The sequence below is a fragment of the Streptomyces sp. NPDC023527 genome, from assembly GCF_055560115.1.
In genome coordinates, this window is the sequence record NZ_JBVHJJ010000002.1 from 68,970 (window position 1) to 180,423 (window position 111,454).

The 111,454-nt window shown below is 71.4% G+C and carries 109 protein-coding genes, 5 tRNA genes and 1 riboswitch (1 of these 115 running past the window's edge); of the genes, 71 read left to right on the forward strand and 43 right to left on the reverse strand.

Features of this window, described 5'->3' with window-relative positions; all coding sequences use genetic code 11:
• Positions 1-163 precede the first annotated feature (163 nt).
• Positions 164-1,504: a UDP-N-acetylglucosamine 1-carboxyvinyltransferase gene (gene murA / locus ACZ303_RS03790; protein WP_467334713.1), complete on the reverse strand. Its 1,341-nt coding sequence runs from the start codon at positions 1,502-1,504 to the stop codon at positions 164-166.
• A 219-nt stretch (positions 1,505-1,723) separates the two neighbouring features.
• Here murA and ACZ303_RS03795 point away from each other — a divergent pair, with 219 nt between their 5' ends.
• From ACZ303_RS03795 to mycP, 12 genes are all read left to right on the forward strand, one after another.
• Entirely contained in the window at positions 1,724-2,317 is a 594-nt protein-coding gene (locus ACZ303_RS03795; RefSeq protein WP_467334715.1) for a YqgE/AlgH family protein, read from the forward strand.
• Positions 2,318-2,439: 122 nt separating this feature from the next.
• Positions 2,440-2,733 carry a DUF3039 domain-containing protein gene (locus tag ACZ303_RS03800; protein WP_116212048.1) on the forward strand — a complete coding sequence of 98 codons (294 nt, stop codon included), beginning with the start codon at positions 2,440-2,442 and terminating at the stop codon, positions 2,731-2,733.
• A 258-nt stretch (positions 2,734-2,991) separates the two neighbouring features.
• Positions 2,992-4,287: an extracellular solute-binding protein gene (locus ACZ303_RS03805; RefSeq protein ID WP_467334718.1), complete on the forward strand. Its 1,296-nt coding sequence runs from the start codon at positions 2,992-2,994 to the stop codon at positions 4,285-4,287.
• A complete protein-coding gene (locus ACZ303_RS03810; RefSeq protein ID WP_467334720.1) occupies positions 4,284-5,216 on the forward strand; it encodes a carbohydrate ABC transporter permease in 933 nt (310 codons plus the stop codon). Before ACZ303_RS03805 ends, ACZ303_RS03810 begins: the two co-directional genes overlap by 4 nt.
• Positions 5,213-6,070, forward strand: a complete 858-nt coding sequence (locus ACZ303_RS03815) for a carbohydrate ABC transporter permease (protein WP_467334721.1) — start codon at positions 5,213-5,215, stop codon at positions 6,068-6,070. The genes ACZ303_RS03810 and ACZ303_RS03815 overlap by 4 nt, the downstream gene beginning before the upstream one ends.
• A gap of 12 nt (positions 6,071-6,082) precedes the next feature.
• Positions 6,083-7,783, forward strand: coding sequence for a beta-N-acetylhexosaminidase (locus ACZ303_RS03820; RefSeq protein WP_467334722.1), 1,701 nt, complete (start codon positions 6,083-6,085; stop codon positions 7,781-7,783).
• Between the two features lie 295 nt (positions 7,784-8,078).
• Complete coding sequence (locus ACZ303_RS03825) at positions 8,079-8,975, forward strand: FAD binding domain-containing protein (protein ID WP_467334724.1); 897 nt, start codon at positions 8,079-8,081, stop codon at positions 8,973-8,975.
• The gene (locus ACZ303_RS03830; protein WP_467334726.1) at positions 8,972-10,912 is read left to right on the forward strand and encodes a 2Fe-2S iron-sulfur cluster-binding protein; all 1,941 of its coding nucleotides are present in this window, start codon (positions 8,972-8,974) and stop codon (positions 10,910-10,912) included. The genes ACZ303_RS03825 and ACZ303_RS03830 overlap by 4 nt, the downstream gene beginning before the upstream one ends.
• Positions 10,913-10,935: 23 nt before the next feature.
• The gene (locus ACZ303_RS03835) at positions 10,936-13,275 is read left to right on the forward strand and encodes a xanthine dehydrogenase family protein molybdopterin-binding subunit (RefSeq protein ID WP_467335777.1); all 2,340 of its coding nucleotides are present in this window, start codon (positions 10,936-10,938) and stop codon (positions 13,273-13,275) included.
• Between the two features lie 116 nt (positions 13,276-13,391).
• Complete coding sequence (locus tag ACZ303_RS03840; protein WP_467334728.1) at positions 13,392-13,919, forward strand: hypothetical protein; 528 nt, start codon at positions 13,392-13,394, stop codon at positions 13,917-13,919.
• Positions 13,920-13,994: 75 nt separating this feature from the next.
• Positions 13,995-15,554 (forward strand): hypothetical protein, encoded by a 1,560-nt coding sequence (locus tag ACZ303_RS03845; protein ID WP_467334729.1) that lies wholly within the window; start codon positions 13,995-13,997, stop codon positions 15,552-15,554.
• Between the two features lie 11 nt (positions 15,555-15,565).
• A complete protein-coding gene (gene mycP, locus ACZ303_RS03850) occupies positions 15,566-16,759 on the forward strand; it encodes a type VII secretion-associated serine protease mycosin (protein ID WP_467334731.1) in 1,194 nt (397 codons plus the stop codon).
• A gap of 72 nt (positions 16,760-16,831) precedes the next feature.
• Here mycP and ACZ303_RS03855 read toward each other — a convergent pair.
• Both ACZ303_RS03855 and ACZ303_RS03860 read right to left on the reverse strand, forming a co-directional pair.
• Positions 16,832-16,906 (reverse strand) — tRNA-Cys (locus tag ACZ303_RS03855).
• A gap of 89 nt (positions 16,907-16,995) precedes the next feature.
• A complete protein-coding gene (locus ACZ303_RS03860; protein WP_467334733.1) occupies positions 16,996-17,862 on the reverse strand; it encodes an alpha/beta fold hydrolase in 867 nt (288 codons plus the stop codon).
• Between the two features lie 109 nt (positions 17,863-17,971).
• Here ACZ303_RS03860 and ACZ303_RS03865 point away from each other — a divergent pair, with 109 nt between their 5' ends.
• The 7 genes from ACZ303_RS03865 (at position 17,972) to ACZ303_RS03895 (ending at position 25,998) form a co-directional block, all read left to right on the forward strand.
• A complete protein-coding gene (locus ACZ303_RS03865) occupies positions 17,972-18,877 on the forward strand; it encodes a LysR family transcriptional regulator (protein ID WP_467334735.1) in 906 nt (301 codons plus the stop codon).
• 127 nt (positions 18,878-19,004) lie between these two features.
• Positions 19,005-19,559, forward strand: coding sequence for a cysteine dioxygenase family protein (locus tag ACZ303_RS03870; protein WP_467334737.1), 555 nt, complete (start codon positions 19,005-19,007; stop codon positions 19,557-19,559).
• Positions 19,559-20,608: a YeiH family protein gene (locus tag ACZ303_RS03875; protein ID WP_467334738.1), complete on the forward strand. Its 1,050-nt coding sequence runs from the start codon at positions 19,559-19,561 to the stop codon at positions 20,606-20,608. The genes ACZ303_RS03870 and ACZ303_RS03875 overlap by 1 nt, the downstream gene beginning before the upstream one ends.
• A 201-nt stretch (positions 20,609-20,809) precedes the next feature.
• Positions 20,810-22,309 carry an MFS transporter gene (locus tag ACZ303_RS03880; RefSeq protein WP_467334740.1) on the forward strand — a complete coding sequence of 500 codons (1,500 nt, stop codon included), beginning with the start codon at positions 20,810-20,812 and terminating at the stop codon, positions 22,307-22,309.
• A gap of 83 nt (positions 22,310-22,392) precedes the next feature.
• Positions 22,393-24,183: a DEAD/DEAH box helicase gene (locus tag ACZ303_RS03885; protein ID WP_467334742.1), complete on the forward strand. Its 1,791-nt coding sequence runs from the start codon at positions 22,393-22,395 to the stop codon at positions 24,181-24,183.
• 269 nt (positions 24,184-24,452) lie between these two features.
• Complete coding sequence (locus tag ACZ303_RS03890; RefSeq protein ID WP_467334744.1) at positions 24,453-25,094, forward strand: IclR family transcriptional regulator; 642 nt, start codon at positions 24,453-24,455, stop codon at positions 25,092-25,094.
• A gap of 91 nt (positions 25,095-25,185) precedes the next feature.
• Entirely contained in the window at positions 25,186-25,998 is an 813-nt protein-coding gene (locus ACZ303_RS03895) for a YlbL family protein (protein ID WP_467334746.1), read from the forward strand.
• A 17-nt stretch (positions 25,999-26,015) separates the two neighbouring features.
• Here the strand turns inward: ACZ303_RS03895 and ACZ303_RS03900 are convergent, their stop codons facing one another.
• The 5 genes from ACZ303_RS03900 to ACZ303_RS03920 are packed head-to-tail and all read right to left on the reverse strand — an operon-like array spanning position 26,016 to position 30,272.
• The gene (locus tag ACZ303_RS03900; RefSeq protein WP_467334748.1) at positions 26,016-27,002 is read right to left on the reverse strand and encodes a glycine betaine ABC transporter substrate-binding protein; all 987 of its coding nucleotides are present in this window, start codon (positions 27,000-27,002) and stop codon (positions 26,016-26,018) included.
• 1 nt (position 27,003) lies between these two features.
• Entirely contained in the window at positions 27,004-27,870 is an 867-nt protein-coding gene (locus ACZ303_RS03905) for an ABC transporter permease (protein WP_467334750.1), read from the reverse strand.
• Positions 27,867-29,144 carry a betaine/proline/choline family ABC transporter ATP-binding protein gene (locus ACZ303_RS03910; RefSeq protein WP_467334752.1) on the reverse strand — a complete coding sequence of 426 codons (1,278 nt, stop codon included), beginning with the start codon at positions 29,142-29,144 and terminating at the stop codon, positions 27,867-27,869. The genes ACZ303_RS03905 and ACZ303_RS03910 overlap by 4 nt, the downstream gene beginning before the upstream one ends.
• Complete coding sequence (locus tag ACZ303_RS03915; RefSeq protein WP_467334754.1) at positions 29,137-29,784, reverse strand: ABC transporter permease; 648 nt, start codon at positions 29,782-29,784, stop codon at positions 29,137-29,139. Before ACZ303_RS03915 ends, ACZ303_RS03910 begins: the two co-directional genes overlap by 8 nt.
• A 20-nt stretch (positions 29,785-29,804) precedes the next feature.
• On the reverse strand, positions 29,805-30,272 hold the full coding sequence (locus ACZ303_RS03920; protein ID WP_467334756.1) for an Lrp/AsnC family transcriptional regulator: 468 nt from the start codon (positions 30,270-30,272) through the stop codon (positions 29,805-29,807).
• Positions 30,273-30,393: 121 nt separating this feature from the next.
• Between ACZ303_RS03920 and hppD the strand changes: the two genes are divergently transcribed.
• The 3 genes from hppD to ACZ303_RS03935 all read left to right on the forward strand — a co-directional run bounded on the left by hppD (position 30,394) and on the right by ACZ303_RS03935 (position 33,426).
• A complete protein-coding gene (gene hppD, locus ACZ303_RS03925) occupies positions 30,394-31,536 on the forward strand; it encodes a 4-hydroxyphenylpyruvate dioxygenase (RefSeq protein WP_467334758.1) in 1,143 nt (380 codons plus the stop codon).
• Positions 31,537-31,689: 153 nt separating this feature from the next.
• Complete coding sequence (locus ACZ303_RS03930; protein ID WP_467334760.1) at positions 31,690-33,060, forward strand: FAD-binding oxidoreductase; 1,371 nt, start codon at positions 31,690-31,692, stop codon at positions 33,058-33,060.
• A 117-nt stretch (positions 33,061-33,177) separates the two neighbouring features.
• Positions 33,178-33,426 (forward strand): VOC family protein, encoded by a 249-nt coding sequence (locus ACZ303_RS03935; protein ID WP_467334762.1) that lies wholly within the window; start codon positions 33,178-33,180, stop codon positions 33,424-33,426.
• Positions 33,427-33,432: 6 nt separating this feature from the next.
• Here ACZ303_RS03935 and ACZ303_RS03940 read toward each other — a convergent pair whose 3' ends face one another.
• On the reverse strand, positions 33,433-33,843 hold the full coding sequence (locus tag ACZ303_RS03940) for an SsgA family sporulation/cell division regulator (RefSeq protein ID WP_467334764.1): 411 nt from the start codon (positions 33,841-33,843) through the stop codon (positions 33,433-33,435).
• A 373-nt stretch (positions 33,844-34,216) separates the two neighbouring features.
• Between ACZ303_RS03940 and ACZ303_RS03945 the strand changes: the two genes are divergently transcribed.
• Positions 34,217-35,614 (forward strand): RDD family protein, encoded by a 1,398-nt coding sequence (locus ACZ303_RS03945; RefSeq protein WP_467334766.1) that lies wholly within the window; start codon positions 34,217-34,219, stop codon positions 35,612-35,614.
• A 76-nt stretch (positions 35,615-35,690) separates the two neighbouring features.
• Positions 35,691-36,386 carry an RDD family protein gene (locus ACZ303_RS03950; RefSeq protein WP_467334768.1) on the forward strand — a complete coding sequence of 232 codons (696 nt, stop codon included), beginning with the start codon at positions 35,691-35,693 and terminating at the stop codon, positions 36,384-36,386.
• Here the strand turns inward: ACZ303_RS03950 and ACZ303_RS03955 are convergent.
• Positions 36,375-36,647: a hypothetical protein gene (locus ACZ303_RS03955; RefSeq protein ID WP_467334770.1), complete on the reverse strand. Its 273-nt coding sequence runs from the start codon at positions 36,645-36,647 to the stop codon at positions 36,375-36,377. The two genes, ACZ303_RS03950 and ACZ303_RS03955, sit on opposite strands and share 12 nt — an antisense overlap.
• Before the next feature lie 315 nt (positions 36,648-36,962).
• Here ACZ303_RS03955 and ACZ303_RS03960 point away from each other — a divergent pair, with 315 nt between their 5' ends.
• Both ACZ303_RS03960 and ACZ303_RS03965 read left to right on the forward strand, forming a co-directional pair.
• On the forward strand, positions 36,963-39,380 hold the full coding sequence (locus ACZ303_RS03960; protein ID WP_467334772.1) for an immune inhibitor A domain-containing protein: 2,418 nt from the start codon (positions 36,963-36,965) through the stop codon (positions 39,378-39,380).
• A 136-nt stretch (positions 39,381-39,516) separates the two neighbouring features.
• On the forward strand, positions 39,517-39,840 hold the full coding sequence (locus ACZ303_RS03965) for a hypothetical protein (RefSeq protein ID WP_467334774.1): 324 nt from the start codon (positions 39,517-39,519) through the stop codon (positions 39,838-39,840).
• A gap of 58 nt (positions 39,841-39,898) precedes the next feature.
• On the opposite strand, the gene ACZ303_RS03970 is transcribed toward ACZ303_RS03965, so the two are convergent.
• The gene (locus tag ACZ303_RS03970; protein WP_467334776.1) at positions 39,899-40,492 is read right to left on the reverse strand and encodes an isochorismatase family protein; all 594 of its coding nucleotides are present in this window, start codon (positions 40,490-40,492) and stop codon (positions 39,899-39,901) included.
• A gap of 126 nt (positions 40,493-40,618) precedes the next feature.
• Positions 40,619-41,947 (reverse strand): nicotinate phosphoribosyltransferase, encoded by a 1,329-nt coding sequence (locus ACZ303_RS03975; protein WP_467334778.1) that lies wholly within the window; start codon positions 41,945-41,947, stop codon positions 40,619-40,621.
• Positions 41,948-42,073: 126 nt separating this feature from the next.
• Here ACZ303_RS03975 and clpS point away from each other — a divergent pair, with 126 nt between their 5' ends.
• From clpS to ACZ303_RS04005, 6 genes are all read left to right on the forward strand, one after another.
• Positions 42,074-42,385 (forward strand): ATP-dependent Clp protease adapter ClpS, encoded by a 312-nt coding sequence (gene clpS, locus ACZ303_RS03980; protein ID WP_344091296.1) that lies wholly within the window; start codon positions 42,074-42,076, stop codon positions 42,383-42,385.
• A complete protein-coding gene (locus ACZ303_RS03985; protein ID WP_467334782.1) occupies positions 42,385-42,978 on the forward strand; it encodes a DUF2017 domain-containing protein in 594 nt (197 codons plus the stop codon). The genes clpS and ACZ303_RS03985 overlap by 1 nt, the downstream gene beginning before the upstream one ends.
• Positions 42,979-43,310: 332 nt before the next feature.
• Positions 43,311-44,795, forward strand: a complete 1,485-nt coding sequence (locus tag ACZ303_RS03990; protein ID WP_467334784.1) for an amino acid permease — start codon at positions 43,311-43,313, stop codon at positions 44,793-44,795.
• Positions 44,796-44,874: 79 nt separating this feature from the next.
• Positions 44,875-45,297: a M67 family metallopeptidase gene (locus tag ACZ303_RS03995; protein ID WP_467334786.1), complete on the forward strand. Its 423-nt coding sequence runs from the start codon at positions 44,875-44,877 to the stop codon at positions 45,295-45,297.
• Positions 45,298-45,433: 136 nt separating this feature from the next.
• Complete coding sequence (locus ACZ303_RS04000; RefSeq protein ID WP_467334788.1) at positions 45,434-45,721, forward strand: MoaD/ThiS family protein; 288 nt, start codon at positions 45,434-45,436, stop codon at positions 45,719-45,721.
• 9 nt (positions 45,722-45,730) lie between these two features.
• On the forward strand, positions 45,731-46,681 hold the full coding sequence (locus tag ACZ303_RS04005; protein WP_467334790.1) for a PLP-dependent cysteine synthase family protein: 951 nt from the start codon (positions 45,731-45,733) through the stop codon (positions 46,679-46,681).
• A gap of 89 nt (positions 46,682-46,770) precedes the next feature.
• Here ACZ303_RS04005 and ACZ303_RS04010 read toward each other — a convergent pair whose 3' ends face one another.
• A complete protein-coding gene (locus tag ACZ303_RS04010; protein ID WP_467334792.1) occupies positions 46,771-47,163 on the reverse strand; it encodes a hypothetical protein in 393 nt (130 codons plus the stop codon).
• A gap of 267 nt (positions 47,164-47,430) precedes the next feature.
• On the opposite strand from ACZ303_RS04010, the gene ACZ303_RS04015 reads away from it, so the two are divergent.
• Positions 47,431-48,183, forward strand: coding sequence for an MBL fold metallo-hydrolase (locus ACZ303_RS04015; RefSeq protein WP_467334793.1), 753 nt, complete (start codon positions 47,431-47,433; stop codon positions 48,181-48,183).
• A gap of 120 nt (positions 48,184-48,303) precedes the next feature.
• Here the strand turns inward: ACZ303_RS04015 and ACZ303_RS04020 are convergent, their stop codons facing one another.
• Entirely contained in the window at positions 48,304-49,515 is a 1,212-nt protein-coding gene (locus tag ACZ303_RS04020) for a PTS transporter subunit EIIC (protein ID WP_467335779.1), read from the reverse strand.
• A gap of 321 nt (positions 49,516-49,836) precedes the next feature.
• Positions 49,837-51,150, reverse strand: a complete 1,314-nt coding sequence (locus tag ACZ303_RS04025) for a PTS transporter subunit EIIC (RefSeq protein WP_467334794.1) — start codon at positions 51,148-51,150, stop codon at positions 49,837-49,839.
• 224 nt (positions 51,151-51,374) lie between these two features.
• Here ACZ303_RS04025 and ACZ303_RS04030 point away from each other — a divergent pair, with 224 nt between their 5' ends.
• From ACZ303_RS04030 to rdgB, 4 genes are all read left to right on the forward strand, one after another.
• On the forward strand, positions 51,375-51,608 hold the full coding sequence (locus ACZ303_RS04030) for a PTS sugar transporter subunit IIB (RefSeq protein ID WP_467334796.1): 234 nt from the start codon (positions 51,375-51,377) through the stop codon (positions 51,606-51,608).
• A gap of 94 nt (positions 51,609-51,702) precedes the next feature.
• Complete coding sequence (gene rph / locus ACZ303_RS04035) at positions 51,703-52,434, forward strand: ribonuclease PH (RefSeq protein ID WP_467334798.1); 732 nt, start codon at positions 51,703-51,705, stop codon at positions 52,432-52,434.
• Between the two features lie 102 nt (positions 52,435-52,536).
• Positions 52,537-52,926: a hypothetical protein gene (locus tag ACZ303_RS04040; protein ID WP_467334799.1), complete on the forward strand. Its 390-nt coding sequence runs from the start codon at positions 52,537-52,539 to the stop codon at positions 52,924-52,926.
• Between the two features lie 8 nt (positions 52,927-52,934).
• A complete protein-coding gene (gene rdgB / locus ACZ303_RS04045) occupies positions 52,935-53,537 on the forward strand; it encodes an RdgB/HAM1 family non-canonical purine NTP pyrophosphatase (RefSeq protein ID WP_467334801.1) in 603 nt (200 codons plus the stop codon).
• A 52-nt stretch (positions 53,538-53,589) separates the two neighbouring features.
• Here rdgB and ACZ303_RS04050 read toward each other — a convergent pair.
• The 3 genes from ACZ303_RS04050 to ACZ303_RS04060 form a co-directional block, all read right to left on the reverse strand.
• Positions 53,590-53,673: transfer RNA gene (locus ACZ303_RS04050), tRNA-Leu, on the reverse strand.
• A gap of 50 nt (positions 53,674-53,723) precedes the next feature.
• A complete protein-coding gene (locus tag ACZ303_RS04055) occupies positions 53,724-54,728 on the reverse strand; it encodes an HNH endonuclease signature motif containing protein (protein ID WP_467334802.1) in 1,005 nt (334 codons plus the stop codon).
• Positions 54,729-54,959: 231 nt separating this feature from the next.
• Positions 54,960-56,450 carry an MFS transporter gene (locus ACZ303_RS04060; protein WP_467334803.1) on the reverse strand — a complete coding sequence of 497 codons (1,491 nt, stop codon included), beginning with the start codon at positions 56,448-56,450 and terminating at the stop codon, positions 54,960-54,962.
• Between the two features lie 267 nt (positions 56,451-56,717).
• Here ACZ303_RS04060 and ACZ303_RS04065 point away from each other — a divergent pair, with 267 nt between their 5' ends.
• Together ACZ303_RS04065 and ACZ303_RS04070 are read left to right on the forward strand one after the other, a co-directional pair.
• Positions 56,718-57,245, forward strand: a complete 528-nt coding sequence (locus tag ACZ303_RS04065) for a hypothetical protein (protein WP_467334805.1) — start codon at positions 56,718-56,720, stop codon at positions 57,243-57,245.
• Positions 57,245-58,522 carry a sensor histidine kinase gene (locus ACZ303_RS04070; protein WP_467335781.1) on the forward strand — a complete coding sequence of 426 codons (1,278 nt, stop codon included), beginning with the start codon at positions 57,245-57,247 and terminating at the stop codon, positions 58,520-58,522. The genes ACZ303_RS04065 and ACZ303_RS04070 overlap by 1 nt, the downstream gene beginning before the upstream one ends.
• Positions 58,523-58,557: 35 nt before the next feature.
• Here the strand turns inward: ACZ303_RS04070 and bcp are convergent, their stop codons facing one another.
• Positions 58,558-59,025 (reverse strand): thioredoxin-dependent thiol peroxidase, encoded by a 468-nt coding sequence (bcp, locus tag ACZ303_RS04075; protein ID WP_467334807.1) that lies wholly within the window; start codon positions 59,023-59,025, stop codon positions 58,558-58,560.
• Between the two features lie 146 nt (positions 59,026-59,171).
• Here bcp and ACZ303_RS04080 point away from each other — a divergent pair, with 146 nt between their 5' ends.
• From ACZ303_RS04080 to ACZ303_RS04090, 3 genes are all read left to right on the forward strand, one after another.
• Complete coding sequence (locus ACZ303_RS04080) at positions 59,172-59,492, forward strand: DUF3618 domain-containing protein (protein WP_467334810.1); 321 nt, start codon at positions 59,172-59,174, stop codon at positions 59,490-59,492.
• A gap of 58 nt (positions 59,493-59,550) precedes the next feature.
• A complete protein-coding gene (locus ACZ303_RS04085; RefSeq protein ID WP_467334812.1) occupies positions 59,551-59,898 on the forward strand; it encodes a GroES family chaperonin in 348 nt (115 codons plus the stop codon).
• Positions 59,899-59,906: 8 nt separating this feature from the next.
• Positions 59,907-59,970, forward strand: a riboswitch (guanidine-III (ykkC-III) riboswitch).
• A gap of 31 nt (positions 59,971-60,001) precedes the next feature.
• Positions 60,002-60,322 carry a DMT family transporter gene (locus ACZ303_RS04090; RefSeq protein ID WP_467334814.1) on the forward strand — a complete coding sequence of 107 codons (321 nt, stop codon included), beginning with the start codon at positions 60,002-60,004 and terminating at the stop codon, positions 60,320-60,322.
• Between the two features lie 33 nt (positions 60,323-60,355).
• Here ACZ303_RS04090 and ACZ303_RS04095 read toward each other — a convergent pair whose 3' ends face one another.
• Entirely contained in the window at positions 60,356-62,662 is a 2,307-nt protein-coding gene (locus ACZ303_RS04095; RefSeq protein ID WP_467334816.1) for a transglycosylase domain-containing protein, read from the reverse strand.
• Positions 62,663-62,962: 300 nt separating this feature from the next.
• Here ACZ303_RS04095 and ACZ303_RS04100 point away from each other — a divergent pair, with 300 nt between their 5' ends.
• From ACZ303_RS04100 to ACZ303_RS04115, 4 genes are read left to right on the forward strand one after another with little or no spacing between them, the layout of a single operon-like run.
• Positions 62,963-63,763 (forward strand): ABC transporter permease, encoded by an 801-nt coding sequence (locus ACZ303_RS04100; protein ID WP_467334818.1) that lies wholly within the window; start codon positions 62,963-62,965, stop codon positions 63,761-63,763.
• A 49-nt stretch (positions 63,764-63,812) separates the two neighbouring features.
• Positions 63,813-64,577 carry an ABC transporter permease gene (locus ACZ303_RS04105; protein ID WP_467335783.1) on the forward strand — a complete coding sequence of 255 codons (765 nt, stop codon included), beginning with the start codon at positions 63,813-63,815 and terminating at the stop codon, positions 64,575-64,577.
• Positions 64,535-65,548, forward strand: a complete 1,014-nt coding sequence (locus ACZ303_RS04110) for an ABC transporter ATP-binding protein (RefSeq protein ID WP_467334820.1) — start codon at positions 64,535-64,537, stop codon at positions 65,546-65,548. The genes ACZ303_RS04105 and ACZ303_RS04110 overlap by 43 nt, the downstream gene beginning before the upstream one ends.
• A gap of 35 nt (positions 65,549-65,583) precedes the next feature.
• Positions 65,584-66,267: a DUF1707 SHOCT-like domain-containing protein gene (locus ACZ303_RS04115; protein ID WP_467334822.1), complete on the forward strand. Its 684-nt coding sequence runs from the start codon at positions 65,584-65,586 to the stop codon at positions 66,265-66,267.
• A 35-nt stretch (positions 66,268-66,302) separates the two neighbouring features.
• Here the strand turns inward: ACZ303_RS04115 and ACZ303_RS04120 are convergent, their stop codons facing one another.
• Positions 66,303-67,628, reverse strand: a complete 1,326-nt coding sequence (locus ACZ303_RS04120) for an SGNH/GDSL hydrolase family protein (RefSeq protein ID WP_467334824.1) — start codon at positions 67,626-67,628, stop codon at positions 66,303-66,305.
• 358 nt (positions 67,629-67,986) lie between these two features.
• On the opposite strand from ACZ303_RS04120, the gene ACZ303_RS04125 reads away from it, so the two are divergent.
• The 7 genes from ACZ303_RS04125 (at position 67,987) to ACZ303_RS04155 (ending at position 74,516) form a co-directional block, all read left to right on the forward strand.
• Positions 67,987-69,267 (forward strand): DUF445 domain-containing protein, encoded by a 1,281-nt coding sequence (locus tag ACZ303_RS04125; protein ID WP_467334826.1) that lies wholly within the window; start codon positions 67,987-67,989, stop codon positions 69,265-69,267.
• Positions 69,268-69,491: 224 nt separating this feature from the next.
• A complete protein-coding gene (locus ACZ303_RS04130; protein WP_467334828.1) occupies positions 69,492-70,853 on the forward strand; it encodes a glycosyltransferase family 2 protein in 1,362 nt (453 codons plus the stop codon).
• A gap of 145 nt (positions 70,854-70,998) precedes the next feature.
• On the forward strand, positions 70,999-71,196 hold the full coding sequence (locus tag ACZ303_RS04135) for a DUF3311 domain-containing protein (protein WP_467334830.1): 198 nt from the start codon (positions 70,999-71,001) through the stop codon (positions 71,194-71,196).
• Positions 71,193-72,701: a sodium:solute symporter family protein gene (locus tag ACZ303_RS04140; RefSeq protein ID WP_467334832.1), complete on the forward strand. Its 1,509-nt coding sequence runs from the start codon at positions 71,193-71,195 to the stop codon at positions 72,699-72,701. The genes ACZ303_RS04135 and ACZ303_RS04140 overlap by 4 nt, the downstream gene beginning before the upstream one ends.
• Positions 72,702-72,786: 85 nt before the next feature.
• Positions 72,787-73,113 carry a DUF6412 domain-containing protein gene (locus ACZ303_RS04145; protein ID WP_467334834.1) on the forward strand — a complete coding sequence of 109 codons (327 nt, stop codon included), beginning with the start codon at positions 72,787-72,789 and terminating at the stop codon, positions 73,111-73,113.
• 166 nt (positions 73,114-73,279) lie between these two features.
• Positions 73,280-73,993 carry a YidC/Oxa1 family membrane protein insertase gene (locus tag ACZ303_RS04150; RefSeq protein WP_467334836.1) on the forward strand — a complete coding sequence of 238 codons (714 nt, stop codon included), beginning with the start codon at positions 73,280-73,282 and terminating at the stop codon, positions 73,991-73,993.
• Positions 73,994-74,189: 196 nt separating this feature from the next.
• Positions 74,190-74,516 carry a hypothetical protein gene (locus ACZ303_RS04155; RefSeq protein WP_467334838.1) on the forward strand — a complete coding sequence of 109 codons (327 nt, stop codon included), beginning with the start codon at positions 74,190-74,192 and terminating at the stop codon, positions 74,514-74,516.
• A 96-nt stretch (positions 74,517-74,612) separates the two neighbouring features.
• On the opposite strand, the gene ACZ303_RS04160 is transcribed toward ACZ303_RS04155, so the two are convergent.
• The gene (locus ACZ303_RS04160) at positions 74,613-75,035 is read right to left on the reverse strand and encodes an RICIN domain-containing protein (protein ID WP_467334840.1); all 423 of its coding nucleotides are present in this window, start codon (positions 75,033-75,035) and stop codon (positions 74,613-74,615) included.
• A 287-nt stretch (positions 75,036-75,322) separates the two neighbouring features.
• On the opposite strand from ACZ303_RS04160, the gene ACZ303_RS04165 reads away from it, so the two are divergent.
• Positions 75,323-76,213 (forward strand): fumarylacetoacetate hydrolase family protein, encoded by an 891-nt coding sequence (locus ACZ303_RS04165; RefSeq protein WP_467334842.1) that lies wholly within the window; start codon positions 75,323-75,325, stop codon positions 76,211-76,213.
• 12 nt (positions 76,214-76,225) lie between these two features.
• Here ACZ303_RS04165 and ACZ303_RS04170 read toward each other — a convergent pair whose 3' ends face one another.
• Entirely contained in the window at positions 76,226-77,602 is a 1,377-nt protein-coding gene (locus ACZ303_RS04170) for a serine hydrolase domain-containing protein (protein ID WP_467334843.1), read from the reverse strand.
• 131 nt (positions 77,603-77,733) lie between these two features.
• Between ACZ303_RS04170 and ACZ303_RS04175 the strand changes: the two genes are divergently transcribed.
• Together ACZ303_RS04175 and ACZ303_RS04180 are read left to right on the forward strand one after the other, a co-directional pair.
• Positions 77,734-78,483 (forward strand): TetR/AcrR family transcriptional regulator, encoded by a 750-nt coding sequence (locus tag ACZ303_RS04175; protein ID WP_467334845.1) that lies wholly within the window; start codon positions 77,734-77,736, stop codon positions 78,481-78,483.
• Positions 78,484-78,536: 53 nt separating this feature from the next.
• A complete protein-coding gene (locus ACZ303_RS04180) occupies positions 78,537-78,803 on the forward strand; it encodes a hypothetical protein (protein ID WP_467334846.1) in 267 nt (88 codons plus the stop codon).
• On the opposite strand, the gene ACZ303_RS04185 is transcribed toward ACZ303_RS04180, so the two are convergent.
• Complete coding sequence (locus ACZ303_RS04185) at positions 78,788-79,003, reverse strand: DUF397 domain-containing protein (RefSeq protein WP_467334847.1); 216 nt, start codon at positions 79,001-79,003, stop codon at positions 78,788-78,790. The genes ACZ303_RS04180 and ACZ303_RS04185 overlap by 16 nt on opposite strands.
• 11 nt (positions 79,004-79,014) lie before the next feature.
• Positions 79,015-79,881: a helix-turn-helix domain-containing protein gene (locus ACZ303_RS04190; RefSeq protein ID WP_467334849.1), complete on the reverse strand. Its 867-nt coding sequence runs from the start codon at positions 79,879-79,881 to the stop codon at positions 79,015-79,017.
• A 203-nt stretch (positions 79,882-80,084) separates the two neighbouring features.
• Between ACZ303_RS04190 and ACZ303_RS04195 the strand changes: the two genes are divergently transcribed.
• The gene (locus ACZ303_RS04195) at positions 80,085-80,432 is read left to right on the forward strand and encodes a hypothetical protein (protein ID WP_467334851.1); all 348 of its coding nucleotides are present in this window, start codon (positions 80,085-80,087) and stop codon (positions 80,430-80,432) included.
• Positions 80,429-80,683, forward strand: coding sequence for a DUF6255 family natural product biosynthesis protein (locus tag ACZ303_RS04200; protein WP_467334853.1), 255 nt, complete (start codon positions 80,429-80,431; stop codon positions 80,681-80,683). Before ACZ303_RS04195 ends, ACZ303_RS04200 begins: the two co-directional genes overlap by 4 nt.
• A 6-nt stretch (positions 80,684-80,689) precedes the next feature.
• On the opposite strand, the gene ACZ303_RS04205 is transcribed toward ACZ303_RS04200, so the two are convergent.
• Positions 80,690-81,550 (reverse strand): DMT family transporter, encoded by an 861-nt coding sequence (locus ACZ303_RS04205; RefSeq protein WP_467334855.1) that lies wholly within the window; start codon positions 81,548-81,550, stop codon positions 80,690-80,692.
• A 182-nt stretch (positions 81,551-81,732) separates the two neighbouring features.
• Here ACZ303_RS04205 and ACZ303_RS04210 point away from each other — a divergent pair, with 182 nt between their 5' ends.
• From ACZ303_RS04210 to ACZ303_RS04220, 3 genes are all read left to right on the forward strand, one after another.
• Positions 81,733-82,704, forward strand: a complete 972-nt coding sequence (locus ACZ303_RS04210) for a MerR family DNA-binding transcriptional regulator (RefSeq protein WP_467334857.1) — start codon at positions 81,733-81,735, stop codon at positions 82,702-82,704.
• Positions 82,705-82,861: 157 nt separating this feature from the next.
• The gene (locus tag ACZ303_RS04215) at positions 82,862-83,671 is read left to right on the forward strand and encodes a putative protein N(5)-glutamine methyltransferase (RefSeq protein ID WP_467334859.1); all 810 of its coding nucleotides are present in this window, start codon (positions 82,862-82,864) and stop codon (positions 83,669-83,671) included.
• 124 nt (positions 83,672-83,795) lie between these two features.
• Positions 83,796-84,572, forward strand: coding sequence for an alpha/beta fold hydrolase (locus ACZ303_RS04220; protein ID WP_467334861.1), 777 nt, complete (start codon positions 83,796-83,798; stop codon positions 84,570-84,572).
• A 17-nt stretch (positions 84,573-84,589) separates the two neighbouring features.
• Here the strand turns inward: ACZ303_RS04220 and ACZ303_RS04225 are convergent, their stop codons facing one another.
• Together ACZ303_RS04225 and ACZ303_RS04230 are read right to left on the reverse strand one after the other, a co-directional pair.
• Complete coding sequence (locus ACZ303_RS04225) at positions 84,590-85,057, reverse strand: heme-degrading domain-containing protein (protein ID WP_467334863.1); 468 nt, start codon at positions 85,055-85,057, stop codon at positions 84,590-84,592.
• Between the two features lie 13 nt (positions 85,058-85,070).
• Positions 85,071-86,195 (reverse strand): Gfo/Idh/MocA family protein, encoded by a 1,125-nt coding sequence (locus ACZ303_RS04230; RefSeq protein ID WP_467334865.1) that lies wholly within the window; start codon positions 86,193-86,195, stop codon positions 85,071-85,073.
• A 56-nt stretch (positions 86,196-86,251) separates the two neighbouring features.
• Between ACZ303_RS04230 and ACZ303_RS04235 the strand changes: the two genes are divergently transcribed.
• The 6 genes from ACZ303_RS04235 to ACZ303_RS04260 all read left to right on the forward strand — a co-directional run bounded on the left by ACZ303_RS04235 (position 86,252) and on the right by ACZ303_RS04260 (position 91,995).
• Positions 86,252-87,367, forward strand: a complete 1,116-nt coding sequence (locus ACZ303_RS04235) for an ROK family transcriptional regulator (protein ID WP_467334867.1) — start codon at positions 86,252-86,254, stop codon at positions 87,365-87,367.
• 176 nt (positions 87,368-87,543) lie between these two features.
• Positions 87,544-88,311 (forward strand): hypothetical protein, encoded by a 768-nt coding sequence (locus ACZ303_RS04240; RefSeq protein WP_467334869.1) that lies wholly within the window; start codon positions 87,544-87,546, stop codon positions 88,309-88,311.
• A gap of 172 nt (positions 88,312-88,483) precedes the next feature.
• Complete coding sequence (locus ACZ303_RS04245) at positions 88,484-89,263, forward strand: HAD-IIA family hydrolase (protein ID WP_467334871.1); 780 nt, start codon at positions 88,484-88,486, stop codon at positions 89,261-89,263.
• Positions 89,264-89,448: 185 nt separating this feature from the next.
• Positions 89,449-90,060, forward strand: a complete 612-nt coding sequence (locus ACZ303_RS04250) for a hypothetical protein (RefSeq protein WP_467334873.1) — start codon at positions 89,449-89,451, stop codon at positions 90,058-90,060.
• 35 nt (positions 90,061-90,095) lie between these two features.
• Positions 90,096-90,758: a class F sortase gene (locus tag ACZ303_RS04255; protein WP_467334875.1), complete on the forward strand. Its 663-nt coding sequence runs from the start codon at positions 90,096-90,098 to the stop codon at positions 90,756-90,758.
• 187 nt (positions 90,759-90,945) lie between these two features.
• Entirely contained in the window at positions 90,946-91,995 is a 1,050-nt protein-coding gene (locus ACZ303_RS04260) for a glycoside hydrolase family 6 protein (RefSeq protein WP_467334877.1), read from the forward strand.
• Positions 91,996-92,050: 55 nt separating this feature from the next.
• Here the strand turns inward: ACZ303_RS04260 and glxA are convergent, their stop codons facing one another.
• The 3 genes from glxA to ACZ303_RS04275 form a co-directional block, all read right to left on the reverse strand.
• Positions 92,051-94,084, reverse strand: coding sequence for a radical copper oxidase GlxA (gene glxA, locus ACZ303_RS04265; RefSeq protein ID WP_467334879.1), 2,034 nt, complete (start codon positions 94,082-94,084; stop codon positions 92,051-92,053).
• Positions 94,081-95,958, reverse strand: a complete 1,878-nt coding sequence (locus ACZ303_RS04270; protein ID WP_467334881.1) for a glycosyltransferase family 2 protein — start codon at positions 95,956-95,958, stop codon at positions 94,081-94,083. Before ACZ303_RS04270 ends, glxA begins: the two co-directional genes overlap by 4 nt.
• A gap of 325 nt (positions 95,959-96,283) precedes the next feature.
• Positions 96,284-96,357: transfer RNA gene (locus ACZ303_RS04275), tRNA-Lys, on the reverse strand.
• A gap of 308 nt (positions 96,358-96,665) precedes the next feature.
• Between ACZ303_RS04275 and ACZ303_RS04280 the strand changes: the two genes are divergently transcribed.
• Both ACZ303_RS04280 and ACZ303_RS04285 read left to right on the forward strand, forming a co-directional pair.
• Positions 96,666-97,199: a C40 family peptidase gene (locus tag ACZ303_RS04280; RefSeq protein WP_467334883.1), complete on the forward strand. Its 534-nt coding sequence runs from the start codon at positions 96,666-96,668 to the stop codon at positions 97,197-97,199.
• 273 nt (positions 97,200-97,472) lie between these two features.
• Positions 97,473-98,063: a lytic polysaccharide monooxygenase auxiliary activity family 9 protein gene (locus ACZ303_RS04285; RefSeq protein ID WP_467334885.1), complete on the forward strand. Its 591-nt coding sequence runs from the start codon at positions 97,473-97,475 to the stop codon at positions 98,061-98,063.
• An 82-nt stretch (positions 98,064-98,145) separates the two neighbouring features.
• On the opposite strand, the gene ACZ303_RS04290 is transcribed toward ACZ303_RS04285, so the two are convergent.
• The 5 genes from ACZ303_RS04290 to ACZ303_RS04310 form a co-directional block, all read right to left on the reverse strand.
• The gene (locus ACZ303_RS04290) at positions 98,146-99,018 is read right to left on the reverse strand and encodes a cytochrome c biogenesis CcdA family protein (RefSeq protein WP_467334887.1); all 873 of its coding nucleotides are present in this window, start codon (positions 99,016-99,018) and stop codon (positions 98,146-98,148) included.
• On the reverse strand, positions 99,015-99,767 hold the full coding sequence (locus tag ACZ303_RS04295; RefSeq protein ID WP_467334889.1) for a DsbA family protein: 753 nt from the start codon (positions 99,765-99,767) through the stop codon (positions 99,015-99,017). The genes ACZ303_RS04290 and ACZ303_RS04295 overlap by 4 nt, the downstream gene beginning before the upstream one ends.
• A gap of 77 nt (positions 99,768-99,844) precedes the next feature.
• A complete protein-coding gene (locus ACZ303_RS04300; protein ID WP_467334891.1) occupies positions 99,845-100,228 on the reverse strand; it encodes a hypothetical protein in 384 nt (127 codons plus the stop codon).
• 113 nt (positions 100,229-100,341) lie between these two features.
• Positions 100,342-100,415: transfer RNA gene (locus ACZ303_RS04305), tRNA-Lys, on the reverse strand.
• 67 nt (positions 100,416-100,482) lie between these two features.
• The gene (locus ACZ303_RS04310) at positions 100,483-101,241 is read right to left on the reverse strand and encodes an IclR family transcriptional regulator (RefSeq protein ID WP_467334893.1); all 759 of its coding nucleotides are present in this window, start codon (positions 101,239-101,241) and stop codon (positions 100,483-100,485) included.
• A 249-nt stretch (positions 101,242-101,490) separates the two neighbouring features.
• Between ACZ303_RS04310 and ACZ303_RS04315 the strand changes: the two genes are divergently transcribed.
• Positions 101,491-102,588, forward strand: a complete 1,098-nt coding sequence (locus tag ACZ303_RS04315) for an LLM class flavin-dependent oxidoreductase (RefSeq protein ID WP_467334895.1) — start codon at positions 101,491-101,493, stop codon at positions 102,586-102,588.
• 128 nt (positions 102,589-102,716) lie between these two features.
• On the opposite strand, the gene ACZ303_RS04320 is transcribed toward ACZ303_RS04315, so the two are convergent.
• Positions 102,717-104,477, reverse strand: coding sequence for a putative bifunctional diguanylate cyclase/phosphodiesterase (locus ACZ303_RS04320; RefSeq protein ID WP_467334896.1), 1,761 nt, complete (start codon positions 104,475-104,477; stop codon positions 102,717-102,719).
• A 409-nt stretch (positions 104,478-104,886) separates the two neighbouring features.
• On the opposite strand from ACZ303_RS04320, the gene ACZ303_RS04325 reads away from it, so the two are divergent.
• Positions 104,887-106,101 carry a M6 family metalloprotease domain-containing protein gene (locus ACZ303_RS04325; protein ID WP_467335784.1) on the forward strand — a complete coding sequence of 405 codons (1,215 nt, stop codon included), beginning with the start codon at positions 104,887-104,889 and terminating at the stop codon, positions 106,099-106,101.
• A gap of 125 nt (positions 106,102-106,226) precedes the next feature.
• Here ACZ303_RS04325 and ACZ303_RS04330 read toward each other — a convergent pair.
• From ACZ303_RS04330 to ACZ303_RS04355, 6 genes are all read right to left on the reverse strand, one after another.
• Positions 106,227-106,300: transfer RNA gene (locus tag ACZ303_RS04330), tRNA-Lys, on the reverse strand.
• A gap of 56 nt (positions 106,301-106,356) precedes the next feature.
• Positions 106,357-106,986, reverse strand: a complete 630-nt coding sequence (locus tag ACZ303_RS04335; RefSeq protein ID WP_467335785.1) for a bifunctional DNA primase/polymerase — start codon at positions 106,984-106,986, stop codon at positions 106,357-106,359.
• Between the two features lie 328 nt (positions 106,987-107,314).
• A complete protein-coding gene (locus ACZ303_RS04340; protein ID WP_467334898.1) occupies positions 107,315-107,683 on the reverse strand; it encodes a hypothetical protein in 369 nt (122 codons plus the stop codon).
• Between the two features lie 121 nt (positions 107,684-107,804).
• Positions 107,805-109,166, reverse strand: a complete 1,362-nt coding sequence (locus ACZ303_RS04345) for an AAA domain-containing protein (protein ID WP_467334900.1) — start codon at positions 109,164-109,166, stop codon at positions 107,805-107,807.
• A 40-nt stretch (positions 109,167-109,206) separates the two neighbouring features.
• Positions 109,207-110,745: a hypothetical protein gene (locus tag ACZ303_RS04350; protein ID WP_467334902.1), complete on the reverse strand. Its 1,539-nt coding sequence runs from the start codon at positions 110,743-110,745 to the stop codon at positions 109,207-109,209.
• Positions 110,736-111,454, reverse strand: the 3' portion of a protein-coding gene (locus ACZ303_RS04355; RefSeq protein ID WP_467334904.1) for a hypothetical protein. 481 nt of this gene lie beyond the right edge of the window; the window shows 719 of its 1,200 coding nt (coding positions 482-1,200); its start codon lies beyond the right edge, outside the window — the gene reads right to left on this strand; its stop codon occupies positions 110,736-110,738. Before ACZ303_RS04355 ends, ACZ303_RS04350 begins: the two co-directional genes overlap by 10 nt.

Consider the following 111,454-nt stretch of genomic DNA (forward strand, 5'->3'; position numbering starts at 1 on the left):
CCAGCCGGGCGTGGGCCGGCCGGGGTGGCAGCCGGTCAGGCCTCTACGCCGCCGGGCAGCTCCACGTTCGCACCCAGCGACTTCAGCTTCGCCATGCTGTGTCTTCCCGGGGGATGACCCCCGGACCCCCAGCCGGGCGTGGGCCGGCCGGGGTGGCAGCCGGTCAGGCCTCTACGCCGCCGGGCAGCTCCACGTTCGCACCCAGCGACTTCAGCTTCGCCATGAAGTTCTCGTAGCCGCGGTTGATCAGGTCGATGCCGTGGACCCGGGACGTGCCCTGGGCCGCCAGCGCCGCGATCAGGTACGAGAAGCCGCCGCGGAGGTCGGGGATGACCAGGTCGGCGCCCTGCAGCTTCGTGGGGCCGGAGACGACCGCGGAGTGCAGGAAGTTGCGCTGGCCGAAGCGGCAGGCGGAACCGCCCAGGCACTCGCGGTAGAGCTGGATGTGCGCGCCCATCTGGTTCAGCGCGGACGTGAAGCCCAGCCGGGACTCGTACACCGTCTCGTGGACGATCGACAGGCCCGCGGCCTGCGTCAGGGCCACGACCAGCGGCTGCTGCCAGTCCGTCTGGAAGCCGGGGTGGACGTCGGTCTCCAGCGCGATGGCGTTGAGCGAGCCGCCCGGGTGCCAGAAGCGGATGCCCTCGTCGTCGACCTCGAACGCGCCGCCGACCTTGCGGTAGGTGTTGAGGAAGGTCATCATCGACCGCTGCTGCGCGCCGCGGACGTAGATGTTGCCCTCGGTGGCCAGCGCCGCGGACGCCCAGGAGGCCGCCTCCAGGCGGTCCGGGAGCGCGCGGTGGTTGTAGCCGCCGAGCGAGTCCACACCGGTGATCCGGATGGTGCGGTCGGTGTCCATGGAGATGATCGCGCCCATCTTCTGCAGTACGCAGATGAGGTCCTCGATCTCCGGCTCGACGGCCGCGTTGGACAGCTCGGTGACGCCCTCCGCCAGCACGGCGGTCAGCAGCACCTGCTCGGTCGAGCCGACCGACGGGTACGGCAGGCGGATCTTGCAGCCGCGCAGCCGCTGCGGAGCCTCCAGGTACTGGCCGTCGTCGCGCTTCTCGATCGTCGCGCCGAACTGGCGCAGCACCTCGAAGTGGAAGTCGATCGGCCGGCCGCCGATGTCGCAGCCGCCCAGGCCCGGGATGAACGCGTGGCCCAGCCGGTGCAGCAGCGGGCCGCAGAACAGGATCGGGATGCGCGAGGAGCCGGCGTGCGCGTCGATGTCGGCGACGTTGGCGCTCTCCACGTGGGAGGGGTCCAGGATCAGCTCGCCGGGCTCGTCGCCGGGGCGCACGGTGACGCCGTGCAGCTGGAGCAGGCCCCGGACGACCCGCACGTCACGGATGTCGGGGACGTTGCGCAGCCGGCTGGGTCCGCTGCCGAGCAGCGCGGCGACCATGGCCTTGGGCACGAGGTTCTTCGCGCCGCGGACACGGATCTCGCCCTCGAGCGGGGTGCCGCCGTGGACAAGCAGTACATCGTCAGGGCCGGTCATGGATCTCGCGTTCCTGGAGTTGGGCAGGGGGCAAGAAGAAAGGGTAATGCGACCGGAGGCCCTTCCTGCATGCCTGAGGGGCCTCGGGCCATGTCATGGATTGGCAACAACACTCTGCGTTTATGGAATGGTCGCTACCGGTTATCGGCCGGGGTGTCCCTTTCCACAGGACTGGGCGTCCACCCCCCGCTCGGGCCCGAAATGCGGGATCATGTGCCCATGTCCGAGGTGTCCTCGCTCACAGGACGGCTGCTTGTCGCGACACCGGCGCTCGCCGACCCGAATTTCGACCGTGCGGTGGTGCTGCTTCTCGACCACGACGAGGAGGGTTCCCTCGGCGTGATCCTCAACCGTCCCACGCCCGTGGGCGTGGCCGACATCCTGGAGTCCTGGGCCGCCCTGACCGGCGAGCCGGGCGTGGTCTTCCAGGGCGGCCCCGTCTCGCTGGACTCGGCGCTGGGCGTGGGCGTGGTGCCGGGGGAGGGGCACGAGAAGGGCGCGCCGGCCGCCGTGGGCGACGGCCCGCTCGGCTGGCGGAGGGTGCACGGCGCCATCGGGCTGGTGGACCTGGAGGCGCCGCCGGAGCTGCTCGCGGCCGCCCTGGGCTCGCTGCGGATCTTCGCCGGCTATGCCGGCTGGGGGCCCGGTCAGCTGGAGGACGAGCTCGTCGAGGGCGCCTGGTATGTGGTCGAGTCCGAGCCGGGCGACGTCTCCTCGCCCGACCCGGAGCAGCTGTGGCGGGCCGTGCTGCGGCGCCAGCGCAATGAGCTGGCCATGGTGGCCACCTACCCCGACGACCCCAGCCTCAACTGACCCGCGGCCCGGGCGCCGGCCGCCGGGCCCGGCGGGTGCCCCGACAGCACCGGCCGCCCGCCGGGCGACCGGCCTCCCCGGGGAGCGGCTGACGGCGCCGGCCCCCAGTACTCTTGGAGACCATGAGCACTCTTGAGCCCGAGCGCGGGGCAGGGACCGGCACCCTCGTAGAGCCGACGCCGCAGGTGTCGCACGGCGACGGCGACCACGAGCGCTACGCCCATTACGTCCAGAAGGACAAGATCATGGAGAGCGCGCTCTCCGGATCCCCGGTGGTCGCCCTGTGCGGCAAGGTCTGGGTCCCCGGGCGCGACCCGAAGAAGTACCCCGTCTGCCCCATGTGCAAGGAGATCTTCGAAGGCATGGGCGCCGGCGGCGACAAGGACAAGGGCGGCAAGGGCGGGGACAAGAAGTAACCCTCCCTCCACCCCCTCTTCCTCCGGAACCTTCCACGGCCCCAGGAGCGCCTCGACCGCGCCCCCGGGGCCGTTCGCTTGCCCTGAGGCCGTTCGCCCTCCTCAGCCCCTCCGCTCCCGCCTCCCTCGCCCCGGCCTTCCTCGCCCTTGCCCTCCTCGCTCTTGTCCGGCCGGGCGGGCGCCCTTAGTCTCCTCGCAGTTGTGCAGAGCGAAACGTGCGTTGCGCATGTTGCAACGCCTTGCGTGGGAGGGGAGCCCATGGCATCGCAGTCCTCTGTCCGAAAACGGGCGTCCGCCCTCGCGCTGCTCGCCGCTTTGACCGCCTGCGCGCCCTCGACCGCCGGCCGCGTCACCGGAGCCGACAAGGACACCGGCACCCTGCGGGTCTGGCTCTTCCGCGAGGTCGACAACCGGCCCAAGGCCGCTGTCGTCGACAAGACCGTCGCGGCCTTCCTCAAGGAACACCGGGGCGTACGGGCCGACGTCACCTATATCCCCGTCGAATCCCGCGCCCAGAAGATCAAGGCCGCCTTCAACGACCCCAAGAGCGCCCCCGACCTCATCGAGTACGGCAACACCGACACCGCCGGCTATGTGAAGGACGGCGGACTCGCCGACGTCACCACCGACTTCGCGGCATGGGCCGACGCCAAGGACACCGACCCCACGGCCCGGCGCTCGGTGACCGTCGACGGAAAGGTCTACGGCGCCCCGCTGTTCGTGGGCGTACGCGCCCTGTACTACCGCACCGACGTCTTCCGCGACCTCGGTCTGCAGCCGCCGCGCACCCAGGCCGAGCTCGCCGCCACCGCCCGGCGCGTCCACCGCGAGCGGCCCGAGTTGTACGGGCTGGCCGTGGGCGGCGCGTACACCTACGGCGCCCTGCCGTTCCTGTGGGCGAACGGCGGCGAACTGGCCCGCAAGAAGGGCCGCCGGTACGTCTCCGCCCTCGCGAGCGAGGAGACCAAGCGGGGCATCGCCGCCTACACCGGTCTCTTCGGCGACGACAACTGCCCGCCGAGCAAGTGCGCGCAGATGGGCGGCAACGCCACGGTCGAGGCGTTCGCGTCCGGCAAGGCCGCCATGGCCATCGGCGGCGACTTCAGCCACCGGGCAGTCGAGAACGGCAAGGTCAAGGGCGCCTACGCGGTCGTACCGCTGCCCGGCGTCAAGGAGGGCCGGATCGCCCCGGCCTTCGCCGGCGGGAACAACCTCGGCGTGCTCAAGAGCAGTTCCCACCGCACGCTCGCCGTCGACCTGATGAAGGCCCTCACCGGCAAGCGCACCCAGGCCGAACTCTTCGACGCCATGGGCTTCCTGCCCACCTACACCGACGTACGCCGGGACGCGGCACGCCGGGAACCCTTCGTCGCGCCCTTCGTGAAAACGCTCGACGCCGGCGCCGCGTTCGTCCCCGCGACCCCTGCCTGGGCGGCCATCGACGCCGGGCAGGTGCTGCCGACCATGTTCCAGGAGATCGTGAGCGGCCGCAGCGGCGTGGACGCGGCGGCGGCGAGCGCCGCCAAGAAGATGAACGCGGCGTTCCGGACATGACGGCCGCAGAGACCACCACACCGCGCACGGGCCGCCGGCCGGGCGCCTGGACACCCTGGCTCTACCTCGCCCCCGCGCTCGTCCTGCTCGGCGGGCTGCTGATCTATCCCATCTACCAGCTCGGCCTCATCTCCTTTCTCGAATACACCCAGGCCCAGGTCAGTGGCGGCGAGCCCACCTCCTTCCAGGGGCTCGGCAACTACACCCGGCTCCTCGGCGACGGCCAGTTCTGGCAGGTCCTCGCCGCCACGCTGGTCTTCGCCGCCGCCTGCGTCCTTGCCACCCTCGCCACCGGCTGCGCCCTCGCCGTACTCCTCACGCGCGTACGGGCCCTGCCGCGCCTGGCGCTGACGCTGGCCGCGCTCGGTGCCTGGGCCACGCCCGCCGTCACCGGTTCGACGGTGTGGCTCTTCCTCTTCGACCCCGACTTCGGGCCCGTCGACAAGGCCCTGACCCGGCTCGGCCTCTCCGGCTTCGACGGCTATTCCTGGACCTACGACCGCTACAGCGCCTTCGCGCTCGTCCTCCTCGAAGTGGTCTGGTGCTCCTTCCCCTTCGTGATGGTGACGGTCTACGCCGGGATCAAGGCCATCCCCGGCGAGGTCCTGGAAGCGGCGGCCCTGGACGGCGCCTCCTCGTGGCGGACATGGCGGGCCGTCATGGCGCCGATGCTCAGGCCGATCCTGGTCGTCGTCACGATCCAGTCGGTCATCTGGGACTTCAAGGTCTTCACCCAGATCTATGTGATGACCAACGGCGGCGGCATCGCCGGACAGAACCTCACCCTCAACGTCTACGCCTACCAGAAGGCGTTCGCCTCCTCGCAGTACAGCCTCGGCTCGGCGATCGGCGTCGTCATGCTGCTGATCCTGCTGGCCGTCACGCTCGTATACCTGCGGCTGCTGCGTCGCCAAGGGGAGGGAACATGACCTTCCCGCGCGTCAGGAGGCCCTGGCGGCTCGCGGCCGAGGCGGTGGCGCTGCTGACGGCGGCCGTGGTCGCCTTCCCGCTGTACTGGATGGTCCTGTCGGCCTTCAAACCGGCGGGCGAGGTGCAGTCGGACCGGCCGCGCCCCTGGACCCTCGCCCCCTCCCTGGACGCCTTCCGGCGCGTCTTCGACCAGCAGGACTTCGGGCGGTACTTCCTCAACAGCCTCTTCGTCGCGGCCGCCGTGGTCATCGTCTCCTCGCTCGCCGCCTTCCTCGCGGCCACCGCCGTCACCCGCTTCCGGTTCCGTTTCCGTACGACCCTGCTGGTGATGTTCCTCGTCGCCCAGATGGTGCCGGTCGAGGCGCTGACCATTCCGCTGTTCTTCCTGATGCGCGACCTCGGCGAGGCCGTGCCCGGCGTCGGCCTCAACACCCTCGGCTCGCTGGTGCTGCCGCACATCGCCTTCTCGCTGCCCTTCGCGATATGGATGCTGCGCGGCTTCGTCAAGGCCGTCCCCGAGGCACTGGAGGAGGCGGCGTACCTCGACGGCGCGAGCCGCGCCCGCTTCCTGTGGCAGATCCTCTTCCCGCTCGTCTTCCCCGGGCTGGTGGCGACGAGCGTCTTCTCCTTCATCTCCACCTGGAACGACTTCCTGTTCGCGAAATCCTTCATCATCAGCGCCACCGAGAACTCGACGCTGCCGATGGCGCTCCTCGTCTTCTTCAAGGACGAGGGCAACGACTGGGGAGGCATCATGGCGGCGTCGACCCTGATGACGATCCCGGTGCTGGTCTTCTTCGTGCTCGTACAACGCCGGCTGGTCTCGGGGCTCGGCGGAGCGGTCAAGGACTGAGGGACTGAGGGCATGAGCGACTTCGGCGACGACTTCGACAGCGACTTCCACGGCGACTTCCACGGCGACTTCGGTACGGACCTGGTCCCGGCGCCGCGCAGTGTCACCGGCACACTGCCCGGCGGCGGCGCGGGCCTGGTCCTGGACGAGGACACCGGGATCGACGCGCGCCCCGGCACCGAACGCGTGGCGCGCTGGCTGCGCTCCACGGTCGGCGCGGCCACCGGACTGCCGCTGCCGCCCCACCGGGACGGCGCGAGCCGCGTCCTGCTGGCCATCCGCCCCGGCCCCGGCGAGGAGCACGGCGGCCCCGAGGCATACCGCCTCGTCGTCGACGACCGTCTCGTCGTCATCGAGGGCACCGACGAGGCGGGTCTCTTCTGGGGAGCCCAGACCTTCCGTCAGCTGCTCGGCCCGGCGGCCTTCCGGCGGGCGCCGGTCACGACGAAGGGGAAGTGGGCACTGCCGGCCGTCGTCATCGAGGACGCCCCCCGCTTCCCGTGGCGCGGCGTCCTGCTCGACGTCGCCCGGCACTTCATGCCCAAGGACGGCGTGCTGCGCTACCTCGACCTGCTTGCCGCGCACAAGCTCAACGTCCTCCACCTGCACCTGACGGACGACCAGGGCTGGCGGGTGGAGATCCGCCGCTTCCCGCGGCTGACCGAGGTCGGCGCCTGGCGTGCACGCACCAAGCTGGGGCACCGGGCGTCCCCGCTGTGGGACGAGCGTCCGCACGGCGGTTACTACACGCAGGACGATATTCGCGAGATCGTCGCATACGCCGCCGAGCGGCACATCACCGTCGTACCCGAGATCGACATCCCCGGCCACTCGCAGGCCGCCATCGCCGCATACCCCGAACTGGGCAACACCGACGTCATCGACACCACCTCGCTCTCCGTCTGGGACACCTGGGGAGTCAGTACGAACGTACTCGCCCCCACTGACAACACCCTCGCCTTCTACGAGCAGGTGCTCACCGAGGTCCTCGACCTCTTCCCCTCGCCCTTCGTCCACATCGGCGGCGACGAGTGCCCCAAGGACCAGTGGAAGGCGTCACCGGCCGCCCGGGCGCGGATCGCGGCGGAGGGGCTGGCCGACGAGGACGGGCTGCAGAGCTGGTTCATCCGCCACTTCGACCGGTGGCTGGCCGAACGCGGCCGGCGGCTGGTCGGCTGGGACGAGATCCTCGAAGGCGGCCTGGCGGAGGGCGCGACCGTCTCCTCCTGGCGCGGCTACGCCGGCGGCATCGCCGCGGCACGCGCCGGACACGACGTCGTCATGTGCCCCGAGCAGCAGGTCTACCTCGACCACCGGCAGGCCGCCGGTACCGACGAGCCCGTACCCATCGGGTACGTCCGCACCCTGGAGGACGTCTACCGCTTCGAGCCCGTACCGCCCGAGCTCACCGGGGCCGAGGCCGCGCGGGTCATCGGCACCCAGGCCAACCTCTGGACCGAGGTGATGGACACCCAGCAGCGCGTCGACTACCAGGCGTTCCCGCGTCTGGCCGCCTTCGCCGAGGTCGCCTGGTCCGCGCTGTCCGCCCCCGCGGACCGCGACTGGGCGGGCTTCGAACGGCGAATGACCGCCCATTTCGCCCGCCTTGACGCCCTCGGCGTCGACTACCGGCCGCCCGGCGGCCCGCACCCCTGGCAGCGCCGCCCCGGCGTCCTCGGACGCCCGATCGAGGGCGCGCCCCCGATCGTGTGAGCCACGGCGAAGCCCCCCGCCGCCGGGGCCGCTCCCTGGCACGGTGGTTCCGCCACAGACGCCCTAAGTCATACAAGGGCCCCTGATTATCCCCCAATCATGGCAATACGCGCACAGTGGAGACAGGGCAGAAAACCGGACCATTCGCCAGGCCGGGCACGGACCGGCGGTTCGCGGACCCTCGCGACGGCGGAGTCGGAAGATGTGCCAGAGTTGCCACGTCCGGGCCGACAGCACGTACCGTACGGCGGGATCAGGCGGAAAAGTCGGGACCACCGGGGAAGGGGCAGCTGGGTTGACCACGCACGCACCGCAGGCGGCGCACACGGTGACGTTGCCGGGCTCGCTCGACGAGGCCGTGGCGGCACTCGCCGCCATGCCCGCCGCCGTGCCCGTCGCGGGTGGCACCGATCTGATGGCCGCCGTCAACTCCGGGCTGCTGCGGCCCGCCGCCCTCGTGGGCCTCGGCCGCATCAGCGAGATCCGCGGCTGGCAGTACCAGGACGGCCACGCCCTGCTCGGCGCCGGCCTCACCCACGCCCGGATGGGCCGGCCGGACTTCGCCGCCCTCATTCCGGCGCTCGCCGCCGCCGCCCGCGCCGCCGGCCCGCCCCAGATCCGCAACGCCGGCACCCTCGGCGGCAACATCGCCTCCGCCGCCCCGACCGGTGACGCGCTGCCCGTCCTCGCCGCGCTGGAGGCCACGCTCGTCATCGCCGGCCCCGGCGGCGGCCGCCGCGAGATCCCGATCGGCCATCTGCTCACCGGCTTCGACATGCTGCGCCCCGGCGAGCTCATCGGCTACGTCCGGGTGCCGCTGCTGCACGCCCCGCAGACCTTCCTCAAGGCCACCGGCCGCACGGGCCCCGGCCGCGCCGTCGCCTCCGTGGCCGTCGTCCTCGACCCGGCCCGGCGCAACGTCCGGTGCGCGGTGGGCGCGGTCGCGCCCATGCCGCTGCGCCCGCTGGACGCCGAGCGCTGGGTCGCCTCGCTCATCGACTGGGACGGCGAGCGCGCCCTCGCGCCCGAGGCCTGCGCGGCCTTCGGCGACTACGTCGCCGCCGCCTGCATTCCCGACCCCGCGCCCGCGCCCGACGGTGGCGAGCCGGGCACCCTGCCGCCCGCCGCGCTGCACCTGCGTCGTACGGTGGCGACTCTGGCCCGCCGAGCACTGGGGAGGGCACTCGCGTGAGTGACGAACAGCAGCGACACGACGGAGCCGCCGGCCCGGGCGGCTGGCAGCCGGTCCCGCGCGGCGCGGAGTACGACGAGGGCACCACGTTCCTCCAGCTGCCGCCCGAGCTCTTCGCCCAGCCGGGCGCGGCGCTGTCCGGCACCGGCGGCTGGGACCCGCTGGCCGCGACCGGTGCGGGCGGCTACACCCCGCCCGTGGGCGAGCCCTGGCAGCAGCCGCACCAGCAGTCCCATCAGCAGCCTCCTCAGCAGTCCCACCAGCCCTACCAGCAGGCGCATCCGCAGGCTCCGGTGCAGGAGCAGCGGTGGGCGGAGGAGTGGGACACCCGGGAGACCGCTTCCTACGAGCACTACGAGAGCGGCGCCTCCTACGAGGAGACCGCTCCCTACGAGGACGCCTCCGCCTACGAGCCGCCGCGCCCGGAAGCGCACGCCGAGGGCGGCGGCGCGGATCCGCAGGCGACGGCGGAGTGGGCGATGCCGTTCGCGCCCGGGACCGCCGGCCATGCGGGTGCCCCGGGCACCGGCGCGGGCGAACCGCATGGTCACGGGCAGGATCAGGGCCAGGGCCAGGGTCAGGACCACGGACACTGGACCGTTCCGGCCGCCGGCGACGATCCGGTGGACGAGTCCGGCGAATACCTCGTGCACGCCGCGACCGGCCCGCACGGCACCGACGGCCACGGCCACGGCCTGGCCTGGCCGGAGCCGGGCGGCGGTGCCCACGCGTGGGAGCAGCAGGCCGCCGCCGGGGCGCCGATGGGGGCCTCCCTGGGCGCGTCCGCGGGCGGTTCGGCGAACGGCTCCCTGGGGCACGACGCCGGCTCGACCGGTCAGTGGTCGATTCCGGTTGTGCCCGACGACACGCCGGAGGAGTCGGGGGAGTACCCCCTGGACGCCTTTGCGGGTGCGGCCACAGGTGAGGCTCCTGGGACGCCCGTAGCCATGGCCCAGACCTCTCCCTCCGCTTCCGCTTCCGCGCCGGAGCCCCGTGGCGGGGTCACTGGTACGAGCGATAATCCGACCGACGCGTGGACGCCGGAGGGTGCGCCGCAGGGCACGCCCGAGGCGGCCGAAGCGGCGCCGGAGTCCCACGACGCCGAGCCCGTACGCGAGCCCGAGCCCGCCCCCCGGCCGGAAGCCCACGCCGAGCCGGAGAACGAGCCCGAGGCCCACCCCGAACCGGTCGGGCCCGCGGCGGGCGAGCACCCGGACGCCGCCCCGGCGGAGAGCGTCCCCGAGGAGGCAGCCTCCGCCGAGGCCCCTCCCGCGCACCCCGGCGACGACCTCGGTGGCTCGGGTGACGACCTCGGCGACGATCTCGGCCCTCTCGCCGCCCCCTACACCGAGCACCCCTGCGCCTCGTACGTCCTGCGGGTCAACGGCACCGACCGGCCCGTGACCGACGCCTGGATCGGCGAGTCGCTCCTGTACGTGCTGCGCGAGCGCCTCGGCCTCGCCGGTGCCAAGGACGGCTGCTCGCAGGGCGAGTGCGGCGCCTGCTCCGTACAGGTCGACGGGCGGCTCGTCGCCTCCTGCCTCGTGCCCGCGGCGACCGCCGCCGGCTCGGAGGTGCGTACGGTCGAGGGCCTGGCCACCGACGGGCAGCCCTCCGACGTCCAGCGGGCGCTCGCCGACTGCGGGGCCGTGCAGTGCGGGTTCTGCGTGCCGGGAATGGCCATGACCATGCACGACCTCCTCGAAGGCAACCACGCCCCGACCGAGTTGGAGACCCGCCAGGCCATCTGCGGCAACCTCTGCCGCTGCTCGGGCTACCGGGGCGTGCTCGACGCCGTCCGCCAGGTCGTCGACGAGCGCGCGGAGGCGGCCGCGGCACAGGAAGAAGCTCAGCCGGACGCGGACCAGTCGGACCAGGCACGCATCCCGCACCAGGCGGGCCCGCACGGCGGTGGCAGCGGAAGGGCAGCGGAATGACGGGGACGGGCGGCATGGGCGGTATGACGGGCACGGCGGGCACGGCCGAGGGCCACGGCGCCGGCTCCATGGTCACCGTCACCTCGCCCGCCGCGCCGGACACCGCCGGAGCCCCGCCGCACGGCATCGGCGCCTCCCTTCCCCCCGCCGACGCCGCCGCCAAGACCCAGGGCATCTACCCCTACGCCGCCGACCTGTGGGCCGAGGGCCTGCTGTGGGCGGCCGTGCTGCGCTCCCCGCACCCCCACGCCCGCATCGTCTCGATCGACACCGCCGAGGCCGCCCGCATGCCGGGCGTACGGGCCGTCGTCACCCACGCCGACGTCCCCGGGGACGCCGCCCACGGCCGCCGCGTCGCCGACCGGCCCGTCTTCGCGTCCGACATCGTGCGCCACCACGGCGAGCCGATCGCCGCCGTCGCCGCCGACCACCCCGACACCGCCCGGCTCGCCGCGGCCGCCATCGCCGTCGAGTACGAGCTCCTGGAGCCGGTCACCGACCCCGAGCAGGCGTTCTCCGCCGAGCCGCTGCACCCCGACGGCAATCTGATCCGCCACATCCCGCTGCGCTTCGGCGACCCGGACGTGGTGGGCGAGGTGATCGTCGAGGGCCTGTACCGCATCGGTCGCCAGGACCCCGCCCCCATCGGCGCCGAGGCGGGCCTCGCCGTGCCGCGCCCCGACGGCGGTGTGGAGATCTACACCGCCTCGACCGACCCGCACGCCGACCGCGACCTGGCCGCCGCCTGCTTCGGCCTGGAGCCCGAGCGGGTCAAGGTCGTCGTCACGGGCGTACCCGGCGCGATGGGCGACCGCGAGGACCCGGGCACCCAGCTGCCGCTCGGCCTGCTGGCCCTGCGCACCGGCCACCCGGTCAAGCTCGCCGCGACCCGCGAGGAGTCCTTCCTCAGCCACCCGCACCGCCACCCGACGCTGCTGCGCTACCGCCACCACGCGGACGCCGAGGGCAAGCTGGTGAAGGTCGAGGCCCAGATCCTGCTGGACGCCGGCGCCTACGCCGACTCCTCCTCCGAGGCCCTGGCCGCCGCCGTCTCCTTCGCCTGCGGCCCCTATGTCGTCCCGCACGCCTTCGTCGAGGGCTGGGCCGTACGCACCAACAACCCCCCGTCCGGCCATGTGCGCGGCGAGGGCGCCATGCAGGTGTGCGCCGCGTACGAGGGCCAGATGGACAAGCTCGCCGCCCGGCTCGGCATGGACCCGGCCGAGCTGCGGCTGCGCAACGTCCTGGCGACCGGCGACCTGCTCCCCACCGGCCAGACGGTCACCTGCCCGGCCCCCGTGGCCGAACTCCTGCGTGCCGTCCGCGACTACCCCCTCCCCGCGCTCCCCATGGACGACCCGGACGAGGCGTGGCTGCTGCCCGGCGGCCCCGAGGGCGCGGGCGAGCCGGGCGCGGTGCGGCGCGGCGTCGGCTACGGCCTCGGCATGGTGCACATGCTCGGCGCGGAGGGCACGGACGAGGTGTCCACGGCCACGGTCAAGGTGACGGGCTCGGTGGCCACGGTCATCTGCGCCGCGGTCGAGACGGGCCAGGGCTTCGCCACGCTCGCCCGCCAGATCGTCCAGGAGGTCCTGGGCATCGACGAGGTCTACGTCGCGCCCGTCGACACCGACCAGCCCCCCTGCGGCCCCGGCGCGCACAGCCGCCACACCTGGGTCTCGGGCGGCGCGGTCGAACGGGCCGCCCGCATGGTCCGCACCCAGCTCCTCCAGCCCCTGGCCGCCCAGTTCGGCATGTCCACGGAGCTGCTCACCATCGCCGACGGCAAGATCACGTCGTACGACGGGGTGCTGAGCACCACGGTCCACGAGGCCCTGGACGGCAAGGAACTCTGGGCCACCGCCCAGTGCCGCCCCCACCCGACGGAACCGCTGGACGAGTCCGGCCAGGGCGACGCCTTCGTCGGCATCGCCTTCTGCGCCGTACGCGCGGTCGTCGACGTCGACGTCGAACTCGGCTCGGTGCGCGTGGTGGAGATGGCCGTCGCCCAGGACGTCGGCCGCGTCCTCAACCCGGCCCAGGCCCGCACCCGCATCGAGGCCGGCATCACCCAGGGCGTCGGCGCGGCCCTGACGGAGAACCTCCGCACCTCGGCCGGCCTGGTCCGCCGCCCGGACCTGACGGGCTACGCCCTGCCGACGTCGCTGGACACTCCCGACATCCGCATCGTGAAACTCGTCGAGGAACGCGACGTCGTCGCCCCCTTCGGCGCGAAGGCGATCAGCGCGGTCCCGGTCGTCACGTCCCCGGCGGCCGTCGCCGCGGCCGTCCGCGCGGCGACGGGCCGCCCGGTCAACCGCCTGCCGATCCGCCCCCAGGCGGCGGTGGGCGCGGGGGTCTGAGTACGGGTACTCAGGTGAGTGTCACTGCCCGGCAGTAGTGTGTAGCGTGAAGTTACATGTGATGGCCGGTGGTTGGCGGGCGGCCAAGGGGCGGGGAAGGCAGTGAAGAGGCGCACGTGACCGAGCATGCATCTCCGGGGGGAACGGCGGACAGCCCGAAGGGCGGCCTAGCCGCCGAACTGGCTTCCCTGAAGAAGTTCAAGGGCCGAGTGGACGAGCTGCTTCGGACACTGGACGAATCCGACGGCGCGCCGGGCAAGGTCGCCGACACCGCCCTGGCTCAGGCGCACCTGGGCCAGGATTTCAACGCGGCGGAGGCTCTCTTCGGTGTCTACCGCACTGTTCACACCGACCTGCTGACACTCACTCAGCTTCTTAACGACCAGATCGAGGCACTGGGCTCCGCCGTGCTGGACGCCCATGCGGGCTATGTCAACACGGATGCGGAGGAGCGGGAGAAGCTCTGGGCGATCCATGAGCGGATGCGGCGCCAGTACGACGCGAAGCTGGACCCGGACGCCGAGCCGGCGCAGCCGCATGCATCGCGGACGGGGGCCCGTACGGACCTGCACGACAGCAGCGGCAACGGCGGGAACAGCGACAACGGCGCCAATACCGGATCAGACGGCCGCAGCCACTTCTAGATGAGGGAAGGACGCACAGCACTCATGACCGGCCGAACCCCACCAAGAAGCGACAAAGACCCCCGTCTCCCTCCGATGTGCACGCCCGTCGAGGACTTCTACGCCATCCCGCACCAGAAGCTGCAGGCGATGGTCGAGCACGCGGACGTGCAACGCGTCATCGCGGTCGGCCTCAAGCTCAACGGCGCCGCCCAGGCCATCAAGAAGCTCGGCGACGACCTCAAGAAGCACATGGAAGGCGTCAGCTGGTCAGGCGAGGCCGGCGAGGCCTTCCGCAGGTGGGGCCATTCCATGGCCAATGAGACGATCCGGCTCAGCGAATACGTCAAGAAGGCCGACGAGTGGATGGGCTACGCCTCCACGGACCTGGGCAGCGCGACGCGGATGCCGAAGTACTCGCCTGAAGACCAGGCAACGGTTGACGCGTGGCTGAAGAAGCAAGTCCTCCCGATGAAGGAGGTCCCCCCGCCGTGGATGCAGGGCCTCAAGCCCGACAGCCCTCTGGACAACCCCACGCACAAGGACGCGTACAACGCCCAGCAGCGACTCATCGAGAAGCACAAGGCGGCGGCTGCGCTGATGAAGGCGCTGTCGGAGTCGTACGACCAGACGGGGACGCAGCTCTTGCGGGCGGTCAGGCCTAATTTTCGGCCTATGCCGGACAAGGTGATGCCGCAAGGGAGCGATGAAAAGGATCGGGGCCGCGACTTCGGGCTGTCTGACGGCGACTCCGGCTCGGTGCCGTCTGGCGGAGCTGGGGGGGCCTCGTCAGGGGGCTATGCGGGCGGCGCGTCGTCCGGTTCCGTGGCCGGCGGCGTATCGACGCCGTCCAGACCTGCGGAACGAGCCGTTCGGAGGCCGGACCTCGACCTCTCCGGCGGCATCGATACACCCCCTCGCGTGCCGGTTCCACAGCCCGACCGGCCCCCTGTCATCCCACCGGACGCCACGAAGCCGCAGATTCCTGCGCCGCATGTCCCTTTGCCCAGTTGGCCAGGGGCTGACCGACGCCCTGATCCAGGCCGCAGCCCAGGAGGGCCGATCCCTGAACGAGATGGACGGCCGACACCCAGGATCCCAGGGCCGGGCCCCGGGACTGGTGTCAGTCGCCGCCCGGACACCCGAGTGCCGAATGTGCCGCGTGACGGGATCATCGGTGGCCGTCCCACGCCGCGCGGACCGTCCGTGCCGTCGCAGAACCCCGGGCGAGTTCCGGTCTTTGGTACGGAGCCGCCTCAGCGGCAGGGCCAGACCCGGCCTCCTGTGGTCCCAGGTGGAAGCTTCGGTGGGGTGCCCGGGCCTGCGACCAGCAGCCCGGGAGCCGGAGTTGGCCGAGCCAGGGCAATGGAGCACGGTGGAGTCGTCGGGGGGCATCCGGGACAACACCCGGGCAGGGGTGGTAGTACGGCTTTCACCCCGGGTGGTACGGGCTTGCCGCGTGGCAGTGCCGCAGGAGAGAACCGGGGTAACTCGACAGCCAGGTCGGGAATGATGGGTGGTTTCATGCCTCCTGCGGGTATGGGGAGCGCTTCGTCGGAGCGACGGTCCGGCAGCCGACGTCCCGATTACCTCGTCGAGGACGAAGAGAGCTGGAGCCGCGGCGGCAAGCGCGTCGTGCCCCCAGTTATTGAGTAGAGGACATCCACATGCGTAGTGCCCGTGCTGTACGCGGGACATGGGCGGGAACGGCCCTCGCCGTTCTCGCCTCGCTGGGCGTGGCTTCGGCCTCGCCTGCCCATGCCGACACCATCCGCTCCCACCAGTGGCATCTGGACGCCATGCACGCGGACGAGATGTGGGAGACCAGCACCGGCGCAGGGGTCACGGTGGCAGTGATCGACTCGGGGGTGGACGCGAGCCTGCCTGATTTGCAGGGGCAGGTACTCGAAGGGAAGAACCTCTCGGGTGAGCTGGGCGACGCCCACACGGACGCCAGAAGCCATGGCACAGAAATGGCCGCCCTCATCGCCGGAACCGGCAAGCGGGGAGGCGGTCTCGGGGCCTATGGCCTTGCTCCCGGGGCGAAGATCCTCCCTATCCGTGTCGGCGGGAAGAACTTCTCCGATGACTCCAGGGCGATGGTCGAAGCGCTCCGGTACGCAGCGGACTCGGACGCCAGGATCATCAATATCTCGCGAGGTAGTCCGGGGCATAGCGAGGAAGAGGAGAAGGCCATTGCCTACGCTCTGAGCAAAGGAAAGATGATCTTCGCCTCGGTCGGCAACACGGGCGACAAGGGGAACGCGATGGAATACCCATCCTCCACCCCCGGTGTCATCGGTGTGGCTGCACTGAACCAGGACGGTGCCACCGCGAAGTGGTCGCAGCATGGTCCCCAAGTCGACCTCGCTGCACCCGGCGTGAACATGGTTGCAGCCTGCCCAGGCCGCACCGGCACCTGTCAGAGTGACGGCACTAGTGACGCCTCCGCCGTAGCCTCCGCCTCCGCCGCCCTGATCTGGTCCGTCCACCCCACCTGGACCGCCAACCAGGTCACCCGCGTCCTCATCAACACCGCCGGCGGCACCGGCACCAACGAGAAGCGCAACGACTATGTCGGATACGGCGCCGTCCGCCCCCGTATCGCGCTCAAAGACCCTGGCGACCCCGGCCCGGCGAACGTAAGCCCTCTGCCTGGCCCGGCCGACTCGGCTTACGCCTCACCACAACCGACCCCGTCCAAGCCTACGGGTGCCATGCCGCCCCGCGAGGAGTCCGCTTCCAACGACGGCAACACCCTCATGTGGACGGGAATCGGCCTCGGAGTAGCCGCAGCCGCCGCCGCGGGAGTCGCCGTCCCGGTAGTCATCACCCGCCGCCGCAGGCCTGACCGCGTCTGAGCTGCCCGGCCCAGGCGGGGACGGCCTCTGTTCCGCAGGCCAGTGACCGGTCAAGGCCGACCGTCAAGTGTTTGGAGGCCGTGACCGGAATCGAACCGGCGTAACTCGCTTTGCAGGCGAGTCCCTCAACCACTCGGGCACACGGCCAAGTCCGTGCCTTCCCTTTCGACCTTAGGGCGCGGTCCGAAGGTCCTCAATGGGCTCGGCCGCCCCGCCACGCGACCGACATGCCGCGTTCACGAGGCGAGAAAATCCTCCACCACCGGGCGGAACATCTCCGGCTCGTCCACCCAGGGGTAGTGGCCGGCACCGTGCAGCGGCCGCAGTATCGCCGACGGCAGGGACGCCGCCACGACCTCGCCCGCGCGCATGCCCGTGATCGCGTCGCGGTCGCCGGTGAGGACCAGGGTGGGGGCCTGGAACTGGCGCAGTCCGTCGAGGAGGGCAAGGCGGGCCGGTTCGTCGATGCCCTGCCAGAAGCCGGCGCGGGGGACCGGGCCGAGTTGGTCGGGTTCGGTGGCGGCGTGGGCGCGTTGGGGGGCGTCCCAGCGGCCGTAGGCCATGGGGGCCGCGCGGCGGAGGAGGTCGCGGACCTCGGCCAGGTCGGTGGTGGTCGGGAGGGTGTGGACGGCCACGTACGCGTCCGTCCACCAGTCCTCCGTGGCCCGTGACTCGAAGATCTCCTCGGCATCGGTGGGGAGTTCGCCCTGGAGCCGCGAGCCGGGCGCGACCAGGACCAGATGCGTCAGGTGCTCGCCGTGCGTGGCCGCGTACGCCTGCGCCGTCGCGCACGCCGCGTCGTGGGCGAGGAGGGCGAAGCGCTCCACGCCCAGGTGGCGGCGCAGGGCCTCCAGGTCCTCGGCGAGGGCGGGGAAGGCGTAGCCGGCCGGGTCGGGCGCAGGCGGCGAGGCGCCCGTGCCTCGGCTGTCGGGCACGACGAGGCGGCGGTGGGCGTCCAGACCGCCGAGGTCGCCCAGATACGCCGCGTCCCGGCCCGGTCCTCCGGCCAGACAGATCAGCGGCGGGGCGCCCGTCGAGCCGTCGCGGGCCTCCAGCACCCGGTAGGAGAGCTCCGCTGCGTCGTACGAGGTGTAATGCGGCATATGTTCATGTCTCCCCAGATAGGCGGGGATTATCCCCCGGTGTCGCTTGATCCAAAAGCAACCCCACGCCACCTCCCCCTCTATCCCAAATTCCGCTTATGATTCCGGCGTGTTCGACTCCCGGCACATCAAGACGTTCCACGCGGTGGTCACGGCCGGTTCCTACTCGGCGGCCGCCCGCGCCCTGGGCTATACCCAGCCCGCGATCACCCAGCAGATGAAGGCCCTCGAACGGGCCGTCGGGACCCCGCTCTTCATCCGCGTCGGCCGCCGCATGCGCCTGACCGAGGCCGGCGAGGCGCTCGCCCGGCACGCCGAGACCATCCTCGACAGCCTCACGGCCGCGCAGCAGCAGATGAGCTCCCTCACCCGGCTCCGCTCCGGCCGCGTCCGCGTCTGCGCCTTCCCCAGCGCCAGCGCCACCCTGATACCGGAGGCCCTGGCCCGCCTCGCCGCCGACCACCCCGGCGTACGGGTCGAGCTGCTCGAAGGCGAACCCCCCGACTCGCTGCAGCGGCTCGTGCGCGGCGAGTGCGACATCACGCTCGCGTTCACCTACCCCGGCCTGCACGAACAGGTCCCGGACGAGCTCGTGGAGATACCGCTCCTGGAGGACCAGCTGACGGTCCTGATGCCCACCGGGCACCCGCTCGCCCGCCGCCGCGCCGTCAAGCTCGCGGACCTGGCCGGGGAGCGCTGGATCGCCGGCTGTCTGCGCTGCCGCGCCAACTTCCTCCACGAGTGCGCCGAACTGGGCTTCGCCCCCGACATCGCCTTCACCACGGACGACAACCTGGTCGTGCAGTCCCTCGTCGCCGAGGGGCTCGGCGTCGCGATGATGCCGGGGCTCGTCCTGTCCTTCCTCCGCCACGACAAGATCACCGGCCGCGCCCTCGACCCCGCCTCCCGCCGTCAGGTCTCCGCGTACGTCCTGCGCGAGCACCTCCGCGTCCCCGCCACCGCCCTCGTCCTCGACGGGCTGAAGGCCGTGGCCGCCCGCCGCATAGGGTGTTGACCCAGCAGATCCCGCTGATTCCGTTCGAATTTCGCTCCGGCCACGAACCCGACTCATAAGCCCGACTTGGCGTCCCGTCAACAAACTGTCGTTGGACTGATGGTTCGCGCGGATCGACGCTGCTCGTATGACCACACCGACCGCAGCCCCCACGACCGCGCGCCTCGGCCAGCTCGTCGACGACGTCCGCGAGGCCGTAGGCCGCGGCCTGCCGCCCGACACGACGGCATACCTCGTCGGCGAGCGGCTCGCGGCCCACCTCGGCGCCTCCGACCTGCTCACCGCCGAACAGCGCGAGGGCGACCCCGACCGCTACCGCCAGCACGTCCTGCACGCCGAGCCCGACGGCAGCTTCTCCGTCGTCGCCCTCGTCTGGCTGCCCGGCCAGCGGACCGCCATCCACGACCACGTCTCGTGGTGCGTCACCGGCGTCCACGAGGGCGTGGAGAGCGAGCGCCGCTACCGCCTCGTCCCCGAGGGCACGACCGCCCGCCTCGTCGCCACCGAGGACGTCGTCAACCACCAGGGCGACGTCTGCGGCTTCGCACCACCCGGCGACATCCACCGCGTGCGCAACGCCTGTTCGTCCACCGCCATCTCGATCCACGTCTACGGCGCCGACATCGCCCGCCTCGGCTCCAGCGTCCGCCGCGTCTACGACCTGCCGGCCGACGAACTCTGATGGCGCTCCTGACCGCCCGCACGAGCACCCGCCCGGCCACCGCGACCACCGGCCGGCCCACGGGCAAGCTCCCCGGCCTCGCCATGGCCGCCGGCGGCGTCGCCGCCGCCTGGGCCGTGCACCGGCTCGTACCCGCCGTCCCCATGCTCACCGCCGCCGTCGTCCTCGGCATCGCGGCCGCGCACACCCCGGGCGTACGGGCCCGGGTACGCGGCATCGGCCGGCCCGGGCTGACGCTCGCCGGCAAGCGGCTCATGCGGATCGGCATCGTCCTGCTCGGCCTCAAGCTCGGCCTCGACGACGTGCTCGGCCTCGGCTGGGCCACCGTCGCGATGGTCGCCGGCGTCGTCGCGGCCACCTTCTTCGGCACGCTGTGGCTCGGCCGCCGGCTCGGGCTGCGCGGCGACCAGCCGCTGCTCATCGCGACCGGCTATGCCATCTGCGGCGCCTCCGCGATCGGCGCGGTCAGCGAGGTGTCGGGCAGCGACGAGGAGGACGTGGCGACGTCCGTCGCGCTGGTGACGCTCTGCGGCACCCTCGCCATCGCCGTCCTGCCGCTCCTGCACCACCCGCTCGGGCTCGACGACGCGCAGTTCGGCCGCTGGGTCGGGGCGGGCGTCCACGACGTGGGCCAGGTCGTGGCCACCGCGCAGACCGCCGGGCCGACCGCCCTCACCGACGCCGTGCTCGTGAAGCTGATGCGCGTGGCGCTGCTCGCGCCGCTCGTCGCCGCCGTCGCCATGTCCGTACGGGCCCGCCGCGCCGCCCCCGTCACCTCGTCCGGCAAGCGCCCCGCGCTCGTACCCCTCTTCGTCCTCGGCTTCCTCGCCATGGTCGCCGTGCGCACCACCGGCTGGGTGCCGGGCGTGGCGCTCGACGCCGCCCAGCACGCGCAGGAACTGCTGCTCGCGGCGGCCCTGTTCGGCCTCGGCAGCGCCGTCCACCTGCCGACCCTGATCCGGACCGGCGGCCGGGTCGCGGCGCTGGGGCTGTGCTCGTGGGTGGTGATCGCGGGGGCGTCGTACGGGGGTGTGCTGCTCACCACGTGAACGGCGCTCCGCGGAGGGGAGGGCGGGGACCCGGCACGCGGCCCGGGTCCCCGCCCCGCTGACCATGAAGAGGGCCCGCGTCCGGTCGCGACCTGCCGTCCCGGACCTGCCGCCCCGGGCCTCGCAACTAGGACGGAAGACCGAGTGGATCTCGTCCCAAAGACAGGGCCGTGAACCCGTTTTGCCTCTTACGCTGAGGCAATGACCGCCGCCGAACCCACCGAAGCCGCCCCCGACTCCACCGGCCCAGCCGTCACGGCGACCGTCCCCGAGGCCGAGCGGACCGTCCTCGGCCGCCGGTACCGCGCCCTGACCCTCGGCATCATCTCCGTCGTCTCCCTCATCGCCTTCGAGGCCAGCGCCGTCAACACCGCCATGCCGGTCGCCGCCCGCGCCCTCGACGGCATCGAGCTGTACGCCTTCGCCTTCTCCGCCTACTTCACCGCGAGCCTGTTCGCGATGACGCTGTCGGGGGAGTGGTGCGACCGCGCCGGCCCGCTGATACCGCTGTTCACCGGCATCGCGGCCTTCGGCACCGGCCTCGTCGTCGCCGGCTCGGCCCAGGAGATGTGGACGTTCGTGGCCGGCCGCGGGATACAGGGGATCGGCGGCGGCCTGGTCATCGTCGCGCTGTACGTGGTGGTGGGCCGGGCCTATCCCGAGCGGCTGCGGCCCTCCGTCATGGCCGCGTTCTCGGCGGCGTGGGTGCTGCCCGTGATCGTCGGACCGGTGGTGGCCGGCACCGTCACCGAGCAGCTGAGCTGGCGCTGGGTGTTCCTGTCCATCCCCGTCCTCGTCCTGCTGCCGCTGGCCGTGATGCTCCCGGCGCTGCGCGAGCTCCCCGCCGACGAGCGCACCACGAGCATGGACCGCCGCCGCATCCTGCTCGCCCTCGCCGTCGCGGCCGGCGCGGGCCTCCTGCAGTTCGCCGGCCAGGACCGCGCGTGGACGGCGCTGGCACCGGCCGCCGCCGGACTCGCGCTCCTCGTCCCCTCCGTCCTGCGGCTGCTGCCCAGGGGCACCTTCCGCGCCGCCCGCGGGCTGCCGTCCGTCGTCCTGCTGCGCGGCATCGCGGCGGGCGCGTTCCTCGGCGCCGAGAGCTTCATCCCGCTGATGCTGGTGACCGAGCGCGGCCTGTCCGCGACCATGGCCGGGCTCTCCCTCACCGGCGGCGGGCTGACCTGGGCCCTCGGCTCGTACACCCAGAGCCGCGCCCGCCTGGAGCCCTACCGCGAGCGCCTGATGAGCCTCGGCATGCTGCTGATCACCGCGGCCATCGCCCTCACCGCCACCGCGCTGATCGACGGCGTGCCCGCGTGGGCCGTCGCCGTCTCCTGGATCATCGGCGGCTACGGAATGGGGCTGACGATCTCCAGCGGCAGCGTCCTGCTGCTCAAGCTCTCCCGCCCCGGCGAGGAGGGATCCAACGCCGCCTCGCTCCAGATCTCCGACGCGCTCGGCAACATCGCCCTCGTCGGCGTCAGCGGCGTCCTCTTCGTCGCCCTCGGCGGCGGCGCCGCCGGCGAGGCGGCCGGCCACGCCTCCGACGCGGCCGCCCCGCCGGCCGCCTTCGCCGTGGTCTTCCTCACCATGGCGGCGGTCGCCCTCGTCGGCACGTACGTCACCACCCGCCTCAAGCCGCAGGTGGAGTCGGTGCGGGCCGACCGCGCGGGGTGTGACGTCAGTCCCACCCTCGGGTGACCGCGCGGCGTAACCCCGGGGCGTGAACCTCCACGCAGGTAGGCTGACGCGGTTGCCGACCGCCGACCCAGCCGACGGAGACCGTGACTACCACCACCACCGCCAGCCACCACCTCTCGCCCGCCTTCCCCGGCCGGGCTCCCTGGGGTACCGCGAACAAACTGCGCGCCTGGCAGGAGGGCGCGATGGGCAAGTACATCCAGGAACAGCCGCGCGACTTCCTCGCCGTCGCGACCCCCGGCGCCGGAAAGACCACCTTCGCCCTGACCCTCGCCTCCTGGCTGCTGCACCACCACGTCGTGCAGCAGGTGACCGTGGTGGCGCCGACCGAGCACCTGAAGAAGCAGTGGGCGGAGGCGGCGGCCCGCATAGGCATCAAGCTCGACCCGGAGTACAGCGCCGGCCCCCTCGGCCGCGAGTACCACGGCGTCGCCGTCACCTACGCCGGTGTCGGTGTGCGGCCCATGCTCCACCGCAACCGCTGCGAGCAGCGCAAGACCCTCGTCATCCTCGACGAGATCCACCACGCCGGTGACTCCAAGTCCTGGGGCGAGGCGTGCCTGGAGGCGTTCGAGCCGGCGACCCGCCGCCTGGCGCTGACCGGCACGCCGTTCCGCTCCGACACCAACCCCATCCCCTTCGTCACGTACGAGGAGGGCGACGACGGCATCCGCCGGTCCGCCGCCGACTACACCTACGGCTACGGCAACGCCCTGGCCGACGGCGTCGTCCGCCCGGTCATCTTCCTCTCCTACAGCGGCAACATGCGCTGGCGCACCAAGGCCGGCGACGAGATCGAGGCCCGCCTCGGCGAGCCCATGACCAAGGACGCGATCTCCCAGGCGTGGCGTACGGCCCTGGACCCGCGCGGCGAGTGGATGCCGAACGTGCTGCGCGCCGCCGACCGCCGCCTGACCGAGGTCCGCAAGGCCATCCCGGACGCCGGCGCGCTCGTCATCGCCGCCGACCAGGACTCGGCCCGCTCCTACGCCAAGCTGATCCGCGAGATCACCGGCGAGGGCGCGACGGTCGTCCTCTCCGACGACTCCGGCGCCTCCCAGCGCATCGACGACTTCGCCGCCTCCGACGCCCGCTGGATGGTCGCCGTCCGCATGGTGTCCGAGGGCGTCGACGTGCCCCGGCTGGCCGTCGGCGTCTACGCCACGACGATCTCCACCCCGCTGTTCTTCGCCCAGGCCGTCGGCCGCTTCGTACGGTCCCGCCGGCGCGGCGAGACGGCGTCGGTCTTCGTGCCCACCATCCCCACGCTGCTGACCTTCGCCAACGAGATGGAGGTCGAGCGCGACCACGTCCTCGACAAGCCGAAGAAGGACGGCGAGGACGACCCGTACGCCGAGGAGGACAAGCTCCTCGCCGAGGCCGAGCGGCAGCAGGACGAGGACACCGGCGAGGACGACCAGCTCTCCTTCGAGGCCCTCGAATCCGACGCCGTCTTCGACCGCGTGCTCTACGACGGTGCCGAGTTCGGCATGCAGGCGCACGCGGGCAGCGAGGAGGAGCAGGACTACCTCGGCATCCCCGGCCTGCTGGAGCCCGACCAGGTGCAGATGCTGCTCCAGAAGCGGCAGGCCCGGCAGATCGCGCACAGCCGCAAGCGTCCGGACACCGAGGCGGACCTCCTGGAGCTGCCCGCCGAGCGGCGCCCGGTGGTCACCCACAAGGAGCTGCTGGAGCTGCGCAAGCAGCTCAACTCCCTGGTGGGCGCGTATGTCCACCAGAGCGGCAAGCCGCACGGCGTCGTCCACACGGAGCTGCGCCGCGTGTGCGGTGGGCCGCCGAGCGCGGAGGCGACGGCGGGTCAGCTGAACGAACGCATCCGCAAGGTGCGGGAGTGGGCTACGCGGATGAAGTAGGGCGCCCTCAAAACCGTCCGCATCCTGGGACACCCCGCCCCGATTACCGGAAAACGACTCCACACTGCCCGGATTGTGGGCAGACTCTTCCGCTGAGCGGACCGGCGGCGCTACCGTGCCGGTCACGCACACGCCCCGTGGCAGCGCCGCCGCGGAGCGCAGCCGGTGCATGCGTAAAGCGGCCGGCGGCCTCTCTCGCGCGCTGCCGGACGGGACCGGTGGCGCACCCCACCGCGACGAGAGCCGCCACTCATCGGAGGAGGGGCGTCGTGACCGCGGAGACCTCGCAGACGCTCGACCGGGGACTGCGCGTCCTCAAACTGCTCGCCGACACCGATCACGGGCTGACCGTCACCGAGCTGTCCACCAAGCTCGGCGTCAACCGGACGGTGGTCTACCGACTGCTCGCCACCCTGGAGCAGCACGCTCTCGTACGCCGGGACATCGGCGGCCGCGCCAGGGTCGGGCTGGGGGTGCTGCGGCTGGGCCGCCAAGTGCACCCGCTCGTACGGGAAGCGGCCCTGCCCGCCCTGCGCTCGCTCGCCGAGGACATCGGGGCCACCGCCCACCTCACGCTCGTCGACGGCACCGAGGCGCTCGCGGTGGCCGTCGTCGAGCCGACGTGGACGGACTACCACGTGGCCTACCGCGCCGGGTTCCGCCACCCCCTGGACCGCGGCGCGGCGGGCCGGGCGATACTCGCGGCCCGCCGGGGCGAGACCGACAACCCCGGCTACGCCCTCACCCACGGTGAGCTGGAGGCCGGGGCGAGCGGCGCCGCGGCGCCCCTGCTCGGCGTCCTCGGCATCGAGGGCAGCGTGGGCGTGGTCATGCTCTGCGACGCCATCCCCGACCGGGTGGGCCCCCGGGTGATGGAGGCGGCGAAGGAGGTCGCGGACGCGCTGCGGTGACCCGCCGTACGGGCGGCTCCGCGTCCCGGCGCGCCCGCCCGGCGAGGGGCTGCCCGTCATGGGAGGGGCGGGAGTGAACTAGATTTCACGCATGCCAGCTCCGACCCCGACCGTCGCCCGGTCCCGTCGTGCCCGGACCCTCGCCGTCTGTGCCGCCCCCGTCGTCGCCCTGCTCGCCGTGGCCGCGTTCGTACCGCTGCCGTTCACGCTCGCGCAGCCCGGCTCCACGGTGAACGTCCTGGGCAGCGAGGAGGACAAGCCGGTGATCGCCGTGAGCGGGGTGAAGAGCCGCCGGACCAGTGGGCAGCTGCGGATGACGACCATCGTCGCCACCGGACCGCATGTGGAGGTCACCCTGGCCGACGTCGTACGCAGTTGGTTCCGCACCGACCGCGCCGTCATGCCGCACGACTCCGTCTACCCCGTCGGCGACTCCGACCGGGAGGTCGAGGAGCACAACGCCTCCGAGATGAAGGAGTCGCAGGACGACGCGACCCGGGCCGCCCTGCGCTATCTCCACCGGTCGCCTGACCAGGTGAAGGTCGACCTCAGCGCCGGCACCATCGGCGGCCCCAGCGCCGGCCTGCTCTTCACCCTCGGCATCATCGACAAGGTCGACGGCGACGGCCGGGGCGGCGACCTCACCGGCGGCCGGACGATCGCGGGCACCGGGACGATCGAGCCGGACGGCACCGTGGGACCCGTCGGCGGCGTGCCCCTGAAGACCCAGGCGGCCCGGCGCGACGGGGCCACGATCTTCCTCGTACCGAAGAAGGAGTGCTCGGAGGCCCAGGCCAACCTCCCCGAGGGGCTGCGCCTGATCCCCGTGGACGACCTCGACGACGCCGTGACGTCGCTGCGGGCCCTGGCCTCGGGACAGCGGGACAAGATCCCCAGCTGCTGACGGCCGGCCCGCCGGGATCAGCCCTCGGTGATGAAGCCCTCCTTCACCAGCCAGTCCTTCGCCACGGTGTGCGGATCCTGCCCCTCCACGTCCACCTTGGCGTTGAGCTCCCGCGCCACGTCGTTCGTCAGCTTCGCCGTGATCGGGTCCAGCACCTCCTTGATGGCCGGGTACTTCCGCATGGTCTTGCTGTTGATCTCGGGGGCGGCGTTGTAGTTGGGGAAGAAGTGCTTGTCGTCCTGCATCACGACGAGGTTCATGGCCTTGATCCGCCCGTCGGTGGTGAAGACCTCGCCGAAGGTGCAGGAACCGCCGCCGGAGACCTGGGTGTAGACGATGCCGCCGTCCATCTTCTGGATGCTGGACGCCGGGAGGGTCATGCCGTACGTCTTCGCCATGCCCGGCAGCCCGTCGTTGCGGACCGCGAACTCGCTCTCCACGCACACCGACACGGCCGACGGGTTCTTCTTCGACAGGCGGGCGACGTCCGAGAGGGTGCGCGTGCCGTACTTCTCGGCCTTGGCCTGGTTCAGCGCCAGGGCGTAGGTGTTGTTCAGGGCGGCGGGCTGGAGCCAGCTGATGCCGTTCCCCGCGTCGGCGTCCACCACGGCCTGCCACTGCTGCCGGGGGTCGACGATCGGCTTGTCGTGGCCCAGATAGGTGATCCAGGCCGTGCCGGTGTACTCGTACATCCCGTCGGCGCCGCCGGTCTTGACGGCCTCCCGGGAGCCGATCGAGCCCTGGATGTTGGTGCGGTCCAGCACGTCGGCGCCCGCCGCCTCGAAGGCCAGGCCCATGATCTGGCCGAGGACGATGTTCTCGCTGAAGTTCTTCGAGGTGACGGTCAGGTCGGCGCCCTTGAGCGGCAGACCCCGGCCGATCGAACCGGGCTTGACGTCGTCGACCATGGGGGAGCCGCTGGTCAGCCCGCAACCGCCGAGCGCGAGCGGGACGAGCAGCGCGCCCGCCAGGGCGGCCGCCGGAAGGACCGCGGGCCGGCGCATCTCAGCCACCCCCTTCCAGGCCGCGCGGCCGCAGCAACAGCTCGGCCAGCGACGCCAGCCAGTCCACCAGCAGCGCCAGCGCCACGGTCAGCAAGGACCCCAGCACCAGCACGGACATGCGCTGATTGGTGATGCCGGAGGCGATCAGATCACCGAGCCCGCCACCTCCGCCGAAGTACGCCAGCGTCGCCGTGCCCACATTGATGACCAGGGCCGTGCGCACCCCGGCGAGGATCAGCGGTACGGCCAGCGGCAGCTCGACCCGGCGCAGCACCCCGGTGGCGGACATGCCGATGCCGCGGGCCGCCTCCACCAGCGTCGGATCGATGGCCCGCAGCCCCGCCACGGTGTTGGAGAGCACCGGCAGCACCGCGTAGATGACGATGCCGATGAGCGCGGCGGTCCGCCCGATGCCCAGCCAGATCACCAGCAGCGCCAGCAGGCCGATCGCGGGCGTGGCCTGGCCGACGTTGGCCAGCGCCATGACGGCCGGCGCGGCGGGCCGCAGCCGCCGCCGGGTGAGGAGGATGCCCAGCGGAATGGCGATGATCAGCACGAAGAACGTCGAGACGACGGTGAGGAAGATGTGCTGCCGCAGGCGCAGCCACACATTGCCGTCCGCGATCGAGTTGCGGGCGATGGAGTCGAGGTCGGCGCCGCGGAACCACAGCCAGGTGGCGAGCAGCACGGCGGCCAGGATCGCGGGGAGCACCGTCAGCTTCTGCCAGGTGATGCGGCGGGCGGGGGCGCCGGGCGGCGTGGCCGGCTCCCGTTCGCCCGGCCCCTCGTCCTCGGGCGGCAGGGGATCGCGGAACGCCACACCGTGCACCTCGTGCTCCCCGGAGGGCCGCTCGGACCGGCCGCTCACGCCCGCTCTCCCGGCTCGTCGGGGGTGGCGCCCTCCTGCTCCTGCCGGGTCTGCTGGGCGCGCTGTTCCTCCAGCCGGTGCTGGTGCTCGACGGCGTCGAGCCGGTCCTCCTCCAGCATCTCGTGCACCGAGTTCATGAGCGTCTCCATGTCCACCACGCCCTCGTACTCGCCGCGCCGCCCGGTCACCGCCACCCGGCCCGCGTTGTCGGTGAGCACCGCCTCCAGCGCGTCGCGCAGCGTCGCGTCGCGCGTGACCGTGTCGTGCACGAGGGTGCCGGCCCGCGCCAGCGAGCCCCGGGCGCGCATCAGGTCGCCGCGCCGCAGCCATTTGTACGGGCGCCGGTGGCGGTCCAGGAGCAGCACCTCGTTGGTGGCGCCGGCGCGCAGCTTGTCGAAGATGGACTGCAGGGGGTCGTCGACGGTGGCGGTGGGCACGTCCACGATCTCCACGTCCCGTACGCGCGTGAGGTTCAGGCGCTTGAGCGCCGCGCCCGCGCCGACGAAGCCGGAGACGAAGTCGTCGGCGGGGTTGGTGAGGATCGCCTCGGGGGTGTCGAACTGGGCGATGTGCGAACGCTCGCGGAGCACCGCGATCCGGTCGCCGAGCTTGATGGCCTCGTCGAAGTCGTGGGTGACGAAGACGATCGTCTTGTGCAGCTCGTGCTGGAGCCGGATCAGCTCGTCCTGGAGGTGGTCGCGGGTGATCGGGTCGACGGCACCGAAGGGCTCGTCCATCAGGAGGACGGGCGGGTCGGCGGCGAGCGCGCGGGCCACCCCGACGCGCTGCTGCTGCCCGCCGGAGAGCTGGCGCGGATAGCGGCCCCGGAACTCGCCCGGGTCCAGCCCCACCAGGTCGAGCATCTCCTCCACCCGGGCGCCGATCCGCGCCTTGGACCAGCCCGTCATCTTCGGTACGAGCGCGATGTTCTGCGCCACGGTCATGTGCGGGAAGAGCCCGGACGACTGGATCGCGTAGCCGATCTTGCGGCGCAGCCGGACCGGGTCCATGTCGGTGACGTCCTCGTCGTCGATCCGGATCCGGCCCGACGTCGGCTCGATCAGCCGGTTGATCATCTTCATGGTGGTGGTCTTGCCGCAGCCGGACGGCCCCACGAAGACCACCAGCTCACCGGCCTTGATCTGCATGTTGACGCAGTCCACGGCGGGTGTGGGGTTGCCCGGGTAGCGCTTGGTGAGGTTCTCCAGCTCGATGGTGGCGCCGGAGGGTTTGGAGGGTGCGCGGGAAGCGGGGTCGGGTGCGGACTCAGGCACGGATCCCCCTCGGGATGGTCAGCCGTCCGATCAGGGCGAACACTGCGTCGAAGAGCAGGGCGAGAACGATGATGCCGAGCGTCCCGGCCAGCACCTGGTTGAGCGCGTTGGCGCTGCCCAGGGAGGAGATGCCGCGGAAGATCTCATTGCCGAGGCCGGGCCCGGAGGCGTAGGCGGCGATCGCCGCGATGCCCATCAGCATCTGCGTGGCCACCCGGATGCCGGTGAGGATCGGCGGCCAGGCCAGTGGCAGCTCCACCCGGAACAGCCGGGCCATCCGCGACATCCCGATGCCCGTCGCGGCGTCGACCAGCGAGGGATCCACCCCGCGCAGTCCGACGATCGCGTTGCGGACGACCGGCAGCAGCCCGTACAGCACCAGCGCGGTGACCGTCGGGGCCACGCCCAGACCGGTGATGGGGATGAGCAGACCGATCAGGGCCAGCGAGGGAATGGTCAGGATCGTCGCCGTCGAGGTGATCGCGAGGTTGCCCGCCCACGCGCTGCGGTAGGTGAGCACCCCGATCGCCACCCCGATGAGCGTGGCGACGACCATGCACTGGAAGACGGCGCTCGCGTGCTGGTACGTGTCCGCCAGCAGCTGCTCGTGCCGGTTGCCGACGTACTCCCAGAAGCCCACCCGGTCACTCCTCGCCGATGTCAGTCCTCCGACGCCTGCTTCACCAGCGGGATGATCCTCAGCGGTACCGCGTTCTCCATAACGATCGCCGTGGAAGCCCGCACGATCCCATCAAAGCCCACAACCCGGTCGATGACACGCTGAAGGTCGGCGTTCGAGCGCGCGACCAGTCGGCACAGCATGTCGCCGTGCCCGGTCGTCGTGTGCAGCTCCAGCACCTCCGGGACGGTCGCCAGATGTGTCCGTACGTCCGCGCCCTGCCCCTGCTTGATCTCCAGCGTCGCGAACGCCGTCACCGGATAGCCCAGCGCCGCCGGGTCCACATCCGGCCCGAAACCCCTGATCACGCCCTGTGCCTGCAACCTGTCCAACCGCGCCTGCACGGTGCCGCGCGCCACGCCCAGGCGGCGCGACGCCTCCAGCACGCCGATGCGCGGTTCCTGGGCGAGCAGCTCGATCAGCCTGCCGTCCAAACGATCGATCGCCATGGCCACCTCCCGATGGTCATCATGTACAGAACGACTGGGGTTACCGCACGTACGCTATGCAGTCTGCCCAGCTGATACGCGAACTATTGCGCACCTTGTGGATCGGCGGGACCCTGCGGCCATGACTCAGACCACGGATCACACCCTTCACACCGCACGGCAGGCCGACTCCTTCCCGGTCAAGGGGATGGACGCGGTGGTCTTCGCCGTCGGCAACGCCAAGCAGGCCGCGCACTACTACTCCACCGCCTTCGGCATGAAGCGCGTCGCCTACTCCGGACCGGAGAACGGCAGCCGCGAGACCGCGAGTTATGTCCTGGAGTCCGGCAGCGCCCGGTTCGTCTTCACCTCCGTCATCAAGGCCACCACCGAGCGCGGCCGCTTCCTCGCCGAGCACGTCGCCGAGCACGGCGACGGCGTCGTCGACCTGGCCATCGAGGTGCCGGACGCGCGCGCCGCGTACGCCTACGCCGTCGAACACGGCGCCACGGGCCTGGAGGAGCCGCACGAGCTGACCGACGAGCACGGCACCGTCGTCGTCGCGGCCATCGCCACGTACGGCCAGACCCGCCACACCCTCGTCGAGCGCTCCGGGTACACCGGCCCCTACCTCCCCGGCTTCGAGTCCGCCGAACCGATCGTCGAGCCCGGCCCGCGCCGCTTCCAGGCCATCGACCACTGTGTGGGCAACGTCCAGCTCGGCAAGATGGACGAGTGGGTCTCCTTCTACAACAACGTCATGGGCTTCACCAACATGAAGGAGTTCGTGGGCGACGACATCGCCACCGAGTACTCCGCGCTCATGTCGAAGGTCGTCGCGGACGGCACCCGCAAGGTGAAGTTCCCGCTCAACGAGCCCGCGATCGCCAAGAAGAAGTCCCAGATCGACGAGTACCTGGAGTTCTACAACGGCCCCGGCGTCCAGCACATCGCCCTGGCCACGAACGACATCGTCGCGACCGTACGCGCCATGCGCGCGGCCGGCGTCCAGTTCCTCGACACCCCCGACTCCTACTACGACACCCTCGGCGACTGGGCCGGCGAGACCCGCGTCCCCGTCGAGACCCTCCGCGAACTGAAGATCCTCGTCGACCGCGACGAGGACGGCTACCTGCTCCAGATCTTCACCAAGCCGGTGCAGGACCGCCCGACGGTCTTCTTCGAGATGATCGAACGCCACGGCTCGATGGGCTTCGGCAAGGGCAACTTCAAGGCCCTCTTCGAGGCGATCGAGCGCGAGCAGGAGAAGCGGGGGAACCTCTAGGCGGTTCGGGCGACCTCAAAGACGTCCTCAATCGCCGGACGGGCTCGATTTGTCGCCCGTTCCGGGCGACTTCCAGCCCGTCCGGCGTTTGAGGACCGGGGTCCGGGGCGGAGCCCCGGTTCGGGAAGGGGCGGGTGGGGGAAGGGTCACCGCATGGACGATCTCCTTGCCGCCCTCTTGACGGAGCTCCCCGCGGAAGCGGTCCTCACCGACCCCGACGTCATCCGCTCCTACGCCAAGGACATGGCAAGCTTCTGCGCAGCAGGCACCGCAGCGGCAGTCGTCCTCCCCCGCACCACGGAGCACGTGCAGCACATCATGCGCACGGCCACGGCCCTGCGCATACCCGTCGTCCCCCAGGGTGCCCGCACCGGCCTCTCCGGCGCCGCCAACGCCACCGACGGCTGCATCGTGCTCTCGCTCGTCAAGATGGACCGGATCATCGAGATCGACCCGGTCGACCGGGTCGCCGTCGTCGAGCCGGGCGTCGTCAACGCCGTCCTCTCCCGCGCCGTCGCCGAACAGGGCCTCTACTACCCACCCGACCCCTCCAGTTGGGAACAGTGCACCATCGGCGGCAACATCGGCACCGCCTCCGGCGGCCTGTGCTGCGTGAAGTACGGGGTCACCGCCGAATACGTCCTCGGCCTCGACGTCGTCCTCGCCGACGGGCGACTGCTGACCACCGGCCGCCGCACCGCGAAGGGCGTCGCCGGCTACGACCTCACCCGCCTGTTCGTCGGCTCCGAGGGCAGCCTCGGTATCGTCGTACGGGCCGTGCTCGCGCTCAAGCCCGCGCCGCCCGAACAGCTCGCGCTGGCCGCTGAGTTCCCCTCCGTCGCCGCCGCGTGCGCCGCCGTCTGCGACATCATGGCCCGCGGCCACGCCCCCTCCCTGCTGGAGCTGATGGACCGCACCTCGGTCCGGGCCGTCAACGCCATGGCCCGCATGGGCCTCCCCGAGACCACCGAGGCCCTCCTCCTCGCCGCCTTCGACACCCCGGACCCGGCCGCCGACCTCGCCGCCGTCGCCGAGCTGTGCACCGCCGCCGGCGCCACCGAGGTCGTCCCCGCCGACTCGGCCGCCGAGTCCGACCTCCTCCTCCAGGCCCGCCGCATGACCCTGCCCGCCCTGGAGACCCTGAAGTCCGCCACGATGATCGACGACGTGTGCGTACCCCGCTCCCGGCTCGCGGCCATGCTCGACGGCACCGCCGCCATCGCCGAGAAGTACGACCTCACCATCGGCGTCTGCGCGCACGCCGGCGACGGCAACACCCACCCCGTCGTCTGCTTCGACGCCGCCGACGCCGACGAGGCGCGCCGGGCCCGCGAGTCCTTCGACGAGATCATGGCGCTCGGTCTCGAACTCGGCGGCACGATCACCGGCGAACACGGCGTCGGCGTCCTCAAGAAGGACTGGCTGGCCCGGGAGCTCGGACCGGTGGGCGTCGAGATCCAGCGGGGCGTCAAGGCCGTCTTCGACCCGCTGGGACTGCTCAACCCCGGCAAGGTCCTGGACTGACCGAAAACCGACCGCCCGACGGATCGACCGACCGGCGACCGACTCGGAGCGGCCGAGCCGAACCCCACGCCAGCGACCAGGACTTGACCGACCTCACACCTAGGTCAGAAGTCCGATATGCCTGCCACGCGCCTGCCCGTAGGGTCGAGCGGAAGGCAGCACCGCGCCCCGCAGCACCTCGCCTTCCGCCTGAGCGACGAGGAGTTCGAGACCATGCACGCCAGGATCGGCGAGCGCGGCATCCCCTTCTGGGGAGCGCCGAGCCACGGGCAGCCCCAGCAGGTGGGCCGCCGCCCCGACGGCCGCTCCGTCTACGTCGAGGACCCCGACGGCCACTCCATCGAGTTCCTCACCCGCGAACTCTGACCCCGGCTAGGCCCCGAGCAGCTCGCGCAGCGCCTCGTCCAGCGCGAGCCGCTCCGGCTCCGACCCCGGGGCCACCGCGTGCAGCGTGCGCTCCAGCCACGCCGCCACCGCCGACGCGGGCGCCTCCAACAGCGCCTCGCCGTCCGGCGACGACAGCGCCAGGCACACCACGCTGCGCCCCTCCGCTCTCGTCGGCCACACCCGCACATCGCCGCTGCCCGACGGCCGGAAGACGCCCTCCACCAGCAGTTCGCGCGCGAAGCTCCACTCCACCGGCGCCTTCGAGGTGACGTGGAAGACGATGTGCACGGCGTACGGATCCGCCGTGCGGTAGCTCAGCCGCGACGGCACGGGGATGCTGCGCTCCGGCGACAGCACCAGGTCGATCTCCAGCTCTCGTTCCACCACGGTGTGCATGAAGCGCGCCCTCTCTGCTGTGCCGGTCTCGGTGCGTGGCCTCTCGCGAACGGGCCCGCACCGGATGGAGCGCGTCGACCCCCACAGCATTACGCGACTTCACGCCACTTCTTCCACGACTCTCGCGGTCGCACGTGTGAGTGGTCCCGCCCGCGGGACGGCCGCAGAGTGGAGAGCCGTCTGGTAGACCTGTCCGGAGCGCGCCGGGTTGCGTTTTGTGCATTGAGGTCACAATGCACCGGCGCCGCGCGGCAGGATGCCACCGGGGGGTACTCCCCGGCGGAGTTCGCGGGTGCGGCAGACTGCGTAAGGCCAGCCGCCCGCCCCGGACACCACACCCAGTACGGCCGACAGATACGGGACATCGGACACCATGAGCGCTCCTACCTCAGGATCCGCCGACAGCAGCCCCACAGAAGGCTTCTACCCGGACCCGTCCATCCCGGGCTACATCCGCTACTGGAGCGGCACCGCCTGGGTGCCCGGCACGAGTCGGCCCGCGCCCGCCGAGGGGGAGCCGATGCCCACCCCGCCCGCCGGCCTGGCCCCGGCACCCGCCCCCGCCCTCGCCGCCCCCGTCCCGCCCACCCCGCGCCGGTCCGAGGACGGGCCCGCGCCCCGGCAGCTGCCGGAGGAGACCGGGCCGATGTTCCTGGACGAGGAGCCCGCGCTGCGCGACGCCCGCGCGGAAGCGGCCGCTCCGCGCACCGGCGACCCCGACGCCGGGCGCGCGGCGCCCCGCGGGGAGAGCGCCGCCCCGACGGCCCGCGACCCGCGCCTGGGCCCCGCCGGGGCCGAGCCGCAGGCCGCCCCCGCGAAGGCCCCGGCCGCCGACATCCCCTCCTCCTCGCGCGGCGACGGCACCCTGACCATCCGGCCCGACCGCGCCGCCGCGCCCTCCGCGCCGTCCGCCCGCTCCGCCCCCACGGGCCGGCCGGCGGGCACCATCCAGTTCCGTACGGGCGCCAAGTCGCCCCGGCCCGCCGCCGCCTCGCCCGCCCCGCAGGCGTGGCCCGACACCCGGGCCCAGGAGGCACCGGCCGGACTACCGGCCGCCCCGGAGCGCCAGGCACTGCCCGCCCCCGCCGAACCGGCCCCCGACCGATCCGCCCCCGCCCCCGAGCGGCCCGCCGCCTCCGGTGGCTGGGCCCAGCAGGTGCAGCAGCTCGCGCGCCAGCAGCCGGCGGCCGGCCGGCCGCAGCCCCAGCCGCAGGGCGCCGACGGCGTCGCGCCCTGGAAGCCGCCCAAGGACGACCCGTTCCTGCGGGCCGCCCAGCAGCAGGGCCGCCCCGCCCCGCTCGGGCGCCGGCTCGCCGCCCGGATCCTCGACACGGCCGTCCTCGGCGCCGTCGTCGCCACCGTGGCCGTGCCGCTGTGGACCAAGGCCGCCGCGCACATCGACACCAAGGTCGAGGAGGCGAAGCAGTCCGGGCAGACCGTCACGGTCTGGCTGCTCGACGGCACCACCGGCTCCTACCTCGGCATCGTGCTCGCCGTCCTGCTGGTGGCCGGCGTGGTCTACGAGGCGCTGCCCACCGCCAAGTGGGGCCGCACGCTGGGCAAGAAGCTGTGCGGAGTGCGGGTCCTCGACATCGAGTCGCACGACACCCCGCCGTTCCGCTCGGCGCTGCGCCGCTGGCTGGTCAACAGCCTGCTGGGGATGGTGGCCATCGGCGTCCTCAACGTCGCCTGGTGCCTGTTCGACCGGCCGTGGCGGCAGTGCTGGCACGACAAGGCGTCCCGCACGTTCGTGGCCTCGAACGCCGGCTGAGCGGCGGCGGCCGCCGGGCAACTCGAACGGCATACGGCCGGATGCGGGCGCGGTGGGCCTGGGTTCTACTCGGGCCATGAGCACCGATCAGCCGCGTGACGACGACCCGTTCCAGAAGAGGCCGCAGGAGCCCCCGCCCGGAGGTTACGGCGCGGGCCCCTCGCCCGAGGGCGGTCCGTACGGCACCGGCGGAGGCCCGTACCCCGGAAGCGGGGGCGGCGGGCCGGCCGGAGGCCCGTACGGCGGCGATCCGTACGGCGGTGGCGGCGCGCCCGGCGGCGGTCCCGGCAACCCCTACGGCGATCAGTACGGCGCGGCCGACCCGCTCGCGGGCATGCCGCCGCTCGCCAGCCGCTGGAAGCGGCTGATCGCGCGCATCATCGACGCGCTGCTGATCGGCATCCCGATCAGCGCCATCTTCTCGGCCGCCACCTGGGGTTGGGACCCGTGGGACGACAGCGGGAAGTCCACCGGCCTGTCCATCATCATCTCGGTGGTCTACTTCGTCTACGAGGGGCTGATGCTCACCACCCGCGGCCAGACCGTCGGCAAGATGGCGATGAAGATCCGGGTGGCGATGCTGGAGAACGGCGCGGTGCCCGAGGGAAGGCCCGGCTGGACCCGCGCCGCCGTCTACTCCCTGCCGGAGGTCGTGCCCTGCTGCGGCTTCATCTTCTGGCTGATCAACGTGTTGTGGTGTACGTGGGACGAGCCCTATCACCAATGCATCCACGACAAGGCGGCCAAGACCGTGGTGGTCTCAGCCGCGTAGCGAGTGCTCGCTCACCCTCGTCCCGGCGGGTCGCCGGTCGTGCTCACCGGGCGCGCCGACCGGGGCCGTGCGGGCCCGGCGGACGGTCGCGCGTGGCACGGGCACGGTGACGGCGACAAGAAGTCCCAGCGCGAGCGACGCGAGGGCGATGACCGCGATCCCGGCCCCCGAACCCGTCTGCGACAGCAGCAGCATGGCGAGGGTGGAGAGAACAACGGTGGCCGAACCATAGGCTATCTGTGCGGGAGTCGGATGCGGCATGGCGGGATCCGTCCTCGGGGCTGTGTATGAGGTGGGGAGTCGGCTGGTGCGTACACCAAAACGTCTCTACGCTCCTGTCTGCCCGAGCCGAACCGCTGGTAAGCGTGACCTAACACACGGTTGCGGAGCATGGGGGGCGCACGGGCGCGCCGCCTTGTCCAACAGGTGGGATCGGCGCGCCTGTTGATGTCCGAAATCCGCAAATTAAAGATCGCATAACGTACTTGCTTCGGCGGGTGCAGTCAAGGGCTGTCTTTTCTTGTCCCTGTCCGGTCAAATACCTCCACAGTTGTTACTGGGGAGGACAGGGCACAAGTGAAAAGCAGCCAACGGAGGATCGCCCGATCCGCCGCCGTGGCCACGGTCGTCGCGCTCGGCGCGGCGACCCTTTCGGCCGGAATCGCACAGGCGGCAGGCACGACCGGAGCGACGAACGGGACTGACCAGCCCGTCACCGTCGAGCGCCACGACCCGGAGCGGGCGGAGCAGCGCGTAGAGCACGACCTCAAGGGCCCGTACACCAAGAAGCACGAGGCGCAGCGCAAGGCCGCGCTCGACAAGGTCATATCCGGGGACGCCCGGACCGAGCAGCGCGGCGCGTCGAAGGTCGTCCAGCTCGGCAAGGGCAAGTACGTCGAGCTCGCCCGCGAGAAGACCGACCGGATCTTCACGATCCTGGTCGACTTCGGCGACAAGGTCGACGACACCACGATGTACGACCCCGACGGGCCCGACGGCCCCAAGCCGCCCGTGAAGAAGTACGGCGGCGCCCCCGGCCCGGCGCACAACCGAATAGTCGAGCCGGACCGCAAGAAGGACAACAGCACGGCCTGGCGCAAGGACTACAACCGCGGCTACTTCCAGGACCTGTACTTCTCGCACGACAAGAACAAGGAATCCCTGGCCAAGTACTACGAGAAGCAGTCCTCGGGCCGCTACTCCGTCGAGGGCCAGGTCACCGACTGGGTGAAGGTTCCCTACAACGAGGCCCGCTACGGCTCCAACTACTGCGGCTCCACCAACTGCCCCAGCGCCTGGGACCTCGTGCGCGACGGCGTCAACCAGTGGGTGTCGGACCAGAAGGCCGCCGGCCGCTCCGACGCCGACATCAAGTCCGAGCTCGCCACGTACGACAAGTGGGACCGCAACGACTTCGACGGCGACGGCAACTTCAACGAGCCCGACGGCTACATCGACCACTTCCAGATCGTGCACGCCGGTGAGGACGAGTCCGCCGGCGGCGGCGTCCAGAAGACCGACGCCATCTGGGCCCACCGCTGGTACGCCTTCGGCTCCGACGCCGGCAAGACCGGCCCGGGCACCAACAAGGCCGGCGGCACCCAGATCGGCGACTCCGGCATCTGGGTCGGCGACTACACCATGCAGCCCGAGAACGGCGGCCTCGGCGTCTTCGCCCACGAGTACGGCCACGACCTGGGCCTGCCCGACGAGTACGACACCACCGGCAAGGGCGAGTCCTCCGTCGCCTACTGGTCGCTGATGTCGTCCGGCTCCTGGCTCGGCAACGGCAAGGACTCCATCGGCGACCTGCCCGGCGACATGAGCGCCTGGGACAAGCTCCAGCTGGGCTGGCTCAACTACGGCAAGGCGAAGGCGGCGACGAAGTCGACGCACAAGCTGGGCGTGGCCGAGTACAACACCAAGGACAAGCAGGCGGTCGTCGTCGACCTGCCCGCCAAGGCGGTCAAGACCGACGTCGTCAAGCCCGCCGAGGGCACCAAGCAGTGGTGGGGCGGTCAGGGCGACGACCTGAAGAACACCCTCACCCGTCCCGTCGACCTCACGGGCAAGTCCAAGGCCCAGCTCGGCCTTTCCGGCTGGTGGGACATCGAGGACAACTACGACTACCTCTACGCCGAGGTCTCCACCGACGGCGGCGCCAACTGGACCCCGCTCGACGGTACCGCCGACGGCAAGTCCATCCAGCGCGACGGCGGCGACAAGCCCGCCCTGACCGGCACCTCCGGCGCGTACAAGAAGCTCGCGTACCCGCTCGACGCCTACGCGGGCAAGAAGGTCGACCTGCGCTTCCGCTACCAGACCGACGGCGGCACCTCCGGCAAGGGCTTCACCGCCGACGCCATCTCCGTCACCGCCGACGGCACCGCCCTCTTCACGGACGGCGCCGAGGCCGACGACAACGGCTGGACCGCGAAGGGCTTCTCCCGCATCGGCGAGTCCTTCACCAAGGAGTACGCGCAGTACTACATCGCCGAGAACCGCCAGTACGTGTCGTACGACAAGACGCTCCGCGTCGGCCCGTACAACTTCGGCTGGAAGACCGCCAAGCCGGCCTGGGTCGAGCACTACCCGTACCAGAACGGCCTGTTGATCTGGAAGTGGGACACCGCGCAGATCGACAACAACGTCGGCCTGCACCCGGGCGTCGGCCGCATCCTGCCGGTGGACGCGCACGCCAAGCCCGAGAAGTGGGCGGACGGCACGATGATGCGCAACCGCTTCCAGGCGTACGACTCGCCGTTCAGCTGGTACCCGAGCGACGGCTACACCGTGCACAGCGACGGCGTCGCCACCCGCGTCAAGGGCAAGCTCGGCACGCCCGTCTTCGACGACCGCAAGGGCTCGTACTACGACAAGGCGAACCCCACCGGCGGTGTGCAGCTTACTGACACCAACACCCGGATCCGGATCCTCACCGAGGCGCCGAGCGGCTCCACGATGACCATCCAGGTGGGTCCGTCCGGCAAGTAACCCCCGAGTAATCGGCATCTCCGCAGGTCAGAGACGTATCGGCCGTCGCCCTCTAGCGGGCGGCGGCCGATCGCGTTTAGATGACGGTCGTGACGCTGTTATTGACACCGACTGCTGTGCGGGAGAGGTGACCGGGATGGCCGGAGGCGGTTTCGCCAAGCTGCCGGGCGGCAGCGTGGTCGTCGCCCTGTCCCTGCCGAGCCCGCCGGGCGGCTGCGGGGCGCCCGACGGGCGCGTACGGGTCCTGGTCCACGCGGTGAACCGCCAGCGGGCCCTCACCCGCCTGCGCAACCTCGGCCTGCGGGCCGTCTACCTCCGGGGCAACAGCGAGCCCCCGACCCCCGACGAGATAACCGCGGTCCTCCACCACCCGGACGGCCTGGTCTGGCGCGCGGCCCCGACGGACGACACGGAATCCTGGCATCCGATACGGAGCCTTTTACGGCGGCCGGTGGCCTGAGCGGCGGGGGGCGCCGCATCAAGCCCGTCCGGCGTTCGAGGACGCCCGTGGCCCGGCCCTACCCGCCCTGCACGACCGGCTTACCGCTCAGCTCCACACCCGCGTCCCGGAGCTCCTCCAGCGCCCGCTCGGTCGTGCGCGGGGCGACCCCCGCGGTCAGATCCAGCAGCACATGCGTGCTGAACCCCTCCCGACGAGCGTCGAGCGCGGTCGCCCGCACGCAGTGGTCCGTCGCGATCCCCACCACGTCGACCTCGGTCACCCCCCGCTCCCGAAGCCAGTCCGCCAGCGGCACGCCGTTCTCGTCCGTGCCCTCGAAGCCGCTGTACGCGGCCGCGTAGGCACCCTTGTCGAACACGGCGTCTATCGCCCCGGAGGCGATGATCGGCGCGAAATTGGGGTGGAAGCCGCTGCCCTCCGTGCCGGCCACGCAGTGCACCGGCCAGGAGTGCTCGAAGTCCGGCTGTTCGGAGAAGTGGTCGCCGGGATCTATGTGGTGGTCGCGCGTGGCGACCACATGGCGGTAGCCCGCGGTGGCCTCGCCGACCAGGTCGGTGATGGCCGCGGCCACGTCGGCGCCGCCGGCGACCGCGAGGCTGCCGCCCTCGCAGAAGTCGTTCTGCACGTCGACGACGATCAGTGCACGCTGCATAGTGCGGATCCTTAGGGGAAGGGCCCTCGGCCGACAGTGCGGATCAAGTCGCTGTGACCGAGGGTAGTGACTCGCCTCGCGTTATGGGAGGGGGTCTTCGGAGCGCCCGGGCGCGAGGGCGCCCGTTCAGACGTATTCCGTGGGCAGGACCGCCTCGCCGCGCGAGAGCTGCGTCGCCGACATCGGCAGGCCCGCCCGCGCCGCCGTATGCCGGTCGCGAACCGCGTCCAGGGGCTCGCGGGCGACCGTCTCGCCGGCCCGTACGAGCTCCACCAGCAGCTGCCGGTCCACGAGGTCCTCCGGTACCGGCCCGGTGCCGACGACCTCGGCCTCCGCCACCCCGTCCGCGTCCAGGCGGCGCGCGGCCCACTTGCGGCCGCCGACCGAGGACTTGCCGCCCATCGACTTCTTCGCCACCGGCCGCAGCGGCGCGTCCGCCCCGGGGCCGTCCGCGCGGGCCACGAGCTTGTAGACCATCGAGCAGGTGGGGTGGCCGCTGCCGGTCACCAGCTGGGTGCCGACGCCGTACGCGTCCACGGGCGCGGCCGCCAGCGAGGCGATCGCGTATTCGTCCAGGTCGCTGGTGACGACGATGCGCGTCTTGGTGGCGCCCAGCTCGTCCAGCTGCTGGCGCACCCGGTGCGCGAGCAGCAGCAGGTCGCCCGAGTCGATCCGGACGGCGCCCAGCTCCGGCCCGGCGATCTCCACGGCCATCCGGACGGCCTCGGTCACGTCGAAGGTGTCGACCAGCAGGGTCGTGCCTCCGCCGAGGGCGTCGACCTGTGCGGTGAAGGCGTCCCGTTCGCTGTCGTGCAGCAGCGTGAAGGCATGCGCACTGGTGCCCACGGTCGGGATGTTGTATCGGAATCCGGCCGCCAGATCGGACGTCGAGGCGAAGCCGCCCACGTACGCGGCGCGCGAGGCGGCGACGGCCGCCAGTTCGTGCGTGCGCCGGGCGCCCATCTCGATCAGCGGCCGGCCGCCGGCCGCGACCGCCATCCGGGAGGCCGCGGCGGCGACCGCCGAGTCGTGGTTGAGGATGGAGAGGATCACCGTCTCCAGGAGCACGGCCTCCGCGAAGGTGCCCTCGACCCGCATGATCGGCGAGCCGGGGAAGTAGACCTCGCCCTCGGGGTAGCCCCAGATGTCACCGCGGAAGCGGTAATCGGCCAGCCAGGCGAGCGTCGGCTCGTCGACGATCTTCCGCTCGGCGAGGAAGTCCAGCACGCGGCTGTCGAAGCGGAAGTTCTCCACCGCGTCCAGGACGCGGCCGGTGCCGGCGGCGACGCCGTAGCGGCGGCCCTCGGGCAGCCGGCGGGTGAAGACCTCGAAGACCGAGCGGCGGTCGGCGGTGCCCGAGCGCAGAGCCGCCTGGAGCATCGTGAGTTCGTACCGGTCGGTGAAGAGGGCCGTCGACGGCACGTCCACCGGCAGCCTCAAGTCCGCAGCGTTCATGGATCAGATGCTACCCCCGAATCTCGTCAGAGTGACGATTTCTGTGCCGGGGATGGCCTGCAGGCATGGTGGCGCGGGCCGGAGGCGGTACCCCCGTTTGTGCATCGCACCCTCGCGAGTGGCAGCATGGGAAGAGTGAGTGTTGCACCGGTCGAGATCGAACGACCTGAGACGGGCGAATCCCCCTTCGCCGTGGCCGAGCCCGACGTGCCGTGGGTGACCCTCGTCCACAACGATCCCGTCAACCTCATGAGTTACGTGACGTATGTCTTCCAGGCCTACTTCGGCTACTCCAAGGACAAGGCCCACAAGCTGATGCTCGACGTCCATCACAAGGGGCGCGCCACCGTCTCCAGCGGCAGCCGCGAGGAAATGGAACGCGACGTGCAGGCGATGCACGGCTACGGCCTGTGGGCGACGCTGTCGCAGGACCGTTGATGGCCGGGCACTTCGAGCCGCTGCCGGGCGGCGGGGCCGCCGTGGCCCTGGACGAGGTCGAGATCTCCATCCTCCGCAGCCTCGCCGTCCAGCTCCTGGAGCTGATCGGGCCGGGCGAGAGCCAGGGCCCCGACGACGCCGACCCGCTCGCGCGGCTCTTCTCCGAGGGCCCCAGCGAGCCGCCCGCCGACCCCGCGCTCGCCCGCCTCTTCCCGGACGCCTATGGTGATCCGGGCTCCGACCAGGACCAGCGGGAGCGCGCGTACGCGGCCGAATTCCGCCGCTACACCGAGAACGACCTGCGCGAGCGCAAGCGCGAGGACGCCCTGGGCGTGGTCCGCTCGCTCGACTCGCTGACCGTGGCCGGGGACAGCGGCGCCGTGCTGCGGCTGTCGGCCGAGGACTGCCGGCGCTGGCTCGGCGCGCTCAACGACCTGCGGCTGGCCATCGGGACGCGGCTGGAGATCCGGGAGGACGACGACAGCGATGCGCTGTTCCGGCTGCCGGACGAGGACCCGCGCAAGCCGATGGTGATGGCGTACCTCTGGCTCGGGGGTCTCCAGGAGACGCTCGTCGAGGCTCTGATGGCGTGATTTCGCGCCTATGACGGCGGAAAACGCCATGGACATGCCATATGTGTCCGCTCAGCGAACGCTCAATTCCGGATAACGATCGAATCACTGTAGTGGCGGCCTTTGGCCGCCATTTTTACTTTTGTCCCGATTCCTTTGTGGTGTGCCCCACAGTGCCTCGGGCGATCTTCTCGCCACTCGTGATAAATCTTCACGACCTGCCACCGCGACGCCACCCATGTCGCGGCGGGAGCGCTTCGCCGGCCGACCGTCGGCAATGACAGGACTCCATTTCCGGGGGGATCTGGACCCGATCCGAATGACCGGATCGGTATGGAGAAAGGCGCACCACCATGACCTCTGAGCAGGTCGCGGACCGTACCGCTAGCGCGGAGGCCGCAGGGCAGGACGGAAGCGGACAGGACGCTTCCGAGGGTTACCAGCGTGGTCTGGGCAACCGACAGATCCAGATGATCGCCATCGGCGGTGCCATCGGCACCGGCCTGTTTCTCGGCGCGGGCACGGCCATCCACAAGGCCGGACCCAGCCTGATCCTGGCCTACGCCATAGCCGGCCTCGTCATCTTCTTCATCATGCGCGCGCTCGGCGAGCTGCTCATGTACCGCCCGGTCTCGGGCTCCTTCTCCGACTACGCCCGTGAGTTCCTCGGCCCCTTCTGGGGGTACGTGACCGGCTGGACGTACTGGCTCTTCTGGGTCGTCACCGGCATTGTCGAGGTCACCGCCGCGGCGACCTATATGAGCTACTGGACCCACGGCGACGTCCCGCAATGGGTGTCCGCGCTCGGGTTCACGGTCATCCTCTACTTCGCCAACCTGATCTCCGTGAAGCTCTTCGGCGAGCTGGAGTTCTGGTTCTCCATGGTCAAGGTCACCGCCATCATCGGCATGATCCTGATCGGCCTCGGCGTGATCACCCTCGGCTTCTCCGACGCCGGTGACACCGCCACCTTCAGCAACCTCTGGTCGCACTCGGGCTTCTTCCCCAATGGCATCCGCAGCACCCTGATGACGCTGCAGATCGTCATGTTCGCCTTCCTCGCCGTCGAGCTCGTCGGCGTCACCGCGGGCGAGGCGAAGGACCCGAAGAAGACGCTCCCCAAGGCGATCAACACCGTCCCGTGGCGGATCGCGGTCTTCTACATCGGTGCGCTCATCATCATCCTGGCCGTGGTCCCGTGGACCGAGTTCATGCCGGGCGTCAGCCCGTTCGTGGCGGCCTTCGCGAAGATCGGCCTGCCGGCCGGTGCGGGAATCGTCAACTTCGTGGTGCTGACCGCGGCGCTGTCCTCCTGCAACTCGGGCATGTACTCCACCGGCCGCATGCTGCGCGACCTCGCGCTCAACGGCCAGGGCCCGAAGTTCTTCGCCCAGCTCACCAAGAACGGCCTGCCGCTGCGCGGCACGACCTTCTCGGCCGCGCTGATGCTCGTCGGCGTCTGGATCAACTACCAGTGGCCGGGTGAGGCGTTCACCTACGTCGTCTCCTTCGCGACCATCTCGGGCATGTGGGCGTGGATCATGATCCTCGCGGCGCAGCTGATCTACCGCCGCAAGGCCAACCGCGGCGAGCTGCCGCAGTCCGCGTTCAAGGCCCCCGGCGCGCCGTGGACCAGCCTCTTCGCGCTCGCCTTCATCTTCATGGTGATCGTGCTGATGGGCATCGACAAGGACTCCCGGATCTCCCTGTACTGCGCGCCCATCTGGGCCGCGATCATGGTGGGCTCGTACTACATCCTCAAGGCCCGCAACCCGCAGGCGTTCGCCCGCAAGGACTACGCGGCGGCCACCGTCGACGAGGGCCAGAAGACCCTCTGACGCGGCAAACCGTCCGGCATTCGGGCCCGCCCGTACCACTCCTCGGTACGGGCGGGCCCTTCTGTCTATCCTGGCCGACATGCTGACCATCACCCAGGACCTCCACGACCAGATCGTCGCCCACGCCCGCGCCGACCACCCCGACGAGGCCTGCGGCGTGGTCGCCGGCCCCGCCGGCACCGACCGCCCCGAGCGGTTCGTCCCCATGCTCAACGCCGCCCGGTCGCCCACGTTCTACGAATTCGACTCCACCGACCTGCTCAAGCTCTACCGCGAGCTGGACGACCGCGACGAGGACCCCGTCGTCATCTACCACTCGCACACCGCCACCGAGGCCTACCCCTCGCGCACGGACATCTCCTACGCCAACGAGCCCGGCGCCCACTACGTCCTCGTCTCCACCGCCGACACCGACGACGCGGGACCCTTCCAGTTCCGCTCCTTCCGCATAGTCGACGGAGAGGTCACCGAGGAGGAGGTACGGATCGTGGCCACCTACTGAGACCGAAGGGTCCGAATGTCGGGACGAACTTCCGGAATGCGCACAAGGAATCGATACGATGCGCCCATGGTTCTCACGACGTGAGCCCCCGCGTTCCACGCGAACCGAACCCGCACTCCGACAGGAGCACACCCGCATGGCCATCGAGGTCCGCATCCCGACCATCCTCCGCACCTACACCGACGGCAAGAAGGCCGTCGAGGGCAGCGGCGCCACGATCGACGAGCTCATCAAGGACCTCGAGACCCGCCACGCGGGCATCCGCGAGCGCCTCGTCGACGACGCCGCCGGCGGAGAGCTGCGCCGCTTCGTGAACGTCTACCTCAACGACGAGGACGTCCGCTTCCTCGCCGGCATCACCACCGAGCTCACCGACGGCGACAGCGTCACCATCCTCCCGGCCGTCGCCGGCGGAATGGTCTGAGCGACGCGCATGCGTTACGACAGCCACCTGGCCTCGGTCGGCAACACGCCGCTCGTCCGCCTGCCGAGCTTCTCCCCGTCCGAGAGGGTCCGGATCTGGGCCAAGCTGGAGGACCGCAACCCCACCGGCTCGGTCAAGGACCGGCCCGCCCTGCACATGATCGAGCAGGCGGAGAAGGACGGCAGGCTGACACCCGGCGCCACCATCCTGGAGCCCACCTCCGGCAACACCGGCATCTCCCTCGCCATGGCGGCCAAGCTCAAGGGCTACCGCATGGTGTGCGTGATGCCGGAGAACACCAGCGAGGAACGCCGCAGCCTCCTCGCCATGTGGGGCGCGGAGATCATCTCCTCGCCCGCCGCGGGCGGCTCCAACACGGCCGTCCGCCAGGCCAAGGAGCTGGCCGCGCGCCACCCCGACTGGGTGATGCTCTACCAGTACGGCAACCCCGACAACGCCGGCGCCCACTACGCCACCACCGGCCCCGAGATCCTCGCGGACCTCCCCGAGATCACCCACTTCGTCGCCGGCCTGGGCACCACCGGCACCCTCATGGGCGTCGGCCGCTACCTGCGCGAACACGTCCCCGGCGTGGGCATCGTCGCCGCCGAGCCGCGCTACGACGACGTCGTCTACGGCCTGCGCAACCTCGACGAGGGCTTCGTGCCCGAGCTCTACGACGCCTCCGTCCTCACCACCCGCTTCTCCGTCGGCTCCGAGGACGCGGTCCGCCGCACCCGCGAACTCCTCTCCCAGGAGGGGATCTTCGCCGGCATCTCCACCGGGGCCGTCCTGCACGCCGCCGCCGGGGTGGCCCGCAAGGCCGAACGGGCCGGCGAACGCGCCGACATCGCCTTCATCGTCGCCGACGGCGGCTGGAAGTACCTCTCCACGGGCGTCTACACGGCGGCCACGGACGAGGAAGCGGTGGAGACACTGCACGGCCAGCTCTGGGCGTGACGCCGGGTCGGCCGAACCGGCGGGCCGGGCCCGCCGTGCCTCGGCGACCGGCCGTCCGGGGATCCGCAGGGCCGCGAGCGGGCCCGGGGTCATGGATCCGGCCGGCGAGCCCACCGCGTGCCGTCCGGGGCCCGACCGCCTGGCCCGACGCGGTCGCGGCACCGCTCGGCGGCCCACTGGCCGTGCAGCGTACGGGCGAGCTGGTCCGCCGCGCGGCACGGCCGGACCTCGTCCGCCTCGCCGCCGTCCGCGCCGGCCCCGCCCGGGGCGTCCGGCCGGCCGCCCCCGGCCGGGGCCCGGCGGCCGCGCGCCTCCAACACCGCCGCCACGGTGGCCGATCCGGCCGCGATCGGCCAGGCCGGCCACAGATACGGTCTGATCGGCTCCGGCACCGCACCACCGGCGAGGGTGGTGGTGACGGGCAGCACCAGCACCGTGATGACGGAGACCAGAGCCGTAGGGAACTGCGAAGGACGCCACATCGTCCGGCCCCCAACCCAGGTTCTGCCGAACCTTTGCCCTGCCGCGCGCGTACGCGAGGATCCACCGGGTGACATGACTATGCGGGGAAAATTGGTTCCCGGGGGCCGATTCGCCCGGAAGCCGCCTTGCGAGGTCCGGGCAGAAGGGTCCGTACCGGTGACTTCAACCACAACCCCACCTCGCGGAGGAGCGACCGCCTGATTCGCGCCTTACGCTCGTCGGACCGCATGGCCCCCCGTAACCAGCCCACGGAGGTTCAGGCCCGCATGAAGCTCACCGTCGTCGGATGCTCGGGGTCGTTCCCGTCCACGGAATCGGCCTGTTCGAGCTACCTCGTAGAGGCCGACGGCTTCCGGCTGCTGCTCGACATGGGCAACGGTGCCCTGGGCGAGCTCCAGCGCCACATCGGTCTCTACGACCTCGACGCCATCCTTCTGTCGCATCTGCACCCCGACCACTGCATCGACATGTGCGGCTACTTCGTCGCCCGCTACTACCGGCACGACGGCGGCCGCGCCGCCGCCATCCCCGTCCACGGTCCCGAGGGCACCGAGCGGCGGCTCGCCACGGCGTACGGGGACGTGCCCGACGAGAGCTGTATGGGGGAGGTCTTCGACTTCCGCACCCTGAAGCCGGGCACCTTCACCCTCGGCCCGTTCACCATCCGCACCGACCGGGTGCGGCATCCCGTCGAGGCGTACGCCTTCCGCGTCGAACACGGCGGCACCTCGCTCGTCTACTCCGGCGACACCGGCCCCTGCCAGGCCCTGCACGAGCTCGCGGTGGGCACGGACCTGCTGCTGTGCGAGGCGTCCTTCACCCACGGCAAGGAGGACATCCCGGATCTGCACCTCAACGGCCGGGAAGCGGGCGAGCACGCCGCCCGGGCCGGCGCGGGGCGCCTGATTCTCACGCACATCCCGCCGTGGACCGACCCGCTGACCAACCTCCGGGACGCGCGCGCGGTCTTCGACGGCCCGGTGGAACTGGCGCACGCGGGCGCGGTCTACGAGATGTGACCGCCCGGAATTGTCCTTTGCAGCCCTTTATCAAAGGGTGCAAAAGAAAAATCCCCTGGAATCCAAGGATTCCAGGGGATTTTTCTTTTTTACGTCGAGATCAGGCCCTGTTGGTCGGGGTCAGGCCTTCAGCTCGGCGGACTCTTCTTCCGACTCACGGCCCGGCGTCTTCAAGTTGAACTTGATGATCGCGAAGCGGAAGACCACGTAGTAGACCGCGGCGAAGCACAGACCCACCAGGACGAGCAGCCACGGCTTGGAGGCGATGCCCAGGTTGAGCAGGAAGTCGATCACACCGGCGGAGAAGCCGAAGCCGTCCTTCATGCCGAGCGCCCAGGTCAGGGCCAGCGAGACACCGGTGAGCACCGCGTGGATGGCGTACAGCACCGGGGCGACGAACATGAAGGTGAACTCGATCGGCTCGGTCACGCCGGTGACGAAGGCGGTGAGCGCGAGCGAGAACATCATGCCGCCGACGACCTTGCGGTTCTCGGGGCGGGCACAGTGCACGATCGCCAGGCAGGCGGCCGGCAGCGCGAACATCATGATCGGGAAGAAGCCGGTCATGAACTGGCCGGCGTCCGGGTCGCCGGCCAGGAAGCGGGCGATGTCACCGCTGACCGCACCCTTGGGACCGTCGTACGAACCGGCCTGGAACCACGGGAAGGAGTTGAGCAGGTGGTGCATGCCGACCGGGATCAGCGCGCGGTTGGCGACACCGAAGATGCCGGCGCCGACGGCGCCCGAGCCGACCAGCCACTCACCGAAGTTGTGCAGACCCGTACCCAGCACCGGCCAGATGTAGCCGAAGACGACACCGATGACGAGACCCGCGAAGGACGACAGGATCGGCACCAGACGGCGGCCGCCGAAGAAGCCCGCCCAGTCGGGCAGCTTGGTGCGGTAGAAGCGCTGGTAGATCAGCGCGACGACGATGCCCATCACGACACCGCCGAGGACCTTGGCGTCGACCGCCTGTTCCACCATGGCGACCTTGCCGTCGACCACGGCCGCCTTCTTCGGCAGGCTGCCGTCGGTGAAGGTGGCCAGCACCTTCGAGAAGACCAGGTAACCGGCGACGGCGGCCAGCGCGGTGGAGCCGTCCGACTTCTTGGCGAAGCCGATCGCGACACCCACGGCGAACAGCAGCGCCATGTTGTCGAGGATGGCGCCACCACCGGCGGCCATGAACTCGGCGATCTTGTTCAGGAACGCGGGGAAGGACTCGCGCCCCAGCATGTCGTCCTGGCCCAGGCGCACCATCAGCGCGGCGGCGGGGAGCACCGCCACCGGCAGCATGAGGCTGCGGCCGATGCGCTGGGCTATCGCCATGGCGCCGGCGCCGAACTTCTTCTTCTCCGGCTTCTTCTTCTCCGGCGCGGCGTCGTCAGGCGCCGCCTTTGCCGCCTTGGCGCTCTTACTCATCGGATTCCTCCAGGTGAGGCGGGCGCTCGGGGGAAGGAGGGACGGCCCGCTTATGGTCTACACCACTCAGTGGTTTAGACCTGTTGTAGCACGTGAGTACGGCATAAAGGAATCCGTCGTTCCCAGTGGCCTCGCCCACAGGCCCGGGCGGCACGACAAACGGCCCCCGAGCAAGGCTCGGGGGCCGCGGGGCCGGGAGGCAAATCCCGGCGCAGCGTCACTGACCCCTTACTTCACGTTCTCCTGTTCGATCTCCTCCGCCACCTCTTCCGGCTCACGCCCCGGAGTCGGCAGATCGAACTTTGTAATCGCGAAGCGGAAAATCACGTAGTACACGACGGCGAAGCACAGCCCGATCGGAATGATCAGCCACGGCTTGGTCGCCAGCCCCCAGTTGATCACATAGTCGATCAGCCCCGCGGAGAAACTGAAACCGTCGTGGACACCCAGCCCCCACGACACCGCCATCGACACACCCGTCAACAACGCGTGCACCGCGTACAGCACCGGCGCGATGAACAGGAACGAATACTCGATCGGCTCCGTGATCCCCGTGACGAACGACGTCAGGGCCACCGACAGCATCATGCCCCCGACCACCTTCCGGCGGTGCGGCCTGGCGCAGTGCGTGATCGCCAACGCCGCCGCCGGCAGCGCGAACATCATGATCGGGAAGAACCCGGTGGTGAACTGCCCCGCACCCGGATCACCCGCCAGGAACCGGTTGATGTCGCCGTGCACGACCGTCCCGTCCGGCTTGGTGTAGTCGCCGAACTGGAACCACATGAAGGTATTGAGGAACTGGTGCAGCCCCACCACCAGCAGCGCCCGGTTCGCCACACCGAACACACCCGACCCCGCCGACCCCAGATCCGACAGCCACTCACTGAAGTCCGTCAGCGCGTCACCCACCGGCGGCCATACGAACAGACAGATCACCGCGAAGGCCAGCGCGACGAACGACATCAGGATCGGTACGAGCCTGCGGCCGTTGAAGAACCCCAGCCAGTCCACCAGCCGCACCCGGTGGAACCGCATCCAGAACCAGGCGCTCAGCAGACCGATCACAATGCCGCCGAACACCCCCGAATTCTGGAACGACGCCGGCTGCGCCACACCCACCCCCGACACACAGACCCCGCTCCACAGCCCCGCACCGCCGAACGTCGACTCCCGCGGACAGTCCTCCGGGAACTGATGCAGCACCGAGAAATAGACGAGGAACGCCACCACCGCCGCCAGCGCCGTCGAACCGTCCGCCTTCTTCGCCATCCCGATGGCCACACCCACGCAGAACAGCAACGGCAGACCGAGCGCCGAGTCCAGCAGCGCGCCACCCGCGCCCGCGAACACCTTCGCCACGTCCGTCCAGCCCAGCCCGTCCTTGCCGAAGACGTCCGGCTGCCCCAGCCGGTTGAGGATCCCCGCCGCCGGCAGCACCGCGATCGGCAACTGAAGGCTGCGCCCCATCTTCTGGAGGTTCTGCAGAAGACCCTGCGTCCAGCTCTTCTTCCTCGGGGCCGCCGCGGCGTTCGAGCTCATGTGCGTCCTCCCGGCTGCCGCCCCGGCGGCAGTCCACTCGATGCTTGCCGCATACTGGTGTAGACCACCTGCGGGCATGTTCCGGCCTCCCGGAACGCGACGCCGGGTGGTCGCCATCATTCGTTAGATGGCGGACATATGCCCGCGTAGTTGGGCTGAACGTGGGTTACCGTGTGAAGCCGGTCGGCGAGACCGCCGAAGGGCCGAGACAACCAGGAGTGCACATGGCCACCAAGGCTGAGAAGATCGTCGCCGGGCTCGGCGGCCTCGACAACATCGAAGAGGTCGAGGGCTGCATCACCCGCCTCCGCACCGAGGTCGTGAACCCCGAACTCGTCGACGAGGCCGCGCTCAAGGCCGCCGGCGCGCACGGCGTCGTCAAGATGGGCACCGCCATCCAGGTCGTCATCGGCACCGACGCCGACCCGATCGCCGGCGAGATCGAAGACATGATGTGAGCCACTGAGCTCCCCCCGAACGGCCCCGCCACCGGACCAGCACCAACCGGAACGGGGCCTTTCGCGTATCCCCGAAGCCAGTAGGCTCATCACCATGTCTCGCATCGACGGCCGCACCCCCGACCAGCTCCGCCCCGTGACCATCCAGCGCGGATGGAGCAAGCACGCCGAGGGCTCCGTACTCCTCTCCTTCGGCGACACCAAGGTCTTCTGCACCGCCAGCGTCACCGAGGGCGTGCCCCGCTGGCGCAAGGGCAGCGGCGAGGGCTGGGTCACCGCCGAATACTCGATGCTGCCCCGCTCCACCAACACCCGCGGCGACCGCGAATCCGTACGCGGCAAGATCGGCGGCCGCACCCACGAGATCTCCCGCCTCATCGGCCGCTCCCTGCGCGCCGTGATCGACTACAAGGCCCTCGGCGAGAACACGATCGTCCTCGACTGCGACGTCCTCCAGGCCGACGGCGGCACCCGCACCGCGGCCATCACCGGCGCCTACGTCGCCCTCGCCGACGCCATCACCTGGGCCCAGGGCAAGAAGCTCATCAAGCACGGCCGCCAGCCCCTCACCGGCACGGTCTCCGCCGTCAGCGTCGGCATCGTCGACGGCGTCCCCCTCCTCGACCTCTGCTACGAGGAGGACGTCCGCGCCGACACCGACATGAACGTCGTCTGCACCGGCGACGGCCGCTTCGTCGAGGTCCAGGGCACCGCCGAGGCCGAGCCCTTCGCCCGCGACGAGCTCAACGCCCTCCTCGACCTCGCCGTCACCGGCTGCGCCCAGCTCGACGCGGTGCAGCGCGAGGCGCTGGCGACGACGCTGTAACGACCGCGCCCACCGGGCAACCACCGCGCGGTGGGGGAGCGTTCATAGATACGGGCGTACGGCGGACGGCCGTACGCCCGTAACCGTCCGGGGAGGACCCGCATGTCCGTACGCCGCAGCCACACCAGAGCCGCCGTCGCCCTCGCCGCCGCCGCGCTGGCCGTACCGCTGGCGGTCGGCTGCTCCGCCGCGCAGAAAGCCGTCGACTGCGCCCGCCTCGGCATAGAGATCTCCAACGACGTCGACGACCTCCGGCGCGCCGTGACCGACACGGCGAGCAACCCCGACCAGGCGGACAAGATCCTGGACACCCTGGAAAAGGACACGAGGAAACTCAAGGGCAAGACGGACGACGCGGACGTCAGCAAGGCCCTGGACCACCTCCAGACGGCCGTCACCAACGTCCGCGACGCCGTCCGCCAGGACAAGACGCCCGACCTGAGGCCCCTCTCGGACGCCGCCGCCGAGCTGACGAAGGTCTGCACGGGATAATCCGTCCCATGAAGCGCCTGATCCTCGCCACCCGCAACGCCAACAAGGTCATCGAACTCCGCGCCATCCTGGAGGAGGCGGACCTCGACGTCGAGCTCATCGGCGCCGACGCCTACCCCCACATCCCGGACGTCAAGGAAACCGGCGTCACCTTCGCCGAGAACGCCCTCCTCAAGGCCCACGCCCTCGCCGAGGCCACGGGCCTGCCGGCCGTCGCCGACGACTCCGGCCTGTGCGTCGACGTCCTGGGCGGCGCGCCCGGCATCTTCTCCGCGCGCTGGGCCGGCGCCCACGGCAACGACAAGGCCAACCTGGACCTGCTGCTCTCCCAGCTCGGCGACATCGCGGACGAGCACCGCGCGGCCCACTTCGCGTGCGCGGCGGCGCTGGCCCTGCCGGACGGCACGCAGCGCGTGGTGGAGGGCCGCCTGGAGGGCACCCTCCGCCACGAACCCACCGGCGGCGGCGGCTTCGGCTACGACCCGATCCTCCAGCCCCTCGGCGAGTCCCGCACCTGCGCGGAGCTGACCCCCGCGGAAAAGAACGCGATCAGCCACCGCGGCAAGGCATTCCGCGGCCTGGTACCGGTGGTGCGGGAGCTCTTGGGCTGACGCCCGAACGCAAGAACGGCCTGCGAATCCAAGGATTCACAGGCCGTTCCCGTGCGGCGGAAGGGATTCGAACCCTCAAGCCCTGTCACGGGCCACGGATCCTAAGTCCGCTGCGTCGCCACTGCGCCACCGCCGCTAGCCGCCAGCCATCGTAGCGGGCTGGCGGCTGAGGTGGGGCGGGGGGCGTTACTTGAGCCCGGCGGCCTCCCTCTGCTTGCCACCCCGGCACCAGGTGCTCGTGATCGCGTGACAGTTGGGGCAGAGGTAGCGAAGGTTGTCCCGGCGGTTGTCGAGCCAGTCGCCATTGATGTGGTCGATCTGAAGTGTGATCGGTTCGCCCAGCCACTCGCCCTCGTTGCCGCAGGAGGTGCAGCGGTACGGGATGCCGATCTCGCCGAGCGCTCGGTGGAGTCGCTGACGGTTCTCGCGGGGCGACCCCTTCGGGCGCACTCGGAGCACCTCATCGGCGATGGGCTTGGGCTGGCAGGCCCGGACGCTGCCCCACGCCCTTCGCTTGAAGTGGGATGTGTCCAGCCGGAGTTGGACCGTTCGTCGTCGTATGCGGCGATGGTTGGTGTCGTTGACGACCAGCCCAATGTCCCGCATGACGTCCGCAAAGCTCGTGGAGCGAGCCACGGCCTGTCGCAACTGGTCATCGGGCATGGCTCGCCGACTGTGCAGGAAGTGGCTGGTGTCGATGCCCAGTTCTTTGAGCATGCGCCGGAGAACCGCACGAGACCTGCCGTCATCGGAGGTCCCGAGTTCCCGCGCAACCGCACGGATGCTGTCCCCGGACGCGGCGGCTGCTCTGAGCTCGTCTTCGATGAACGGCAGGTCGAGTTCGGGGCGGTTCATGCCGGGAAAATGGCTGACGTCAATGCCGAGGGCGCTGATCCGGCGGCGGATGTGGGAGAGAGTTCCGGTCGCCGGAGGCGCGCCGAGCTTCTGCGCGACTTCCCGCAGAGTGCTGGATGACGTGACGGCCTCTGCTATGGCTTCATCCGGGTACTTGCGCCAGGGGCTGCGCTGCTTGAAGTGACCGGTGTCAATGCCGTACGCGGCAACTCTCCCCTGAAGGACCCGGCGCCTGCCACCGCTGGCTTGGACGCCGAGCTTGCGCATGAGATCGGCCCACCCCGTCGCCCCTGCGACGGCGCTGGTCAGCTTGTCGCGGTCGTAGAGGTCAGACATCGGACCGCCCGGCGCGGGCTCCGACGAGCATCTCGTATGTGTATTTGACCGGCATGGCTTTCCCCTCCATACGAACCGGCGGAGGGGACTCCGGACGCGCGGCCGCGTCCGGAAACCCTCACTCACCGGTAATGGCTGCAGAGTCCTGGGCGCGGCCGCACGCGCATGCGTCGCGGCCTCGAACTCATCAACGAGGGGATCGCCCGACAGTTACGCCATAAGCACGAACTGTCAGAACTTCGGGTCAGGTGACTGGGAGGAGACGATCTCCGCCGCTTCCTCCTTCGTGGAGACCGACGGCGGCGAGCCCTCCAGGGGCTGTTGGGCGGTTTCCCGCATGCAGGCGACCGCGATCATGCCGATCACCGCCGCGCCCATCGTGTAGAACGCCGGGGCCATGTCGCTGCCCGTGGCGCTGATCAGGCCGGTGATCGCCAGGGGGGTCGTGCCGCCGAAGAGGGACGTGGAGAGGTTGTAGCCGATGGACAGGGAGCCGTAGCGGACCGGTGTGGGGAAGAGCGCGGGGAGGGCCGCGGACATTGTGCCGAGGAGGCAGACGAGGGGGAGGCCCAGCATCAGCATGCCGCCGAAGACCGCGACCAGGCTGCCCTGCTTCAGCAGCAGGAACGCGGGGGCCGAGAGGACCGCGAAGCCGCCCATGCCCGCCATCAGCAGCGGCTTGCGGCCGACGCGGTCGTTGAGGCGGCCGACGAAGGTGATGACCACCATCAGCAGGACCATCGTCGCGATGAGGACCAGCAGGCCGTGCGCGTCGTCGTAGCCGAGCTCGTCGGTCAGGTAGGTCGGCATGTAGGAGAGCAGCATGTAGTCCGTGATGCCGTACGCCCCGGCGAGGACGACGCAGAGCAGCAGCCGTGACCACTGGGTGGTGAAGATCTGCTTCAGCTCGGTGGTCTCGCTGGTGACGCGCTCGCCGCCGCCGTTCTCCTCCTCCAGTTTCTGGAATGCGGGGGTGTCCTCCAGCTTCAGGCGGAGGTAGAGGCCGACGAGGCCGAGCGGGCCGGCGACGAGGAAGGGGATGCGCCAGCCCCAGTCGGTCATGGTGGCGGAGCCGAGGGTCGACGTCATGAGGGTGACGAGGCCGGCCGCGCCGACGTAACCCGCGAGGGTGCCGAATTCGAGGAAGCTGCCGAAGAAGCCGCGGCGCCGGTCCGGCGCGTACTCGGCGATGAACGTGGCCGCGCCGCCGTACTCGCCGCCGGTGGAGAAGCCCTGGAGCATCCGGAAGCAGATCAGCAGCACCGGCGCCCAGAAGCCGATCGCGGCGTAGGAGGGGATCAGGCCGATCGCGCAGGTGCCGATGGCCATCAGGACCATGGTCAGGGCGAGGACGCGCTTGCGGCCGACGCGGTCGCCGAGCGGGCCGAAGAAGAGGCTGCCGAGCGGGCGTACGAGGAAGGCCACGGCGAAGGTGGCGAGGGAGGACAGCAGCCGGACGGTGTCGTTGCCGGAGGGGAAGAAGACGTCGCCGATGGTGACGGCGAGGTAGCTGTAGATGCCGAAGTCGAACCACTCCATGGCATTGCCGAGCGCCGCCGCCTTCACCGCGCGTCTGACCGTCTTCTCGTCCGTGACGGTGATGTCGGTGCGGCGGAGTCGGGGGCTCTTGCGGCGGGCGACGGCCCGGAAGAGGGCCCGGTGGCGTTTGACGGCCTCCGGGTCGAGGTCGGTGTCGGCCTCGGTGCTGCTGCCGGTGGACACGGCTCGGCTTCCTCTCGTTCGGCGCTGGGCCGCGTGGCGGGCGGCAGTGCGGGTGCTCGTACGGTCGGGCGTCGTGCGTCTGCGCGTTGTGCGGCGGCTCAAACCGGTCGGGTGGGGGTAAGCGATATAGGTCACTCGGTTGAAGCGGTGGTGAGGGCGATCTGATATAGGCGGAAGGGAACGCGTCGCCCGATTTCACCGTCACTCTGAGCGGAGGGCGCGAAGTGGCCCTCGGCAGCACCGCTCCCACCCCAGGAAGAGACGTCGATGGCCGACCGTGCCGAGCTCCGTCGGGCCAGCATGCGTACCGTGATGGCGGTCTTCGCGATGGTGACCTTGCTGGCGCTGGGCGGTGTGTGGTTCAGCCTGGAGGACCGGGCGAGCGCGGTGGCCGACGCGCCGAAGACGGCGGCGGCCCAGAAGTCGAAGGCGCCGCGTGGCACGCAGGAGGCCGAGGTCGACGCCTCGCCGGCGCGGGCGATGCCGGGGGTGCGGGAGTGCGGTCTGGGTGAGCCGGTCGTCGAGCCGGAGATCATCACGCTGACCTGCGCGGATGTCGGCATGGTGGCGAGCGGGATCAAGTGGGGGCACTATGCCGCGGACGGCGCGGAGGGCACCGGCGTGGTGCAGGTGTCCCACGGTGCCAGCGGTGTGGGCGTGACGTCCTTCCCGGCGCACTTCCGGCTCTACGGTGCGAAGAACGTCGACGGGATGATGGCCTTCACCGGCCTCGAGGTGGCGTACACGGGGGCCACTCCCCTGGGCGAGTCGCGGGAAACGTACTCGATCGCGTGATGGGTATCCGTGGCCGGATCGCGCTCGCGATCTCCTTCGTCACCGCACTCGCCGTCGTGGTCCTCGGGCTGTCCGTGCACCACATCTCCGCCGTGGAGCGCGACCGGCAGGCCCGCGCGTACCAGGACAGTCTGCTCAGCTCCGCGCTCCAGGTGTACCAGCGCGACAGTCTGCTGGCGCTCGGCGCGCAGCTCGACGACTCGACGCTGCCGCCGGCGCTGACGGAGGCGGTGCGCAAGGGTCGTTCCGGTACGTACATCAGTGGGGGCGGCGATCCCCGGGTGTGGGCGGCGACCGAGGTCGGTGGCGGCAAGGTGCTGTCGGTGTCGGCGCCCTACCCCGACCGTGATCCTTTGCAGCGGGCGCTGGACAAGGCGCTGGTGGTGGCCGGTGCGGCGACGGTGGCGCTGATGGCGGTGGTCGCGTGGTTCGTGGCGCAGAGTCTGTCGCGGCGGCTGCGGCACAGTGCGGCGGCGGCGCGGCGGATCGCGGCGGGTGAGCCGCCGGACGCGGAGGCGCTGGCGGCCGGTGGCCGGGACGAGGTGGCGGAGCTGGGCCGGTCGGTGCATCACATGGCGACGTCGTTGGCGGCGCGGGTGGAGGCGGAGCGCGAGTTCACGGCGGATGTGGCGCATGAGCTGCGGACGCCGGTGGCGGGGCTGGTGGCGTCGGCGGAGCTGTTGCCGCATCCGCGGGCGGTGGAGATGGTGCGGGAGCGGGCGCAGACGATGCGGTCGCTGGTGGAGGACCTGCTGGAGGTCTCGCGGCTGGACTCGGGGGTGGAGCGGGCGCAGCTGGATCCGGTGGAGCTGCCGTCGCTGGTGCGCGGGATCGTGAAGCGGGCGCGGGGTCAGCGCGGGGTCGACGATGTGTCGGTCGAGGTGGTCGGCGAGGGCCGGATCGTGGCGACGGACGCGCGTCGGGTGGAGCGGATCCTGGTCAATCTGCTGGCGAACGCGGCCAAGCACGGGAAGCCGCCGATCGAGGTGACGGTCGTGGGGACGCGGATCGTGGTGCGGGACCACGGTGACGGTTATCCGCCGGAGCTGGTGGATCAGGGGCCGCGGCGGTTCCGTACGGCGGCGCCGGAGCGCGGTACGGGGCATGGTCTGGGGCTGACGATCGCGGTGGGGCAGGCGGTGGTGCTGGGTGCCCGGCTGGAGTTCGGTACGGCGGAGGGCGGTGGCGCGCGGGCCGTCCTCGACCTGCCGGAGGCCGAGGACGAGCCGGAGGCGAGCCGCCCGGTGGGCCGGGGCGCCGGTGCCTCCGGCTCGTAGGGCCGCGGCGTGGGGCCGTACGTTTTCTACAGCTTCTACAGCCCCAGGTCCTTGATGATCTTCGCGACGTGGCCGGTGGCCTTGACGTTGTAGAGGGCGCGCTCGACCTTGCCCTCCTCGTCGACGATGACGGTGGAGCGGATGACGCCGGTGACGGTCTTGCCGTAGAGCTTCTTCTCGCCGAAGGCGCCGTACGCCTCCAGGACCTTCTTCTCGGGGTCGCCGACGAGGGTGACCTTCAGGTCCTCCGTGTCGCGGAACTTGGCGAGCTTCTCGGCCTTGTCGGGGGAGACGCCGATGACGTCGTAGCCGTGCCCGGCGAGGAAGTCGAGGTTGTCGGTGAAGTCGCAGGCCTGCTTGGTGCAGCCGGGGGTGAGGGCGGCGGGGTAGAAGTAGACGATGACCTTGCGGCCGAGGTGGTCGGCGAGCGAGACCTGCTTGCCGTCCGCGTCGGGCAGGGTGAAGGCGGGGGCGGTGTCGCCGGGCTGCAGTCGCTCGCTCATGGGTCTCCTCGATGGTCGTGTGCTGCGGCCTCCGAGACTAGCCATGGTGCCGATCGGGGGTGCCGCGGGGCACGGGGTCCGCCGAGCTGACAGACTGTCGTCATCACACTCATCATCACTCTTTTCGAGACGACGGAGGCAGCGCGGTGTCGGATGCCAGGACCCCTGCGCAGATCGAGGCGGACATCTCCCGCAGGCGGCAGGAGCTCGCCGTGACGCTCGACGAGATCGGGGTGCGGATGCACCCCAGCACGATCGTGGGCGACGCGAAGGCGAAGGTGGCCGCCAAGGTGGACCACACCGCGGGCCGTGCCTATGTGGCGGCGAACCGTCTGGTGTCCGATGTGCGGGCGCGGTTCGTGACGGAGGAGGGTGCGCCGCGGTTGGAGCGGATCGTGCCGGTGGCCATGGTCGCGGTGGGTGTGATCGGGCTGCTGACGGTCTCCGCACGCCGTCGCAAGGCGTAGTTCACATCGACGGATCCGCGACCTTGCGTCCCGGGGCCGGGTGTGGGCGGGTACGGTCATGGGCGTGAGTACGAATCCCACCCACGACAAGCTGCCCATCCGGATGCTGCACGACCGTGTGCTGGTCCGGACCGATATTCCCGAGGGCGAGCGCCGGTCCTCCGGCGGCATCGTCATTCCGGCGACGGCGGCGGTGGGCCGTCGGCTGGCCTGGGCCGAGGTCGTGGCGGTCGGGCAGAGCGTGCGGACGGTGGAGCCGGGCGACCGGGTGTTGTACGACCCGGAGGACCGCGCCGAGGTGGAGGTGCGCGGTGTCGCGTACGTCCTGATGCGGGAGCGGGATCTGCACGCGGTGGCGGCGGAGCGGCTGGAGGGGTCGGAGGACTCCACGGGGCTCTACCTCTAGCACGCCCGTTTTGATACGGTTGTCGGATCCCGACGAGACGCGCCGTACCGGGTCAGGACAAGACGACGCACCCCTGTAGGAACGTTTCCACGGAGGTGCCGTCATGGCATGGGTCCTGCTCGCTGTCGCCGGTCTGCTGGAAGTCGGCTGGTCGATCGGCATGAAGTTCACCGAGGGGTTCACGCGGCTGTGGCCGAGCGTGTTCACCGTCGTGGGTATCGGCGCCAGCATGCTGCTGCTCGCCCAGGCCGCGAAGAGCCTTCCCATCGGCACGGCCTACGGCGTCTGGGTCGGCATCGGCGCGGCGGGCGCGGCGGTGCTGGGCATCCTGGTCCTGGGCGAGCCGGCGACGGCGGCGCGGATCTTTTTCATCGCGCTCCTGCTCGTCGCCGTCATCGGCTTGAAGGCGACCTCCGGCCACTGACCCTCCGGCCGCCGCCCCCGAGCCACCGACCCGTCAGTAGTCGTCCAGCAGTCCGCCGCCGTCCATCTCCCGGCCGCCGCTTCCGTGCCCGTCCTTCGGTTCCTGTGGGAAGAACGGGAAGCTGGGCGGCGTCGGGAAGTCGGTCGGCGGTCCCGGCGGCGTGGGCGGGCCCGTCGGGGGGAACGGCGGGAAGGACGGGCGCGAGGTGCGCGGCGGGGTCCTCGGCGGCGTGGTCGTCGCGGGCGGTGCGCTGGACTCCGGGGGCTCCGACGTCTCGGGCGACTCCAGCGAGGGCACCCCGCCGCCGGCCGTGTTGAGGTCGAAGTCCTTGACGGGGGTGCCGGCCAGGGCGTCGGCGGTGTACGCCGCCCAGATCTCCGCCGGGAAGCCGCCGCCGTTGACGCGGGGCAGGCCGGCGGCGCCGTACAGCGACTTCTGGTCGCCGGTCTCGGAGTCCTGGCCCATGACGGCGACGACGGTCGCGAGGTCGGGGGTGTAGCCGGCGAACCAGGCGGCCTTGTCCTCCTCCGCGGTGCCGGTCTTGCCGGCGGCGGGCCGCTCGGCGCCCTGGGCGGCGGAGCCGGTGCCGTTGTCGACGACGCTCTGGAGGATCGCGGTCGTGGTGTCGGCGGCCGGGCGCGGGACGGCCTGGGTGGGCTCCTTGTCGGGCAGCTGGATGTCCTCGCCGCCCTTGGTGACCTTGTCGACCAGGGTGTACGTGCCGTGCCGGCCGTGGTTGGCGAGGGTGGCGTACGCCTGGGTCATGTCCAGGACGCTGGCGGTGGCGACGCCGAGGGCGATGGAGGGGGTGGCGGTCAGGTCGGGTGTCCGCTCGGGGATGCCGAGGGCGACGGCGGTGTCCTTGACCGCGGCGGGGCCGACGTCCTGGGCCATCTGGGCGTAGACGGCGTTGACGGAGAGGTCGGTGGCCTTGGTGACGGTGATGCGGGGTGCGGAGAAGTCGTCCTCGTTGGCGGGGGCGTAGCCGACCGGGCCGCCCGGCCCGCGCACCTGGCGGCGGTTGGTGCCGTCGTAGACGGTGTTCGGGGTGATGGGGCGGCCGTCCTGCGTGGTGGCGTCGTTCTGCACGGCGGAGGTGAAGACGAACGGCTTGAAGGTGGAGCCGACCTGGTAGTCGCGGCGGGTGGCGTTGTTGACGTACTGCTTGGTGTAGTCGATGCCGCCGTAGAGGGCGACGACGCGGCCGGTCCTGGGGTCGATGGAGGCGCCGCCGGCGCGGACGTACTGGTCGACGGTGCGGTCGTCGCTGAGCTGGTCCATCAGCTCCTTCTGCACGGCGTCGGCGAAGGCGTCCTGTTTCTTCCGCTCGATCGTGGTGGTGATGCGGTAGCCGCCGCGGGCCAGGGTCTGTTCGTCGATGACCTTGTTGGCGGTGAGGTAGTCCTTGACGGCCTCGACGAGATAGCCGCGCTGTCCGGACATGCCCAGGCGCGGTCGGGACTTGCCGGGGGCGGGGAACTTCAGGGCGTCGCGCTGGGCCTGGGTGAGCCACTTCTTCTTCACCATGCCGTCGACGACGTAGTTCCAGCGGGCGGTGGCGCGCGGCTTGTTCTCGGGGTGGGCGCCGACGTCGTAGGCGCTGGGGGCGTTGAGGAGGGTGGCGAGGTAGGCGCCCTCGGCCGCGTTGAGCTTGTCGGAGTCCTTGCCGTAGTACGCCTGGGAGGCGGCTTGGATGCCGTAGGCGTTCCGGCCGAAGTAGCTGGTGTTCAAATAGCCTTCGAGGATTTCGTCCTTGCTCTGTTCGCGGTCGAGTTTGATCGCGATGAAGAATTCCTTCACCTTGCGGGTGACGGTCTGTTCCTGGCCCAGGTAATAGTTCTTGACGTACTGCTGGGTGATGGTGGAGCCGGACTGCTTGCCCTTGCCGGTCGCGGTGTTCCAGGCGGCGCGGACCATGGCCTCGGGGTTGACGGCCGATTCGGAGTAGAAGTCGCGGTCCTCGGCGGCGAGCACGGCGTGCTGGACGTCTTTCGGGACCTTGCTGAGGGGGACGCTCTCGCGGTTGACGTCGCCGTCGCGGGCGAGCTGGCTGCCGTCGGCGTAGAGGAAGACGTTGCTCTCGGCGGTGGCCGCCCGGTTGGCCGGGGGGATCCGGACCAGCATGTAGCCGGCGATCAGGGCGCCGGCGACGATCAGGACGAGCAGCAGGAAGCCGCCGAGGACCATGCGCCAGGTGGGCATGAGGCGGCGCCAGCCGGTGCGCTTCGGCCGTCTTCTGCCGGGCTTCCGGGGTCCGTCGCTGTCCTTCGGCGACCAGCCCGCCGGCCCGGTGGGGCCGTCGCCACCGGCCGGCCGTTGCTGTGACTGCTCGTCGCTCATGTCTGTAGGGACTCCTCGGCCGCCGCCGGGGTTGTGCGGCCACGGCGGGGGCTGTGTTGTGTCGGGCGGTTCGCTGTGCGCCGTACGCCCCGTAAAACACTCTCGCATCATGCGTTCCGGACCAAGGACGTAGCGCATGTATGACGGCCGTGTAAGGGCCGTCCGGGTCAGGCCGACCACTCCGCGGGGTGAAAAATACGTGGTCGTCGCTGAGCCCGAGGGATAGGCTCCGGCGCTTCGGGTCAGCGGTCGGCGGACACAGCGGACTATTGAGGTTCAACGACGAGAGGTGTCGCGGGGATGCGGCTCTACGCGGCCGTGGCGGTGAGCGGATTCCGGCGGTACGCCACCTATCGCCTGGCGACGGTGGCGGGTGTCTTCACCAATACGGTCTTCGGATTCATCATCGCCTACACCTTCATCGCCCTGTGGGGCGAGCGCCCGCACCTGGGCGGCTACGACCGGTCGCAGGCCCTGACGTTCGTCTGGGTGAGCCAGGCGCTGCTCGCCGCCGAGGCCCTGATGGGCGGCGGTTTCCAGGAGGAGCTCCAGGAGCGCATCCGCACCGGTGACATCGCCGTCGACCTCTACCGCCCCGCCGACCTCCAGCTGTGGTGGCTGGCCGGCGAGCTGGGGAGGGCGGCGTTCCAGTTGCTGGGCCGCGGTGTCGTCCCGATCACCGTGGGCGCGCTCGCGTTCGAACTGTCCCTGCCCACCGACCCGCTGCTCTGGTCGGCGTTCCTGCTGTCGGTCCTGCTCGGCGTCGTCGTGGGCTTCGCGCTGCGCTTCCTGGTGGCGCTGTGCGCGTTCTGGCTGCTCGACGGCGCCGGGATCAATGTGATCAGTGCGGTGATGTGCGTGTTCTTCTCGGGGATGCTGCTGCCGCTGACCGTCTTCCCGGGCCTGTTCGGTGAGGTCGTGCGGGCGCTGCCGTGGGCGGCGATGCTCCAGGTCCCGGTCGACATCCTGCTCGGCCGGCACACCGCCGCGGGCCTCGCCGGCGCGCTGGCCTTCCAGGCCGGCTGGGCGGCGCTGCTGCTGGCCGCCGGGCGGGCCGTGCAGTCGCTGGCGACCACGAAGGTGGTGGTCCAGGGTGGCTAGGGGGCTCGCCGCCGTCGAGGGGTTACGGGCGTACGGGCTCGTCGTCGCGATGTGGGTGCGTTCGACGATGGCGTACCGCGTGTCGTTCGTGATGACGACGATCGGCAACTTCGCCGTCAGCGGCCTCGACTTCGTCGCCGTCGTGCTGATGTTCTCGCACGTCGACGCGCTCGGTGGCTTCTCGCTGCCGGAGATCGCGCTGCTGTACGGGGCGTCGAGCACCTCGCTGGGCCTCGCGGAGCTCGGCTTCGGCAGGACGGACCGGATCGGGCAGCGCATCCGCGACGGCTCCTTCGACGTCCTGCTGCTGCGTCCGGTGCCGGTGCTGGCGCAGGTGGCGGCCGACCGGTTCGCGCTGCGCCGGGTGGGGCGGATCCTTCAGGGCGCGTTGGTGCTGGGCTGGGGGCTGGCCCGGGTGGATGTGGCCTGGACGCCGCCCAAGGCCCTCTTCGTCGCCGTGATGGTGATCAGTGGGGCGGCGATCTTCGGGTCGGTCCACATCGCGGGGGCGGCCTTCCAGTTCTGGGCGGCGGACGCCGCCGAGGTGCAGAGCTCCTTCACGCACGGCGGCTCGACGATGCTGCAGTATCCGCCGACGGTCTTCGCCACGGAGCTGGTGCGCGGGGTGACGTTCGTCGTGCCGCTGGCCTTCGTCAACTGGTTGCCGGCGCTGCGGCTGATGGGGCGTGAGGATCCGCTGGGGCTGCCGGGGTGGGTCGACTTCTGCGGCCCGCTCGTGGCGCTGGCGATGCTGACGGTGGCGGGGCTGATGTGGCGGGCGGGGCTGCGGAGCTATCGGAGTACGGGGAGCTGAGGGCTGTGGACGGTTTCATCGAACTCGACGGCGTCGAGAAGGTCTTCGACGTACGCCGCAAGGCGGGGTTCCTGCGCCGCGAGCGGCGCCAGGTGCGGGCCGTGGACGGCATCAGCTTCTCCGTGCCGGCGGGCGAGATGGTCGGCTACATCGGGCCCAACGGCGCGGGGAAGTCCACCACCATCAAGATGCTGACGGGCATCCTGGTGCCCAGCGGCGGCCTGCTGCGCGTCGCGGGCATCGACCCCTCCCGCGAGCGCACCAGGCTCGCGCACCGCATCGGCGTGGTCTTCGGGCAGCGCACCACCTTGTGGTGGGACCTGCCACTGCGCGACTCCTACGGGCTGGTGCGCCGCATGTACCGCGTCCCCGACGCCCGTTACCGCGCCAATCTGGACCGCTGCGTCGACCTCCTCGACCTCGGTGACCTCCTCGACGTGCCCGTACGGCAGCTCTCCCTCGGCCAGCGGATGCGCGGCGACATCGCGGCCGCCCTGCTGCACGACCCGGAGGTGCTCTATCTCGACGAGCCGACCATCGGCCTGGACGTGGTCAGCAAGGCGAAGGTGCGGCAGTTCCTGCGGGAGGTGAACTCCGAGCAGGGCACGACGGTGCTGCTCACTACGCACGACCTCACCGACATCGAGCAGTTGTGCAAGCGCGTGATGGTCATCGACCACGGGCGGCTGGTGTACGACGGCGGGCTGGAGGGGCTGCACGCGGTGGGCGGCGGCGAGCGCACGCTGGTGGTCGACCTGGAGCGTGAGCTGCCGCCGATCGCGGACGTGCCGGGGGCCCGGGTGGTCAAGGTGGAGGGGCCGCGGCAGTGGCTGGCGTTCGCCGCCGGGCGGAGCGCGGCGCCGATCGTCGCCGCGGTCGCCGAGCGGTATCCGCTGGTGGACCTGTCGGTGCGCGAGCCGGACATCGAGGACGTCATCGCCCGAATGCTCTTTCCCGAGCGGGCGCTTTAGAAGCCCTTGGCCCGGGCCTCGCTAGTCTGTTCGGCATGATGAGCGAACTTCCTGAGATGCGGGCCTCCGACGCCGAACGCGAGCGGATCGCCGAGGCCCTGCGCGATGCCGTCGCCGAGGGGCGACTGGACATGGAGGAGTTCGAGCAGCGCCTGGAGGCGGCCTACAAGGCGCGTACGCACGCCGAGCTGGAGCCGCTCGTACGGGACCTCCCGGCGGCCGGGACGGTGGCCCCCGTGCCCGCGTCCGCGAGCGCGCCGGCCGCGAAGGGCTGGCTGGGGCGGATCGGCGGGCCGGCCTCCTCCAGCGGGGCCATCGGTATCTGGGGCGGCTTCCACCGCAAGGGCGCCTGGACCGTTCCGAAGAAGTTCACCGCCTTCGCCATGTGGGGCGGCGGCGAGATCGACCTGCGCGAGGCCCGCTTCGAGGACCGCGAGGTCGTCATCCGCTGCTTCGCGTTCATGGGAGGCATGGGCGTCGTGGTGCCGCCGGACCTGGACGTGCAGGTCAGTGGCGTCGGCATCATGGGCGGCTTCGGCGACAAGGCCACCGGCCCCGGCACGCCCGGCTCCCCCCGGGTGCGCGTCACCGGCCTGGCCGTCTGGGGCGGCGTCTCCGTCGAGCGCAAGGCGACGAAGGACGAGCGCAAGCGGCTGCGGGAGGAGCGGCGCGAGGAGCGCCGCATGGAGCGGGGCGAGCGCCGCAAGTCGCTGGAGTGATGGCGAGGGGCGCCCGAGGGGTGCCCCACCGGCGGTCAGAGCGCCGCGGCCGCCTGACCCTTGAGGCTCTCCAGGTCCAGGGCCCTGGCCATCGCCGCGTAGCCGGCGTCGCTCGGGTGGAGGTGGTCACCGGAGTCGTACGCCGGAAGGAGCCGCTGCGGGTCCGCCGGGTCGCGCAGCGCCCGGTCGAAGTCCACGACGTCGTCGAAGACGCCGCCCGCCCGGATCAGCTCGTTGACACCCTGCCGGGTGATCTCCTGGCGTTCCACGGCGCCCTTGTGCCCGCCGAAGGGCGCCAGCGTCGAGCCGACGACCCGCAGGCCCCGCGTGTGGGCGCGCTCCACCAGCTGCCGCAGGCCGCCCACGATCCGGTGCGGGTCCAGCTGCTGCGGGGTGCGCAGGATGTCGTTGACGCCCAGCTCCATGACCACGACGCGGGCGCCCGTACGGCCGAGGACGTCGCGGTCGAAGCGCTCCAGGCCGCTGGGGTTGTTCGCCGGGGCCGGGCCGGGGTTGCTGAGGAAGATGCGGTTGCCGCTGATGCCCGCGTTGAGCACGCCGTAGCGGGGCGCGCCGGGCTCGGTGCGCAGCCGCCCGGCCAGGAAGTCGGGCCAGCGGCGGTTGGCGCCGGTGGTGGAGGCGTATCCGGCCGTGATCGAGTCACCGAAGGTGATGACCGTGCCGTGCGCTTCCTGGGCCCAGACGTCCACGGCGGTGAGGTAGCGCCAGCGGGTGTCCTTGGCGGTGTAGCCGGCGCCCTGGACGTCCTCGGTCCGGTCGCCGTGCGCGATGTAGGACATCTGCCGGGCCTGCGGCTGGTACGTCACCGGGCCCGAGGGGGTCGGCGAGTACGTGGTGACCAGCAGGTCCCCGGCGGCCGGCACGTTGAGCCGGACGGGGTCGCTGGTCAGGGACTGGCCCGCCGGGATCGTCACCGTGGGCTGCCCGGAGAAGGTCAGCCGGCGCATGCTGGTGGGGTCGGCGGCGGGGGAGCCGGGGGCCGCGGCGAGGGCTACCGAGGCGTGGGTGACGGCCAGCGGCTGGGCGCCGTAGAGGTTGGAGAGCTGGATCCGGGCGCTGGTGCCGCCGATGCTGGTGTGCACCAGATTGCGGATCGACTGTCCGGCGTAGCCCAGCCGGGTGTTCGGCTCGGCGGCGGCCGCCGAGGTGGCCCATGAGCCGACCCAGCCGCCGGAGGCGGCGGGCTCGGCCGTGCGGTGCTCCTCCCGGGGGCCCGCGGCGGCCCGGCTGTCACGGCCTCCGACCCCGACGAATATCGCGGTGGAGATGAGGATCACTGCGGCCGCCAGTGCGGCGAGCACGACATAAGCCGCGCTGCGGGGCAGGGGTGGCCTGTTCATGGCAGGTGTCTCCTGGGAGTGGCGGAGCATCAGCTCCGGGTGCGGAACCGGGGACGAAAACAGCGACTGATCAGCAACAGCGCCCTCGCGGTCCGATCGCCGTTACATGATCCCACGACGTCCTGAAGGCGCGCCTGTCGGCCGGTGGATCACGCAACGTGTCACATGCGACTTGTCAGACGCGGGGAACTCCCGGTCCGTTCCAGGAGTACGTCGAGTGTTCCCGGAGTACGTCGAGTAGAGACGTCGAGTGGGGACAATGCACGTGAGGACGGCTGAACGGGTGGTGCGGATGAAGCGATCCCCTGGCGGATCCCCTGGCGATGACGGTGATGGGTCGGCAGCCGCTGACGGGTTGATGCCCGCGGTGGCGGGCGGTCTCACCTACAGTGCGGCGGACGAGGAGAAACGTCGCGGCGTACGGCGGATGAAGGCCCTGGCGACGGGCCTGCTGCTGGCCGTCGCCGCCGTCTACGCCCTCGCGAAGTGGGGCCAGTCCTCGGGCTCGGGCGCCTGGGCCGGCTATGTGGCGGCCGCCGCCGAGGCCGGCATGGTCGGCGCGCTCGCCGACTGGTTCGCCGTCACCGCGCTCTTCCGGCGCCCGATGGGCCTGCCCATCCCGCACACCGCGATCATCCCCACCAAGAAGGACCAGCTGGGCCAGAGCCTGGGCGAGTTCGTCGGCGAGAACTTCCTCTCCGGCGACGTGGTCCGCGTCCGGCTGCGCGCCGTCGGCATCTCCACCCGGCTGGGCGGCTGGCTCGCCGAGCCCGCGCACGCCGACCGGGTGACGGCCGAGCTGGCCACGGCGCTGCGCGGCGCCCTGAGGGTCCTGCGCGACTCCGACGTGCAGGCCGTCGTCGGCGAGGCCATCACCCGGCGGGCCGACGCCCAGGAGATCGCGCCCGGCATCGGCGCCATGCTGGAGAAGATCGTCGCGGACGGCGGCCACCACCGGGTCGTCGACCTGGTGTGCGTACGGGCCCACGACTGGCTCGTCGAGCACGGCGACTCCGTGATGGGCGCGGTCACGGGCGGCGCGCCCGGCTGGACGCCCCGCTTCGTCGACCGCAAGGTCGGCGAGCGCGTCTACAAGGAGCTGCTGCGCTTCGCCGCCGAAATGCGCGACATGCCCGACCACCCGGCGCGCGGCGCCGTCGACCGCTTCCTGGCCGACTTCGCCCGCGACCTGCGGTCCGACACGGACACCCGGGCGCGCGTCGAGCGGCTGAAGTCCGAGGTGCTGGGCCGGGGCGAGGTCCAGGACCTCATCGCGTCGGCCTGGTCCTCGGTACGGGCGATGATCGTCGCGGCCGCCGAGGACGAGCGCAGCGAGCTCCGCCTGCGGGTCCGCGCCGCGATCCTCTCCCTCGGCTCCCGCATCGCGACGGACGCCCGCCTGCGGGCCAAGGTCGACGGCTGGCTGGAGGACGCGGCGGTGTACGTCGTGACGACGTACCGCGACGAGATCACCGCCCTGATCACCGACACGGTGGCGAGCTGGGACGCGGAACACACCTCGCGGAAGATCGAGGCGCACATCGGCCGCGACCTCCAGTTCATCCGGATCAACGGCACGGTGGTGGGCGCGCTGGCGGGGTTGTGCATCTATACGGTGTCGCGGGCGCTGGGGGCGTAGACGGGCGCCGGGGGCGTAGGGACGCGGGGTACGCCCGAGTACGCGGGGGCCGTGTAAGCACGTATGGCCGGAATCAACCCGATGGGGTGAAAGATCTCCATCCGCCCTACTTCGTGTTGACGAGTCGCGCTGTCCTGAGAAGAACGCCCGAGGAACACCTGGACGGAGGCGGACTGAGCAGGGCACCACTGATCGCGACGACCTTTCGAAAGAAAGGGACTCTTGTGAACCTTCCGGATGCCATCGATATCCTCACCCGAAACGTCGCCCTCTTCATCGTCATCAGCACGCTGGCCTACACCGGCCCGCTCTTCGTCTTCGGCGTCCTCTTCGCCCACCGCTCCCACGCCTCACCGCGCGGACGGCCCGCCTCCGACGAGCAGCCGCCCGCCGCGCTGCCCGCCGGCTGGAGCGTGTTCGCCCTGGTCCCCTGTCTGAACGAGGAACGGGTCATCGCGAACACGGTCCGCTGCCTGCTGGACTTCCAGCCCGGAGCCCACGTGATCGTCATCGACGACGGCAGCGACGACACCACGTCCGCCCGCGCCCTGGCGGCGGGAGCGGGCCGGGTGAGCGTCGTGCCCAGGACGCTGCCGGGCGCCCGGCAGGGCAAGGGCGCCGCCCTCAACGCCGGCCTGCGCCACGTACGCCACCGCGTCCAGGCCGAGGGCCTGGACCCCGAACGGGTGCTGGTCTGCGTCCTGGACGCCGACGGCCGGATGACCCCGGGCGCCGCCGCCCGGGTGACCGCGCTGTTCGAAAGACCGGAGGTCGGCGGCGCTCAGCTGGCGGTACGGATCCGGGGCCGCGGCCGGATGGCCCTGCGCTTCCAGGACTTCGAGTTCTGGGGCCTCAGCGCGATCAGCCAGTTCGGCAGGGTCGCCACGGGCTCGGTGAGCATGGGCGGCAACGGCCAGTTCACCCGCCTGTCCGCACTGGACAGCGTGGGGGAGCGGCCGTGGTCGGACTCCCTCACCGAGGACCTGGACCTGGGCATCAGCCTGGCCGTGCACGGCTGGACGGTCACCTCCACCGCCGACGCCCACGTCTCCCAGCAGGGCCTGACCGACCCGCGCCGCCTGCTGCGCCAACGCACCCGCTGGCACCAGGGCCACATGAGCGCCATCAAGCGCCTGCCCGAACTGTGGACCAGCCCCCGCATCACGCTCACGACGAGGGCGGAACTCACCGGCTATCTGTTCATCCCCTACGTGGTCACCCTCCCGTGGTCGGTCATCCAGCAACTCCTCCTCCTCCGCATGGCCCGCGGCGAGAACACCGGCCTCCTCCCGAGCGGCCCGGGCTGGTACGTCCTGTCCTTCGCGGGCTACGTGCTCTGGGCCCTGGTGTACTGGCACCGCGCGGCGGACCTCCCGATCTGGAAGGCGCTCGCGTACTCCCAGGGGCAGCTGCTGTGGATCTACATCAGCTTCATCGCCTGCTGGCGGGCGGTGTGCCGAATCCTGACGTCGAGGAGAAGCTGGACGAAGACGGAGAGGACGGAGGAGCCCCCGGTGGGTGTGCCGGTCTTCCGGGCAACCAAATCCAGCCGGTCCGGCACCCGATCCAGCCCGTCCGGCGTTTGAGGACCGGGGCTCGGGGCGGAGCCCCGGTTACGGGAAGGGGCGGGGCTGGGGAAAGAATCCCCCCACCCACGGGCACCCCCACACCAGCGCACCCCCGTGCCAGGCGCGCCCCGCGCCAGCCGCCCCCCCCGACTAGGGTCAACCCGTGCTGAAACGTCCCACGCTGCTGTGGTTGCTCATCCCTTACGCGCTGTTCCTCGCCGCGCTCCCCCTCGTGGACAGGGTCCACCCCACCGTCCTCGGCCTGCCCTTCCTCTTCTTCTGGCTGCTGCTGGCGACCCTGCTGACCCCGGCCGCCGTCTTCCTCGCCTGGCGCGGCGACCGGAAGCGGGGCCGGGTGTGAACGCCACCGTCGCGACGTCGGTCTTCGCCGTCTTCATGGTCCTCACCGTCGCCCTGGGCCTGCTCGCCGTCCGTGGTCGCGGCGCCGGCGGCGGCCTCGCCGAGTGGTCGGTGGGCGGCCGCAGCCTGGGCACGGTCTTCATCTGTGTGCTGATGGCGGGCGAGGGCTATACGAGTTTCAGCTACCTCGGCGCGGCCGGCTGGGGCTACAACTACGGCGCCCCGGTCCTCTACGTCATCGCCTACATGTCGTGCGGTTACGCGATCGGCTACGTCGTCGGCCCGACCCTGTGGTCGTACGCGCGCCGCCACGGCCTCGTCACCATCACCGACATGGTCGCGCACCGCTACGGACGCCCGTGGCTCGGCACGCTCGTGGCGATCCTGGCGACCGTCTGCCTGTTGCCGTACATCCAGCTCCAGATCACCGGTATGGGCGTGGTCGTCTCCACGATCTCCTACGGCGCCATCAGCCTGAACTGGGCGTACTTCATCGCCTTCGCCGTCACCACGGGCTTCGTCGTGGTCAGCGGGCTGCGCGGCAGCGCCTGGGTGTCGGTCCTCAAGGACGTCCTCGTCATCGGCACGCTGGCCTTCCTCGCCGTCTACGTCCCCGTGCACTACTTCGACGGCTACGGGCCCTTCCTGGACCGGATCGTGGCGGAGAAGCCGGAGTGGCTGACCTTCACCGGGCACGGCGGGAGCGGTCTGGGCGGCACCTGGTTCGTGACGACGAGTTTCCTGAACTCCCTGACGGTCGTCATCTTCCCGACCACCGTCGCCGGTTACCTCGGCGCCCGCAACGCCGACGCCCTGCGCCGCAACGCGATGCTGCTGCCCTTCTACAACGTCCTGCTGTTCGTACCGATGCTGCTCGGCATGGCGGCCGTCTTCGTGGTGCCGGGGCTGACGGGCGCGGGCTCCAACCTGGCCCTCTTCAAGCTCGTCGTGGACTCCCTGCCGGCCTGGACCGTGGGGCTGATCGGGGTGGCGGCCGCGCTGTCGTCCATCGTGCCGATGGCGGTCTTCATGCTGGTCATCGGCACGATGTGGGGCCGGAGCGTGCTGGGGAGGATCCCCCGGCTCGCGGACCGGCCGGACCGGCAGCGGCTCGCCGCGCAGGTCGTCGTGGTGGTGGCGGGCGCGTTGGCCCTGCTCCTCACCTACCTCACGCCCAACACCCTGGTGCGCCTGTCGCTCATCTCCTACGAGGGCATGGCGCAGCTCGTCCCCATGATTCTGCTGGGACTGGTGTGGCGGAAGCTGACGCTGTGGGGCGCGTTGAGCGGCCTCGTCGTGGGCGGGACGCTGGTGTGCGCGCTGGTCTTCACCGAGAACGACCCGGTGTGGGGCGTGAACGCGGGCGCGTTGGCGCTGGGCGTGAACGTCGTGGTGGCGCTGGCGGTGTCCTGGCTGGGGCCGAGCGTGGCGGACGACCGCCCGGACTCGGAGGTGCTGGCCTCGGATCCGGGACCGGACCAACCGGTTGTCAGTGCGACGGTCTAACATCTCCAAGCACCGGGACAACCATCTTTAAGCACCGGCGAAGCCGCACGCGTGGGCGCGGCGCCGGAGAGGGGAGGGGCTCATCATGAAGGTCGTCATCCGTACGCACATGAGCGTGCTCCTCTTCCTCCTGGCCGGGATCCTGCTCGGCCAGACCAGCCTGATCAGCGCCGTCACCCTCGCCGCGAGCGCCGTCGTGGTGGCATCGGCGGCCGCGCTGCTGCTGTGCGCCGCCGTCGCCGCCGCGCGTACGGGCGGCCCGCTCACCCCCACGCGAATACGCACCGCGATCCGGGACCGGGAGCTGCGCACGGCGTTCCTCGCCCAGCGCGATCCCGATGCCCGTGGCAGGCGGCGGCCCCGAGCGCCCGGCCGTTCCCTCCCGACGGCCACGCGGGCGCTCTGCTTCTGACGAAGCGACAAGTCTTCTGTCGAAGCGTCGAAGCTTCTGACGAAGCGTCGGGCCCGCGCGGCTCGTCACGCCGAATGAATCATTCCGGCACGACGAGACCCGTGGAGGGCTCCCCATGTCCGCTTTCTCTTCTCTCTTCTCATCCCTCGGCTCCCTTCTCTCCCACATGGCCGAGGCACTCGAACCGCTCTTCGGCGCCTCCGCGATGGCCGCCGCCGTTGTCGCGCTCACCCTGGGGGTGCGGCTCGCCCTGCACCCGCTGGCCCGGTCGGCGGTGCGCGGGGAGCGGGCCAAGGCCGAGCTCGCGCCGCGCGTGGCCGAGCTGCGGCGCCGGTACGGACGCGATCCCGAGCGCCTGATGCGGGCGATCCGCGAGCTGCACGCCAAGGCGGGGATCTCCCCGCTGGCCGGCATCGCGCCGATGCTCGTGCAGATGCCGGTGCTGTTCGTGATGTACCACCTGTTCTCCACCGGCTCCGGCGGAGCGGGCCTGCTGGACCACACGCTGCTGGGCGCGCGGCTCGGCGGCCGATGGGCGGACGCGCTCGGGCACGGCGGGGTGTTCGGGGCCCAGGGGCTGGTGTACGTGGGCCTGTTCGTGCTGGTCGCGGCCGTGTCCACGTGGACGTACCGGCGCGCTCGCAAGGCGGCCCCGGCGCTGGCCGAGGCGCAGGGCGCGGCGGATGTCCCGGGGGCGGCGGGGCTGGCCAAGGTGATGCCGCTGCTGTCCTTCGGGACGCTGGTCACCGTCGCGCTCGTACCGCTGGCGGCCGGGCTCTATCTGGTGACCAGCAGCACCTGGACGGCGGTCGAGCGGGCGTGGCTGCTGAGGCGGGCCACGGATGCAAGCCCGGCCGAATCCAGCCCGGCCGGCGTTTGAGGCCAACCCCGGCGGCGCCGGGGAACCCTCTCAAGCCCGTCCGGCGTTTGAGGCCACCCCGCGTTCCAGGCCACCCCGCTCGGGCCGAACGCGCCGTTGACCCGTTCGGGTGACGACCACCCCGCTCCGCCCACCGACGCCGTCGGAAAATCGGACTCTTGGGGAAAAGCGCGCAGGACCGCAGAGAGGGGACCTTATGTACACGCTCAAAGGGATCGGCCGGGCGGCGGTAGCCGCATGCGCGGCGCTCGCGCTGTTCACGGGGATGACCACGAGCGCGCAGGCGGCCGCCGGTCCGTTCTCCTACACCTCGATGGACGGCCGGGCCTTCGACAGCGAGAACCCGGACGACGGCGAGTGCTTCCTCCTGGCCGGGGGCGCGGCGCAGGTGCGCAACGGCACGGACACCCAGGCGACGCTGTACGAGGAGCCGGGGGACTGTGAATCCAGGGTCATCGACATGTTGCCGCGCAACACGACCAGGAACTACACCGACATCCCGCACAGCGTGAAGTTCGGCTGAGCGGCTGAGCTGCTGAAAAGCCGGGCCCGGGGCGGCCTTCGGGCTGAACCCGGCCCGGTCGCCCCGGTACGCCGCCCCGGCACGGCCGGGCCGGGTTCAGCCCCGGCACGGCCTCATCGTCACGGGCCGGTCCTGCCCCTCGGCGGTCAGGCAGAGGCCACTCGCGGAGTTCTTGAGGGTCTGGGCGTCCCCGTCGTACGCGAACTTCTGGGCCGCCATGGTGCCGCACTGCCTCGGCGTCACGGGCCCGCCGGACCCCATGGCGGTCAGGCAGCGACCACCGGCGGCGTTCTTGACGGTGCCGTTGGGTTCGAGGGTGAACTGCTGGCCCTGGCCGCCGCACGCCCGGGTCGTCACGGGGTTCCCCTCCGTGCCGCCGGTGAGGCATTGGCCGCTGGCGGCGCTTCTGATCGAGCCGTCGTGCAGGCTCACCCTCCACCGCTGCGGGGTATCGACAAGAGTCGCACCGGAGGAGGTGGCCGGGGCGGTCACGCCCAGCACGGCACCGACAGCGATCACAGCGACCAGAATCCGACAACGCATGGCACTCTCCGAGGCTCGACAAACTGCTCGACAACACCGCTCGACGACACACTGGCTCGTCCCTCTGCTCACTACCCGCCCGCCCGGATGTCCGCCGGGCGATCACGCGATGTCACCCGTGCGGGTAATGTCCAGAGGCTGAAAGGGGCCTTGCGGAGATCCCCTCCGTTCTTGGACGATCTACCGGTTGCTCGATGGCCGTCCCCATCGGCCGGCCCGAACGGGCACGTCCGGGCCGACCCTTCGACCTCGGGAGACGACCGATGAAGCTGCTGCGTGTGGGACCAGTGGGGGCCGAACGCCCGGCGCTGCTGGACGACGAGGGGACGCTGCGCGACCTCTCCACGGTCGTGCCGGAGGTGGACGGCCGGCTGCTGGCCGACCGGTCAGCCCTGGAGCGCGTACGAGCCGCCGTCGGCGCCCGCATCCTCCCGGCCATCGACCCGGTGGGCCTGCGCTTCGGCCCGCCGCTCGCCCGGATCGGCAAGATCGTGTGCGTGGGCCTCAACTACCACGGCCACGCCAAGGAGCTGCGCGTCCGCGTGCCCGCCGAGCCCGTCCTCTTCCTCAAGGCCCCCGACACGGTCGTCGGCCCGGACGATGCGGTGCTGATCCCGCGCGGCGGCGAGAAGACGGACTGGGAGGTCGAACTCGCCGTCGTCATCGGCCGCACGGTCCGCCACGCGGAGACCGACGAGGAGGCGCTCGCCGCCGTCGCCGGCTACGCGGTCGCCAACGACGTCTCCGAACGCGCCTTCCAGATGGAACGCGGCGGCCAGTGGGACAAGGGCAAGAACTGCGAGACGTTCAACCCCTTCGGCCCCTGGCTCGTCACCCCCGACGAGATACCCGACCCGCAGGCCCTGAGCCTGCGCCTGTGGGTCAACGGCGAGCTGAAGCAGGACGGCAGCACGTCCGACCAGATCTTCCCGGTCGCCGAGGTCATCCGCTACGTCAGCCGCTTCATGACCCTCTACCCCGGCGACGTCATCAACACCGGCACCCCCGGCGGCGTCGCCCTCGCCCACCCCGAGCCCAAGCCGTACCTCCGGGCCGGAGACGTTGTCGAGCTGGAGATCGAGGGCCTCGGCCGCCAGCGCCAGCAGCTCAAGGACGCCGATCCGGGGGAGCGCCCGACGAGCCGCTGGGGCTGACCGGCAAGCCCGTCACGCCACCTTGGGGGCGGCGCGCATGCCGATGTAGCAGCAGCCGGTGCCGTCCGGGAGGGTGGAGAAGACCACGGGCATCCAGCCATCGCTGAAGGAGGCCGTGCCCGCCCCGGCGAACACGGTCCCCGACACCGGCACGAGGTCCATCTCCAGCGCCGGGGACAGGCCCGCCATGCCGTCGACGAACTCGTACACCAGATGCGCCCGCCCCTCGTGTTCGGTGACGGTGATGGCGACGCCCTCACGGCGGTAGGTACCGAGGAACGGCGTGACGTCCACGGCGGGCGGCCGCGCGGCGGGGCCGAAGGCGTCGGGCATGCGCACGCCCGCCAGTTCGCCGAGGAGCTCCCGGAAGAGCGCCGAGTAGAGCTGGTGCCCGCCACCGCCGTTGGTCAGCAGCGCGACCGCCACACCGGCCCCCGGCACCACACGCAGATACCCGTACTGCCCGATCGTGGCGCCGTCGTGGCCGAACCCGGGCACGCCCTCCCAGTCGTACAGCGTCCAGCCCAGGCCCCAACCGTCCGAGCTGACGGTCCACTTGTCGGGCGTGTCGACCACTCGCCGCCGCATCGCCTCGACGGTCCCGGCGGCGAGCAGCCGGGTGCCGTCCGGCGCCGTGCCGCCGTCGAGATGCATCCGCGCCAGCCGGACGACGTCGGCGGCCGTGGCGCACAGCACGCCGCCGTACGGGCCGGACGAGCGCGGCAGCGGGTTCCACGCCGGCGCCGGGTCGGGGTCCTGCCCCGGCTCGCCCAGGTGTCCCATCGCCGCGCGGAACCGCAGGGCGTCCTCCGGCAGCGTCACCGTGCTCGTCAGCCCGAGCGGTACGCACAGCCGCTCCCTGAGGGCGTCGTCCCAGGTCCCGCCGGTCAGCACCTCGACGATGCGGCCGAGCACGTTGTAGCCGACGCTGCTGTACGAGATGGCCGTCCCCGGCGGGCAGTCCAGCGCCACGCCCGCGCTCGCCTCGACATAGCGCGCCAGGCAGTCGTCCCCGCGCCCGGTGTCATGGGTGAAGTCGCAGGTCAGGCCGCCGGTGTGGCTGAGGAGCTGCCGGATCGTGATCCTCTTGGTGGCCTCCGGATCGGCCGTCTCGAACTCCGGCAGCACATCCACGACCGGCGCGTCCAGGTCCAGGGCGCCGGATTCGGCGAGCTGCATCACCAGCGTCGCCGTATGGATCTTGGTGATCGAACCGACCTGGAACACGGAGTCGGTCGTCACCTCCACACCCGTCCCCCGATGCAGCACGCCGCTGGCCAGCTCATGGATGGTCCCGCCGGTGAGTACGGCCAGCGACGCTCCCGGGACGCGGTGGGTGGCGCGCAGCGCGTCGAGCCGGGTCTGCCAGTGGGCGAGGTCGAAGGTCATGGCGGTTCCCCCGTTGGTGATAAGTGGTGCGTACGGCGTTCTCTCGATGCGCACACCGTACGCACAGCGTCGGGTGTACGCAAGGTGCGTACGGTGTGCGCTAATCTGGCCGGAGAACAGGGGAGGCCCTCATGACAGCCGATGACCAGCAGATTCCCTCGGTGTGGACCCGCCCGCGCCGAAAGCGGGAACAGCCCGCGCTCAGCCGGGAGCAGATCGTCTCCGAGGCGGTCCGGCTCCTCGACGCGGAGGGCATCGAGGCCCTGAGCATGCGCCGCCTCGGCACCCGCCTCGACGCCGGAGCCACGTCGCTCTACCGGCACGTGGCCAACAAGGACGAGCTGATCGAACTCGTCGTCGACGAGGTCTACGGCGAACTCGACGTCCCGGACGCGGACGACCCTGCGGGCTGGCGCGAGGCGGTCGTCCGCAGCGCGTACAGCCTGCGGTCGATGGCCCTGCGTCACCCCTGGGTCGCCTCCGTCCTCGGCCAGGTCGGCCTCGCCTACCTCGGCCCGAACCTGATCCGGATGTCGGACCGCGTGCTCGCCCACTTCGAGTCGGCGGGGTTCGCCCCCGGCGAGTCCGACCAGGCCATGAACACGGTCATCGCGTACGTCATCGGCACGGCGACCAGCGAGGCCGCGTACCTGTCGTTGCTGGCCCGCAGTGGTCAGGACGAGCGGGAGTGGGTGGAGGGGTTGCGGCCCGCCGCCGAGCAGGCGATGGAGGGTCACCCACGCCTGCGCGAGGGCCACTCCGCGCGGGAGGGGAAGGACCCCCGTCAGGTCCGCGAGGACAACTTCGACTACGGGCTCCAGCGCGTCCTCGACGGCCTGGAGGGCCGGCTCGTCGGTAACGGGGCGCGTCCACGCGGGTGAACGGGGGCGCATGCCGCGCGGCCCCCTGCCTCCAGGTGGGCATATCTCCGGATATGTACAGGATGGTGAGGCGATCGGGCCTGGCGGCGGCCGTACTGACGGCAATCGCCGCCACGCTGTTGATCTGCGCGTTCACGATGCCGGACGCGTTTCGGGAGCCCCCGCCGACGACGAACGCGTCCGTCGCGGGCGACGGCCACGAGCTTGCGCACAGCGGGCCGCCGGTGAGTCGGGTGATGCTGTTGGGGGGCGCGCTGGTGGTGCTGGGGACGGGGATCGGGCTCCTGGGGTTGTACCGGTCCCGTCAGGAGACGGGCTGAAGTGAGTCGCGGGACAGGGCGGTCGTGAAGGCCGCCCAGGCGCGGGTTGAGACGGTGAAGGCGCCGAGGGTGCGGGCTTTGCTGTCCCCTATGGCTATGAGGTCGTCAACGGTCGCCTGTATCTCGACGCAAGTCGCTCCGGTGTCTCCGCTGTAGGAGGACTTGCGCCAATTTCCTATGGGCAGGTCGAGACGTATCACGGGTGAGTCCTTTACTCCTGCTCAAGTTTGTCCGCGATCGATGAGATCAGTTCGATGGACTGGTGCGGCGATAGTGCTGAGGTTCGCAGCCTCTCTGCCGCCCTCCGGAACTTCGATACTGCCTCATCCTCCTCCAGGTAATGCACACCGTCGAGGTGCTCGACCTGCACGACGTCCAAATCCAGAGGGTCCGGGTAGGAGTAGAGAACGAAAGACCCGCCCGTGTCTGTGAACAAGCTTTGGGAGAAAGGAACGATCTGAATCGTCAAGTCCGGTGACTGGCTCAAGGCCGCCAGGTGGCGGAGCTGATCGGCCATGACGGCACGACCGCCGATTTGGTGGTGGAGAACACCCTCCGTCATGACTGCCAGGTATTGCGGTGGATCGCCGCGCAGGAAGATGCTCTGTCGACTCATCCGGAAGTCAACAAAGAAGTCCAGCTTCTCCTGGGTCAACTCCTCCGAGTTGCCCGAAATGACAGCGGTCGCGTATGCCTGCGTCTGCAGGAGTCCCGGGACCACCTGGGTCTGGAACGCCGTGATCCTCGCTGCGTCGGATTCCAAGGTCAAGAGCTCTTTGAAGCCGTCCGGAAGCATCTGTCCGTGTTTGCTCCACCAACTGCGCTTGTTCCCTTCGGTCGAGAGCGTGATGAGCCACTCCCGTTGTTTTTCGTCCTCGGCTCGATAGAGGTTGAGTAGCACTTCGAGCTCAAGCCGGGTGACGCGATGCAGACCCGTCTCCTGTCGGCTGATCTTTGTTCTGTCGCCGTGGATCGCCTTCGCTGCCTCATCGGTCGAGACGCTGGCAGCTTCCCGGAGGGCCCTCAACTCGGAGCCGAGCCTTCGGCGGCGGGCCGTGCGGCGTGCTGGATGTGCCATGCCTTCCTCCCCTGCTGGCGTGCCGAGTGCCCAGTGTGGTCCAGGCGCCCGCCTGGCCCGATCTCAGAGCCTGGCCGTCACCCACAGGGGTGAACTAGCCCAATCTGGAAGTCAATTTGTTGCGTGGCGCGGATGCGCGGGTCCATTGTGGAGGCATGGCTACGGTGCGTAGCCGCAAGGGGTCAGGGGGAAGGTGGGGAGCAATGACGTACCGGAACGGCGCGTTCGTCGTGGACACCCGGAAAGGCCGGATCGGCCAAGTCATCGGCGGCGTGGGCAAGCGCGTACACGTGCGGTTGCCCGGCGGCGGGCAGGAGTGGGAAGTCCCGTTCGTCGACCTGAGGTTGGCCACCCGGGAAGAGCGCGCGGCCGTGGGCCTCTGGCCGGACGGCGGCGGTGGCCCGAGCCTGCGGGACTGCACGACGTGCCCGGAACTGGACGCGGCCTGGCGAGAGGCCGTGGCCGGTGGGGACGAGGTCAAGGCGGGGAACGCGCTCGTCGCGCAGCGTAGGCACTGGCGGTCGCACATGATGCCGGGAGGGGCGGTATGACAACCCGGGGTTGTCGCCACATCGGCGGCTGGGCGACGGAGGTCGTCGGCGAAGCGCGGTGCAGGGATTGCGGAACGGTCCGCTTCACGAGTTACGGCGCGCTCAGAACGCCGACCGCACCGCAGGTGCCGACCCCCGCACCCCGCCGCGCGCGGATCGCAGATCGAATGGCGGCGGAGTGGGTGGCGCGCAGGGCGACCCGCAGGCAGTGGTGGGGGCTGGGAGTCAGCCCCCAAGTGGCGCCGGCCTGAGCGCGATCAGGACTCCTCGCCTTCCAGGTCGACGCGGGGCAGGATCAGCACACCGCAGGTGACGAGAACCGCCCCCACACCCTCCGGTACGAGCCACCAACCGGCGCGGACGCGCTCCCCGTAGACGAGGATGCCGAGGGCCAGGCTGACCAGGCCCTCGCCAAGCGTGAGCGCGGGCTGGGAGGCGATGAGGGGGCCGGATTCCATCGCGTTGGCCAGGAGGAACAGCGCGCACGCGCCGGCCGCGACGAAGCCGTAGGTCTGCCAGGAGACGAAGAACGCTCCGGCGCCGCGGTCTTCGAAAATGAGGACGGCGGACTTCATGAGGGTGGCGGTCATGGCGTAGCCGATCGCGGAGGCGGAGCCGAAGAGGGCCCCGCGGGCCTTGCCGCGAGGGCGGGCGAGGGCGGCCAGGACGCACAGCGTCATGGCGCCGCCGGTGGCGAGGAGGGTCAGGACCCACATCTCGACGGAGACGTGGGTGTGTCCGCCGGAGGGTTCGGCCGCGGCGAGGGCGAGGCCGAGGCCGGCGGCGACCATGACCGACGCGGCCCAGCCGACCGCGGGCAGCGGACGCCGGGAGATCAGGCTGGCGATGAGGAGGGTGAAGGGCAGCTCGATGACGAGGAGGGGCTGTACGAGGGACAGCGAACCCAGGCTGAGGGCCAGGGCCTGACAGGCGGCGGCGACGACGATGACGGCGACCCCGCCGAGCCACGCGGGGCTGCGCAACAGGTGCCGGACCAGCCGCACGCTGAAGGCGTCGCCGACGGGTACGGTCCGCGCGGCGATCCGCTGAAGCACCGTGCCCGTGGCGTTGCCGACGGCGGCCAGGAGGGCGAACAGCGCGGAGAGTGCGGCTGCCACGGGGTGGTTCCTCCGGTTCGGCGCGTCGGTCGTCGGCCGTGACGGTGTGGGCACGACGACGATCACACGGTCCGCCGGGGCCGGGGAAGAGGCGCGCGGGACGGGAGCCCGTACGCAGGGCGGGGTTGACCTTGCCCTTGAGGGCAAGGTTTAGCGTTCGGGAATGAGAGAGGGGGCGCGGTATGCGGATCGGCGAGCTGGCGCGGCGCGCGGACGTGACGGCCAAGGCGGTGCGGTACTACGAATCGCTGGGGTTGATCGCGCCGGAGCGGCTGGCGAACGGTTACCGCGACTACGCCGAGGACGACGTGCGGCTCGTGCGCGAGATCAGGGACCTCAATCGGCTTGGCATACCCGTCGAGCGGACCAGACCGTTCCTGGAATGCCTGGCGGCCGGCCGACGGCACTCGGACGACTGCCCGGCGTCGCTGGCCGGTTACCGGGACGCCATCGACGAGCTGACCGAGCGGATCGAGGGCCTCACCGCCCGCCGGGCGGTCCTGATGGCGCAACTGCGCGAGTCCGCCTACCGCAACAGCGACGCCCCGCCGCCCGGAGAAGGAACCAGAGGAGAACAGGACCCGATGAGTGAGTTTCCGCTGCCCGCCGGACTGCCCGTACCCGAGGACGACGGGGCGGCCGACCACCTGCCCGGCCTGAGGGTGCCCGGCATCGAGGTGCGGGGAACGGCCGGCGAGACCGTACGCCTGGACGAACTCGGCGCCGGCCGCACCGTGCTCTACCTCTACCCGCTGACCGGCCGCCCGGATACCGATCTGCCCGACGGCTGGGACGCGATACCCGGTGCCCGTGGCTGCACGCCGGAGTCCTGCGGCTTCCGCGACCACCACGAGGAGCTCCTCGCGGCGGGCGCGGGGCGGGTGTTCGGCCTGTCCAGCCAGGACACCGCCTATCAGGGCGAGGTCGTCGAGCGGCTCCGCCTGCCGTTCTCGATGCTGTCCGACCCGGGCCTGGAGCTGGCCGGGGAGTTGGGTCTGCCGACGTTCGAGGCAGGCGGGGCGAGGCTGTTCAAGCGGCTGACGCTGATCGTCCGTGACGGGGTGATCGAGCACGTCTTCTACCCGGTCTTCCCACCGGACGAGCACGCCCAGCAGGTCCTGGACTGGCTGGCGCGCGCCCCTGATGTGGCTTGATCTGGATCATGTAGTGTGGCCGAGTCATAAGAGAGAACGACCGAGGAGGTGGGACCCATTACCGCAGTGGCAGGCCGGGTGCTCTCATCTCACAGTTGTACGGTCCCCTCGATGTAGCGGACCGCGAGAGCGCCCTTCGGTAATCCGGAAGGCACTCATGTCGGTTTCACTTTCACCTCTTCTTCCCTCCGTCATCGTCACCAGGCTTCGGGCCGCCGGCTGTGTATTCGCCGAGGACGAGACGCGACTGCTCACCTCTACGGCACGCACGCCGGACGAACTCGCCGCGATGGTGGAACGGCGTATCGCCGGTCTGCCCCTCGAACACGTCCTCGGCTGGGCCGAGTTCTGCGGGCTGCGGATCGCCGTGGACGCGGGGGTCTTCGTGCCCCGCCGCCGCACGGAGTTCCTCGCCCGGCAGGCAGCGGCCCTCGCCCGCCAGGTCCCCGCACGGCGGGAGCCGGTCGTCGTCGACCTGTGCTGCGGCTCGGGCGCGGTGGCCACCGCGCTGGCCGCGACCCTGGACCGGGTCGAACTGCACGCCGCCGACATCGACCCGGCGGCGGTGCGATGCGCCCGCCGCAACGTCGCCGCCTCCGGCGAGGTCTACGAGGGCGACCTCTACGAGCCGCTCCCGGATGCCCTGCGGGGACGCGTCGACGTCCTGGTCTGCAACGCGCCGTACGTACCGACGGAGGAGATAGGACTTCTGCCGCCGGAGGCGCGCGAGCACGAGGCGCTGGTGGCGCTGGACGGCGGGGCGGACGGGCTGGATGTGCAGAGGCGGGTGGCGGGGGCGGCGTCGTCGTGGCTGGCGCCCGGGGGTCACTTGCTGGTGGAGACGAGTGAGGTCCAAGCTCCGCTCACGATGGAGACGTTCGCGCGTGGGGGGCTGATTCCTCGGGTGGTCGGTTGCGAGGATCTGTACGCGACGGTGGTGATCGGCACGAAGCCGGTGGGTTCCTAGCGGTTGGAGCCTTCCCCGTAGCAGGGGGCAAAGCCCTTGGGCACCTTTGGCCTCGAACGCCGACCGGGCTCGATGTGGCGTGGCGCGTTGACCTCGGCCGCACGACATCGTGACACTGCATGGCGTGACAGCTCAGGTCATTCCATATGAAATCCACGGCAACGGCCCTGAACGGGCCATCGTGCTGCACAACTGGTTCGGGGACAGGACGAGCTTCGCTCCGATGCGTCCGTATCTGGACGGGGAGCGGTTCGGCTATGCGTTCCTCGACTGCCGTGGGTACGGGGAGGCGATGGACGCCGACGGCGACTTCACGATGGAGGAAGTCGCCGGGGACGCCCTCGCCGTGGCCGACCACCTCGGCTGGGAGGAGTTCTCGGTCGTCGGGCACTCCATGGGCGCCAAAGCGGCCCAGCTCATGCTGCTGGACGCACCGGCGCGGATCCGCTCGATCATCGGCGTCTCGCCGATCCCCGCGTCCGGCTTCCCGCTCGAAGGGGAGGTCCGGGAGCTGTTCGCGGGGGCCGCCGGGAATCCCGCCAACCGGAAGTTGATCATCGACAACACCACTGGCGGTCAGCACGACGACGCCTGGCTCGACGCGATGGTGGGCCGCTCGGTGGGGTGTTCCTCACCGAGGGCCTTCCGGGCGTATCTGGACTCCTGGGCGGCGGTCGACTTCCACGACAGGGTGGTCGGCAACCCGGCCCCGGTGCTGCTCCTCGTCGGCGCGCACGACCCGGCGGTCGGGGCCGAGGCCATGCGGACCACATGGCTGCGGTGGTTTCCGAACGCCGAGCTCGAAGTCCTCGGGGACGCGGGCCACTACGCGCCTGAGGAGTCCCCCGAGGCCCTCGCCGAGGCCATCGAGCGATACCTCGGCCACCTGAGGGACCACTGAGGGGCCATCGAGGCCGCTCAGCGCCGCGCCCCCAGATACCGCTCCAGGCCCGCCACCACCAGCGCGTGGTCGTCCGCCTGCGTCAGGCCCGACACGGCCACCGCGCCCACGACGCCCGTGCCCCGTACGCGGACCGGGAACGCGCCGCCGTGCGCGGCGTAGAGATCCGGGTCGAGGCGGGAGGAGTCCTCGAAGGTGCGGCCCTTCGCGCGGAAGCGGGCGCCGACGAGGTAGGAGGACTCGGCGTAGCGCTCGACGACGCGGCACTTGCGGGCGATCCAGGCGTCGTTGTCGGCGGAGGTGCCGGGCAGGGCGCAGTGGAAGAGCTGCTGGGCGCCGCGCCGGATGCCGATCGTGACGGCGGCGCCGCGCTCGCGGGCGAGGCGGACGAGGAGGGAGCCGAGCTCCCAGGCGTCGTCATTGCCGAAGTGGTCGAAGACCAGTCGCTGTTCGTCCGCTTCCAGGCGGGCGACTTCCTCGCTCATGCCGTCTCCTCGCTCATGCCGTCTCCTCGATCGTGTCGATACGGACCGTGCGGCCCTCCGCCGCCGACACCTTGGCCGCCTCCAGCACCCGCAGCGCGGCCGCCGCCTCCAGTGCGCCGACGGGCGGTTCGCCGCCGTCGCGCAGGGCCTGGGCGACCACCGCGTAGTAGGCGGGGTAGTCGCCGGGGAGGGTCGGGACGGGTTCGCCGCCGCCCGTCAGCGGGGACTCGCCTGCGCCGATCCGGCCCCACGCGGACTTCGGCTCCACGCCCCACGCCGAGGGGTCGTCGCTCGGGCGCAGGCCCTCGCGCAGTGCCGCCTCCTGCGGGTCCAGGCCGTACTTCACATAGCCCGCGAGGCTGCCGAGGACCCGGAAGCGCGGGCCGAGCTGCGCGGTGGTGGCGCTCACCCACAGGTGGGAGCGGACGCCGCTGACGTGGGTGAGGGCGATGAACGCGTCGTCGTCGGCCTCGGCGCCCGGGCGGCGCACGTCGGACTCGGCATAGACGGTGGCGGCGGGCCCGAAGAGGGCCAGGGCCTGGTCGACGACATGGCTGCCCAGGTCGTAGAGGAGCCCGCCGATCTCGGCCGGGTCGCCGGACTCGCGCCAGCCGCCCTTGGGCTGGGGCCGCCAGCGTTCGAAGCGGGACTCGAAGCGGGTGACCTCGCCGAGGAGGCCGTCGTCGATCAGCTTCCGGACCGTGCGGAAGTCGTTGTCCCAGCGGCGGTTCTGGAAGGCGCCGAGCAGCAGCCCACGGCTGTCGGCGAGCGCGGCCAGCGACTCGGCCTCGGCGGCGGTCGCGGCGAGCGGCTTGTCGACGACGACCGCCAGGCCGGCCTCCAGGGCCGTACGGGCGAGCGCGACGTGCGTGCGGTTGGGGGAGGCGACGACGATCAGGTCGAGGTCGTCGGCGCGGGCGAAGAGGGCGTCCGTGTCGGAGACGGTCCGCACGCCGGGGTGCTCGGCGGCGGCCTGACGCTGCCGGTCGGGGTTGGCGGTGACGACCGTGTCGAGGACGAGGCCGTCGGTGGCGGCGACGAGCGGGGCGTGGAAGACGGAGCCCGCGAGGCCGTAGCCGATGAGCCCGACCCGAAACGGGTCGTGAGGGGCGCGGGGGGTGTCAGCGGTGCCATCCATGCCGACCACTTTGGCAACACTGTTGCGAAAGCGCAAGCGATGGCCACAATGGAGGGGTGAACACGACCCTCCCCCCGACCCAGGGCCCGTCGGCCGGCGCCAACCTCACCGCGCTGCGCGACCACAACACCGCCGTCGTGCTCGGCCTGCTGCGCGACGCCGGCCCGGAGGGCGCCGGCCGCGCGGAGCTGGCCGGGGGCACGGGCCTGACCCCGCAGGCCGTCAGCAAGATCACCGCACGGCTGCGGATCGCCGGCCTGGCCGCCGAGGCGGGCCGCCGCGCCTCCACCGGCGGCAAGCCGCCCATGGCCTGGCGCCTGGTCCCCGGCGCCGCGCACGCCATCGGCCTCCACCTCGACCGCGACACCCTGACCGCGACCCTCGTCGACCTCACCGGCGCCGAGCTCGCCACCCGCGCCGCGCCGCTCGCCTTCGGCGCCGGAGCGGACGCCGTGCTGGACGCGGTCACGACCGAGATAGGCGCCCTGCGGGCCGGCGCCGCGCCCGCCGCGCCCCTCCTCGGCATCGGAGTGGCCGTCCCCGGCCCCCTCGACCACCGCGCCGGCGTGCTCCACAAGGTCACCGGCTTTCCCCAGTGGGACGGGTTCCCGCTCCGCGACGCCCTCGCCGAGCGGCTCGCGGCCCCCGTCGTCGTCGACAAGGACACCAACGCCGCCGCCCTCGGCCTCACACGCCACGGCGCGCCCGGCACCGACTCCTTCGCCTACCTCCACCTCGGCACGGGCCTGGGCGCCGGCCTCGTGCTGAACAGGAGCGTGCACCGGGGAGCCAGGACCGGCGCGGGGGAGTTCGGGCACCAGGTGCTCCAGCTCGACGGCCCCCCGTGCCCCTGCGGCAACCGCGGCTGCGTCGAGGTCCTGTGCCTGGCCGCCGTCGCCGCGGGCGACACCGCCCGCGCCGCCCGCCTCCTCGGGGTCGGCGCCGCCAATCTCGTACGACTGCTGGACATCGACCTCGTGCTCCTCGGCGGCCGGACCGTGCTGGCCGGCCCGGAGGCGTACGTGGCGGGCGTCCGGGACGTCCTCGCCGGTACGGCCCCGGTCGCCGTCACCCCCGGCGGCGACCGGACAGTGGTCGAGGGCGCGGCCGAGCTGGCGCTGGCACCACTCTTCGGGCGCGCCGGAGCGATTGGCTCCGCCTTTTCCGGCTGACGCCGCGAGCGCCCACCCGATGACTCGTGCATAAAGCGAAGGATGAAACGAAAATAGTCAGATCGGGCGGTAAGTGACGGCCAGTCGGACCCACCGGGCCGTGGCGGGCCCCGGATCCCCGCCCGCCCGGTGGAAGGGTGCGGAAGCCCGGAGCCCTCACCCGTAAAGGTCCTGCGATGCACTTGCCCCGCGCGCTCGCCTTCGGCGCCGCCGCACTCGCGATCTTCTCCACGGCGGCGCCCGCGTCCCCCGTTCACCCGCGCGACCGGGCCCCCGCCCAGCCACGCTGCGGCACCCCCGGCAGCTCCACGTTCCCGATCACCGCCCGGCTGAGCGGCGGACCCGAGACGTACGAGCGCGGCGACCCCCCGCACGCCTGGCAGCTGGAGCTGCGCAACAGCACCGCCGCCGAGTGCCGGAGCGTGCACCCCGTCGCGGTCCTCGCCGACCGCGGCCGCACCCTCCAGCCCGACGACATCCGCCTGGACTTCTACGACACCGCCGCCTCCCGCTGGCGGCCGGTGACCCTGGAACGGACCGAGGAGGCCGAGAACGTCGGCGTCTTCGACGGCGGCTCCACGGATTTCGCGGGCTTCTCCGTACCCGCGCGCGGCACCGTCGCCGTACGCGTGCGCCTCGCCTTCACCGGCCGCGCGCCCGAGGGGCAGGTCACGGCCAATGTCACCGCGGTCCAGCGGCGGGCCGGCGACGGCGACTGGGTGGGGGAGTCCAACGACTACACCTTCGAGGTCGAGGGCGCGCACGAGGGCGCGCCCGCCCGCGCCGCAAAGCCCACGGGGGGCACCCACGCCGGTGACGACCATCGCGGCACGCTTGCCGACACGGGCTCTCAGCGGCCGCTCTTCGCGATGGGGGCGGCGGCGTTCGCGCTGCTCCTCGCCGGAGGGTCCTTGTTCTTCGGAGCGCGACGCTCCAACCGGTGACGGCGGTGTCCTCAAGCCCGTCCGGCGATTGAGGACACGGGGTCCGGGGCGGAGCCCCGCACGGAATCCGCCGGAATGGCTCCCCGCGGAGGCCCGATACCGCCGCCGCATAGGCTGGACGTGTCGGGACACCCCCGCCCCAGCGAGGGGCGCAGACCGCAGGAGTCACACCGTGGCAGAGCGCAAGCCGATCGAATCCTGGCTCACCGACATGGACGGTGTGCTGATGCACGAGGGCATTCCCGTGCCCGGGGCCGATGCCTTCATCAAGCGGCTCCGGGAGTCCGGCAAGCCCTTTCTGGTGCTGACCAACAACTCGATCTACACCCCGCGCGACCTGCACGCCCGTCTGGCGCGCATCGGCCTCGACGTGCCGGTCGAGAACATCTGGACGTCCGCGCTGGCCACCGCCCAGTTCCTGGACGACCAGCGGCCCGGCGGCACCGCCTACGTCATCGGTGAGGCCGGCCTCACCACCGCCCTGCACGACATCGGCTACGTCCTCACCGACCACGAACCCGACTACGTGGTGCTCGGTGAGACCCGTACGTACAGCTTCGAGGCGCTCACCAAGGCGATCCGGCTGATCAACGGCGGCGCCCGCTTCATCGCCACCAACCCCGACGAGACGGGCCCCTCCGCCGAGGGCGCGCTGCCCGCCACCGGTTCCGTCGCCGCGCTGATCACCAAGGCGACCGGCCGCGACCCGTACTTCGTCGGCAAGCCGAACTCGCTGATGATGCGGGCCGGGCTCAACGCCATCGGCGCCCACTCCGAGACCAGCGCCATGATCGGCGACCGGATGGACACCGACGTGCTGGCCGGCCTGGAGGCCGGGATGGAGACGTTCCTCGTCCTGACCGGCCTGACCGGGCCCGGGGACATCGACCGGCACCCCTTCCGTCCCTCCCGTGTCGTCGACTCGATCGCCGACCTCGTCGACCTCGTCTGACACCTCCTCGCCTGACACCACCTCGGGCGGCACCGGCCGCCGTCGGTCGCCGCCGTCTGACGGGGAGTCGGCCGATCGGCCGCAGCCCGTGCCGCCCAGGTCGCCATATGGAGCAATGGCGCCACGGAGCGGATGCGGGGGCCGGGGTGGCGGGGTGAACCTTCTGGAGTACGAGGAGGTTCACCATGGACTCGGTTCGACTCGCTCTGTGCGGAGCCCTGGCGACGGTCGCCCTCTGCACGGCCCCCGCGTACGCCTACGACGACCCGGCCACCATGTCCGGCACGGTCGAGCTGACCCCCGTCACCAGCCAGCCCGGCGGCCGGTTCCAGCTGCGCGTCGCCGGGTGCGCCGGCGACAGGGCGACCGCCACCTCCGAGGCGCTCGCCTCGGACGCCCGGCTGACCAAGGACTCCGCCGGGCTGTTCGCCGAGGCGTCCGTGCGCGGGACCGTCGCGCCGGGCACCTACCCGGTGAAGGTCGACTGCGCCGGCCACGACGCCGTGGCGCAGGGCCGGCTGACCATCGTCAAGCGGGGCGAGGCGCTGCCCGACAACCGCCACGGCGGCGCCGCGCCCGTTTTCAGCGCCCGGTACGCCCACCCCGACCGGGGTGGGCAGGGCGGCCGCGGTTCCTCCTCCGAAGCGCCCGTCGCGCCGGTACCGGCGGGCGGCGGCGGCACCGCGACCACGCCCGAGCCTCCCGACACCCCGGGGCTCGTCCTCGCCGGCATCACGGCACTGATCGCCGCCGGTCTGATCTGGCACCGCCGCCGCACCGAAACGGGCAGAAGGTGAGGGAAACGACCGGCGACCCGAAAGCGACCGAGGCGATGCCCGAAGCGCGCACCAGCGGCAACGGCCGCTTCCTCACCGGGACGGCCTGGGCCGCGCTGCTGCTGGCCCTGTGGCTGTGGGGGCGGGAGAACACCGACGGGCACGGCGCCGCCACCCCGACCGCCGGTGACGTCGCCGCCGTCGGCCGTCCGGCGGCCCGCCCGCTGCCCCCGCCCCACGCCCCGCTGCGCGCCGCCCCGCCGCAGGGCCTCACCATCAAAGCGGTCGGCGTCAGAGCCCCCATCGAAAGCCGTGGCCTGAACCCCCTCGGCGCGGTGGACCCGCCACCGTACGGGCGGGCCGGCGCCGTCGGCTGGTACCGCGGCGGCCCCCAGCCCGGCAGCCCCGGCGCGGCCGTGCTCGTCGGGCACGTCGACACCGCCAGGGCACCGGCCGTCTTCTACGACCTGGGCACCCTCAAGCCCGGCGAGACCATCACCGTCACCCGTTCGGACGACACCACCGCCGAATTCACCGTCGAGGACGTCTCCGTCTTCACCAAGGACCGCTTCGACGCCCGGAAGGTGTACGGCCCGCGCGAGAAGGGCCGCGCCGAGCTGCGCCTGATCACCTGCGGCGGCGACTACGACCGCGCCCGGCACTCGTACAACGCCAACGTCGTCGTCTCGGCCTATCTGACCGGCGCCGGCCGTGCCTGAGCCGACCGTTCGCCCCCCGGCGTCCACCCCCGCGCGGCCGACTGCTCCATCAGGGGGACGTGACGGCGCGTCATGCCGTGACGGCTCACCGCGGCCCCGCTCTCTGTGCCAGCATGGAAGGGACCGGTCATGTCCCGTGGGGGCGGGGGACGACAACCCCACAGGAAGTACACCCAAGGGGGAATGGATGTACGGCAGGAACACCGGCCGCACACGTCGGACCCGAACGACCCGTACCGGAGCGGGAGCCGCGCTGGGAGTCCTGCTCTTCCTCGCCGGCTGCTCCTCTTCCTCCTCCTCGGCGGCACCGCCCAAGGGCGACGCACCCCCTCAGCAGCCGGTCCAGCAGCCCAAGGCGCGGGCACCCTTCTGGGTGAACCCGGAGTCCACCGCCTCCAAGCGGGCCATCGAGCTCCACAAGGAGGGCAAGGGCAAGCAGTCCGAGCTCCTCACGAAGATCGCGGCGCAGCCCGTCGCGGAGTGGATCGGCGTCGACGACCCCCAGGGGCAGACCCGCGGCTACACCGAGGCGGCTGCCAAGGCCGACCGGGTAGCGGTCCTCGTCCTCTACAACATCCCGCACCGCGACTGCGGTCAGTACTCCCAGGGCGGCGCCTCCGACGGCGACGCCTACCGGAAGTGGCTGGACCAGGCGGCGCAGGGCATCGGCGACCGCGCCGCGACCGTGATCCTGGAGCCGGACGCCCTGCCGCACATCGAGGACGGCTGCACGCCCCAGCAGTTCCACGAGGAGCGGTTCGCGCTGCTGAAGGACGCCGTCACCAAGCTCAAGGCGCTGCCGCGCACCAAGGTCTATCTCGACGCGGGCAACCCCAGCTGGGTGACGCCCGCCGACCGGATGGCCGAGCCGCTGCGCCGGGCGGGCATCGAGCAGGCCGACGGCTTCGCGCTCAACGTCTCCAACTTCCAGACGACGCGGGACAACAAGGAATACGGCCGCAGGCTCTCCCGCCTGCTGGACGGCAAGCACTTCGTCATCGACACCAGCCGCAACGGCAACGGCCCGCTGTCCGGCGCCGACCATGAGAAGTCCTGGTGCAACCCCTCCGGCCGGGCCCTCGGCGAGCCCCCGACGACCCGCACCGGCGATCCGCTGGTGGACGCGTATCTGTGGATCAAGCGGCCGGGCGAGTCGGACGGCAATTGCAAGGGCGGCCCCGACGCGGGCCAGTGGTGGGAGGGCTACGCGCTCGACCTGGCGCGCAATTCCCGCTGACGGCGGTCCAAGGCGCCCGGACCGACAGCCGGCCAGGGCGCCCACCGGCTCCGGCTCAGCCCTCGTTTTCCTCGGCGGGTGTGTCCTCGGTCTTGTCGTCGCCCTTGTCGTCGCTCTTCGCGGCGGCCTTCGCTTCCGGGACCTTCACCCACACCGCCGTCGACGGCAGCCCCCGGTCGTCCACCACATTGAGCATGTACCAACCCGGCGGCACCAGGGACGGGTCCTTCGGCAGTGTCACCGTGATCTCGTCGCCCTCCCGGGTGAAGTCCAGGGCGATCGAGCGCTGCTCGATGTTCGTGACGTGGGTGAAGGACCCCGGACGGATCAGGCGTGCCTTCGCGATCGGCCGGGACCCCTTCCCCGTGACCGTTCCGTACGTGGCCGTGCCGCCCAGCTCCACGGTCCTGGGGCCGGAATCCCGCAGCTCGGGGCGCTTGCCGCTCCGGTGGAGATAGGGCGGGGTGTAGAGGTCGATCTGCTGCTCGAAGGTGGCGGGCTTGGTGTTGTCCTTGTCGCCGAAGAGGGAATCGGAGCCGAAGGTCATCACCCGGCCGTCGGGCAGCAGCAGCGCGCCGGAGTGGTAGTTGCGGCCCACCAGGGGATCGGCGACCGTGTGCCGGGAGCCGGACCTGGGGTCGTAGATCTCGGCGCCGAGGACGTTGGAGGCGCTGCGGCCGCGGTAGTCACCGGAGCCGTTGGTGGTCAGCACCGTGTCGTCGGGCAGGATGACGCTGCTGGGATAGCGGGCCTTGGCGTAGAGGTCGGGCCCGTCGCGGAAGCGGGGCTTCGCGGCGTGCAGGTCGACGATGCGGGTCTTGGCCGTGGCCCTCTTGTCCTCGCCGACGCCGCCGCCGCCGAGGACCATGTACTTCTGGTCCTGGGCGGGCGGCAGCAGGACCGACATCGAGGTCTCCAGGGCGTCCGGGTCGCTCATCCCGGGCACCTCGGTGAACTCGTCGCTCGCCAGATCCCACACGCCCGGCACCCGGCCCTTGTCCGCCGGGCCGTAGCCCGCGTTGGAACCGGTGTAGAAGATCTTGCCCTTGTCGGTGAGGAACAGGGCGGGATAGGTGGGGAAGAACCGCTCCTTGGGGAGGTAGGTCCACTTCTTCGTCTTCGGGTCGTAGATCTCGTTCTTGCCGGGGACGACCTGGCCGATCTCGTCGAGACCGGAGACGGAGAGGACCTTCCCGTCCTGGAGGGTGGTCAGCGTGGGATACCAGCGGGCCTCGTTCATCGGGTCGACCGTCACATAGCGCTCGGCGACCGGGTCGAACTCGAAGGCGTCCTTGATGCCCTGGAAATCCTTCTTGTCGAAGGAGAGCTTGTTGGCGATGCCGTAGATGTTCTGGGCGTCGGACCCCTTGAGACCCTCGACGCTGTAATTGTCGGTGAGCCCGGTCTCGTACTGCTGGCCCTTCTCCAGGGCCTCCACATAGACGCGCGCGGTGCTGACCGTGACGGTGACCTTGCGGCTCTCCTCGTCCTGGGTCTTCTTGGCGCGGGGTACGAGCACGGGGTCCTTGGACTCGAAGGTCTTGCCGTTCTTCTTTCCGGTGAACCGGGTGCCCGCGGGCAGGGTCATCGGCTTGTCGGGGTTCTCGTTGTGGACGACCATCAGCCCGCCGGCCTTGGTGACGTCGCCGCCGAGCTTTTCGTAACGCTGGGTGCCACCCGCCACCAGGAGCTTGCCGTCGGGCAGTTGGGTGTGCCCGGAGCAGAAGAGGTCCTTGGGGGTGGGGACATTCTTGAAGGTGTTCTTCGCCGGGTCCCACAGGACCGTGCGGAAGGACTTGGCCTTGAAATTGGCGGCGTTGTTCCCGGAGCCGGCGACCAGCAGCACCTTGCCGGTGTAGAGCAGGGCGGCGTGGATCGTATTGATCCGGTATTCCTCGGGAACGTCCACGACTGTCCAGTGGCCGTTCTTCTCCTTGTACTCCGGCTGGTTGATCTCGTAGTCGTGATACTGCTCGGAGGCGTAGCCCCAGATCGCCGGCCCGTTCATCCCCGCCAGGGCGAGCACCACCGCCGAGCCGACAGCCATACGGCGCGTGCGGCGGCTGACGCGGTATCGCCGGAATTTCATCCGCGGGCCTCCACGGCTTGCTCGGCCGCGCCCTGTCCGGTGCGGCGCAGGGACCACCACCAGGCGATGATCGGCGCCACGGTGATGGCCAGGGCCAGCGTCGCCCAGGTGCGCATCGCGACGTGGGTGTGGCCGAGCCAGAAGGAGGCCAGCAGCGAGCCGCCGAACACCAGCAGGAAGAACAGATGGATGCGGAAGGTGCCGAAGAGGGTGTCGGGGCTGGCCGAGTCGCCCTTCGGGGTCACCACGAAGCCGCTCTTGCGGCGCAGGATGGCGTCGCACAGCGAGCGGGCGTAGATCGGCGCGGACAGCGCGGACATCACCATGCCGGCCAGCCCGCCGGAGCCCTCGGGCTCATGCGGCGAGACATTGTGCCGGCGGTTCCAGATGTAGAGGCCGATCTGGAGGGCGGCGGCATCGCTGTAGAGCATCATCCAGATCTCGGAATTGATCTGGATCCCGGAGGCGCCGAGCCCGAGAAAAAGGGCGCAGCTCAAGGCGCCCAGCATCCAGTTGAGTGCGGTCATCGGATAATAGATGACCAGCAGGCTGTAGTTGAGGAATTTCCCCGGGGACAGTGTGAAGGGGCCTTTCCAGAACTGCTTGAGGATCGTCTCGTACGTCCCCCGTGACCAGCGCAGCTGCTGGGTGAAGAAATCCGTCCAGGCGTTGGGACCCTCGCCGACCGCCAGGACGTCGGGGGTATAGACCGAGCGCCATTTCCGGCCCGTCTCCGGATTGCGGTGCCGGTGCAGCTCGAAGCCGGTGGCCATGTCCTCGGTGATGGAGTCGTACAGCCCGCCGATGCTCTTCAGGGCGCTGATGCGGACCGCGTTGTTGGTGCCGACGAACATGGGTGCGCCATAGCGGTTCCCGGCGCGTTGGATCAGGGCGTGGAAAAGGAATTGCTGGCTTTCGGCGGCCTTGGTCACGGCCGCATCGTAGTTCCCGTAGACCTGCGGTCCAACGACAAACGCGATATCGGGGTCGCGGAAGTACCCGAGCATGCGTTCCAGGAAGTTGGGCAGTGGCACATGGTCGGTGTCGACGGAGGCGAAGAAGTCGTAGTCGTCGCCGTGGGCGTCCAACCAGGAGTTGTAGTTCCCGTGTTTCGTCTTCGCGCGGTGCGGGCCCTTGGGCTGGTTCCACTTCTCGACGCCCTTGCGGGAGAAGTGGTGGACGCCGAGCCGCCGGCAGACCTCCTTGACCTCGGGGTCGTCGCCCTCGTCCAGCAGCCAGACGTGCATCGGGCCGCGGTGCCGCAGCCGCACCGCCGCTTCCAGCGTGCGGGTGACCATCTCGATCGGCTCCTTGCCGGGCACGAACGAGGTCAGGAAGGCCACCTTGGTGCCGCTCTCGGGCACGACCGGGACGGGGTCGCGGGCGACGAGGGTGGCGTGGGCGTTGGAGGTGACATTCAGCGTGCGGAACAGCTCGATGAGGCCGATCGACACCAGCATCACGGCGTCCAGCACCCGCATGAGCGGCGTGGCGTTGTCGCGCTGGGTCCAGTGGGCGGGCTGCATCAGCCACACCAGGAGCCCGATCGAGACGACGGGCGCGGCGCCCAGCAGCAGGGCGCCCAGGACGCGGTGCGTCTCGTCGGCCAGCAGGCTGCGGTAACGGACCCGGTAGGGGTGGTCGGGATCCGGCTCGGTCAGCGGGCCGGCCAGCCGGCTGTAGTGCTCGTAATCGAAGCGAGGGCGCACTCTGGGCGGGTGCGGCGGAAGCGGCGGAAGTGGCGGCGGCGGGGGCAGGCTGGGGACCGGCTGCGGCTGGGCCGGGACGGTCCCCGGGAAGCCGGGCGCCCGCGGCCGGGTCGTGGCCGCCGGGTCCTGGGTCTGTTGCCGGGCGTCGGCAGGCATGGAAGACATGAGGCATTTCCCCCCGTACGCATACTGACCGCGTGTGTCAGTCGGTCCGTGAAGCCCGTCCGGCCCCCCTCGGCCGTACGGACCCAAGGGCACCGGATCCCCCCCGGCGCCACCCAACTCTTTGCTTACGCATTGACGTTGAGTCATCGCTGTCGGTTCAGGATCTCCGACCGCGCGTCATGATCGCAAGGGTGAAAGAAGGTGTTTACCGGGCAAAGCGGTGCGTGGGTCGGAGAGGCGTACGAATGGGGGTGAAGCGTTCGCATGCGACCCGAGAAACGACCGAAGGCCCCTCACCGTGGTGAGGGGCCTTCAAGCCTGTCTGTGCGCCGCCAGGGACTCGAACCCCGGACCCGCTGATTAAGAGTCAGCTGCTCTAACCAACTGAGCTAGCGGCGCCTGCTGACAGAGAAAACTCTACCCGATCCTGGAGGGTGCTCCCGACCACGCGAGGGATATGCCCTTATTTTCCGACATGCGGTTCAATCGGATGATTGAGACGCTGTGCCCCGAGCGAGGGAAGGTGGCGGATTGTGTGGATTCCGGCTCCCACCCGAGACAGGTCCGGCAACCGGCGGCGGTGTGCCGTCCGGGGCGCGCTCGCGGCCGCCGTGGGGGCGGCGGTATTGGCCGGGCCCGGCGTCGTCACGGCGTCGGCGACGCCCGAGCCATTGCCAGGGGTGGCGGATCCGGGCGAAACCACCCATTTGGAGTACATCGATCGCGATGACGACTTCCTGGAGGATGTCGGGAGCGTCGAGGGGGCGGGGGAAGCCGGGGAAGCCGGAGGGGCCGACGAGGAGCTCGACGACCTGACCCTCGTCGAGCGGGGCTACGGGAGCCTCCAGGACCCTCAGGACCCCGTGGCCGCCGGTGCGCGGAACGTCGAGACCGCCATCGCCTTCGCCCTGGCCCACCTCGGCGACCCGTACGCGCTGGGCGGCAACGGACCGCACCGCTGGGACTGCTCCGGGCTCATCCAGCAGGCGTACCGCCGTGCCGGCTTCCGGCTGCCGCGGATCGCGGCCGATCAGTACCGCGCCACCCGCAAGATCTCCCGCAGCGCGCTGCGCCGCGGTGACCTGGTCTTCTGGACCGACAACGGCCGGGCCTCCGGCGTCCACCACGCCGCGATCTATCTGGGCGGCGGTCGCTATGTCGAGGCGCCCCGGCCGGGCAAGAAGGTCCGCATCTCGACCTTCTCGCACTACAACCCGAACCTGTACGGCCGGGTCCACTGAGCGTCGGGCCCGCTTCGCCGAGCCCGCCTCGTCAAGACCGCCTCCTTGAAAGGCGAAGGACGCGGGGCGTGGGAGGCCGGTGCGCGGGCGGAGAACGTGGGGGAGAGCGGTGTTTCCCTGGCTCGCGCGTGAAGGCGGCGCGTACACAGGGCGACCGGATTCTTTCGACCGTTGGCCTGGACATGACCAAAGGCCGGTACTAGCCTCCGCCTTGGTCTAGACCGCAAGTCACTCGGCTCACAGAACCCCCCACGTTCTCCGAGGAGCGAAAGCATGCGCAAAAAGATCAGTGCGGCGATCATCGGCGCCGCACTCGCCGGCGCCTCCCTCGTCGCCACCGGCAGCGCCACCGGCCACGGCTACACCGACTCCCCCACCAGTCGGCAGGTGTACTGCGCACAGGGCGCCGTGAAGAACTGCGGCGAGATCCAGTGGGAACCGCAGAGCGTCGAGGGCGCCAAGGGCTTCCCGGCCCGCGGGCCCGCCGACGGCACGATCTGTGCGGGCGGCAACAGCCGCTTCGCGCAGCTGGACGACCCGCGCGGCGGCCAGTGGCCCGCCACCCAGGTCACCGCGGGCCAGGGCATGGGCTTCCGCTGGAAGCTCACCGCCCGGCACGCCACCACCGACTTCCGCTACTACCTCACCAGGAGCGGCTACGACCCGAGCCGCCCCCTCACCCGCGCCGACCTGGAGACCAAGCCCTTCCTGACCGTGCCCTACGGCGGCCGGATACCCGAGGCCACCGTCACCCACCAGGGCACCCTCCCCGCCGGTCGCACCGGCAAGCAGCTCGTCCTCGCCGTGTGGACCATCGCCGACACGGGCAACGCCTTCTACGCCTGCTCCGACGTGCGGTTCTGATCCACTGCCGCACCCGTGCCGCCACCCCCCACAGCCTCCCCGGTCCCACCCCGGGGAGGCCCTTACGGCGACGGCGGCCATGTCATGACCGCGGAGCGGGCGGCCGATCCGCCGCGGACTTCCCGGCCTTCCCCCGCGGCTTCTCCGGTCGGAGCGCGATCCGGCCCAGCACGCCCGCCACCACCAGGGCGATGACCGAGAGCAGGGCGTAGTCCGGTACGGCGTTGCCGACGCGGGAGGCGAACTCCTCCAGCCTGAACTCCTGGTCGGCGTCGAGGATCCCGGGCAGGCCCGTCGTCCCGTCGTAGGCCAGGAACAGCGCGCCGATGCCGATGAAGAACAGCCCGGAGACCAGGGATGTGGTGTGCAGCCGCAGCCGGCCCAGGCGCAGCTCCTTCCCGCGCAACCAGCCCCGGCGGCCGAGCCCGAAGCGGTCCCAGCACAGGGCCAGCACGAACAGCGGCAGCGCCATGCCCAGCGCGTAGACGGCGAGCATCGAGCCACCGTGCACGGGGTCGCCCTCGACGGCCGTCACGGTGAGCACCGCGCCCAGGATCGGCCCGGCGCAGAAGCCGGCCAGCCCGTACACACAGCCCAGCAGGAACGTCGACGCGGCCGAGCGCGGGATGATCCGCCCGGCCGCCGCCTGCGCCTTCTTCGACGCGAAGCCGAGGCCGAGGATCTGGGCCGCGCCCATGGCGATCACCAGCCAGCCGCCCGTCGTGATCAGCACAGCGCGGTGCCCGTTGAACAGCCGGCTCGCGGCCGTGGAGGCGACGCCGAGCGGTACGAGCGTGGTGGCGAGCCCGAGGTAGAAGACGCCGGTGCGGGCCAGGAGCTTGCCGGGGCTCGCGAGCGAGTACGCGAAGAAGGCCGGCAGCAGCAGCGCGCTGCACGGGCTGACCAGGGCGAGGACACCGCCGAGGAAGGCGGCGAGATAGCCGATGTCGGTCACTTCTCGCTCTTCTTCGCCGCCTTGGCCAGCGCGATGGCCTCGTCGAAGACGCCCATCGGCTGGGCGCCGCTGATGGGCCGGCCGTTCACGAGGAAGGTCGGGGTGGACGACACCCCGATGGAGCCGGCCTCCTCCTTGTCCTTCTTGACGGCCTCCTCCGACGCCGAGCCCTTCAGGTCCTCGCGGAAGCGGTCGAGGTCGGTGACGCCGGCGGTACGGGCCATGTCCACGAGCCTGTCCTCGGCGAGCGCGTCGCCCTTGCGGGTCTTGGCGTACACCTCGTCGTGGAACTGCCAGAACCGGCCCTGCCGCCCCGCCGCCCAGGAGGCGCGGGCGGCCCGCTCGGAGTCCTTGCCGAAGATCGGGTAGTTGCGGAACTCGATGCGCAGCACGCCCGCGTCCACGTACTTCTTGACCAGCTCGGGCTGGGTCTCGCGGGTGAAGCGGCCGCAGTACGAGCACTGGTAGTCGGCGTACTCCACGAGCACGACGGGCGCGTCGGCCTTGCCGAGGGCGAGGGCGTCGCCGTCCGCACGGCGGCTGGTGGCGCGCTCCAGCCCGTCGAAGACCTTCTGCCGGGGGTCGGCGGAGGGTGCGGCGGAGTCCCCGGAGGCGGCGGGCCGGCGGGTGCCGGAGCCGCTGGAGTTCTTGCCGATGGCGATGCCGGCGGCGACGAGCGCGACGACGAGGGCGAGGGCCGCGCCGATGGCCGCGAGGCGGCGTGAGGACATGCGGGAAGCGACAGACATGACGGAGGGATCTCCCTGAGGGTACGGATGCGGGCATGCCGGAGCACGGCCCGGTGCGCGGGCCGTGGTGGGCGGACCTAGATCCGTAGGACGGGGAGCAGCTCGGCGCAGCCGGCGACCGGCACCGGGGGTGCGCGTGGCGCGCTGGTGCGCGGTGCCCGGTCGGCGGGCAGCGGGGCCCGGGTGGCGGCGGGCGCGGTGAGCGGGTCGGTGTGGCCGTAGGGCGCGGCGATCTCGGCGCCCCCCAGGGGGTGGTCCTGCTGCCGGCAGGTGCCGCCGGTGTCCCCGGCGTCGGCGATGGGCCGGGCCTCGGTGGCCGCCGGGTCCTTCGCGGTCCGGGTCGCGGAAGCGGTGGTGCCCGCGTGGGCGGACGGGAGCGCGCCCGTGAGGGAGGGGCCGAACACGACGGCGAGGAGGAGCAGGAGCGCGGCGACTGCCGGGGGGCGGCGGTGCTGCGGCATGTGCTCTCTCCTTCCGTATTCCGGCCGGACGCGGGTGGGCCACCCATGCTAAGGGGCGGCAGGGAACGGCCAAGGGCCCCTCACCAGTGGTGAGGGGCCCTTGAGCCTGTCTGTGCGCCGCCAGGGACTCGAACCCCGGACCCGCTGATTAAGAGTCAGCTGCTCTAACCAACTGAGCTAGCGGCGCCTGCTGACGAGATAAATATACCTGGTCCGAACGGGTGCTCCCAACCGGCCGCCGGCCGGGTCGGTGATCAGAGCGCCATCGACAGCACCAGGGGAGCCGCCTTCTGGTTCAGCGCCGCGGCGGCGTGCCGCAGCCGGTGGGCGTGCTCCAGCGGCAGGGAGAGCGCGACGCAGCCCACCGACAGGCCCGCCGTGACGGGGACGGCCGCGCAGACCGTGCCGACCGCGTACTCCTGGAGATCGAGGACGGGGACCGTCGCGGGCTGGGCGTCCAGCTTGCGGAAGAGGACCTGCTCGTTGGTGATCGTCCGGGAGGTGAGCCGGGCGGTCTTGTGGCGCGAGAGGTGATCGCGCCGGTCGTCGTGGTCGAGCTGGGTGAGCAGGCACTTGCCGATCGCGCTCGCGTGGGCGGCGGACCGGAAGTCGACCCACTCATTGACCTTGGGTGTGTGCGGGCTGTCCGCGTACTGCGTGATCCGTACCTCGCCGTCGATATAGCGGCTGAGATAGATCGCGGCTCCGATGGAGTCGCGCAGCGCATACAGGGACTGCTGGAGCTTGAGCTGCAGGGCGCGCCGGCGGTCACCGCCGGAGCCGAGCAGGACGAGGGCGTCGCCGATGACATACGCGCCGTCGTGCACCCGCTCCACATAGTCCTCGCGGCGGAGCATCAGCAGCAGATGCGCGAGATGCGCGGTGGGCAGCCCCGTCTCGCGCGCGATCTGGGCCTCGGTCACACCGCCGGTGTGCTTGACGACCGTCTCCAGTACGCGCAAGGCGTACTGCACCGAATGGAACGGCGCGGTCGGGTCGGGCTTGAGCGCCACGGTCTTCCCCCTTGCGGGCTTTCCAGCGAGTGTCCCGCTCACCACGATAACGGCGAAAGTGTCGGCAAGGAGAGGGTGTTGAAGAGAACGGGGGCAACGATTAAGGCGTTGTCCTGCACCGTGCGACCTTGGCATATGTCCATGTCATACGAGTGGTGGGCGGAGGTGGACGGTCGGTGGGAATAAGCGGAGAGGTGCTCCGGTTGTTCGGCGCAGTGCTGAGCCGAAAGACCAGGAAGGCGGACCACCGTGGCCGACGTACAGGACGACACCATCCGGGGCGAGGCCCGGGGCAGCGCGCCCGTGCCGCTGTCCGTACTGGATCTGGCGACCGTCGGCAGCGGACGGACCGCGCGGCAGGCGCTCGGAACCACGGTGGAGCTCGCGCGGCTCGCCGAGCGCCGGGGGTATCACCGGTTCTGGGTCGCCGAGCACCATTCGATGCCCGGTATCGCCAGCTCCTCCCCGGCCGTAGTCCTCGCCCACCTCGCCGCCCACACCGACCGCATCCGGCTCGGCTCGGGCGGGGTAATGCTGCCCAACCACGCCCCGCTGGTCATCGCCGAGCAGTTCGGCACGCTCGAAGCGCTCGCCCCCCGGCGCGTGGACCTCGGCCTGGGGCGCGCGCCCGGCACGGACGGCGCGACCGCCGCCGCCCTGCGCCGGTCGGACCGGCTCGCTGAGGGCGCGGACGACTTCCCGCAGCAGCTCGCGGAGCTCACCCGGTTCCTGGACGACGACTTCCCCGACGGCCACCGCTACGCGCGGATCCATGCCGTCCCCGGCCCGGTGCAGGGCCGGGTCCCCGGCGGCGTCCAGCGGGCCGACCGGCCCTCGGTCTGGCTCCTCGGCTCCTCCGGCTTCAGCGCCCGCCTCGCCGGCGCGCTCGGCCTGCCCTTCTCCTTCGCACACCACTTCTCGGCGGCGAACACGATTCCGGCGCTGGAGCTGTACCGCGACTCCTTCCGGCCTTCCGAGGTCCTCGACCGCCCGTACGCCAAGATCGGCGTCCAGGCGTTCGCCACGGACGACCCCAAGGAAGCCCGCCGCCAGGTCCTCACCGGCGCACTGTCGATGCTGCGCCTGCGCTCCGGACGCCCGGGCCTGGTCCCGACGCCGGAGGAGGCCGCAGCGTACGACTTCTCGCCGGCCGAGCGGGAATTCGTCGACAGCTGGCTGTCGAACGTGGTGTACGGAACAGCGGACGAGGTGCGCGGCGGCCTGGACGCGCTGGTGAAACGGACGGGGGCGGACGAGCTGATGATCACGACGAACGCGCATGGGCCGGATGCGCGCTTGCGGAGTTACGAGCTCATCGCCGATGCGTATGGGTTGCCGGGGGCGTAGTCGAGGGTGTCCTCGATCTCCCCCGGCTACCGCTGGGAGGTGCCCCCAGACGGGCTTGATTTGGTGCCGTCCGGCGGTCATCCGCGGGTGGGCGCCCGGGAAAGCCTGTCGGCGCTTGAGGACGATCTTTAAGGCCGCACCCCCGCCATCAGCAGCGCCGAGATCGAGTCGGCCGGCACGGGTCGGGAGTAGAACCACCCCTGACCCGTGTCGCACCCGATCCGCCCCAGGCGCTCGGCCTGCTCCGCGCTCTCGACGCACTCGGCCGTGACCTTGATGTCCAGCCGGTGCGCCAGCTGGACCAGTGCCTCGACGATCGTCTCGTCGGCCGGGTTCGGCGGTTCCTCCGCGCGGAAGCCGCGGACGAAGGAGCCGTCGAGCTTGAGCGTGGAGACCGGCAGCCGGCTGAGGTAGGCGAGGTTGGAGTAGCCCGTGCCGAAGTCGTCGATGGCGATGGCGACGCCCATGTCGCTGAGCTGCTGGAGCTGTTGCAGGGGCCGGCCCGCCGAGCCCATCACCGCCGACTCCGTGAGCTCCAGCTGGAGCAGGCGCGGCGGCAGACCGGTCTCCGTGAGGATCTCCGCCACGTCCGAGACCAGGTCGGAGTCCCACACCTGCCGTACGGCGACGTTGACGCTGACGACGATCGGCTCGTCGGGGTGTTCCAGCTGCCAGCGCCGTGCCTGGCGGCAGGCGGTGGCGAGCACCCAGCGGCCGAGCGGGACGATGGCGCCCGTCTCCTCCGCCAGCCCGATGAAGCGATTCGGCTGGAGCATGCCGAACTGCGGGTGGTGCCAGCGCACCAGCGCCTCCACCCCCCGTACGACTCCGTCGCCGAGGCCGACCAACGGCTGGTACTGCAGGACGAATTCCTCCCGCTCGACCGCCGGGCGCAGGGTGCTGGAGAGGGCCTGACGGGTCATCCGATGGGCGTTGCGCTCGGGGTCGAAGAGGGTCCAGCGGGCCTTGCCGTCCGCCTTCGCCCAGTAGAGCGTGGTGTCGGCGGCCTGCATCAGCTCGGTGGCGTGCGTCCCGGCCGCCGGGCGCTCGACGACGCCGATGCTCGCCGACACCGCAAGCCGGTTGCCCGCCACGTCGAACGGGCGCTGGAGTCCGGCCTGGACGCACGCCGCGAGGTCGACGAGCTGCTGTGTGCCCGTCGACCCCTCGACGAGCAGGGCGAATTCGTCGCCGCCGAGCCGGGCCACCAGGTGGCCGCCCGGCGCCGCGCACTCGGTCAGCCGCTTGGCCACCGCGCTCAGCAGCCGGTCGCCGGCCCGGTGGCCGAGGGTGTCGTTGATGGCCTTGAAGCCGTCCAGGTCGAGGTAGCACAGGCCGATCCGGCCGCTGCCGCCGCGCGCGAGGGCGGGCTGGGACAGCGCCGCCGTCAGCCGCTCGAAGAACAGGCTCCGGTTGGGCAGCCGGGTCACCGGGTCGTGCATCCGCAGATGCCGCAGCCGGGCCCGCAGGTCGCGCCGGTCGCTGATGTCGGCGACCGACAGCAGCGTGTCGCAGCTGTCGGGCAGCGGCGTGACGATCACCTCTGCCCAGACGCCCTGACGGCCGCCGCGCTGCTTCAGCCGCCGGGTGCAGTGCAGCCGCTCGCGGCGGCCGAGCAGCACCTCGCGGTACGCGCTCCAGGTGCGCGCGTCCTCGCGCAGCCCGGTGAAGTCGGCCGCCGGGGCGTCGGCCAGCCGGGCCGGGTCGGTGCCCAACAGCTCGCCCAGGGCGTGGTTGGCGGTACGGACCAGGCCGTCGCGGCCCACCACGGCCATGGCGAGCTGCGCGACATTGAACGCGGCACGAAAATCACTGGATTCGTTACGTTGCGTGACGACTGTAGGCGTTGAACCGGGCGCGCCGCCCTGGCCGTCGAGGGTTCCGCTCACCGCTCGCTCCCGCATGGCATTCATTCCGCACTGGCTTCGTAGGGGACTCGTCGATCTCGTACGCGTGGCCGAACAGGCGGCGGGCGGCCGCCTGCACGGGGGGAATCCGTGCTGGAAATGTGGCGATCATAGGGCTCACGCGAGGACCGTTCCAGCGGCCCGCCTGCGAGCACCCGAGCCGGCTTCTCCGGTTTGTCCATTTCTGCACGACCGTGCGCGGCCGTGGCCGAGGCTGTGGTGCTACGCCATCTCGATTGACCATCAGTGACTGAGTGTGATGTACCCAGAAGTCGGCTTAGTCACTCGACTGGGGCAACGGAACAGGGCATATCACCACAGAACCAATGAGGGTGGATGAGGTGTCCCGAATCCGTCCCGGGAGGTCGACGTGGTGCGTCCGCAGACACCCATGGGAGTGGACCGGCCTCGCCTGCGCCGTGTCGGTGCCGTGCTCACCTCTCTCTGTGCGATCGCCACGACGGTCGTCGCGGTCCCCGCGCACGCGCAGGGCCCCGGCGGACCCTGTGCGCTGCCGCGCAGCCAGGCCCACCACTCCGAAGGGCTCGACAGCTGGAACCCGGCCTACCCCAGGCCCGCCGGTCGGCTCGACGCCGTCATGATCTTCCTGTCCTTCCCGGACGCCAAGCCCGAGGTCGACCCCGACCGGCTCGCGGCCGACCACTTCCCCGGCACCTCCCGCTTCTTCGAGCGCGCCTCCTACGGCCGCTTCTCGCTGCGCCCGCACCCCGTGAACCGGTGGTTCGGGATGCCCCGGCCGGCCACCTCGTACCGCATACAGCGCGACTGGGAGGGCGATCAGCGCTCCGACTACCTGCGCGACGCCATCGCCGCGGCCGACGCCGAGGTGGACTTCAGCCGCTACGACCTCGTCTATCTGGTCGCCGACCCCGACGCCCCGGGCGTCGACTCCGACGCGACCAAGGTCATCAATCTCGACCGCCCCATCGAGGTCGACGGCACGGTGCTGCGCCGCGTGGTGACCGTCTTCGAGCACCATCCGCCCGACCGCAACGTCCTCGCCCACGAGACGGGGCACGTCCTGGACCTGCCCGACCTCTACCACCGGCCCACGGACGGCAAGGGCGACTGGGACACCCATGTCGGCGACTGGGACCTCATGGGCAGCCAGTTCGGACTGGCCTCGGACCCCTTCGGCTGGCACAAGTGGAAGCTGGGCTGGCTGGGCTCCCGGCACGTCGCCTGCGTCCGCGGCCCCGGCAGCAGCCTGCACACCCTCCAGCCGCTGGAGGCCCCGATGATGCCGGGCTCCGACGGCCGCACCCGCATGATCGTGGTGCGTACGGGCCCGGCGAGCGCCATCGCCGTCGAGGCCCGCTCCGCGTACGGCAACGACGCCGCGACCTGCACCGAGGGGGTGCTCGTCTACCGGGTGCGCAGCGAGACCGCCTCCGGTGGCGGGCCCGTGCAGGTGCTGGACGGCCATCCGGGCCGGCAGGCGTGCTGGGGCGAGTCGGTCTACCCGGCGCTGGCGGACGCGCCACTGGGGGTGGGGGAGTCCCTGACCTCGGAGGAGGGCGTGCGGGTGACCGTGCGGGGGCGGACGGCGGGCGGATCGTGGACGGTGGGGGTGACCCGGCGGTGAGGCGGGCCGCGCCCCATGGGATCCGTCGGGATCCGTCGGGATCCGTCGGGATCCGTCGGGATCCGTCGGGATCCGTCGGCACGAAGAAGGCCCCTCACCGATGGTGAGGGGCCTTCTTCTGTCTGTGCGCCGCCAGGGACTCGAACCCCGGACCCGCTGATTAAGAGTCAGCTGCTCTAACCAACTGAGCTAGCGGCGCCTGCTGACGTGGAAGACTTTAGCACCCTGATCCGGTGGAACGAAAATCCCTATGTTTCAGCGGGGCGAAAGCGGGCTCGTGCTGGTCACGGGGGTGGGTGGGTCGGCGGGGGAGGGCCCGTCGAGGCCGGTGCCGGCCGTCGCGCGGGCCACCCGTACACACGCCCACAGCAGGACCTCCGCGTCGGGCAGCCAGGGGCGGCGCACCTCCGGGGCGACCAGCCAGCGGGAGGTGGGCGGCGCCGGGTCGTCCTCGGCCGCCGGCAGGAGCGGGGGCACGGTCACCGCGTCGCCCGTGCCGTGGCACAGCAGCGGGGGCATGGCGCGGGCCCACTCCTCCCAGGTGAGCAGCGCGGGCAGCCGCTGGGCGGTGCCGGGGGCGGCGAAGAGCAGCAGCCGGCCGCGCTGGGCGGCCACGGGGCCGGAGCCGGGGCCGCCGGACCATAACCGGTCGAGGACCCGGCGACCGAACAGCGCCGGGAGGCTCACCACGTCGAAGACGCCGCCGCAGGGCAGCACGATCGGCGCCGTGGGGTTCTCGGCCCACAGGGCGTGGACGCTGCTCGGGAAGCGGCTGGCGGAGGCGAGCCAGTCGGTCCCGGCGAGGGTGAGGTAGGCGGCGGGGGGCCGGGGGCGCGGCGACGAGGGGCGGGCGGGCCGCGCGGGGAGGCGGGACGGGAGGGGCACGGGGAGCGAGGGGGCAGGCGCGGTGCCGGACGCGGTGCGAGGCCATGTGCCGGCCGGGGCGCCCGTCGCCGTGCCGGTCGGCGTGCCCGTCGACGGACGGGCCGGGGGAAGGGCCGACGGGAGGGTCGCGGGGAGCGGGGAGGCCAGGAGGGGCGACAGGTGGGAGGGGCGCGGGTCGCGCTGCCGGGTGCTCATGGCCCCATATTCCGTGGGGCATCCCCGCCCGCTCCCGATAGTTGCCCGAATTCGGGACAGCGGGCCGTACGGTGCGCTATCTTCCGCCGCGCATATGCCAACGGCCCATGGTCGGGACCATGGGCCGTGTCGCTCAGTCGACCGTGCTGTTGCTGCCCCGCAGCAGGTCACGGCCGAATTCGACCATCTTCTTCGCGTAGTCCTCGCTCCATTCGGCGCGGGCCGCGATCACGGCCGTCGGCAGCCGGTCGAAGTGCCGGGGGTCGGCGAGCTGGGCCGCTGCCACCGCCTGGAACTCCGTCGCCCGGTCGGCCGCCGCGCGGAACGCCAGCGCCAGCTCGGTCGAGCGCGCCAGCAGCTCACACGGATCCTCGATCGATTCCAGATCGAAGAAATGCTCCGGATCGGCGACGGCCTCGGGCGGCTCGAAGAGCAGCTGCGCGGGCTTCAAGCGACGCGGACCACTGTCGCGCGCGCCGGGAGCCGGCTTCGGCTCGCACATGTACATACCTCCAGGATCGTCTGCACCGCCATCCATTGTCCTGCTCCGCGCAAGTGCGCCCGGAGGGGAACGATTCCCGTAAGCCGGTCGGCCGCCCTCGGGTGGCCAGGGGAGCCGCCCCTCACGGCCGCCAGGTCACACGGTGTTCGTTCAAGTGCGCCAGCACCGCGTGGTTCGCCTCCCAGCCGTCCGGGAACTTCACCGTCACGCCCAGCCGCACCGGCTCCGTCGACGGGTGCTCGTCCAGCAGCCGCTCGACGCCGGCCCGGCACACCACCACGCACGCGTGCCGGTGGCGCGAGGCCAGGACGCACAGCCGGCCGGTCTCCAGGTGGAAGGCCGTCGCGTCCGGGCGGCCCGACAGCGGGTGCAGGACCACCGTCACATCGAACTCGCGGCCCTGGAGCCGGTTGGCCGTGTCCACCGTGACGTCCCGCACCCCCAGCCCGGCGAGCGCCGCCCGTACGGCCGCCGCCTGGTCGCGGTGGGCCGTGCCCACCGCTATCCGGTCCGCCGTGAGCGGCACCGGGTCCGGCGAGAGCTCGCTGGTGGCCGCCCCGCCCCGCTCCAGCAGCCGCCGGACGACCCGCGCCACCGCGCCCACCGCCTCCGGGTCCGTGCGCGGCGTATGGCGGGCGGGCAGCTCCAGCAGCCCCCAGCCCGACTCGGCGGCCTCGTCCAGCACCCGGTCCGGGCCCGAGCCGTCGGAGGGCACGCCGAACGACAGCCGCCGGTCGCCGTGGTCCGTACCGCTGCGGAAGGGGGTGTACGGATAGAAGGCGTCCGAGACCAGCGGCGCGGCGGACGCCGGCAGCCGCCAGGACACGGGCAGCCGGTGCTGGGGCAGGTCGGGATTGTGGGCGAGCAGGGTGCTCACCGCGCTCGCCGACGGGTCGTACGACAGTCCGGCCCACTGCTCGGCGCCCACCACGCTGAAGGGGTCCAACTGACCCGGGTCGCCCACGAACAGCGCCCGCTCGAACAGCCCCGCCACCGCCAGCAGCGCGTCCGAGCGCATCTGATACGCCTCGTCGACGATCGCATGGCCCCAGGGCTCGGCGACCTTGGTGTGCGCCCACTTCGCGGCCGTGGAGACGACGACGTCGAGCCCGGCGAGATCCGCGGCCTTCGCGGACGTCACCACGGACGGGAGCGCGTCCAGCGCCCGGTCGTAGGGGCGCGCCTCGCTGCTGTGCAGCCGCCCCACGGGCAGCTCCGGGTCCTTCTCGGCCAGGCGCACCACCAGATCGTCGACCTGGGCGTTGGTCTGCGCGACGATCATCAGCGGGCGGCCCGCGGCGGCCAGCTCCCGGGCGGCCCGTACGACGAGCGTCGACTTGCCCGCGCCCGGCGGGGAGTCCACGACGACGCCGCGGTGCGGGCCGTGCAGGGTGTCGCGCAGGATCGCGCCCGTCGCGGCGGCGGCCGCGGCGGCCGGGTCGAAGGACCCGGCGGGGCGGGTGCCCGCCGCTCGAACGATCACGACACCCCTCCGTGCGGGGCGGCGGCCCCTTCGATCACGCTCACAGACGGTCCTCCGCGGTCACCGGGTCGGGGGCGTCGGCGGGCTCGCCTGGCGGGCCGCCGTGGGTCCAGGGCGTCCGCTCGGGATCGGGCAGCTCCGGACCACCGCGCGGGGCGTGCTCGAAGAGAGTCCAGCAGACGCGGTCGCCCTTCTCCGGCACGGAGCCCTCGTCGGGCACCTTGCCGCGCCCCATGCCGCCGGTCAGCCGCAGCGTCAGACAGCCCTCCTGGCCGGGCACATGGGCGACGAACTCCGCCGCCTGCGCCTTGCCGCCGTCGAGCACCCGGTGCACCTTCGCCCCCTCGGCCAGCAACGGACCGTCGTCCGTACGGACCGTCACCAGCGGCCTGGGACGCGCCACCTTCGCCTCCGAATACTCCATCACCACCTCGGTGACCTCCCCCGCGAACGCCTCACCGGCCAGCCGCCGGCCCGCCATGACCAGCGGATCGTCCAACGCCTCCTGCGCGTCCAGCTGCGCCTGCGCCGTCTCCCGCGCCGCGAGCTTGCGGGCCGCGGTCACCGCGTCGTCCCGCTTGGGCTGCGGCGGCTCGCCGGCCAGCACCCGGTCCCGGTGGGCGGTGTACGACCAGCGGTCGCGCTTCCACCGCTCGGCCACCCGCGCCCCCTCGGGCAGCGCGCGCAGCAGGTCCACGCCCTGCCACACGGCGTCCCAGGTCGGGCGCAGCTGGGACTCCAGCAGCGCGCGTATCTCCCGCTCGGCGCCCGGCCGCCCCGCGTCATAGCGGGCCGTCGCCGGGCCCAGGCGCTTGTTGTCGAAGACCGGGTCCGTCGCCGGGCCCGCGGGCGGGTGGACCAGCAGACCCTCCGCGTCGCGCGCCAGCTCCGCGCGGAGCGCCGCCTCGGCGCCCGACAGCCCCGGCGGAGGGGCGATCCAGGCGAGCAGCGCCCCCAGGTGCTGGTCCTCCAGATTGCTCTGGCCCGTCGCCCAGTGGCGGCCGAGCGTCTGCGTCATCGACAGCAGCAGCGACGAGCCCGGCACCCTCGCCCGCTCCCCGAAGTGCGTCAGCCAGCGGCCGAGCAGCGGCACGCGCGGGGGAGCGGGATACGGGGTCTCGGGGTCCTGCTCGGCGGTGCGCCGGAAGCGCATCGAGCGGCCGAGCAGCCGGACGTACTCCACGCCCGCCGTGCTCGGCACCAGCAGTTGCGGCGCGCCGGCGCACAGCTCGACGTCGACCGTGACCCTCTTCCCCGTCTCCGGGTCGGTCTCCTTGCGCTGCTCCGGCTCGACCTCCTCGGCATACCCCTCGACATAGGGCAGCACGGCGTCGGCCAGCTCCGCCAGGAACGCGAACCGCAGGTCACGGTCGCGCGGCTGGGGCACCACCAGCAGCCGCGGCGCGTCCCGGTCGGTGCCCACCATCGCGCCGAGCGGCGCACCGGCCTCCCCGGCGGTGGTCAGCGGCACCAGGACCAGCGGCCGGTCGGAGAGATGGCGGTGGCGCACGGTCGCCAAGGGCCGCGCCCGGCCGTCCCGTACGGCCTCCATCCGCGCGAGCGTGGTGATCAGCGACATGGGGCCTCCGTGCCGGCGGCGGACAGGGCCTCTCCGCGCAGGGCCGCCGCGCGGCGCAGGGCGGCCACCGTGGGGTCATCGGGGTCGCCCGCCGCGCCGCCGGCGGCGGCCAGCACGGCCTCGACCGTGGTCAGCCCGCCCAGCTCGCCGCGGACCCCGCGCCCGAGCACCTCCACCGCGCCGTCCTCGCGGGAGCGCGCCCGGCAGTGGAACGCCAGCTCGCACGCGCCCAGGCACTCCGGCGCGTACGCGGCGCCGACCGACTCGACCGCGGCGGTGAGCTCCGCGACGGGCCGGGTGGGGGTGCGCCCGTCCTCGGCCGGACGGAGGTCGAAGGTGGTGCCGTCGGGCAGCCCGGCGGCGATGTCCTCGACGCGGGTCAGCCGGGCGAGCTGGCGGCGGGTGGTGGCGAGCTGCTTGCGGACGTCGACGAGCTCGGCGGCCGGGAGGTTGGAGAAGTCCTTGGGGCAGACCAGCAGGACGTGCGGGCGGACCCGCTCGGGCTCCGGCGCGGGCAGCCGGCCGGCCACGTCCTGAAGAGCGAGCGCGTACACCGCCGCCTGGCGGGCAGCGGCGCCCACCTTGCCGGCGTCCGCGGCGCCGTCGATCATCGCGAAGGACTTGATCTCCACGACGGTCCACTGCCCGTCCGGGTGCACGACGACCGCGTCCGGCTCCAGATAGGCGGGGGTGCCGGCGACCTCCAGAG

Excerpts from the sequence above, each read along its gene's own strand:
- ACZ303_RS04145 (WP_467334834.1), top strand. The coding sequence starts at position 72,787 with ATGAAGGTCGTCATCCGTACGCACATGAGCGTGCTCCTCTTCCTCCTG.
- ACZ303_RS04125 (WP_467334826.1), top strand. The coding sequence starts at position 67,987 with ATGCCCGCGGTGGCGGGCGGTCTCACCTACAGTGCGGCGGACGAGGAG.
- hppD (WP_467334758.1), top strand. The coding sequence starts at position 30,394 with ATGACTCAGACCACGGATCACACCCTTCACACCGCACGGCAGGCCGAC.
- ACZ303_RS03870 (WP_467334737.1), top strand. The coding sequence starts at position 19,005 with ATGACCACACCGACCGCAGCCCCCACGACCGCGCGCCTCGGCCAGCTC.
- bcp (WP_467334807.1), bottom strand. The coding sequence starts at position 59,025 with ATGAGCGAGCGACTGCAGCCCGGCGACACCGCCCCCGCCTTCACCCTG.
- ACZ303_RS03845 (WP_467334729.1), top strand. The coding sequence starts at position 13,995 with ATGTGCACGCCCGTCGAGGACTTCTACGCCATCCCGCACCAGAAGCTG.
- ACZ303_RS04255 (WP_467334875.1), top strand. The coding sequence starts at position 90,096 with ATGCCCGAAGCGCGCACCAGCGGCAACGGCCGCTTCCTCACCGGGACG.
- ACZ303_RS04325 (WP_467335784.1), top strand. The coding sequence starts at position 104,887 with ATGGGAGTGGACCGGCCTCGCCTGCGCCGTGTCGGTGCCGTGCTCACC.
- ACZ303_RS04030 (WP_467334796.1), top strand. The coding sequence starts at position 51,375 with ATGGCCACCAAGGCTGAGAAGATCGTCGCCGGGCTCGGCGGCCTCGAC.
- ACZ303_RS03795 (WP_467334715.1), top strand. The coding sequence starts at position 1,724 with ATGTCCGAGGTGTCCTCGCTCACAGGACGGCTGCTTGTCGCGACACCG.
- ACZ303_RS03935 (WP_467334762.1), top strand. The coding sequence starts at position 33,178 with ATGCCTGCCACGCGCCTGCCCGTAGGGTCGAGCGGAAGGCAGCACCGC.
- ACZ303_RS03985 (WP_467334782.1), top strand. The coding sequence starts at position 42,385 with ATGGCCGGGCACTTCGAGCCGCTGCCGGGCGGCGGGGCCGCCGTGGCC.
- ACZ303_RS04300 (WP_467334891.1), bottom strand. The coding sequence starts at position 100,228 with ATGCCGCAGCACCGCCGCCCCCCGGCAGTCGCCGCGCTCCTGCTCCTC.
- ACZ303_RS03930 (WP_467334760.1), top strand. The coding sequence starts at position 31,690 with ATGGACGATCTCCTTGCCGCCCTCTTGACGGAGCTCCCCGCGGAAGCG.
- ACZ303_RS04000 (WP_467334788.1), top strand. The coding sequence starts at position 45,434 with ATGGCCATCGAGGTCCGCATCCCGACCATCCTCCGCACCTACACCGAC.
- ACZ303_RS04195 (WP_467334851.1), top strand. The coding sequence starts at position 80,085 with ATGACGTACCGGAACGGCGCGTTCGTCGTGGACACCCGGAAAGGCCGG.
- ACZ303_RS03815 (WP_467334721.1), top strand. The coding sequence starts at position 5,213 with ATGACCTTCCCGCGCGTCAGGAGGCCCTGGCGGCTCGCGGCCGAGGCG.
- ACZ303_RS04260 (WP_467334877.1), top strand. The coding sequence starts at position 90,946 with ATGTACGGCAGGAACACCGGCCGCACACGTCGGACCCGAACGACCCGT.
- ACZ303_RS04100 (WP_467334818.1), top strand. The coding sequence starts at position 62,963 with ATGCGGCTCTACGCGGCCGTGGCGGTGAGCGGATTCCGGCGGTACGCC.
- ACZ303_RS03895 (WP_467334746.1), top strand. The coding sequence starts at position 25,186 with ATGCCAGCTCCGACCCCGACCGTCGCCCGGTCCCGTCGTGCCCGGACC.
- ACZ303_RS04150 (WP_467334836.1), top strand. The coding sequence starts at position 73,280 with ATGGCCGAGGCACTCGAACCGCTCTTCGGCGCCTCCGCGATGGCCGCC.
- ACZ303_RS03945 (WP_467334766.1), top strand. The coding sequence starts at position 34,217 with ATGAGCGCTCCTACCTCAGGATCCGCCGACAGCAGCCCCACAGAAGGC.
- ACZ303_RS04065 (WP_467334805.1), top strand. The coding sequence starts at position 56,718 with ATGGCCGACCGTGCCGAGCTCCGTCGGGCCAGCATGCGTACCGTGATG.
- clpS (WP_344091296.1), top strand. The coding sequence starts at position 42,074 with ATGGGAAGAGTGAGTGTTGCACCGGTCGAGATCGAACGACCTGAGACG.
- ACZ303_RS04020 (WP_467335779.1), bottom strand. The coding sequence starts at position 49,515 with ATGGCGATAGCCCAGCGCATCGGCCGCAGCCTCATGCTGCCGGTGGCG.
- ACZ303_RS04165 (WP_467334842.1), top strand. The coding sequence starts at position 75,323 with ATGAAGCTGCTGCGTGTGGGACCAGTGGGGGCCGAACGCCCGGCGCTG.
- ACZ303_RS03955 (WP_467334770.1), bottom strand. The coding sequence starts at position 36,647 with ATGCCGCATCCGACTCCCGCACAGATAGCCTATGGTTCGGCCACCGTT.
- ACZ303_RS03810 (WP_467334720.1), top strand. The coding sequence starts at position 4,284 with ATGACGGCCGCAGAGACCACCACACCGCGCACGGGCCGCCGGCCGGGC.
- ACZ303_RS04215 (WP_467334859.1), top strand. The coding sequence starts at position 82,862 with ATGTCGGTTTCACTTTCACCTCTTCTTCCCTCCGTCATCGTCACCAGG.
- ACZ303_RS04115 (WP_467334822.1), top strand. The coding sequence starts at position 65,584 with ATGATGAGCGAACTTCCTGAGATGCGGGCCTCCGACGCCGAACGCGAG.
- ACZ303_RS03875 (WP_467334738.1), top strand. The coding sequence starts at position 19,559 with ATGGCGCTCCTGACCGCCCGCACGAGCACCCGCCCGGCCACCGCGACC.
- mycP (WP_467334731.1), top strand. The coding sequence starts at position 15,566 with ATGCGTAGTGCCCGTGCTGTACGCGGGACATGGGCGGGAACGGCCCTC.
- murA (WP_467334713.1), bottom strand. The coding sequence starts at position 1,504 with ATGACCGGCCCTGACGATGTACTGCTTGTCCACGGCGGCACCCCGCTC.
- ACZ303_RS04095 (WP_467334816.1), bottom strand. The coding sequence starts at position 62,662 with ATGAGCGACGAGCAGTCACAGCAACGGCCGGCCGGTGGCGACGGCCCC.
- ACZ303_RS03965 (WP_467334774.1), top strand. The coding sequence starts at position 39,517 with ATGGCCGGAGGCGGTTTCGCCAAGCTGCCGGGCGGCAGCGTGGTCGTC.
- ACZ303_RS04210 (WP_467334857.1), top strand. The coding sequence starts at position 81,733 with ATGCGGATCGGCGAGCTGGCGCGGCGCGCGGACGTGACGGCCAAGGCG.
- ACZ303_RS04170 (WP_467334843.1), bottom strand. The coding sequence starts at position 77,602 with ATGACCTTCGACCTCGCCCACTGGCAGACCCGGCTCGACGCGCTGCGC.
- ACZ303_RS03835 (WP_467335777.1), top strand. The coding sequence starts at position 10,936 with ATGACGGGCACGGCGGGCACGGCCGAGGGCCACGGCGCCGGCTCCATG.
- ACZ303_RS03800 (WP_116212048.1), top strand. The coding sequence starts at position 2,440 with ATGAGCACTCTTGAGCCCGAGCGCGGGGCAGGGACCGGCACCCTCGTA.
- ACZ303_RS04155 (WP_467334838.1), top strand. The coding sequence starts at position 74,190 with ATGTACACGCTCAAAGGGATCGGCCGGGCGGCGGTAGCCGCATGCGCG.
- ACZ303_RS04015 (WP_467334793.1), top strand. The coding sequence starts at position 47,431 with ATGAAGCTCACCGTCGTCGGATGCTCGGGGTCGTTCCCGTCCACGGAA.
- ACZ303_RS04055 (WP_467334802.1), bottom strand. The coding sequence starts at position 54,728 with ATGTCTGACCTCTACGACCGCGACAAGCTGACCAGCGCCGTCGCAGGG.
- ACZ303_RS04105 (WP_467335783.1), top strand. The coding sequence starts at position 63,813 with ATGTGGGTGCGTTCGACGATGGCGTACCGCGTGTCGTTCGTGATGACG.
- ACZ303_RS03880 (WP_467334740.1), top strand. The coding sequence starts at position 20,810 with ATGACCGCCGCCGAACCCACCGAAGCCGCCCCCGACTCCACCGGCCCA.
- ACZ303_RS04295 (WP_467334889.1), bottom strand. The coding sequence starts at position 99,767 with ATGTCTGTCGCTTCCCGCATGTCCTCACGCCGCCTCGCGGCCATCGGC.
- ACZ303_RS04285 (WP_467334885.1), top strand. The coding sequence starts at position 97,473 with ATGCGCAAAAAGATCAGTGCGGCGATCATCGGCGCCGCACTCGCCGGC.
- glxA (WP_467334879.1), bottom strand. The coding sequence starts at position 94,084 with ATGAAATTCCGGCGATACCGCGTCAGCCGCCGCACGCGCCGTATGGCT.
- ACZ303_RS04040 (WP_467334799.1), top strand. The coding sequence starts at position 52,537 with ATGTCCGTACGCCGCAGCCACACCAGAGCCGCCGTCGCCCTCGCCGCC.
- ACZ303_RS04070 (WP_467335781.1), top strand. The coding sequence starts at position 57,245 with ATGGGTATCCGTGGCCGGATCGCGCTCGCGATCTCCTTCGTCACCGCA.
- ACZ303_RS04085 (WP_467334812.1), top strand. The coding sequence starts at position 59,551 with ATGGGCGTGAGTACGAATCCCACCCACGACAAGCTGCCCATCCGGATG.
- ACZ303_RS04230 (WP_467334865.1), bottom strand. The coding sequence starts at position 86,195 with ATGGATGGCACCGCTGACACCCCCCGCGCCCCTCACGACCCGTTTCGG.
- ACZ303_RS04340 (WP_467334898.1), bottom strand. The coding sequence starts at position 107,683 with ATGTGCGAGCCGAAGCCGGCTCCCGGCGCGCGCGACAGTGGTCCGCGT.
- ACZ303_RS04025 (WP_467334794.1), bottom strand. The coding sequence starts at position 51,150 with ATGAGCTCGAACGCCGCGGCGGCCCCGAGGAAGAAGAGCTGGACGCAG.
- ACZ303_RS03970 (WP_467334776.1), bottom strand. The coding sequence starts at position 40,492 with ATGCAGCGTGCACTGATCGTCGTCGACGTGCAGAACGACTTCTGCGAG.
- ACZ303_RS03860 (WP_467334733.1), bottom strand. The coding sequence starts at position 17,862 with ATGCCGCATTACACCTCGTACGACGCAGCGGAGCTCTCCTACCGGGTG.
- rph (WP_467334798.1), top strand. The coding sequence starts at position 51,703 with ATGTCTCGCATCGACGGCCGCACCCCCGACCAGCTCCGCCCCGTGACC.
- ACZ303_RS04270 (WP_467334881.1), bottom strand. The coding sequence starts at position 95,958 with ATGTCTTCCATGCCTGCCGACGCCCGGCAACAGACCCAGGACCCGGCG.
- ACZ303_RS04005 (WP_467334790.1), top strand. The coding sequence starts at position 45,731 with ATGCGTTACGACAGCCACCTGGCCTCGGTCGGCAACACGCCGCTCGTC.
- ACZ303_RS04350 (WP_467334902.1), bottom strand. The coding sequence starts at position 110,745 with ATGTCGCTGATCACCACGCTCGCGCGGATGGAGGCCGTACGGGACGGC.
- ACZ303_RS03995 (WP_467334786.1), top strand. The coding sequence starts at position 44,875 with ATGCTGACCATCACCCAGGACCTCCACGACCAGATCGTCGCCCACGCC.
- ACZ303_RS03900 (WP_467334748.1), bottom strand. The coding sequence starts at position 27,002 with ATGCGCCGGCCCGCGGTCCTTCCGGCGGCCGCCCTGGCGGGCGCGCTG.
- ACZ303_RS04225 (WP_467334863.1), bottom strand. The coding sequence starts at position 85,057 with ATGAGCGAGGAAGTCGCCCGCCTGGAAGCGGACGAACAGCGACTGGTC.
- ACZ303_RS04190 (WP_467334849.1), bottom strand. The coding sequence starts at position 79,881 with ATGGCACATCCAGCACGCCGCACGGCCCGCCGCCGAAGGCTCGGCTCC.
- ACZ303_RS03940 (WP_467334764.1), bottom strand. The coding sequence starts at position 33,843 with ATGCACACCGTGGTGGAACGAGAGCTGGAGATCGACCTGGTGCTGTCG.
- ACZ303_RS04250 (WP_467334873.1), top strand. The coding sequence starts at position 89,449 with ATGGACTCGGTTCGACTCGCTCTGTGCGGAGCCCTGGCGACGGTCGCC.
- ACZ303_RS04240 (WP_467334869.1), top strand. The coding sequence starts at position 87,544 with ATGCACTTGCCCCGCGCGCTCGCCTTCGGCGCCGCCGCACTCGCGATC.
- ACZ303_RS03990 (WP_467334784.1), top strand. The coding sequence starts at position 43,311 with ATGACCTCTGAGCAGGTCGCGGACCGTACCGCTAGCGCGGAGGCCGCA.
- ACZ303_RS03820 (WP_467334722.1), top strand. The coding sequence starts at position 6,083 with ATGAGCGACTTCGGCGACGACTTCGACAGCGACTTCCACGGCGACTTC.
- ACZ303_RS04120 (WP_467334824.1), bottom strand. The coding sequence starts at position 67,628 with ATGAACAGGCCACCCCTGCCCCGCAGCGCGGCTTATGTCGTGCTCGCC.
- ACZ303_RS03950 (WP_467334768.1), top strand. The coding sequence starts at position 35,691 with ATGAGCACCGATCAGCCGCGTGACGACGACCCGTTCCAGAAGAGGCCG.
- rdgB (WP_467334801.1), top strand. The coding sequence starts at position 52,935 with ATGAAGCGCCTGATCCTCGCCACCCGCAACGCCAACAAGGTCATCGAA.
- ACZ303_RS04175 (WP_467334845.1), top strand. The coding sequence starts at position 77,734 with ATGACAGCCGATGACCAGCAGATTCCCTCGGTGTGGACCCGCCCGCGC.
- ACZ303_RS04200 (WP_467334853.1), top strand. The coding sequence starts at position 80,429 with ATGACAACCCGGGGTTGTCGCCACATCGGCGGCTGGGCGACGGAGGTC.
- ACZ303_RS03975 (WP_467334778.1), bottom strand. The coding sequence starts at position 41,947 with ATGAACGCTGCGGACTTGAGGCTGCCGGTGGACGTGCCGTCGACGGCC.
- ACZ303_RS03920 (WP_467334756.1), bottom strand. The coding sequence starts at position 30,272 with ATGGCGATCGATCGTTTGGACGGCAGGCTGATCGAGCTGCTCGCCCAG.
- ACZ303_RS03805 (WP_467334718.1), top strand. The coding sequence starts at position 2,992 with ATGGCATCGCAGTCCTCTGTCCGAAAACGGGCGTCCGCCCTCGCGCTG.
- ACZ303_RS04180 (WP_467334846.1), top strand. The coding sequence starts at position 78,537 with ATGTACAGGATGGTGAGGCGATCGGGCCTGGCGGCGGCCGTACTGACG.
- ACZ303_RS04090 (WP_467334814.1), top strand. The coding sequence starts at position 60,002 with ATGGCATGGGTCCTGCTCGCTGTCGCCGGTCTGCTGGAAGTCGGCTGG.
- ACZ303_RS04010 (WP_467334792.1), bottom strand. The coding sequence starts at position 47,163 with ATGTGGCGTCCTTCGCAGTTCCCTACGGCTCTGGTCTCCGTCATCACG.